Raw genomic sequence first — 115,343 nt, forward strand, 5'->3', positions numbered from 1 at the left:
GGCGCCGAGCGCCTGATCCGACGATGAGCCCGGTCGATCTCCCGATCGACGACACCGCCGTCGCCCGCACCGTCCTGCCCTCCGGGGTCCGCGTCCTCACCGAGACGATGCCGGGGCTGCGCTCGGCGACCGTCGGCATGTGGGTCGGCGTCGGCTCCCGCGACGAGGCCGACGGCCACCACGGCAGCACCCACTTCCTCGAGCACCTGCTGTTCAAGGGCACGGGACGCCGGAGCCCCCTCGACATCGCCGAGGCGTTCGACACCGTCGGCGGCGAGGCGAACGCGGTGACGGGCAAGGAGCACACGTGCTACTACGCCCGCGTCATGGCCGAGGACACCGCCATGGCCGTCGACGTCATCGCCGACATGGTAACGAGCTCGACGCTCGACGAGGACGACTTCGGCTCCGAGCGCGAGGTCATCCTCGAGGAGCTCGCGATGGCGGAGGACGACCCGACCGACGTCGTGCACGAGCGCTTCGCCGAGGCCGTGCTGGGGGCGCACCCGCTCGGGCGGCCCATCGGGGGCACGCCCGAGACCATCCGCGCGGTGGGCCGCGACGACGTCCTCGCCCACTACCGCCGCCACTACGAGGCGCCCACGCTCGTGGTCACCGCCGCCGGTGGCGTCGACCACGACGACGTCGTGCGGCTCGTCGAGTCCGAGCTCGCCCGCGGCGGGTGGACGTCGCAGGCGCCGGGACGCCCCCGCCGCCCGCACGCCGGTCGCCGCGACGACGGTCCCGCCCGCGCGACCGGGTCCGACGTGGTCGTGCGCCGCGACACCGAGCAGGCGCAGGTCGTGCTCGGCACCTCGGGGCTCGCCGCGACCGACGAGCGCCGCTACGTCCTCAGCGTCCTCACCACCGTGCTCGGCGGTGGCATGAGCAGCCGGCTGTTCCAGGAGGTGCGGGAGAAGCGGGGCCTCGCCTACAGCGTGTACTCCTTCGCCTCCAGCTACACCGACGGCGGCTACGTCGGCCTCTACGCGGGCTGCAACCCGGCGAAGGTCGACACGGTCGTCGACCTGCTGCGCAGCGAGTGGGAGCGCCTCGCGGAGGACGGCCTCGACGCCGACGAGCTCGCGCGCGGCGTCGGGCAGATCGCCGGCGGCATGACCCTGGGACTGGAGGACTCCGGGTCGCGCATGACGCGCCTGGGCAAGGCCGAGCTCGTCCACGGCGCGTACACCGACCTCGACGAGGCCGTCGCGCGGCTGCGCGCCGTCACCCCCGAGCAGGTGCAGGCGCTCGCCGGGGAGCTGCTCGAGCGGCCCCGCACGCTCGCCGTCGTCGGGCCCTTCGACGAGGCCCGCGCGTTCGGCGGCACCGGGACCGCCGCGTGAGCCCCGCCGCCACGCGGGTCGTCGTCGCCGGCGCCGGCGGGCGGATGGGCCGCGCCGCCTGCGAGGCCGTCGACGAGGCCGACGACCTCGAGCTCCACGGCCGGGTCGGTCGTGACGACGACCTCGTGGCGGCGCTCGACGGGGCCGACGTCCTCGTCGACCTCTCGGTGCCGGACGCCTCGCCGGGCAACGTCGCGACGGCCGTCCGCGCCGGGGTCCACTGCGTCGTGGGGACGACCGGCTGGAGCGACAGCCGACTCGACGCGCTGCGCGCCGAGCTCGACGAAGCGCCGGCCGTCGGCGTGCTCGTCGCCCCGAACTTCTCCGTCGGGGCGCTGCTGGTGGCGGACTTCGCCGCGCGGGCCGCCCGGTTCTTCGAGTCCGTCGAGGTCGTCGAGCTCCACCACCCCGACAAGGTCGACGCCCCGTCCGGCACCGCGGTGCGCACGGCGCGGGGGATCGCCGCGGCCCGGGCCGCGGCCGGGCTCGGCCCCTCGCCGGACGCGACGACGCAGTCCCTGCCGGGGGCGCGCGGCGCCGACGTCGACGGGGTGCGGGTGCACGCCGTCCGGCTGCGGGGTCTCGTCGCGCACCAGGAGGTGCTCCTCGGCGGGCCGGGGGAGCAGCTGACCCTGCGCCACGACAGCCTCGACCGGTCCTCCTTCATGCCGGGTGTGCTCCTCGGCGTCCGGCAGGTGGCCGGACACCCCGGCCTCACGGTCGGGCTGGAGCACTGGCTCGACCTGTGACCGGTCGCGAGCGCGCCCCTCGGCGCCCGGTGCCGTGGCCGAAGGTCGTCGTCGTCGTGCTCCTCGTCGTCCTCGGCTTCTACCTCGCGGGGCTGCTCGCTCGGGCGGTCGCCGTCGCGCAGGACGGCTCCGTCGTCGGGTGGGGCCTCGCGGCCGGCCTCGTCGCGCTCGTCCTCGCGGGCGCCCTGGCCGTGGCCGCGGAGCTCCGCTTCGGCGCCGCCACGCAGCGGCTCGGGCGGCAGCTCGAGGCGGAGGACGCCCTGCCCGAGGTCCCCGTGCGCCGCCCTGGCGAGCCGAGGGACCGCGCGGCCGAGCAGGCCGCGTTCGACCGCCACCGGGCTGAGGTGCAGGCCGACCCGGACGCGTGGCGGGCGTGGTTCCGCCTGGCGCTGGCCTACGACGCCGCCGGCGACCGGCGGCGCGGGCGGGCCGCCGCGCGGCACGCCGTCCGGCTCCACCGCGCGGCTCCGGGCGCCTGAGCGGCTCCTAGCGCGTCCCCGGCGCGAGCGCCTGCTCCCGCGGCGGGACCGGTCCGGCGACGGCGTCGACGACCTGCGCCACGCCCTCCTCCAGGGGGCCGCGACGGAACCGCATCCGCCACACCCACGCGACGACGAGCGCGACCAGGGAGTGCACGATCCAGTCGCCCGGGTCGGTCAGGCCGGGTTGGCCCGCCCACACCGCCACGACGTGCGCGGAGTACAGGGTGAGCGTCATGGAGCCGGCAGCGGCGAGCGGCAGCAGGACGGCGCCCGCCGGGCCGCGTGCGACGAGCAGGCAGGCGCCGACGACGGCGAGCGCCACCCCCGCCGTGCCGAGGAGGTCGAGCGGGGCGCCGCTGTGCGGCGTGCGGATCGCGAGCCACCACCACGACGAGGTCGGCGTGGTGCCGAAGAACGGCCCCTCGACCCCGCGCCCGCTCAGCGGGTCGCCGCCGGCGAGCGCACGTTGCGCCGCCGCCGTCGACAGCAGCGCCCACGACACGAGCCAGCTGCCGGCCGCGAGCAGCAGCCCCGAGCCGACGAGCCCGAGCGCGGTCGCGGTCCGTCGCAGCGGGAGACGGCCCACCGCGGCGCCCAGCAGGAGGTAGCCGAACCACGTGAGCACGGGGTAGTAGCCCGTGAGCAGCAGGTCCTGGAGGGAGGCGACCGGCTGCACGAGCAGTCGTTCCAGCCCGACCTGCGGACCCGGCCCGTCGAGGCCGAACGTCAGCCGCAGCCACTGGGAGGCGACGGGGGCGAGCAGGAGCCACAGCCCACCCCCCAGGGCGAGCACGGCCGCCGGCAGCCGCACGAACGGCACGACGAGCACGAAGAGCACGGCGTAGTACTGGAGGATCACGGCGACCGGCGGGCCGAGGCTCGCGAGGGTGAGGCCGACGACGAGGACGAGGACCGCGCGCACCGCCGTCCGCGCCCACGCGTGGCCGAGCGAGGTCCGGGGCCCGTCGGTGGCCCCGTCGGCGAGCGCGAGGCCCGCGCCCGCGAGGAGGGCGAACGTCGCCGACGCCCGACCGTCGGCAAGCGCGAAGGCGGGGTTCGCGGTGCCGTCGGACAGGCTCCGGTCGAGCAGGTGCGTCGCCATCATGCCGAGGAGGGCGAGCCCGCGGGCGGCGTCGACCCCCCGCAGGCGACGCGAGCCCAGGAGCGGTCCGGGCCGCTGCGCCGTGTCGGTGCGCGTCACGCGGGCTCGAGCCAGGCGCTGAGGCGCACCTCCGGCCACACCGTCCGGGCGTCGACGTCGTCGTCCCGGGTGCTGTCGTCCCCCGTGCCGTCGCCCCCGGCCAGGGCGCGCCGGCGCCTCGCGCCGTCCGGGGCGAACCCGGCGCCCTGCAGGAAGGCCCGGCGAGGGGCGTCGTCGACGTGGACCCACGCCTCGAGCCGCTCGACCCCGCGCGCGCGGGAGGTGTCGGCGACCGCGGCGAGGAGGCGCGACCCGTGCCCCTGGCGGGTGTGGAGGGGGTCGACCTCGAGGGCGACGAGCTCGACCGCGGCCGGGTCGTCGGGGACGGGGGCGGCGGCGGCGAAGCCGGCGACGATGCCGTCGCCGACCGCCACGTGCACCGTGTGGGCGGGGGAGGGCGGCGCGAGGACGGCGTCCCGCCACGCCTCCGCGAGGGCCGCGGCGCCCAGGGCCTCGACGACGCGAGGCGGCAGGAGCGAGGCGTACGGACCGGTCCACGACCGTGCGTGGACGGCGCCGATGGCGGGCACGTCGGCGTCGCGGGCCGGGCGCACCGAGCGGTCGGCACCGGCACCTCCGCCGAGCGGGCTCGTCATGGCGCCGATCGTGTCACGGGGACGCACGACGCCCGCGCCGGGGTGGGCGCGGGCGTCGAGGTGGAGTGCGGTCCGTCGTGGCTCAGGCCTGGCCGGAGCCGATCTGCTTCTCGGAGCGGGCGTCGAGGCGCTCGCCGTCCGCACCGTGCGCCGCGGAGTCGATGGCGTCGACCTCGTCGTGGGCGCCGTGGCTGTGCGCGGCCGCCAGCTCGGCGGGCGTGACCGGCTCGACCCGGTCCTCGAAGTAGAAGCGCGAGAGCCGGCGCCGCATCCCGTCCGCCCACGCCCCCTTGCGCCGGACGCCGTTGGCGTCCGTCACCGGGCCCGGGTCGAGCGGACGGTACGCCTCGTGCTGCACGAGCTCCCAGCGCTCGAACTCGTCCATCGGGCGGTGCCGCTCGAGCACCTCGCCGGTGTCGAGGCGGTACACCTGCCCGGTCTCGACGCCGTGGAGGACGCGCTCGCGGTCACGACGCTGCAGGCCCAGGCAGATCCGCTTGGTCACGATGAACGCGAGCGGCGGGGCGACGAACATCATGACCCCGACGAAGCGGGTGATGTCGTTGATCGCGAGGCCGAGCTGGACGGCGAGGATGTCGTTGCCGCCGTTGGCCCACATGAGCACGTAGAACGTGAGCGCCATGACGCCGAGCCCGGTGCGCGTCGGGGCGTTGCGGGGACGGTCGAGCAGGTGGTGCTCCCGCTTGTCGCCCGTCGCTGCCGCCTCGATCCACGGGTACGCGACGAGGACGGTCGTGATGAGGCCCGGCAGGACGACCGCCGGCAGGAGGATGTTGCCGCTCAGCACGTAGCCGAAGATGTTCACCTCGAGCCAGCCCGGCATCGTCCGGACGGCGCCGTCGAGCCAGCCCATGTACCAGTCCGGCTGTGACCCGGCGGTGACCGGCGAGGGGTCGTACGGCCCGTACGCCCAGATGGGGTTGATCTGGACGAACGCCGCCATGAGGGCGATGACGCCGAAGACGATGAAGAAGAAGCCGCCGGCCTTCGCGACGTACACCGGCAGCAGCGGGTACCCGACGACGTTGCCGTTGGTGCGGCCCGGCCCCGGGTACTGCGTGTGCTTGTGCAGGACGACGAGGAACAGGTGCGCGGCGATGAGCGCGAGGAAGATCGCGGGCAGCAGCAGCACGTGGATGGTGTAGAGGCGGGGGATGAACGCCTCGCCCGGGAACTCGCCTGCGAAGGCGAAGAAGTGGATGTAGGTGCCGATGAGCGGGATCGCGAGGATGATCGCCGCCGCGATCCGGAGCCCGGTGCCGGACAGGAGGTCGTCGGGCAGCGAGTAGCCGGCGAAGCCCTCGAAGATGGCGAGCAGGGCGAGCAGGGCGCCGATGACCCAGTTGAGCTCGCGGGGCTTGCGGAACGCGCCGGTGAAGAAGACCCGCATCATGTGGACGACGGTCGCCGCCACGAACACGAGCGCGGCCCAGTGGTGGATCTGCCGCATGAGCAGGCCGCCGCGCACCTCGTAGCTGAGGTCGACGGTCGAGGCCCACGCCTCCGACACGAGCTTGCCCTGCGCGGGCTCGTACGGACCCTCGTACTCGATGAGGGCGACCGAGGGGATGTAGAAGAACGTGAGGAAGACGCCTGTGACGAGGCAGATGATGAAGCTGTAGAGCGCGATCTCGCCGAGCATGAAGGACCAGTGGTCGGGGAAGATCTTGCGGGCGCCGCCGCGGACGACCCCGCCGAGGCCGAGCCGGGAGTCCGCCCAGCCGCCGAGCTTGCCCGTGCGGGTGGTGTACTCGGGCTCCCGCGTCGCCGTCGTCGCGCTCATCAGGCCTCCTCAGCCATCCGTCGTGCGTCCTGCTCGCGCTCCCAGTAGGAGGGTCCGACCGGCTCCGAGAAGGGAGCAGTCGCAACCAAGTATCCCTCGTCGTCCACGGCGATGGGCAGCTGGGGGAGGGGTCGCTTCGCCGGGCCGAAGATGACCGCGCAGTCCTGCGTCACGTCGAACGTCGACTGGTGGCACGGGCACAGCAGGTGGTGGGTCTGCTGCTCGTACAGGGCGACCGGGCAGCCCATGTGGGTGCAGATCTTCGAGTACGCGACGATCCCCTCGTAGGCACCCGCCTGGGCGCCGGGGGACAGCTCGTCGGCCTCGAGGCGCATGAGGAGCACCGCGGCCTTCGCCTTCTCGTCGAGGAAGTGGCTCGCCTCCTCGATGCCCTCCGGCTGCACGTGGACCACCTGGCCGATGACGAGGTCGGTGGCACGGATCAGCTGGCCCGTGGGGTCGGTGACGAGCCGGGTACCCGCCTCCCACAGGGTCTCGGCGAGGACGCCCTCGGGGTTCGGGCCCGTGTCCTTGAGGAGCACGACCGCCGGCAGCGGGGCGAGCGCGACGGCGCCGATGAGGGTGTTCCGGATGAGCGGGCGGCGGCCGATCCCGGACTCGCCGACGCCGGTGGCGAGGATCTCGGCCGCCTCCGCCTGCTCCTCCCGGGTGCCGTGGATCTGGTGGCGGTCCTCCACGGCCTCGGCGTCCGGCATGAGGGTCTTGGCCCAGTGCACGGCACCCACACCGATGCCGAAGAGCGTGAGGAAGATGCCGGACCCGAGGAGCGCGTTGGACAGGAAGATGCGCCCCTCCTCCGCCTGGTCGCGCAGGGGGACGGCGAAGTACCCGACGAGGGTGAGGATCGTGCCGATGATCGACAGGCCGAAGAGCACCGCGACCTGCAGCTCGGCGCGCCGCGCCGCACGCGGGTCGGTGTCGGCCATCCGGTGCTGGTGGGGCGGCAGCCCCGGGTTCTCGAACCGCTCCGGCAGCGCCGCGCCGCGCTCGGCGACGTCGGTGCCCGTGCGGCCGTGGGCCACGTCGGTGCTGCTCGGCTGCTCTCCCGTACGCCGGGTCATGTCGTCGCTCACCGTGCCTTCGCCCCCAGCCAGATCGCGCAGGCGACGAGGGCCGTCATGCCGACCACCCAGACGAACAGGCCGTCGCCCACGGGCCCGAAGGACCCGAGGGACAGCCCGCCGGGGGACGGCGTCGTGTCGAGGTAGTCGAGGTACGCGATGATGTCGTTCTTCTGCTGCGGGTCGAGGGTCTGGTCGCTGAAGACCGGCATCGACTGGGGCCCGGTCACCATCGCCTCGTAGACGTGGACGGGCTCGACGCCCTCGAGCCCCGGCGCGTACTTGCCCTCGGTGAGGGCGCCGCCGGAACCGGCGAAGTTGTGGCACATCGCGCAGTTGACCCGGAACAGCTCGGCGCCCTCGGCGACGTCGCCGTTCTCGGGGTCGAGGTACTGCGCCTCCGGGATCGCGGGCCCGGCGCCGAAGGCCGTCGCGACGTAGGCGGCGAGGGCCCGGGTCTGCTCGGGCGTGTACTGCGGCCCGCGCTTCGGCACCTGCGGCCCCGACGCCTGGGCGGGCATGCGACCCGTCCCGACCTGGAAGTCGACCGACGCCGCGCCGACGCCGATGAGGGAGGGCCCGGCGACGTTGCCGTCGGCGCCCTCGTAGCCGCCCGCGCCGTCGAGCCCGTGGCACGTCGCGCAGTTCGCGACGAACAGCTCCTGCCCGAGGGCGATCTCGTCCTCGCCCCACGCGGGGCTCGCCTCGGCCCGGGTCGGCGCGACCGCCGCGTACGCCAGGCCTGCCGCCAGCAGGGCCGCGAGCAGGACGACGACCAGCGCCAGCGGGTGGCGGCGGTGGCGCATGACTGCGTTCACTGGGTGATCAGCCCCTCAGCTGAAGTAGACGGAGATGAACAGCGCGATCCACACCACGTCGACGAAGTGCCAGTAGTACGACGTGACGACCGCGGCGGTCTCCTCGGAGTGGCCGAAGCGGCGGGCGGCGAAGGTGCGGCCGATGACGACGAGGAACGCGAGCAGGCCACCGGTGACGTGGAGGCCGTGGAACCCGGTCGTGAGGTAGAAGGTCGAGCCGAAGGGCGAGGACGACATGGTGAGGCCCTCGTGGACGAGCTCGGCGTACTCGAACACCTGCCCCGACACGAAGATCGCACCGAGCAGGAACGTGAGGACGTACCACTCGCGCATGCCCCACTGGCCGAGCTGGAACCAGCGGCCCGTGCGGGAGGGCTGGAAGCGTTCGGCGGCGAACACGCCGAACTGGCACGTGACGGAGCTCGACACGAGGATCAGGCAGTTGACGGCGGCGAAGGGGATGTTGAGCATCTCCTGGCCGGCGGCGTACGCCTCGGGACGGATCGAGCCGAGCGTGAAGAACATCGCGAACAGGGCCGCGAAGAACATGAGCTCGCTCGAGAGCCAGACGATGGTCCCGACCGACGTGAGGTTGGGCCGGTTGACCACCGCAGGGGCGCCCGTGCCGACTGCCGTTGCTGCTGCCACGGCGTCAATCTAACCCGTGGGCGCACGGAAGGAGAGGGCACCCCTGCGCGAGGGCGGGCGCCGTGTCGCGTCGCCGAGCCGTGCTCGAGCTCGACAGGTGCCGTCCGGTCAACGCACGAGCCGCCCGGTAGATTCCCGCGCATGAGCGCCACGTCCTCCTCCGGCTCCCTCTCGGCCGCGCCCGACCCCGCTGCGCAGGAGCAGTCCGAGCGGTGCGTCGTCGCGGTGTACAGCGACGACCGCACGACGCGGGAGGCCGTGCGGCGCGCGGTCGGGCGGCGGCCGGCGGCCGACGTCGCGCTCGTCGAGTGGCACGAGTTCGCGACGCTGCCCGCGCTGCTGCGCGCGGTCGACACCCGCCGCTTCGACGTCCTCGTCCTCGACGGCGAGGCCGCCCCCGCCGGCGGGCTCGGCGTCGCGCGCCAGCTGAAGGACGAGATCTACGACTGCCCGCCCGTGCTCGTGCTCACCGGGCGCCCGCAGGACGCCTGGCTCGCGGCGTGGTCGAAGGCCGAGGCGGCGGTGCCGCACCCCCTCGACCCCCGGGCGCTCGCCGACGCCGTCGCCGGTCTCGCCCGTCGTCGCGCCGGAGGTCGCGCGGCCGGGGCCCGCAGCGCCACGTGAGCGTGCCGACGTGGGCGGGCGTGCTCGACACGCTCGCGCGTCGCGAGGACCTCGACCGCGACCAGACGCGGTGGGCGCTCAACGAGGTCATGAGCGGGGAGGCGGACGCCGCCCGGCTCGCCGGGCTCCTCGTGGGGCTGCGGTGCAAGGGCGAGACGGTCTCCGAGGTCACCGGTCTCGCCGAGGCGATGCTCGCCCACGCCGTCCCGCTCGAGGTGCCGGGCCCCGTGCTCGACGTCGTGGGCACGGGCGGTGACGGCGCCCGGACCGTCAACATCTCGACGATGGCGGCGCTCGTGGCCGCCGCGGCGGGGGCGACGGTCGTGAAGCACGGCAACCGGGCCGCCTCGTCCTCGTGCGGGACCGCGGACGTCCTCGAGGAGCTCGGGCTCGACCTCGAGCTCGACCCGGCCGACGTCGCCGCGAGCGCACGCGTCCACGGCATCACGTTCGCCTTCGCAGCGCGCTTCCACCCGGCGATGCGGCACGTCGGACCGGTCCGGCGCTCGCTCGGCATCCGGACGGTCTTCAACTCCCTCGGTCCGCTGACGAACCCCGCGCGGCCCGCCGCCATGATGCTCGGCGTCGCCGACGAGCGGCACGCCTCGATCATCGCCGGGGTGCTGGCGGCCCGCGGCACGACCGCGCTCGTGGTGCGCGGGGACGACGGGCTCGACGAGCTGACGACCACGGCGCCGTCGTCGGTGCGTGTCGTCGTCGGCGGCGAGGTGGCGGAGACCCGGGTCGAGGCCACGGCGGTCGGGCTCCCGCCCGCGACGATCGCCGACCTGCGCGGCGGCGACCGTGGCATGAACGCCGGCGTGGTGCGCTCGGTCCTCGGCGGGCAGACGGGCCCGGTGGCCGATGTCGTCGTGCTCAACGCCGCCGCGGGGCTGCTCGCGCTCGACCTCGTCGAGGGCGACCGGTCGGCGGCCGACGTCGCCGACCAGCTGCCGCACCACCTCGAACCCGCCCTGGAGCGGGCACGTGCGTCGCTCGTGGACGGGCGGGCGCAGCAGGTGCTGCACAGCTGGCTGGGCTGAGGGACGCGAGCGGCGTACTGGGGCGGCGTCGCGACCCGTCTCCCGCGGACGGCCGGGCAGAGGGGTCACTCGAGCCCGGATGCCCAGCGCTTGAAGACAGGTTGTGTTCGCGTGGACCAGGGCTCGGCATCCATTACCTCGGGGTAGCCGAAGTTGGTGAGTGACAGTGGCTGCGCACCACCCAGCGGGTCCTGGACACGAGGCCGCGGGCCCATCGTCTTCAGGTGCCATTCCAGAACGAGGCACGCCTCGGCCGCCACCCGTAGGGCATCCCTCATCTCGGCCGGGTCGAGCCGGCCTTTCTGCACGCCTGTTCGAATTGACGCATCGACGTCCGTGCCGAGTCGCTCGACCAGCCACAACGACAGGGGACCGACGTCGTCGTACCCGGCGACGACCCGCGCCCTGAGGCCGAGCAGGCGCCCGCGCCACCGCAGCAGGTAGACCCTGCCGTCCCCGGCGCGCCCGAGCAGCCCTGCGGATGCGAGGACGTCGCCCGTACGGACGTCCTCGACGTACAGTCCCTCGTTCAGCCTGACGCCGTCGCCGAAGAGGGCCGCGACCTGCTCGGCGGACCCGTCGTCGTGGAACTCGAACATCAGGCTCATCGTCACAGGAGGATGTGAGGCACGTCGACCGAGGGCTCAGCGTGCTCGGGTCCCGCCTCGGTCTTGAACGTCCTTCCCCCGGGCCCCACCAACCGGTCTGCGCGCTAGGAGTACGTCGGCTCCGTACCGCTGGACGAGTCGCTGCTCGCGCTCGACCCGTCTGACGGCCTGCCGGGCGTCCGCGTCGCCGGGCATGTGGGAGGTCATCGGCGCCGACGGCGGCCACATCGGCGTGGCGCTCGAGCGCCAACAGCACATGGACGTGGACGCGTTGCGGGAGCACGCCGCCGCTGCTGGGCTGACGCCCCAGGAGACCACCGACAGCCGGCTCCGGTGGGGCGTGCCCGAGGTCGCCGGCCACATCTCCGGTGGCGTCATGCTGGGTGAGGGCACCGACCTGCTCGTGCTCCGGGTGGAGTCGAGCAGCGACGACCTCGAGCGGGTCTTCCGAGCCGACGCCGCCACCCGGTCCGCTGCCTTCCTCGAGCGGATGGGCAAGGTGCTGGTCAGCGGTGCGCCGTCCTTGGACGGACGCCGCTGAGACACCCTCCGCGTCGGCGGTGATGCTCGCTCGAACGCCTTCGAGGTGTCCTCATGAGTGCGGTCAGGTGGGTTCCGTGCTCGACGTCGTCGTGTTCGGTCCTAGCGGGCAGCTGCCGTCCGCACCGTTGGTCCCGTGAGCCGTCGTCGCCTCGTGTCGCTCGTGGTCACGCTCGTCTGCTGAGCAACCACCCGAGAAGCGGGCTCACGTCCACCTCGGGGTGGGTGAGCGCCCATGCGCGCAACGCCTCCCCGTAGCGCCAGGACGGCCCGCCGGGGTCCGTGATGCTCTCCGCCTCTGCGACGAGCTGCTCGACGCGCCCGACCAGTTCACGTATTCGTTCGGCCCGGACCGCGTGGACCGCGAGGTGGGTACGCGCTCGGATGCTGAGTCGGTCCTCCGGCCATTTCTTGGCGTGCTCCCTACGCGCCCTGGCGTAGGCGCTCACCGCCGCGTCGAGATCCGGGTCGACGTCCGAGAGGGGTACTTCGGGACCCTCCCTCCCGACCGCGTCCGGCGGCTCCTCCGGCCTTGTGGCACGGCGAGCGACGAGAGACGTGGTCGCGGTGTCCACCCGCTGCAGCAGAGCTTCTCGCTCGACGTACGGGGAAGCCCACCTCCACCTGGTCGGAGGCGTCTGGTGCTTCCATGTGCCATCGGGATACCACGCTGTGGCGCGTGCGTTGTCCTGGACGATCGTGCCGTCGGCCAGCTGGACCCTCACCGCGTTGAACCCCCACTCGCGTGGCGACCACTCGACGTGACCCATGACGGCGGCTTCCGCTGCCTGCCGGATGACGGCGACGGTGTCCGTGGTGCGGGGCATGGTCCCGAACTGTGTGCCGGCCGCACTGAAGAGGAGCATGTCGACCTCCTGGTGCCAGCTGAAGGGGACCGCGCCGACAGAGAAGGGCCTGATGCTGACGGTCTCGTAATCGCCGTCGCGTGCAGCAGGGTTGCCTGGACTTGGATCCTGGCGCCTCGTGAGGATGTGCGCGTACCCGAAAGTGTGGTCGCGGAGGTCGGCTCTCAGCTGCCGCAGTCCGGCGGCGACCTCATCTGACGGGATGGACCACTGAAGGCTGTCCCGAGACGGCACAAGCGCATCACAGCACTTCACGAGGGACAACTGCCACCGCGTCGCCCGCCTTCACCCTTGTCCGTGACTCACCCCTCGTCGCCCGGGACCCGCCACAGCGAGGCGCCCTGCTGCGCGCGCGGACCGGTCCGCGCCGCACCGGCGGCCTCGACGAGGTGCAGCCGCGCCCACCGGGCGGCCGCGCCGACGGGCAGGGCCCAGCCGGCGTCGGCGCGCACGAGGCGGACACCTGGCTGTCCGAGCCAGCGGACGAGCAGCGTCGCCTCCTCCGTCAGCCCCGCCGGCCCGGGCCGCTCGGGGGCCGGGACGTGCTCGGCCGTGGCGACGAGCGCCTCGACGGCGGGCATGACGGGATCCCCCCGGCGGGTGGTCGCGGCCCCGGCGAGGCGGCCGTGGCGCACGCAGGCGAGCTCCCACCCGCCGGTGCCCTGGGGGCGGGCGGCGACGACCTCGCCGCAGCGGACGAGGGCACGCACCTGCTGCGCGCGGTCGAGGCCGCGCACGAGCACCGCCAGCCGGTCGCGGTGGGCGGCCGCCTCCTCGTAGCGCTGCTGGTCGGAGAGGCGGTTGACGCGCGCGACGAGCGCCTCGACGAGCGGTCCGAGGTCGTCCTCGAGGGCCCGGCGGGCCGCGTCGACGACCTCGTCGTAGTGGGTGTCCGGACCGGTGAGGCACGGCGCGGTGCAGCGTCCCAGCTCGGCGAGGACGCACGCGCTGCCGCCGCCCCGCCGGGCGATCCTCGTGGTGCACGTGCGCAGAGGGAGGGCCGCGTGGACCGCCTCGACGGCGCTCCGCGCGAGCGAGCGGCTGCCGAACAGGCCGACGTACGACGCACCCGCGCGATCCGCCCGCGGACGGGCGACGACCGAGAGCCGTGGCGCGGGCTCGTCGGTGAGCACGACCCACGCGGACTTCTCCGGGCGCGTGGAGCGGCGGTTGTACGGCGGTCGGTGCTCTGCGAGCAGACGCAGCTCCCGCACCTGCGCCTCCAGCGGGGTGGCGCACAGGACGTGGTCGACGCGCGCGGCGACCGACACCATCTCGGTCATGCGGCGGCGGCGCTCCGCCTGCGTGAAGTACGAGCGGACCCGGCTGCGGATGTCGAGGCTCGACCCGACGTAGAGGACCCGCCCTCCCGCGTCGAGGAAGCGGTAGACCCCGGGGGCGGACGGCAGGCCGTCGGCGAGGTGGCGGTGAGGGCGGCGCCGCTCGTCGGTCCGGCAGAAGTCGAGGAGCTGCTCGACGGTGGAGACGCCCCGGGCCCGGGCCAGGAGCCCGTGGAGGACGTCGACCGTGGCGCGGGCGTCCGCGAGCGCCCGGTGCTCGGGGGTCGTGGCGGACCGGAAGAACCGGGCGAGGCTCGCGAGCCGACGGTTCGGCACCTCGTCGGACGTGACGAGCCGTCGCGCCAGCAGCACGGTGTCGACGACCTCGAACCTGGGGAACGGACGCTGCTGCCGGCGGCAGGCGGCGCGCAGGAACGACACGTCGAAGCCGGCGTTGTGGGCGACGAGCACGCTCCCGGCGGCGAAGTCGAGGAAGGCCGGGACGGCGGCCCGGGCGTGCGGGGCCCCCACGAGCATGGCGTCGGTGATCCCGGTGAGGAGCGCGATCTGCGGCGGGACGGCCACACCGGGGTCGACGAGGGTCTGGAACTCGCCCAGGACCTCCCCGCCGCGAACCCGGACCGCCCCGATCTCGGTGATGGCGTCCCGCGCGGGGCTGCCTCCCGTGGTCTCGAGGTCGACGACGGTGAACGTGACGTCGTGCAACGGCCTGCCCAGGTCCTCGAAGCTGCCCTGGACCGCGAGCGCCGGCGGCGCGGACGGCACGGTCGTCATGTCCGCGGACGCTAGGCGGGGGGCGCGACACAAGCCGAGAGGCGCGCGGGCACCCGTGTCCGGAGGCCGGTCGGGCGGCTTGTGTCCGGCCCGCTCCCTAGCGTCCGCGGCATGCTCATCGACTGCGACACGTGCACCGCCCGACCGGCCGGCTGCCAGGACTGCGTCGTCACCCACCTGCTCGGCGCCGGGCCGGCGGCCGGCCGCCCGGCGGCGGACCTCACGAGCGGCGAGGTCGCCGCGGTCGCGGTCCTCGCCGCCTCCGGGCTGGTGCCGCCGTTGCGGCTGACCCCGCCGGCGGGCGGGGCGGCAGCCCGCGGGCGACCCCTCGGAGCCGACCCCACCGGACGCGCCACCGGGTGAACCGCCGGGCGGGCGGCGCCGTCGCGGGTACCGTGATGCGGTGGGACCGCGGGGTGTCGAGCGCGTGCGGCCCGACGACGTCCACGCCGCCCTCCTCGCCGCCGCGGGGGTGCTCGTCGCGCTCGTCCTCGTCGTGGCCGTGCTGACGCCGCGCGCCCTCGTCGTCGACGTCGCGCGTGCGCCCGAGGCCGCGGAGGCGGCCGGCGGTGACGGGGCCGCCGTCGGGACCGCCGGACGGCCCGTGCCGTCGGTCCCCGCCGCGCCCACCGATGACGCTCCTCCGCCCACCCTCCCGTCGACGGAGGCGCCCGCCGGCGCCGGACCGGACCCCGACGCCGTGGCGCGGGAGGACGTGCTCGCCGCGCTGGGGTCGGCGCTGCAGCGTCGGGACCGGGCCGCTCTCGCCGGCGTGGACCCCGCCGGGTGGCAGGCCGCCGGTGGCGACGAGGCGTCCTACCGGGCCCTGACCGGGCTCCCCGTCACGCGGTTCACGTCCGCCTACGTCGCCGACAGCCTCGCTCCGGAGGGTGCGGAGGGGACCGCCGGGTGGACCGCCCGGGTGCGGACCACGTACGGCCTCGGCGCAGCGGTCCCCGTCGAGCGGCTCGACACGGTGCGCCTCGAGGGCAGCGCCGGGGCCTGGCGTCCGACGGGGTGGCAGCCCTGGCCGGAGGAGGGCGCGATCGGCACGAGCGCCCCGTGGGACCTCGGTCCCGTCGCCGCGTTCCAGGGGGAGCGGTCGCTCGTGCTCGCCTGGCTCGCGACGGGCGCGGGCCAGCCCGGCCCGCGGACCGCCGAGGAGGCGACGGCCTGGGCGCGGCAGGTGGCCGGCTGGGCGGACACCGGGTCCGTCACCGTCGACTCCTTCGTCGGCACCGGGTGGCCGCAGGTCAGTCTCGTGCTGGCCCCCGCGACGACCGCCCAGTTCGAGGCGCTGACGCCGGGGGAGCGCCCCGGCACGGAGGAGGTCCTCGCCGCCCTCACGACCGACGTCACGACCCCCGAGGGCCCGGGCGACGTCGTGCTCCTCAACCCCACCGCCCGCGGCGACCTCGTGCCGGACACGTGGCAGGTGACCGTCACCCACGAGCTCGTCCACGTCGCGGCCGGTGCCCGCTGGGGCGACGACCAGGAGCTGTGGCTCGCCGAGGGACTCGCGGACCTCGTGGGGTGGTCGACGGTCGTGCCCGGTCGGGTGGACCGCGAGCTCGTGGCCGCCCGGCTGCTGTCGCGGGTGGGACGCGGGGAGGCCGCTGTCGACCGGCTGCCCCCGCCCGAGGCCTTCGCCGGCAGCGACCCCGACACGGTGGGCGACGCGTACGAGGGCGCGTGGCTGGCCGCTCTGCTCCTGCAGGACGAGATCGGGACGGACGCCCTCCTCGAGCTCTACGCCGCGGCGTCCGACCCGACGGCGGGCGCCGACCCCGTGGCACGGACCGACGCCGCCCTCCGCGCGGCGACCGGGCAGGGCCGCGACGCCTTCGAGCAGCGGTGGGGCGACTACGTCACGGCCCTCGCGGCCGGCGCGGGGTGACGGCCCCGCCGGCGCACCCCCGCACCGTCGTCGTCACCAACGACTTCCCGCCGCGCTCCGGGGGGATCGAGACCTACGTCGCGGCGCTGCTCGCCCGGCTCGACCCGGACCGCCTCGTCGTGCACGCGTGCGCCCCGGACGGCGGCGGACCCGGCCTCAGGGAGGCCGCCGAGCACGACGCCCGGCTGCCGTTCCGGGTGGTGCGCGACCCCGACCGGACGCTCCTGCCGTCGCCGGCCCTGGCGGCACGCGTCCGCCGCACGGTGTCCGCCGCCGCGGCCGAGGCCGTGTGGTTCCCGTCGGCGGCACCGCTCGGCCTGCTCGGTCATGCCGTGCGTACGGCCGGCGTACGCCGGGTCGTCGCGAGCGCCCACGGGCACGAGGTGTGGTGGGCCCGCGTGCCGGGCAGCCGCGCGGCCCTGCGGCGGCTGGGGGACGCCGTCGACGTCGTGACGTTCGACAGCGCCGTGGTGCGTCGGCCGATCGCGACGGCCCTGTCGCTGGCCGCGCGCGCGCGGACGGCGCAGCTGCGGCCCGGGGTCGACGCGACCCGCTTCCGCGCGACGGAGCGGACCGGGTGGCGCGCCCCCGGGGCGCCGGTCGTCCTCTGCCTGTCGCGCGCCGTCCCCCGCAAGGGCCACGGGCGGCTGCTCGCCGTGTGGCCCGAGGTCCGGCGGCGGCACCCCGGCGCCCGGCTCCTGCTCGCCGGCGGGGGGCCGCTCGTGCCGCGCCTGCGTGCCCGGGCGGCGCAGGTGCCCGGCGCGGAGGTCCTCGGGCGCGTCCCCGACGCGGACCTGCCGGGCCTCTACGCGGCCGCCGACGTCTTCGTCCTGCCGGTCGCGGACCGCCTGGGTGGTCTCGTCACGGAGTCGCTCGGCATCGTGCTCCTCGAGGCCGCCGCAGCCGGCCTGCCCGTGGTCGCCGGTCGAGCCGGCGGCACCGTGGAGGCGGTCCTCGACGACCGGACGGGGGTCCTGCTCGACGCCCGGGACCCCGCGGCCCTCGCCGCCGCCGTCGTGGACCTGCTCGACGATCCCGGCCGCGCCGCCGCCATGGGCGCCGCCGGTGCGTCCTGGGTGCGGCGCGCGTGGGACTGGGACGTGACGGCTCAGCGGCTCGCGGCGCTGCTGTCGGGCGAACCCGTACCGCGCTGGGGCTGACCGAGCGCCTCGGGTGCCGGGTGGGCCGCGCCGCCGCGGGCGGTGACGAGCAGCCGGCCTGCGAGCGCGAGGAGCAGGACGTTGCGCGTGAGCAGCGTCCACGCGGCGAGCTGCCCGTCGCCCACGAGGCCACCCCACTGCAGGGGGAACGTGAGGTGCGACAGGAGCACGACGACGCCGACGAGCGGGAGCGTCCGCCGGGCGAGGTCGCCGTCGCGGCCGGGGAGGACCGCCGCGACCGCGGCCCCGCCGACGAGCCACAGCACGAACTGGGTGCTGAGCAGGGGGCTGGTCGCGAGCAGCGCCGTCACCGCGACGTACCACCGCAGCGCGGGCGCGCGGTGTCGCGACGACCACAGCCCGGCCCCCACCGCGGTCACCATGAGCAGGGGCGCGACGACGGCGAGCACCTCGGTGCCGGGCTCGAGCACCTCGTAGGTGCCGTTGACGAAGTCGCCGTCCACCGTGCCGCCCAGCGCCTGCTGCAGCGTCCACGGCAGGGCCAGCACGGACTCGACCTGGATGCCGCGACCGGACAGGTTCGCCACGAAGCCCCAGGCGTCGTCGAGGAGCAGCGTGAGGACGAGAGCGAGGAGGAGGCCTGCGCCGACCGCCCCCGCGAGCCAGCGGCGCTCGCGCAGGAACAGCAGCCCGAGCACGACGGGCCACGCCTTGACCGCCGTGCCGAGGGCGGCGAGGACCCCGGCGAGCACCGGTCGGGCGGCGGCGAGGAGCAGGGCGCCGGCGGCCGCGGCGACCGGCAGCAGGTCGAGGCGGGCCCACGCGATGAGCCCCAGGAGCGGCACGAGCACCACCCACGCCCACGCCCCGGTCCGGTGGCCGCCCTCCCGCACGACCGCCCGCAGGAGGAGGGCGAGGACGGCGAGGTCGGCGGCGAGGACGAGCAGGACGAACCCGGAGCCGAACGACCCGGGCAGGGCGTCGGCGAGGAGGAGGACCGGCGCCGCCAGCGGCGGGTACATCCACGTGACGCCGTCCGGCATGGCGCCGGTGTCACGGATCTGCTGGGCCCAGAACTCGTAGAGGGCGAGGTCCCCCCACGCGAGCGAGCGTCCGACGAAGTCGTCGGCCGCGTACAGCACCACCATGAGGACGCGCGCGGCGACCCACCCGAGGATCAGCAGGGGGACGGTGTGGCGTCGTGCCGGCTGGGCCGGCGGGGTCGTCACGGAGTGGTGGGGCAGTTCTCCGTCCCCTCGGCGCCGGGGCTGGCGGCCTGCAGGGCGGTGCACCCCGTGGTGAAGAGCGTGTCACGCACGATGCCACCGAACGCGATGGTCGTGGCGAGGAGCACCGCGCCGACCGCGGCGATGAGGAGGCCGTACTCGACCGCGGACGCGCCGTCGTCACGCCTCACGCGTCGCCACCACCTCATGACCTCAACCATGACACATCGTCTGCCTGCCTGTTGCCGGTTCCTGGGGGACTGTCAGCCACCGGTGGTGACGCCGCCGCCGGTGCCACCGGGGATGGTGCCCAGCTCGTCGTTGACGCCAGTGAAGATGCTGTTGAGCTGACCGCCGAGCAGGACGACCACCGTGATGATGACGGCGGCGATCGCGGCGACGAGCAGGCCGTACTCGACGGCGGATGCGCCGGCGTCGCGGCGGGCGGTGAGGGTCCGAATCCGAGCCAGCATGATGCGGTCCTTCCGTGCGAATCGGACGTGCAGGTCCAGGGGGATGACGGCCTGCACACCCAGCATGCGGGTGGTCACGCTCCGCCGACATCAGTGGTTCGTACCGGCTTCGCATCCTCCGTTCGGAGGATGGCAGGTGCGACGCCCCCGTGTCAGGTCGCCTCGCGGTCGGGGTCCGGGGTGACGAGGCCGAGGCGGACCGCCTTCATGACGGCCTGCGCCCGGTTCGTCGCGCCGAGCTTGTCGTAGATCTTGCCGATGTGGGTCTTGATCGTCGACTCGCTGATGAAGAGACGACGCCCGATCTGGCCCGCGGACAGGCCGTCGGCGAGCAGGTGGAGCACCTCGGTCTCCCGCGGCGACAGGGACGGCCCGGGGGGCGTGCTGAGCCGGCGCTGCATGGCGCCGGCGAGGTCGGCGGCGGAGAACGAACGCGGCGCGACGACGGCGTGCCGCGCCGCGGCGACGACGTCGTCGCTCGGGGCGTCCTTGTTGACGAACGCGCTCGCGCCCGCCTCCAGCGCCCCGAGGAGGTGCTCGTCGCCGGCGTACATCGTGAGGACGACGATGCCCATGTCGGGGGCGACCGAGCGGACCGCGCGCGCGAGGTCGATCCCGCTGCCGTCGGGCAGCCGGACGTCCGTCACGAGCACGTCGGGGCGCTCGCGGGCGACGAGGTCGCGTCCGGTGGCGACGCTGCCGGCCTCCCCGACGACGACGAAGTCCCCGGCTCGCTCGAAGGCGCGCCGCAGGCCCTGTCGGATGAGCTCGTGGTCGTCGACGATCGCGACCCGGGTCGCGTCGTCGGGCACCACGTCGCCCGCGCGCCGTCGCGGCGCCCCCTGCGCCGCGGCCCCGTCCGGGCCGCGTCCCTCGCTGGCGTCGTCCGTCATCCCACCGTCCCCGTCTCCTCGTCCCACCTGCCGAGGGTCACCTCTACCACGGTGCCCCCGCCGTTGCGCTCCCCGACGTGCAGCTCCCCGCCGATCCGCCGTACCCGCTCCCGCATGCCCCGCAGCCCCATGGACCCCGGCCCGGCCGGCCGGGGTCCCACCCCGTCGTCGGCCACGCGCAGCCACGCTCGCGGGGCCTCGACCGTGCACTCCACCCAGAGGTTGCCGGCCTGCGCGTGCTTGCGGACGTTCGTGATGGCCTCCTGCGCGATCCGGAGGAGCTCGACCTCGACCGTGGGGGGCAGCCGCTCCCCGAACTCGTCGAGGACGGTGTGGACGACGAGCTCGGACTGCTGCCCGACCCGCTGCACGTGCTCGCTGAGGGCCGTGCCGAGGCCGACGGTGTCGTCGACACCGGCGCGCAGGTCGAAGATCGACAGCCGGAGGTCGCTGACGACGCGCCGGACGTGGTCCCGCATGCGGCGCAGCTCCTCGGCCTGCTGCGGGGGCACGTGGTCGACGACGTCGTCGAGGAGGTAGCCGAGGCTCGCGACCTCCTGGGCGATGCCGTCGTGGATCTCCCGGGCGAGGCGGAGTCGCTCGTCGACGGTCGCGAGCCGGCGCACGTCGTCGAACAGCAGCGCCGCCGCGAGCTTCGGCCCGGTCTCCGCCACGGCGTCGCGGACGAGCACCTCGGCCCGCTCGTCGAGCGTCGTGCCGCGGACGCCGAGCACGGCCACGACGCGGTCCCCGACGGTCACCGGGAAGCCGTACGCCGAGGACCCGCCGTTGCTCCCGTCGTCGCGGACGCGCTGCACGGACCGGGTGCGCCACGCCCGCGCCTCGGCGTCGTCCGGCGACGTGCCGATCGACGCGCCGGGTGAGGGGCCGTCGGGTGCGCCGGCCGCCGCGTCGGGGGTGCCGTCCTGGCGGGCCAGCGGCGAGAGGCGGTCGTCGCCGCTCACGACGGACAGCGTGCGGGAGCCATGGGGGTGCACCCGGGCGACGTCGTCGAGCAGGGCGGTCGCGAGCGTCGGCGGGTCGAGCCCCAGGCTGAGGTCCCGGGCGACCTCCTGCAGCTCGGTGAGCAGCCGGAACGCCTGCTCGTACGCCGTGTCGCTGTACGTCTGGTTCTCGAGGGTGAGCCGCCGGACCCAGCCGGCGACCGCGCCGACCGCGGCGAGCGGCACGAGCCACAGCAGTGGCTGGGACATCCGGGAGGACAGCTCGGTGATGCCGTCGCCGGGCGTGCTCAGGACCCCGAGCGCCCAGCCGAGGCAGCCGGTCACGCCGCCCGCGGCGCCGACGAGGACCCCGCCGCGCAGCCCGACGGAGAAGACCGGCAGCAGGAGCAGGGGCAGGAAGAGGGGACCGAGGGGGCCGATGCTGCCGATGACGAGCCCGAGGACCGCCGCCTCGGCGAAGGCCTGGACCATGCGTGCCGTCGGGCTCGGCAGGGGGATCGCGGCGAACGCGACGACGACGAGCAGCGCGATCGCGGGGCCGAGGACCTCCGCCTGCCCGACGGCGACGGCGACGACGGTGCCGACGACGAGGAGCGCACCGCGCAGCGCCAGGGGGAGCAGCGGGCCCTCCACGGTGCGGGGACGCCTCACCGGCACACCGTGGCACACGGTCCGCCGCGGGGCCACAGGCCTCGCCGTGCAGGTGGGCGGCGGCGGGCGGTCAGAGGCCGAGGAAGGAGGGCACGGCCTGGATGGCGGCCGGGCCGATGATGACGACGAAGAGCGCCGGGAGGATCCCGAAGATGAGCGGGAACAGCACCTTGACCGGCACCTTCTGCGCCTCCTCCTCCGCCCGCTGGCTCCGCTTGACGCGCATGTCCTCGGCCTGGACCCGCAGCACGCCCGCCACCGGGACGCCGTACGCGTCGGCCTGGACCATCGCGGCGACGAACGAGCGGAGGTCCGGGACGTCCGTGCGGTCGGCCATGGCCCGCAGCGCGTCCATGCGACCGGTGCCGATCTGCATCTCCTGCAGCACGCGGGCGAGCTCCTGCCCGAGCGGCCCCTCGAGGTTGCGCGACACCCGGGCGAGGGCGGCGTCGAACCCGAGCCCGGACTCCACGGAGATCGTGAGGAGGTCGAGGGCGTCGGGCAGCTCCCTGAGGATGCGGTGCGAGCGGTCGTAGGCGAGCTGGTAGACGATGAGCGACGGCGTGGACCACGCGAGCCCGCCCAGCACGAGGAGCCCGAGCAGGGTCCGTGCGGGGCCGAGGTCGAACACGCTGGCGAGCAGCAGCGAGACGGTCACCGCGATGACGGTGAGGAGCACCCGCACCGACGCGACACGGTCGAGGCTCCACGTCGGCGGGTTGCCGGCGAGGTCGAGGCGCCGCCGGATCCGTGCCGTCTGCGCCGAGGGCGTGAGCCGGCGGCCGAGCCCGGTGACGGCTCCGAGAGCGGGGGAGAGCACCCGGTCGGCGAAGGGAACCTGCAGCTCGCGCTCGCGCTGGTTGGGTCGCCCGGCGCTGGCGGACCCGACCGCCTCCAGCGACCGGCGCACCTGCGTGCGCCGCGGGTCGTACCCGACAGCGAGGCTCGCCCCTGCGACGAGGAGGCCGACGAAGACGGCGAGCGTGCCGAGGACGACCGTCGGGTCCGCCGGGTTCACACGTCGACCCTCGTGGCCCAGCGGAGCCCGAGGACCCCGAGCGCGAAGAGCACCCCGCCCACGCCGAGGAGCCCGAGCCCGAGGGGGCCGGCGACGAGGGGCCGCAGGTACTCCGGCTGCGCGATGCTGAGGTAGACCGTGAAGACGACGGGCAGCACCCCGATGATCCACGCGGACAGGCGCCCCTCGGCCGACAGGGCGTCGACCTGCCGCTGGAGGCGGGCCCGTTCGCGGATGGTGGCGCCGACGGTGTCGAGCACCTCCGAGAGGTTGCCGCCGACCTCGCGCTGGATGCGCATCGACATGACGACCCACCGGAAGTCCTGGCTCTGCATGCGGTCGGCGACGTGCTCGAGGGCGTCCTCCGGGGGGACGCCCAGGCGGGCCTCGACGAGCGCCCGGTTGAGCTCGCCCCGCAACGGCTCCTGGCCCTCCCGCACCACCGACTCCATGGCCTGGGGGACGGAGAAGCCCGCGCGCAGGCCGGACGCCATGAGCCCCAGGGTGTCCGGCAGCGCCTGCACGAAGGCGCGTCGGCGTCGGGCCTTGCGGACCGACAGGTAGAGGGGCGGACCGGCGAGGCCGAGCACGAGCCCGAGGACGGCGGCGAGCGGCGCGCCGGCCGACAGCACGAGGAGCAGCACGGCGGAGCCGGCCGCGGCGAGCACCTGGAGGATGAGCCACTCGCCGGGCCGCAGCGGCAGGTTCGCGGCCTCGAGGTCCGCCGCGAGCCGCGCGGTGGCGGGGCGCCGGCGCACGACCCGGTCGGCGAGCTCCACGGCGCCCCGCGCCACCGCGGAGTCCCCGAGCAGCGTGTGACCCGTCGGCGCGCCCGTGGCCGTGGTGCCGCGCGGTGGGGTGTGCTCGACGAGGGGCTGGACGCCGTGGGCGGCGAGGCTGCGGCGCCGACGGGCCTCGGGCGTGCTGCCCGCCCGCGCGAGCCGGCCGGTCGCGAGCGCGGCGACGAGCAGCGCCGCCCCGACCGCCGCGGCTGCGGCGGTGACGACGAGCGGGTCCGCCCGGGGTGCCGGCGGTGCCGCGACGTCGCGGACGACGAACGGCGCGGCGACCGCGCTGGGCCCTGTGGCATCGGTAGTCGGGCCGGTCGACGGCTCGGTCTCCGGGTCGTCGTCGGACCCCGCGGCCGGGACGAGCCGGAGGACCGCGCTGTCGGCGACCCTGCGGCCGTCGACGGTGGCCGTGACGACGATCTCTACGGTGCGCCCCAGCAGGTCGCGCGGTATCGGGACCTGAACCGCGACGTCCTGGGCGAGGGACTCCGCGACGGCGTCGAAGGCGGCGGCGAGCTGGGCGTCGTCGGCGGCGTCGACGACCGCACTCTCGGGGACGCCCGCGAGGAACGCCAGCCGGTCGGTGTCGGCCCGGTCGGTGAAGGCGATGGGGACGACCTGCGCCCCGGACGCCTCGACCTCGGTCGCGGCCTGGGCGGCGTTGAAGAAGCTGCCGGGGGACCCGTCGTCGGCCGCGGACTCGTCGCGGCCGTCCGTGAGGACGAGGAGCCGGTTGGTGCCCGTGTCGGGCAGGAGGCGGGTGGCGCGCACGACCGCGTCGTTGAGGGCGGTGCCCCCGGCGGCCTCGACGTCCTCCAGCGCCGTGACGAGCGCGGCGCGGTCCGTCGTCGGCGGGGAGACCACCTCGGGTGGCTGGCCGAACGTCACGAGCCCGACCTCGACGGCGTCGTCGACCTGCTCGAGGAAGCCGAGGGCGGCCTCGCGGACGGCCTCGATGCCGTCGTCCTCGCGCAACGAGCCCGACGTGTCGACGACGAGCACGACGGTGCGCTCGACCTGCTCGGCCGACCGGACGACGCGGTCCGGCAGCGGCACGGGCTCGCTGTCGGCGCCGAGCGGGCGGAGGCCGACCTCGACGGAGTCGGGGTCGAACCCGGCACCGGAGCCCTGCGCGGTGGAGAACGACAGCAGGAGGTCGCCGCCCTCGACGCGGGGCTGGGAGATCGTCGCGCCGGCGTCGACGGGGGCCGTCGTCGCGCCGGCGGGCGCGACGCCGAGGACGGGGCCTGCGAGGGCGGCGAGCGCGCCGAGCAGCAGCGCAACCGCCCGCCTCATCGCCGCAGCCCCTCGAAGGCGAGCGCGAGGGAGTCGGTCCGCAGCCCGGCCCGCTCGAGCCGGGCCGCGCACGCCGGGTGCGCGCCGGTCGGCCGCAGGTGCCCGGCGTCGGTCTCGTCGCCGCCGCGGTGCTCGTGGACGAAGAGGTCCTGGCACAGCACGGTCTCGCCGTCGATGCCCGTCACCTCGGTGACGTGGGTGATGCGGCGGACGCCGTCCCGGCCCCGCTCCTGGTGGACGACGAGGTCGAGCGCGCTCGCCACCTGCTCGCGGACCGCGCGGACGGGCAGGTCGACCCCGGCCATGAGGACCATCGTCTCCACGCGGGTGAGGGAGTCCCGCGGGCTGTTGGCGTGGACGGTGGAGATCGACCCGTCGTGGCCGGTGTTCATGGCCTGGAGCATGTCGAGGGCGGCGGCGTCGCGGACCTCGCCGACGACGATGCGGTCCGGGCGCATGCGCAGGGCGTTGCGGACGAGGTCGCGGATCCGGACCTCGCCGCGCCCCTCGATGTTGGGCGGTCGGGACTCCAGTCGGAGGACGTGGCGCTGGTGCAGCTGCAGCTCGGCGGCGTCCTCGATCGTGATGATGCGCTCGCCGTCGGGGATGAAGGCGCTCAGCACGTTGAGCGTCGTCGTCTTGCCCGCGCCGGTGCCGCCGGACACGAGGATGTTGAGCCGGGCCGCGACCGCCGCCTGGAGGAAGGCCGCGACGGACTGCGTCATGGTCCCGAGCGCGACGAGGTCGTCGGCGGTGAAGGGGTCGGTGGAGAACTTGCGGACGGTGAGGAGCGGGCCGTCGACGGCCAGCGGCGGGATGACGGCGTTGATGCGCGAGCCGTCGGGCAGGCGCGCGTCGACCATGGGGTTGGCCTCGTCGACGCGTCGCCCGACCCGGGCGACGATCTTGTCGATCGTGCGACGGAGGTGGTCGTCGTCGGCGAAGTGCGCGTCCGCCTCGTGGAGCCGCCCGGCGCGCTCGACGTAGACGGTGTCGTGGCCGTTCACCATGATCTCGGTGACGTCGGGGTCGCGGAGGAACGGCTCGAGCGGCCCGTAGCCGAGGATGTCGTCGGCGATCTCCTGCGTGAGCCGCGTGCGGTCCGACGGCGTGAGGGGACGGTCACCCCGGCCGAGGACGTCCTGCAGCGTCTGCCGGACGCGTGTCTCGAGGTCCTCCGCGGTGAGCCGGGCGTCGTACAGCTGCGGCCCGAGGGTGTCGAGCAGCGCCTGGTGCACCTCGCGCTTGAGGTCGAGGAAGGGGTCGCGGGGCGCGGCGCGCCGCGCCCGGCTCGGCCGGCCGGGGGTCGGGGGCTCCTCGCCCTGCTCGCGGGCCCGGGCGGCGGCGAGGCGGTCGGCGAGGCTCACGAGTGGTCCCGGCGGCGCCCGAGCCGGCGACGGTCCCGGCGCAGGGGCGGCGGGACGTCGCCGGTCGTCCCGGACCGCACGACGAGGTCGCGCTCGACGAAGTCCCGCAGGGCGGCGCTGACGGCGTGGCGGGGGTCGTCGAGCACGATCGGGACGCCGCGGTTGACCGACGCGGGCACGTCCCGGCTCGACGGGACCTGGGCCGTGATCCGGGTCTGCAGCGTCTTCTCCACCTCCGCCATCGACAGGCCCACCTTGGAGTCGGCGCGGTTGATGACGACCTTCCACCGCTCCTGCGGGTAGCTGAGGATCTCGAGGGTCTCGAGGGTGAGCTTGAGGTTCTTCAGCGCCGGGATGTCGAGGGTGGCGAGGAGCACGACGACGTCGGAGAGGTCGAAGGCCGCGAGCACCTGGTCGTCGAAGGCGGGGGGCGTGTCGACGACGACGTAGTCGAAGTGCTCGCGGAGCAGCTCGAGCACCCGCGTGACGAGCGCCGCCGGGACCGAGTCCCCGGTCGCGGGGTCCGTCGGGGCGACGAGCGTCGTGAGGCCCGCGGAGTGGGGCGTGAGGAGCTGCTCGAGGGCGGGGAAGTCGAGGTCGCGCGCCCCCAGCGGGACCGCGTCGGCGATCGTGCGGGAGGGGAAGAGCTGGAGCGCGATGGCGACGTCGCCGAAGGCGAGGTCGAGGTCGACGACGACGACCCGGCGCCGCCCGCCCGCGGCGAGCAGGGCGCCGACGTTCGTCGACACGGTCGTCTTGCCGCAGCCGCCCTTGGCGGAGAAGACGGTGATGACGCGGCCCGCGGCCTGCGGCGGCGGGCCGCCGGGCGCGCGCTCGGCGAGGGCGCGGCTCAGGGTGTCGGAGCGTCTCACCGCCTCCTGCAGGGCGGCCGGGTCGCCCGCCGGGACGACCTCGCGGACCCCGGCCCGCAGCGCCGTCGTGAGGACCTCCGCCGCCGCCGCCTCCTGCGGGGCCCGCTCGAGCACGATGCCGACGTCGGGACGGCTCACCCGGTGCTCGTCGGCGAGGCGGACCGCGAGCTCGAGCGGGACCGCGGGCCCGAGCACGACCGTGCGGGCCCCCGGGGCGGTCATGCGCTCACGCAGCGCGGCGAGGTCGGCGACGTGCTCGGTGCCGTCGCCCAGCGCGGCGCGGCTGGTATCGGCGACCCCGAGCGCGACGACGTTCACGACGTCGCCTCGAAGAGGTTGAGGCGCGTCGTGCCCTCCAGCTGCTCGATGGGGGGCTCCTCGCCGGCGAGGGCGAGGTAGAGGGTGCCGATCGACTGCGCAAGCACGAGCCGCTGGACCTCGCCCTGGTCGACGGCGAAGGTGACGAGCGCGGCGTCGCCGCCGCCCGCGCCGCTCTCCGCGCCGATGTCTGTCGTCGAACCCACCGCGAGCACGTCGAGCGCCTCGACGAGCAGCTGGGTCGTGAGGGCGGTGACGACCTCGCCGTCAGGACCCGGGGCGACCGTCTCGACGGTCGCGAACACCGACACCTGCGAGCCGGGGCGCACGAACGTGCCGACCCGGTTGGCGGCGGGGAAGGCGAACGACGCGGCGAAGCGCCCGTCGGGCGGCGCGAGCGCCGTGACGTCGTCGGGGTCGCCGACGACGGGCGCGGAGACGACCTCACCGGGGTACAGCGTCTGGAGCGCGACCTGACCGGTCAGGCCGTCGGCTGGGTCGAGCACCCCCTGCGGCACCGCGTCGGCCGGCCGGGTCGCGACCTCCAAGGAGCCCGGTACGTCGGCGAAGGCCGTACCGGCTGGGATCGTCTCCGCCACGACGAGGACCTCGAGCGTCTCGGTCGCCGCATCCTGCCGCCCGAGGGCGTTCTCGACGTAGAGGACGACCGCCAGCGCACCGAGGGCGGCGACGACGAGCGCGACGACGAGCACGAGCACCCGAGCTCCCACCGGCGCGTGCCTCCCTCCGTGGCCGACGACCCGACCTGCGCAAACCTACCTTTCGCCGCCGTCACAACCTCGTCGGCGTGCCGGTCGATGGTGGACCCTCATCGCAGCAGCGTCGAGGTGCCGATCCCCGCGACGGCCGCCGCGTCGAACACGAGCAGGCACGAGGTGCCCGTCGTGCCGTCCTGCACGAGGTAGCCCGCGTAGCCCTCCGTGACCTGCTGCTCGCCGGCGGTGTCGGTGGCGACCCGCGGGACGAGGGCGAAGCCGGGCTCGTCCCGCACCCGCCGGTCGAGCACGGGGTCGGCGGGGTCGCCGTCGAAGAGGTCGTCGACGACGGCGCCTGGCGGCAGGTGGTCCGCCAGTGCCGGGGCCGCCACGCTCGCGCACTCCGGGTCGACGTCGGTGGCCGGCGTCGTCACGGTCGCGCACCGGACGTCCGCGGGCGTCGTGGGGTCGGTGCAGGGGCCCACGACCTCGCCCGTCGTCCCGTCCGCGACGAGCGGGACCGTCCGAGGACCGTCGCACGGGTCCGGCGGCGTGGGCTCGGGGGGTGGCGGGGCGGAGCTCGGGGTCTCCGAGGTGCTCTCCGACGGGACGGCGGTCGACGCGGTGGGGTCGGTGCTCGGGGGTGCGCTCGAGGCGGTGGGCTCCGCGCTCGGCTCCCCGGTCGGCTCACCCGTGGGTTCGCCGGTCGGCTCACCCGTGGGCTCGCCGGTCGGCTCCCCGGTCGGGTCCCCCGTCGGCTCGGTGGACGGCCCGTCCGACGGGTCGGGGGACGGGACGCCGGACGGTGCCGTGCCGCCCCCGGACGGCTCGGTGCCCGGTGCTGTCGGCACCAGGACGCCGAAGAGCGGGACGGCCCGTAGCACCGGGGCGCCCAGTCCCGCTGCGACGGGCGAGGGCGCTGGTGCGGCGAAGCGGCCGCGGCGGTCCCCGCTGCCGCAGACCGCGAGGTCGTGCCAGCGCTCCGTCCAGCCGAGGCGCGCGGTGGCCGAGGCGCTCACCCGGCCCTCACGCGCCTGCTGGGCCGTGACCGTCGTCGACCCCGTCAGCGCCACGACGACGGGCCGGAAGACGACCGACACGCCGTAGGACGGCGTGAGGACCGTGACGGCGACGTCGTCGCCGCTGCCCGTCGGGGGCGGGCAGCCCGGGCCGGCCGGAGGCCCTGAGGCGGCGTCGCCGGGCGGGTGGAACCACAGGGCGCCGTCGTCGGTGTCGGCGTCGGTGAGGTCGACCGAGGGCGGGTCGCCGAGGACGACCCGGTTGGCGTCGGCGCCGAGGACCGCCTCCGCGGCGGCGCGCGCCGCGCACACGTCGGGCAGCTCGGCCGCGGCTGCGAGCGCGGCCGCGTCGGCGACCGTCTGGGCGGCCCGGTCGCGCGAGTACAGGTTCGTGAGGTCGACGGCGAGCGCGGCGATGCCGAACAGCAGCACCGCGAGCACGGCGGTGAGCACCGCCATGGCGCCGTCGTCGCCGTGCCGGTCCGCCCTCACGGACCGCACTCCTGCGGCACCGTGCCCGGCTCGCTCGGCTGCTCGACGAGCTCGTCACGTGCGCTGCCCGTGAAGGGGAGCGGGAGCCCGAACCGCGTCGGCTGCCAGCGCACCTCGACGACGACCACGTCGAGGTCGTCGCCGGCGACGACGCCCGTGCGCGTCGCGCGTGCCACCCGCGGCTGCCCGGGTGCGAGGTCGACCGCGGTGCCCTCGAGGTTGCGCCGCAGCGTCGCCTCGAGGTCGGCGCAGCTGCTCGTGCCGAGCGACGCCTGCCGGGCCGTCACCCCCACGGCGTTCTCGACGGCGGTCCACTGGAAGAAGAAGAAGCCGTACTGGACCGTCGCGAACACGATGAGGAGCAGGACGGGCAGCACGAGGGCGAACTCGACCGCGGCGGCGCCCCGCTCGCCGCGGTCGCGGCCCTCCCTCGTGCGCGTCGTGTCCCCCGTCCTGCCGGCCGGCCCCTCGGGCTCAGCCGTACAGCTTCTCCACCTGCGCCTCGTAGTCCTTGAGGACGACGTTGCGCTTGAGCTTCATCGACGGCGTGAGGTGGCCCGAGGCCTCCGTGAAGTCGTCGGTGAGCACGGTGAACTTCCGGATCGACTCGGCCTTCGACACCAGGGTGTTCGCGTCGTCGATGGCGGACTGCACCGCGGCGAGGACGTCGGCGTCGGTGGCGGCCTCGGCGGGGGACATGGCCGGCTTGCCCTGGTTCTCCAGCCAGACCGGTAGCATCTCCGGGTCGAGGGTGACGAGCGCCGCGACGAACGCGCGCTTGTCCCCGACGACCATGCACTGGCTGATGAGCGGGTGCGCCCGGATGCGATCCTCCAGCTGGGCAGGCGCGACGTTCTTGCCGCCCGCCGTCACGATGATCTCCTTCTTGCGGCCCGTGATGCGGAGGTAGCCCTCGTCGTCGAGCTCGCCGAGGTCGCCGGTGCGGAACCAGCCGTCGACGATGCTCTCCGACGTCGCCGTCGGGTTGTTGTAGTAGCCGCGGAGCACGTTGACCCCGGACAGGCAGATCTCGCCGTCGTCCTCGATGCGGACGCCGCAGCCGGGGATCGGCTTGCCGACCGACCCGATCTTGACCCGCTCGGGGACGTTGACGGTCGCCGGGGCCGTCGTCTCGGTGAGGCCGTAGCCCTCGAGGACGATGAGGCCGATGCCGCGGAAGAAGTGGCCGAGCCGCTCCCCGAGCGGGGCGCCGCCGGAGACGGCGTAGCGGACCTTGCCGCCGAGCCGGTCGCGCAGCTTGACGTAGACGAGGCGGTCGAACAGCGCGTGCTTGGCCCGCAGCAGGACGCCGGGCCCGCCGGAGTCCTGCGCCCGCGACCAGTCGATCGCCGTCTGCGCGGCGGCGGCGAAGATCTTGCCCTTGCCCTCGCCGGTCGCCTTCTGCTCGGCGGAGTTGTACACCTTCTCGAACACGCGCGGCACCGAGAGGATGAACGTCGGACGGAAGCCGCCGAGGGCGTCGACGAGCTCCTTCGGGTCCGGCTGGTGACCCATCCGCACGCCCGTGACGACGCACAGCGCCTGGATGAAGCGGGCGAAGATGTGGGCGAGGGGGAGGAAGAGCAGGGTCGAGGCCCCCTCCATGTGGAGGACCTCCCACAGGCTCGCCTCCGCGTTGCGGCACAGGTCGATGAAGTTGCCGTGGGTGAGCTCGCAGCCCTTCGGCCGCCCCGTGGTGCCGGAGGTGTAGATGATCGTCGCGAGGTCGCCGGCGCCCCGGCCGCCGTGCGCGGCGTCGACGGCGTCGTCCGCGACGTCGGCCCCGAGCTCGGCGAGCGTGTCGAGGCCGCCCTCGTCGAACACCCACGTGTGGGCGCACGCGGGCACACGGTCGGCGACCGCCTCGACCGTCGAGCGGTGGTGGGCCGCCTCGACGAAGACCGCCTTCGCCCCGGAGTCGGAGAGGATCCACGCGACCTGCTCGGCGGAGGAGGTCTCGTAGATCGGCACGGACACGCCACCGGCGAGCCAGATCGCGTGGTCGGCGAGCGTCCACTCGTACCGCGTGCGGGACATGATGGCGACGCGGTCCCCGGGCGCGATGCCCGCCGCGACGAGGCCCTTGGCGAGCGTCGTGGCCTCGGCGAGGTGCTCGGCGGCGGACACGTCCCGCCACTCGTCGCCGTCCCGCCGGGCGAACATCGCGGCGTCGGGCGCGTTGCGCGCCCGGTCCACGAGGATGTCGGCCATCGTGCCGGGGTAGGCCTCGACAGCGGGTGGGACGGTGAACTCGCGCACGGTGGCTCCTCGTCGAGTCGGGCGCGCCGCGGGGTGCGGGCGGGTCAGGTCCGCAAAGCGTAGTCGAGTGCCCCCCGGCAGGTCAGGAGCCCGACCGGGCATGCTGGTCGGCGTGCCGCTGGTGGACGTCGTCGACGACACGTTCGTGCGTGCTGCTCCGGCGGCGGTCCGGGCGATGACCCGCCCCGCGTGGGAGGGCTGGCTCGACGCCGGTCCCGGCGCACGGCTCGCGCTCGTCCGTGCCGAGGAGCGTGGGGTCGAGGGGGTCCGCTGGGAGGCCACCGCACGGACCGGGCGCGGGCGAGGGTCCGTCCGGTGGGCGGGCACCGCGGAGGTGTGGCTGGAGCCGGCGTGGGGCGGGACCGTCGTCCACCTGTTCGTGCGGCTCGACCCCGTGCCCCCCGTCGGACCCGTCGGACCCGTCAGCGGCGTCTCTCCCGCCGGCGGCGTGCCGGTCCCGGCGCGGCACGCGCGTCGCCTCCCCGACGCGCTGCGCCGGTCGTGGAAGCGTGGCCTCGTGGGCGTCCAGGTCGACCCGACGGCAGGACCGCGGTCGTGAGCGAGCAGCCGGGCGCGCCCGGGGTGGGGTCGGGTGGGCCGGAGCGGTGCCCCTCGTGCGGCGCGCGGGTCAGCCCCGCCGAGCAGTGGTGCAGCCTCTGCCTGCAGCCGCTGGGAGCAGGTGCCGCCCCTGGACCGGGACCGGCGCAGGTGCAGGGTGCGTCACCGGAGCAGGATCCCGGTGTCCCCCTCGACGAGGTGCGGCCCGGGGACGGCGTCGCCGTGGACCCGGCGCCGGCGGGGGTCGAGCAGCAGGCGGAGGCCATGCTCGCGGAGCTCGCGGCGACGACCTCGGCCGAGCGGCCGGGCGCGCGTGGCCCCCTGGCGGGCAGCTCCCGCGGGCTGCGGCTGGCCCTCGGCTGCGGGGCCGCCGTCGTGCTCGTCGGTGTGCTGCTCAGCGTGCTGGGACTCGTCGGGCTCCTGCTGTGAACGCGCGGTCGCGGCCCGAGGAGTAGGTTCGCCCCGCCGACCGACCCCTGGCGAAGGAGCACGCGTGGCCGAGCGCACCGAGTCGACCATCACGATCGAGGCGCCCCCCGCGGACGTCGTCCGCGTCGTCGCCGACCTCGAGGCCTACCCGGAGTGGGCCGGCGGCATCACGGCCGTCGAGGTGCTCGACACCGACGAGGAGGGCAGGCCGAGCGAGGCCCGGCTCACCATGGCGAACGGTCCGGTCCGCGACACGCTGCACGTGCGGTACGAGTGGGCGCTCACGACGGCGGGCACCGGCACCGTGTCGTGGTCGCTCGTCGAGCCGGGCTCGGTGACCTCGCAGATGGACGGCGCGTACGTCCTCGTCGCCGCCGGCGACGGCACGCAGGTGACGTACCGCCTCGAGGTCGACGTCACGGTCCGCCTGCCGGGTCTGCTGCGCCGCCGCGCCGAGAAGATGATCACCGACACCGCGCTCAAGGACCTCCGCGGCCGCGTCGAGGGCTGACGGTCCCCGTGCGCCTGCTCGTCGACCCCGGCTGCTGCCCCGCCGGTCGCGGCGCCGCCGAGGCCGTCCGCCGGGCCGGGGGGAAGGCGGTCGTGCGACCTGCGGCCCGCTCCGACCCCGACGCCGGCACGGCTCCCGCCACGGCCTGGGCGCCCCGGCTGGCCGCCGCGTGGGGGATCGCCGCGGACGTCGTCGGCCTGGTGGGTCGCGACGGGCGCGGCCTGCCCGTCGCGCTCGTCGACGAGCTCGCCCTGTGGGAGGACGCCGCGGCCGAGGTGGCCGCGGGTCGCGCCGACGCCGTCGTCGTGAGCGTGCCGCGGTCGCTGGAGCCGGCCCGCTTCGTCGCCGCGCCGCTCCTGGCCGCCCGGCTCCTCGACGAGCGGCTGGCGGGCCTCGCGGCGCGCGTGGGCGACGACCCCGTCGCCGCCTCGCTCGTCGCCGACCTCCTCGACCTGCGCGTCGTGGTCCGCGGTCTCCTCGAGGTGGCCGGGACCGCCGTCGTCGTGGGAGGCCTCGGCGAGCACGACGCGGCCCGCTGCGGCTGGCCGGTCGTCGGGCTGCCCCGCGTCCCTGCCCGGGCGCCCCTGGCGGCGCCGACCGCGACGGCCGGGCACCGCCGCGAGGAGGTGGCCGACGGCACCCGCTACGTGTGGTGGTGCGACCTGCCCCGTGGCGCCCGGCCGGCCCTCGAGGTCGAGGGTGACGTGCTCCACGTCCGACCCCTCGGGGAGGACGCCGGCGCGACCAGCAGCGTGCGCCTGCCCGCGGCGCTCGCCCGCTGCACCACGGAGCGTGCGCGGCAGGTCGGATCCGGGGACGGCACGCGGCTCGAGCTGCGGCTGCGGCCCGACCCGGGGCTGTGGCGGTGAGCGGGACACCCGGCGCCGGTGGGCCGCCCGACGGTGTCGCCGCGCTCCTCGGTGCCGTGAAGACCGGCTGGCACGGCCTGGGCGGCGGGGACGCCGGCTCGTGCCCGGGCTGCCCCGTGTGCGCACTGGTCGACGGGGCGAACGGGCTCGAGGCCGAGACGGCGGCGCACCTGCACGCCGCCGGCTCCCACCTCGTCGCCGCGGGACGCGAGCTCCTCGCGGCGCTCGAGGGAGCCGCCCGGCAGACGCCGCACGGCGCCCGCCCCGCCCCGCCCCCCGCCCCCACCCCCGGGGACCCGGCGTCAGCACCGACCGGCGGCCGCAGGACAATCCCCGTCGTCCCACCCGACCCCGAGCCCGAGGAGCCCCCCGCATGAGCGCGACCATCGGCGTCGACATCGGCGGAACGAAGATCGCCCTGGGGGTCGTCACCGACTCCGGCGAGGTCGTCGCCCGCACCCGGCGCGAGACGCAGCCGAACCGGCCCGAGGAGATCGTCTCCGCGCTCGCCGACGGCATCGCCGAGCTCAAGGCCGCCCACGAGGTGCAGGCGGTCGGGGTCGCCGCCGCCGGCTACATCGACGCCGCCCGCTCGACGGTGCTGTTCGCACCCAACCTCGCGTGGCGGGAGAACCCGCTCAAGCAGCAGGTCGAGGCGCTCGTCGACGTCCCCGTCGTCATCGAGAACGACGCCAACGCCGCCGCGTGGGGGGAGTTCCGCTTCGGCGCCGGCCGCGACGTCGACGACATGCTCATGCTGACGGTCGGGACGGGCCTCGGGGGCGGGCTCGTCGTCAACCGCCGCCTCGTCCGCGGCGCCCACGGGGTCGCCGCGGAGTTCGGGCACGTCCGCGCGGTGCCCGACGGGCACCGCTGCGGCTGCGGCAACCGCGGCTGCTGGGAGCAGTACACGTCCGGCACGGCCCTCGTGCGGGAGGCCCGCGAGCTCGCCGAGTCCGGGTCGCCGCTCGCCGTCGGCATGCTCGAGCGGGCGGGCGGCAAGGTGAAGCGGATCACGGGCCCGCTCGTCACCGACGCCGCGCGCGACGGCGACCCGATGGCGGTGGAGCTGCTCGCCGACCTCGGTCGCCAGCTCGGGACCGCGATCGCGAGCTTCGTCGCGATCCTCGACCCCGGCGTCGTCGTCGTCGGGGGCGGGGTGTCCGACGCCGGGGACCTCCTGCTGGGGCCGGCGCGCGACGCCTACGAGCACGAGCTCACCGGCCGCGGCTTCCGGCCCGCCGCAGCGGTCGTGCGGGCCGAGCTCGGCAACGACGCGGGCCTCGTCGGTGCCGCCGACCTCGCCCTCGCGGACTGAGCGGCCGTGACCGCCGCGACCGTCCGGGTCCTCGCCCTCGACGTCGACCGGCTGCGGGGCAGCCGTCCCGGCCTGCTGCGCGTGCTGCGCGACACCGCCCCGGACGTCGCGCTGCTCTCGCACGTGCCCGTCCACCCGCTCAGCCGGCACCGCCTCGGCGCCCTCGCCTCCGACGTCGGCCTGCTCGTCGCCGTCGGCGGGCCGGAGACGGCCGGGGCCGCGGTCCTCGTCTCCCTGCGGGCGGAGCCGACGGCGACGCAGACGTACCGCGGCGGGGGCGGCGGTGCCGCGCTCGCCGAGCTGCGGCTCACGGCCGGGCAGCGCTTCCGGGTGGGTGTCGTCGACACCCGCGGCGACGACGAGGCCCGCGCGACGGCCGCCGGCGACGTCCTCGCGCTCCTCGGCCCGGGCGACGACACCCCGACCGTGCTCGCGGGCGACCTGCCCGGCAGCGCCGGCGGGGACGTCCTCGCGCGCCGTCTCGCCGACCTCACGCCGGGTACGGGCGCCACCACCCCCGCCGACCGGCCCCGCGTGCGCCCCCGCGGTCTCCTCGGCGGGGCCGCGACCGCCCGCCCCCTCGACCTGCCCGGCGCCGTCGGCGCCCGGCCCGACCTCCTATCGCGCGTCACGCCGTCCCGGCCCGACCTCGTCGAGCTCGTCCTGCCCTGACGGTGCGGGGGTCCCGCTGCTGCCGGAGGCTGGGGGCGTGACCGGGGCACCGTGGGACCTCGTCGTCGTCGGCGCGGGGCCGGCCGGCTCGGCGGCCGCGCTCGCCGCCCTGCGGGTACGACCCGCGGCGCGGGTGCTGCTCCTGGACCGCGCCGACTTCCCCCGGGACAAGGCCTGCGGCGACGGCGTCGCCCCCCACGTCTTCGACGTGTGCGCCTCCCTCGGCGTGGCGGGCGTGGTCGACGACCACCGGCCCGTGCGGCGGCTCCACCTCGAGGTCCCCGGCGTCGCCGCGGTCAGCGGCGACATGCGCCGGCCCGCGCACGTCGTGCCCCGGCGCGTCCTCGACGCGCGGCTGCGCGGCGCCGCCCTGGCCGCCGGGGCGCACCCGGGACGCGGCGTCGTCCGATCGGTGTCCACCGGCCCCGACGTCCGCCTGCTGCTGTCCGGCGGGCGGGCGGTGCACGCGAGGGCGGTCGTGGGCGCCGACGGGGCCGGGTCCGTGGTCCGCCGCTGCCTCGGGCTGCCCGGACCGGCGCCCCGCTCGACCGGGCTCGCCGTGCGCGGGTACGCGCCGGTGCGCCCGGACCTCGCCGACGAGCAGCGCATCGTCTTCGCCCCCGGCGGCGCGCCGGCCTACGCGTGGTCGTTCCCCGTCGGGGACGGCCTCGCGAACATCGGGTACGGCGAGGTGCTCGGCGGTGGTGCCGTGCCGTCCCGGCGGCGCTACCTCCGGCGCCTGGAGGAGCTGCTGCCCGGCACCACGGCGGACGCCGTGGCGTGGCGCGGGCACCACCTCCCGCTGTCGAGCGACCGCGTGCGCCAGCCCGACGGGCCCGTGCTCCTCGCCGGGGACGCCCTGTCCCTCGTCAACCCGCTGACGGGGGAGGGGCTGTACTACGCCGTCCTGTCGGGGGCGTGCGCCGGCGCGGCGGCCGTCGCGCCGGGTGACCCGGGGCGCGGTCACCGCCGGGCGCTCGCCCGCCGGCTCGCCCGGCACCTGCGGCACACGACGGTGCTGCAGCGGCTGGTCCGCGTCCCGGCGGTGCTGCCGGCGGGCGTGCGCGCCGCAGCGGACCCCGGCGTGTTCGCCGACCTCGTCGAGGTCGGGCTCGGCCGGGGCCTGCTGACGACGCGCACCGCCACCGCGACGGCGCGGGAGGTCGTCGCGGGGCTCAGGTCTCCGAGCCGGTGAGCTCCCGCGCGAGCGTCGCGCAGAACAGCCCGACGTCGGTGACGACGCCGCGGGCCTGCGCCGAGCCGCGGTCGGCGAGCTTCGTCACCGTCGCGGGGTTGATGTCGACGCAGACGAGCGGGATGTGGCTCGGCAGGACGTTGCCCGTCGCGACGCCGTGGAGCATGGTCGCGACGACGATGCAGAAGCCGACCTCGCCCTTGTCGGGGGAGTGCAGCTGCGCCCGCATCGCGCGCTGGCCGTCGAGCACGTCGGTGCGGACGTCGGGCAGGGGCCCGTCGTCGCGGACGGACCCGACGAGCACGAAGTCCTTCCCGCCCTCGACGAGGGCGTGCATGATCCCGCTCGTCAGCACCCCCTGCTCGACGGCGGCGGCGAGGGAGCCCGCCTGCCGGACCGCGTTGATGGCACGCAGGTGGTGCTCGTGGCCGTGCTCCACGCCGCGCCCGGCCGACAGGTCCACCCCGAGCGACGTGCCGTAGATCGCCTGCTCGACGTCGTGGGTCGCGATGGCGTTGCCGCCGAAGAGGACGTCGACCCAGCCGCCGCGCACGAGCGCCGCGACGGAGGGCGCCGCACCGGTGTGGACGACCGCGGGGCCGAGGACCCACAGGATGCGCTGGCCGCGCTCCTTGACCGCGCGCATCTCCTCCGCGATCTGGCGGACGACGAGAGCCTGGGGCTTCTCGCTGCTCACCTCCGACTGCATGAACGTGAACCCGGAGTCGTCGCCCGCCTCGCGGGGCGGCGGGGTGACGCGCACCCCGGCGGCGCCGCTCACGATCCTCGACCCCGCCCTCACGTCGCTCACCGGGACGGTGCGCACCGAGCGGACCACCGCCGCGTCGCCCTCGCCCTCGAGCTCGCCCTCGAGCTCGACGACGATCCCGCAGTCCATCTCGGGGTTCTCCACGGGGTGCCACGTGCCGGCGACCCGCACCTGGGTGGGCAGGTTCGTCGTCGCGTAGAAGTCGGCGGGGAAGACGCCGTCCCGCTCGACGGTCGTGAGGCGCGCCGGCTCGACCTCGACGAGGTTCGCGCCGTGGGTGTGCAGCCGCATGACGACGGAGTCGAGGGTGGCGGCGTCGGGGGCCGTCACGGCGATGCGGACGGTCGAGGGGTCGTCGTGCTCCTTGCCGACGTCGAAGCGCACGACCTCGTAGTCGGCGCCGAGGGCGCGGACGTCGTCGAGGACGCGGGTGAACAGGCCGGTGTCGAGCACGTGGCCGGTGAGCTCGACGAGCTCACGCGGTCCGCCCGAGGGGTGTCGTGTCGTCACGGGTCACACGATGGCACCGTCGTCGGGGTCGTCGCGGTCACGGCTGTGCGGCAGGCGCCACACGAGGTACGTGAAGCCGGCGACGACGGCGACGACGAGGGTGCCGAGCACCCACGCGGGCACGCTGTCCCAGAACAGGGCGCACAGCAGCAGGAGGAGCGGCCCCACGAGGACCGACGTCCACGCGGCCCGGTTCGCGAGCCCGACCGGCCGTGGCAGGGGCGGCGGCACCGGGGGCACGAAGTGGGCGCCGTCCGGGCCGTGCACCGCGCGCTCGACCTCGCGGTCGATGCGGGCGTGCCGCTCGGCCGCCGTCTCGAAACGGGGACCGAACGGCGGCTGCGGCACACCACGCGGCGGGGGGGCCGGGGCGTCCTCGGGCGGCTCCTCGTCGCGCACGAGGTCGAGCGCCTCGAGGTCGGCGGCGGCGGCGCGCCAGCGCGGGTCGTCGTCGTCGAGACCGTGGTCCGCGGTCTCGTCACCGTCACGGTCGGCGGGGGCCGGGGGCCCGGCGTCGTCGTCGCGGTGGACCTCGAGCCGGTCGCCCGCCTCGGGGCTCGCGTCCACCAGCCGCGGCGGCGGGGCCTCGTCGTCGTGGAAGTGCGCGACGATCGCGGCGAAGCGCGCGTCGACGTCGAGGGGGAGGTCGCGGCCCTCCGTGCCGCGCCGGTCCTCGGCGTCGTCGGAGCTCACGCCGTCACCTCGTCCCGTGCCGCGCCGGCCGTGACCCGGCGGACGTGCTCGAGGGACGCCTCGAGGACCCTCGGCGCGTCGTGGTCGAGCGTCGCGACGTGGTAGGAGTCCGGCAGGACGACCTCGCGGACGTCGCGCGAGGTGACCCCGGCGAGGACCGCCGCGCTCGAGGACGCCGGGACGACGTGGTCGACGGCGCTGCGCAGCAGCAGGATCGGCTGCGTGACCCGCGACAGGTCCCCCCGCACCGCGCGCCACAGGTGCGTCATCGACCACAGCGCGTGGAGCGGGGTGCGGTCGTAGGCGAGCTCGTGACGGCCCTCCTTGCGGATGTCGTCGGCGATGCCCGGCAGCGACGGGACGAGGTGCCGCAGCACGGGCAGCGCGACGAGGCGCGGGTCCTCGAGCAGCACGGCCGGGTTGACGAGCACGAGCCCGGCGACCTCGTCGGGGTGCTCCTGCGCGAGGCGCAGCGCGAGGGCGCCGCCGTTCGACATGCCGGCGACCACGACCGTGTGGTCGCGCGCCAGCGCGAGCAGCTCCCGCTCCGCGCACGAGTACCAGTCCTGCCAGCGGGTCCGGTTGCACTCCTGCCACGTGGTGCCGTGGCCCGGCAGCCGCGGCAGCCGGACGGTGAGCCCGGCGGCGGCGTGGTGCTCGGCCCAGTCGCGCAGCGACTGGGGGGTCCCGGTGAAGCCGTGGAGCAGCAGGACGGCCACGTCGCCGCCGTCGGCCTGGAACGACTCTGCTCCGGGGAGGATCGGCACGTGTCGATGGTCGCACGCCGGGCGGTCGCGGCACCACGGGTTGACGCCGTCCCCGACGGGTGTGACACGAGGTGCACCCGCACGACACACTGGCCGCCGCACGGGCGCCCCGGCCCGGGCGCAGCGACGGAGGTGGGCCACGGTGTCGGTGGCGTTCTACTGGATCCTCTACTCGATCCTCGGTCCGGTGCTGCGCTCGCTGTTCCGGCCGTGGGTGCGGGGCGGGGAGTACGTCCCGGCGACGGGCGGCGCGATCCTCGCCTCCAACCACCTCTCGTTCTCCGACTCGATCTTCCTGCCGCTCATGCTGCGCCGTCGGCTCACGTTCCTCGCGAAGGCGGAGTACTTCACCGGCACGGGCGTGAAGGGCCGCGCCAAGGCGATGTTCTTCAAGGGCGTCGGGCAGCTGCCCGTCGACCGCAGCGGCGGCAAGGCGAGCGAGGCGGCCCTGCGCTCGGGGCTCCGCGTGCTGCGCCGGGGCCAGCTGCTCGGCATCTACCCCGAGGGCACGCGCTCCCACGACGGGCGCCTGTACCGGGGCAAGACCGGCGTGGCGAAGATGGCGCTCGAGAGCCGGGTCCCCGTCATCCCCGTCGCCATGATCGGCACCGACAAGGTCCAGCCGATCGGGCGGAAGATCCCGAAGATCCACCGGGTCGGCATCATCATCGGCCGCCCCCTCGACTTCTCCCGCTACGACGGCCTCGCCGACGACCGCCACGTCCTGCGCTCGGTGACCGACGAGATCATGTACGAGCTCATGCGGCTGTCCGGGCAGGAGTACGTCGACGAGTACGCGAACGTCGTCAAGGAGCGGGCCGCCGCGGAGAAGCGGGCGAAGGTGGTGGGGGAGGTCCTCGGGCGCGTCGAGCGCATCACCGGCCGCGACACCTCCCAGCTGTCGGCGCAGCTGTCGGGTCTCTCCGAGCGCTGGTTCGGCGACGACCTGTCTCCCGGCGACTACACGAGCCGGCGTCCCGACGGCACCGACGCGCTCGACGAAGCCGACGCGCGCGCCGTCCTGCCGCACGACGACGCGGACGACGAGGCGGACGACGCGGCGGACGACGGTCACGACGACCAGCCGGACGCTTCGCCGGACGCCGAGCGCGACGACCGCCCGGACGCCGGACGGGACGCGGAGCGGGACCAGCGGGCGGACCGCGCCTGAGGCACCTCGGCGCGCCTCCTACCCTGGAGGGGTGACTCTCGACTGGCCCGAGCTCCCGGCGGCGCAGCAGCCGTCGTGGGCCGGTGGCGACGCCCTGGCCGCGGCGACCGCGGAGCTGCGGACCTATCCGCCGCTGGTGTTCGCGGGCGAGTGCGACAACCTGCGCGACCGCATCGCCGCCGCGGCCCGGGGTGAGGCGTTCCTGCTCCAGGGCGGGGACTGCGCCGAGACCTTCGACGGCGCGAGCGCCGACGCGATCCGGCGCCGGGTCAAGACCATCCTCCAGATGGCCGTCGTCCTCATGTACGGCAGCGGCCTGCCGGTCGTGAAGATGGGGCGCATGGCGGGGCAGTTCGCCAAGCCCCGCAGCAACGACACCGAGACCCGGGACGGGGTCACGCTGCCCGCGTACCGCGGCGACGCCGTCAACAGCTACGCCTTCACGGCCGAGGCCCGCGCGCACGACCCCGCGCGGCTCGTCCGCGCCTACCACACGGCCGCCTCGACCCTGAACCTCATCCGCGCCTTCACCACGGGCGGCTTCGCCGACCTCCGGCAGGTCCACGAGTGGAACAAGGGCTTCACGGCGAACCCCGCGAACGCCCGCTACGAGGTCCTCGCGCGCGAGATCGACCGCGCGATGCGGTTCATGGCGGCGTGCGGCGCCGACTTCGAGCAGCTGAAGGGCGTGGAGTTCTTCGCCAGCCACGAGGCGCTCCTGCTGGACTACGAGCGGCCCCTCGTCCGGACCGACTCCCGCACCGGGCTGCAGTACGCGACGTCGGCCCACTTCGTCTGGGTGGGGGAGCGCACCCGCGGCCTCGACGGCGCCCACGTCGACCTCGCCGCGCGGGTGCAGAACCCCGTCGGGGTGAAGCTGGGACCCTCGACGACGCCCGACGACGCGCTCGCGCTCATCGACCGTCTCGACCCCGACCGCACCCCGGGCCGGCTCACGTTCATCACGCGGATGGGTGCGGGCCGCATCCGCGACGTGCTCCCCGCCGTCGTGGAGAAGGTGCGCTCCTCGGGCGCGCAGCCGCTGTGGATCACCGACCCGATGCACGGCAACACGTTCGAGTCGGCGAGCGGGTACAAGACCCGGCGCTTCGACGACGTCATCGACGAGGTCCGCGGCTTCTTCGAGGTCCACGAGGCCGTCGGCACCGTCCCGGGCGGTCTCCACGTCGAGCTGACGGGCGACGACGTGACGGAGTGCCTCGGCGGTTCCGAGATGATCGACGACGCGGCCCTCGCGACCCGGTACGAGTCCGTCTGCGACCCGCGCCTCAACCACCAGCAGTCGCTGGAGATGGCGTTCCTCGTCGCCGAGATGCTCGGGCGGCGGTGAGGGCGCCGGCGCGCGTCGGCGACGACACGGCTCACGACACGGCCGTCGACGCGGTCGACCTCCGCTCGGACACCCTCACCCGCCCGACGCCCGCCATGCGGCAGGCCATGGCGGAGGCCGAGGTCGGCGACGACGTCTACGGCGAGGACCCCACCCTGGTCGCGCTCGAGGAGCGCGTGGCCGAGCTCCTCGGCCACGAGGCGGGGCTGTTCTTCCCCTCCGGGTCGATGGCCAACATGGTGGGCGTCCGGCTCCTCGTGCCGCCGGGCACCGAGCTCCTCGCCGACGTCACGTCCCACGTGCTGCGGGCCGAGCTCGGCGGGCACGCCGCGCTCGGCGGGGTGTCGTCCCGGACGTGGTCCGACGGGGTCGTCGACGGCACCAACCGCGCCAGGCGGCTCGACGCGGCCGTCCCGCTCGCCCTCATGGCGCCCGACGCCGGGCCGTACCTCGTGTCGACGGCGGCGGTCGCGGTGGAGAACACCCACAACTTCGGCGGCGGCACCGTCCAGCCGCTCACCGAGCTCGAGCTGCTCCGGGCCGGCACCGCCGAGGCCGGCGTCGCGGTGCACCTCGACGGGGCGAGGCTGTGGAACGCCCACGTCGCCGCCGGGGTGCCGCTCGCGACGTACGGGCGCCTCGCCGACACCGTGTCGGTGTGCCTGTCGAAGGGGCTCGGGGCGCCCGTCGGCTCGGTGCTCGTCGCGAGCCGGGAGCGCATCGCGCAGGCGCGGGTGCTCCGCAAGCGCTACGGCGGCGGCATGCGGCAGGCGGGCGTCCTGGCCGCAGCCTGCCTCCACGCCCTCGACCACCACGTCGGGCGGCTCGCGGAGGACCACGCCCGGGCGCGGCGGATCGCGGAGGCGTGCCACGCGGCCGCTCCCGGCAGCGTCGACCCGCGCGACGTCGAGACGAACATCGTCGTCCTCGCCACCGGCGACCGGCCGGGGGCCGAGGTCGCGGCGCTCGCCGCCGGGAAGGGGGTCCGGGTGTCGTCGCTCGGTCCCCGGATGGTGCGGGTCGTCACCCACCTCGACGTCGACGACGCCGACGTCGACCGGGCGTGCGAGGTCCTCGCCGCCGTCCTCACGGGCTGAGGCCCGACCCGGACGCGGCGTCCCGCGGCAGGTCGCGCGGTCGCGCCCGGGGGCGGACGAGCCAGAACGTCGCGGCCCACGCGAGCGCCGCGGCGACGACCACGGCGAGCAGCAGCGGGACCGGCGCCGCCGCGAGCGCGGCCGGCACCTGCCAGAAGAAGACGTCGGTCGGGGGGTCGCCCTGCGGCGGCGGCGTCGGCGTGAGCGCCCCGAGCGCGTGCGTGCCGACCGCGACCGCGACGGCGGTCGCGGTCGCCGCCCACCACCACGCCCCCCGCCGGCTGTGCGTCAGCAGCCAGGTCCCCAGCGGCCACGCGAGCACGACGACCTCGAGGAGCGTCCGGCCGCCCCAGAAGCCGGTGCCGCCGGAGATCCGCGACAGCAGCACCTGGACGAGGCCGTAGGCGAGGCCCGCCAGGGCGAGGGCCATGACGCGCGGGGGCACCGCGATCCGGTCGCGGACCCACGCGACGAGCAGCACGAGGGCGACCGGCTGCGCCGCGAGGAGGCCGTAGCGGGGGGAGAGGACGGCGCTCCCGACGTTGTCGAGCCGCCACCGCCACTCGCCGCCGTCGCGACCGGGATCGTCCTCGAGGACGCGGGCGTAGTCGAAGACCGCGTAGGGCCCCGCGAGGGACCACACCCCGAACAGCGCCCGGACCCACGCCACGTACGCCACTGCCCCGGTCGCCGAGCCCAGGAGGAGGGCGAGCGCCGTGCGGCGCTCGCTCCGCCACAGCGTCGCGGCCGCGGCCGCACCCGCGAGGGCGAGGTGCGGCCGGCTCAGCACCGCGGCCGCGGCGGCGCCCGCGGTGAGCAGCCACGGGCCGCCGCGGAGCACCGCGAGGCAGACGAGCCCGAGCCACAGCGTCGTCGCGCCGTGGGACCACAGGGCGTCGGCGGCCACCGCCCACACCCCGGACCCGACCCCGAGCGCGAGGGCGGACAGCAGGGCGATCCGCGCGGGGACCACCGCTCGGAGGCCGACGGCCATCGCGACCACCCCGACGGCGCACGCCAGGGCCGCGGTGGCGGCGCTCGGCCCCGGGACGGGACCGGCGCTCGGCGCGACGAGGTGCGCGAGCGCGTAGGCCGGGACCGCGAGGAGGACGACGCCGGGGAAGCGGTTCGTGTACAGGGCGTCGCCGACCGGCACCACCCAGTCCTCACCCTCCTCCAGACCGAGCCCCGTGAGGTCGGGGGTGCCGCGCACGGCGAGGCTCCACGCCGCCGAGGCGGCCGCACGGACGTCGTTGACGGGGAAGCTGGCGTAGTGGGCGGTGAGGAGGTAGAGCGCGGCGAGGCCCGCGCCGAGCGCCGCCGTCGGCAGCACCGCGGTGACGCCCCGGCGGGACGAGGAGCCGCGCGCCACGCGCTAGAAGGTCGTGACGACGACGGTCGACCCGGGGACGAGCGGGGTGCCCGCGGACGGGTCCTGGCTCACGACCCGGCCGAAGATCGACGACCCCCGTCGCTCCACCTCGAACCCGGCCTCCTCGAGGGCGGCGACGGCGTCGGCGAACCGGAGCTCGAAGACGTCCGGGACGGCCACCGGCTCCGGCCCCAGCGACACGGTGACGTCGACGGTGCCGCCCGGACGCAGCTGCCCCTCGGCAGGGTCCTGCGCCACCACGACACCGGCGGGGGCCGCGTCGTCGTAGCGCTCGCCGGTGTCGCCGAGCCGGAGCCCGGCGGCCTCGAGGACGCGGCGGGCCGAGTCCGCGTCGTCCCCCGTGACGTCCGGGACCGCCACCGGCTGCGGGCCGCGGCTCACGACGACGTCGACGGCGGTGCCCCCCCGGACGGCCTGCCCCGGCCCCGGCTCGTGCCCGACGACGAGGCCCTCGTCGACCTCGGCCGAGAACGCGCCCGAGCTCCCGCCGAGGACCAGGCCGAGGGGCTCCAGCGCCGCCGCGGCCTCCTCGGGGCTGCGGCCCCGCAGGTCCGGGACGTCGAACAGCTCGGGCCCCGCGGACACCAGCAGGGTGACGGTGCCGTTCTTGTGCACCTGCTCCTGCGGCCCGGGGCGGGTGTCGACGACCGTCCCCTCCGGGGCCTCCTCGTCGAAGACCGGTGTCGTGCCGGACGCGAGCCCGGCGGCCGCGAGCCGGTTCTCGGCGGCCGCGGCCGTGAGGGTGCGGACGTCGGGCACGTCACGCTGCGCCCCCGGCCCCGCCTCGAACCACCACAGCGCCGCCCCTGCCGCGACGCTCGCGAGGAGGAGCACGAGGAGCACCCCGGCGAGCCCGGGGCGGCGCCGCCGACGGGCCGGGAGGCTCCTCGTGAGCGCCTCGTCGGGCCGCTCCCCGTGCGTGGGCCCCACCGGCTCGTGCGGCGTGGTCGGGTCGTCCGGTTCGTGGGGGTCGGTGTCGCGCTCCTCGGGGAGCCCGTCCCACCACCGCTCCACCCGCGCGGTCCGGGTCGTGTCGGCGTCGCCGCCGGTCCCGTCGGGACGGGCGTCCAGGACGGCGGGGTCGAGCCCGGCCCAGGTCCGTCGCAGGTCGCGCAGCAGCTCCTGCGCGGAGGCGGGCCGCTCGGCCGGGTCGCGCCGGCACGCGCGCGCGACGAGGGCGTCGACCTCCGGGGGCAGGTGGGGGGCGAGCGACGACGGCAGCGGGACGTCGGTCGTGACGTGGCTCCACACCACCTGGAAGGGGACCTCGCCGGTGTGCGGCTGCCGCCCGGTGAGGAGCTCGAAGAGGACGATGCCCGCGGAGTACAGGTCCGTGCGCGCGTCGACCCTGCCGTGCTGCGCCGCCTCGGGCGCGAGGTACTCGGGCGTGCCGAGGAGCGAGCCGGTCGCCGTCCGCGAGGCGGTCGCGGCGCGCGCGAGCCCGAAGTCGGCGACCGCCCACGACCCGTCCCGCGTGGCGAGCACGTTCTCCGGCTTGACGTCGAGGTGGACGAGACCGGTGGCGTGCGCGGCCGCCAGGCCCTGCAGCAGCGCCGTCATGACAGGGAAGGCCTCCGCCGGGGACAGGGCGCCGCGGTCACGGACGAGGTCGCGGAGGGTCCGGCCCGGCAGCAGCTCCATCGCGAGCCACACGAGGTCCCCGTCGTCGCCCTGGTCGTGGACGGTGACGACGGCACGGTCCTGCACGGACGCCGCGGCGAGCGCCTCGGCGCGGAAGCGGTCGGCGAAGTCGTCGGACTCCGCGAGGTGGGGGTGCATGACCTTGAGGGCGACCTCGCGCCGCAGCCGGGTGTCCTCGGCCCGGTACACCGTCGCCATCCCGCCGCGGGCGACCCGCGCGAGCACGCGGTACCGGTCGCCGACCACACGACCCACGACCGGGTCGCGCACGGGGTCGTCGCCCCGGCCGGCGACGCGGTCGCGCACCTGGTCGCGCGTGGTGCCGTCCACGCGCGGAGTCTACGGAGGCGTGCGGGCCCGTTCGGGGAGGCGCGCGTCCTCGCGCAGGCACCCGCGCGTCCGTGGGACCCTCCTGCGGTGTCCCGTTCCCGATCCCGCACCGGCGACCGACGCCCGGCCGGCCCCCCGGCCCTCCGCACGCCCCGCCCCGACACCCTGTCGCCCGAGGAGACGGACGAGGTCCGCGACCTGGTCGCGGACTGGCTGCCCCTGCCGGACGTCGCCGAGCGGCTCGACCTCGACATCATGCGCGTCCGACGGCTCGTGGCGGACGGTGACCTCGCCGCCGTGCGCGTCGACGGCGTCGTCCAGGTGCCGGCCGCGTTCCTCGTCGAGGCCCCCGGCGGGCACGGTGCCGCGCCCCTGCCCGAGCTGCGGGGCACCCTGACGGTCCTCGAGGACGCGGGCTACACCACCGCCGAGGCCGTGCGGTGGCTGTTCACCCCCGACCCGACGCTCGTGGAGGGCCGGCCCGTCGACACGCTGCGCGCGGGTCGCAAGACGGAGATCAGGCGTCGGGCGCAGGCGCTGGGGTTCTGAGGTCCGCGGGGGCGGGCGCCCGCCCCGCGGGTCCGGTCCGGGCGGCCCACGCCCGCACGAGACCGGGGCCGGCGACCGCGAGGCGCCGCGGCAGCGACACCCGCACCCGGCGGTCGAGGACCTGGTGGTCGGCGCGCTCGACGGCGTCGAGGATGCCGCCGTACAGCCGGAACGCCGTGCGCATGCAGTCCCGCGACGTCGGGTGGAGCATGTCGATGCCGGGCTCGGCGTAGGCGTAGAGGGCGCGGGTGCGCTCGATCTCGAACTCCAGGAGCCGGCGCACCGGTGAGGTGACGGTCCCGGTGGCGAGGTCGGCCGCCGTCACGCCGAAGAGGTCGAGGTCCTCCTGCGGCAGGTACACGCGACCGCGGCGCAGGTCCTCGCCGACGTCCCGGATGAAGTTCGACATCTGGAAGGCCTCGCCGAGGGCGCGGGCGCGGGGCGCGGCGTCCGGGGTGCTCGGCTCGAGGATCGGCAGCATCTGCAGCCCGATGACCGCGGCCGACCCGTACATGTAGCGCTCGAGGTCGGCGTACGTCGCGTACGTCGCCTCCGTGATGTCCATCTGCATGGACTCGAGGAACGCCTCGACGTGCGCGCGGGGGATCCCCCAGCGCCGCATGGTGTCCTCCATGGCCGCCCCGACCGGGTCGTGACGGGGGTCGACGCCCGCCGGGCGCACCGGGTCGGTCTCGAGGCGCTCGAGGAACGCCTCCCCCCACCGCACCAGTGCGGCGGGGTCCGGCTCGGTGAGGCTGTCGACGAACTCGTCGGCGTACCGGGCGAAGCCGTACAGCGCCCACACGTACGGGCGCTTGGCCCGCGGCAGCAGCAGCGTCGCGAGGTAGTACGTCTTGCCGTGCCCGGCGTGCAGCTGCCGGGACCGCTCGTAGGCGACCCGCAGGGGCGGGTCCACGATCTCGGCGGCGTCGAGGTCCTTGGCGCTCACCCGTCGATCCTGCCCCAGCCGCGTCCGGCACGGGCACCCGACCGGCCTGCGTCGATCACGACCACGGTCGGCGCGACCGCGCGTCCCAGTACTCGTCCGGCTCCTCCGCGAGCCCCGCGAGGGCGTCCGTCACGTCCGTCGGCAGCTCGACGCGCGTGGCGGCGAGGTTGCTGCGGACCTGCTCGGGCGTGACCGCCCCCGACAGGACGACGCTCGCCCACGGCTGGGCCAGCGCGACGGCGATCGCGAGGGCGTCCCGGCCCGTCCCGAGCGACGCCGCGAGCGCGTCGAGCCGGTCGGCGGCGTCCGACCGCTCCCCGCCGGGGGCCAGGCGGCCGTTGGCGACCGCCTCCTTCACCACGACGCGCGCCCCGGCGGCGGCGACCTCGGCGAGGGCGGGCCCGACCGAGGGCTCCAGGACGTTCCACGTCGCCTGGAACGACGTGAAGAGCGGCCGGCCGTCGACCTCGACCTCGGCGGCCCGTCGGACGCTCCCGGCCTGCGAGGGTCCTGACACCGAGACCCCGACGGCCACGCCGCGCTCGCGGAGGGCGCCGAGCTCCCGGTGCAGCGCGGTGTCGTCGAGGACGCCCGTCCCGGGCGTGGCGCTGTGGACGTGGTAGACGGACAGCCGGTCGCCGAGCAGGCGCAGCGTCTCCGCCGACTGCGAGCGGTATGCCTCGAGGGAGTGGTCCTTCACCTCGTGCCGGTCCGCGTCGAGCCGCCAGTCGCCGACGTAGCGGTACCCCCACTTCGAGCCGACCGTCACGTCGGCGTCCGGGTGGGCGTCGAGCCAGCCCGCGAGGAACTCCTCCGCGCAGCCGTAGGACCGTGCCGCGTCGACGTAGCGCACCCCGCCGGCCACCGCGGCGTCGAGCACCGCCCACGTGCGCCGGCGGAGGTCCGCCACGCCGCGCCCGTCGCCGAGGTCGCGGCCCCTCCCGCTCGTGATGTACGCCGGACGCGCCAGGGCGGCCAGGCCGATCCCGAGCCGGGACGGGCTCACCAGCGCCAGGCCCGGGACCGGTAGGAACGGTCCCGGCCCAGCACGCGCTCGGCCGCGAGCCGCCCGGAGACGAGCACCATCGGCACGCCGACACCCGGCTGGGTCCCGGAGCCGGTGAGCACGACGTTCTCCCCCCACAGGTTCCCGGGCCGGAACGGCCCGGTCTGCCCGAAGGTGTGGGCGCTGGCGAAGGGGGCGCCGGCGTACATGCCCCGTCGTTCCCAGTCGAGCGGGGTCGTGACGTCCTCGACCTCGATCGCGTCGCCGAAGCCCGTGTAGCCGCGGTCGTGGAGCTGCTCGAGCACGTGCTCGCGGTAGCGGGCCGCCCCGGCCTCCCAGTCGATGCCGGCGGTGAGGTTCGGGGTGGGGAAGAGGACGTAGTAGATCTCGCGACCGGGGGGCGCCAGCCCGGGGTCGGAGGCGGTGGGCCGCGACACGAGGATGCTCGGGTCCCGCATGAGCCGGCCGTGCGTGAGGTCGGTGAAGACGCCCTCCCACTCCTCGCCGAAGTGGATGTTGTGGTGCGCGGTGAAGTCGTAGCGGCGGGTGGAGCCGGCGAGCAGCAGGTAGCAGCTGGGGGAGTACGTGAGCCGGCGGTGCCGGCGCGGGCTCTTCCCGAGCAGGTCGCGGTGCGCGACGGGCAGGTCCGGGTTGAGCACGAACGCGTCCGCCTCGATGCGCTCCCCGGTGCTCGTGACGACCGCGCGGGCGCGCCCGCCGGAGTGCTCGACGCGCTCCACGGTCGTGCCGTAGCGGATCTCGACGCCGTGCTTCTCCGCCGCGGCCGCCATGGCCTGCGGGATGGCGTGCATGCCGCCCTTGGCGGCGAACACCCCGGCGACGGAGTCCATGTACGCGATGACGGCGTAGATCGCGAGCGCGTCGTACGGGCTCACGCCCGCGTACAGCGACTGGAAGGAGTAAATGCGCTGCGTGCGCGGGTCGGACAGGAACTTCTCCACGCGCGGCGCGAGCTTCCCGAACCCGCCCATCGCGAGGAGCCGGACGAGGTTGGGGGTGAGCAGGTCGAGCGGGGTGTCGATGTTCCGGTCGATGAAGTCCGTCATCTCGTACCGGTACAGCCGGGCGACGTAGTCGACGTAGCGCCGGTAGCCCGCGGCCTCGTCCGGACCCACCACCTGCTCGATCTCCGCGCACATCGCCTCGGTGTCGGCGTGGACGTCGAGGTGCGACCCGTCGGCGTAGAACGCGCGGTACAGGGGCGTGACGGGCTCGAGGTCGAGCCAGTCGTGCATGTCCTCGCCGAGCGCGTCGAAGCAGTCGGCGATGAGGTCCGGCATCGTGAGGACGGTGGGGCCGTTGTCGAAGCGGTACTGCCCGGACCCGTCCGGGGCGTCCCGCACGACGACCCCCGCCCGTCCGCCGGGGACCTCCTCCCGTTCCAGCAGCGTGACGCGCCGGCCGGCCCCGGCCAGGCGCATCGCGGCCGACAGCCCCGCGAGCCCGGCGCCGACGACGACGACGTGGTCGGTGGGCCCGACGACGGTCCGGACGCGGCCGGGCAGCCACCCGGCGAGGCGGGACGGGGTGAGGACGGGGCGGCTCACGGGGTCTCCTGGGGTCGCGGGCGCGGACGGGGCAGGGATCTCACACGGGGGTCACGTGCTGCGGGCGGTGGCGGCGACGACGAGTCCCTCGAGGACCTCGCGGGCGTCGTCGTCGACGTCGGCCCGCGCGAGGGCCGCCCGGGCGGCCTCGACGTCCTCGACGATCATGGCCTCGACCCGGTCGGCGGCGCCGGTGTCGAGGAGGACCTCCCGCAGGACCTCGACCCCGTCGGGACCGAGCCCGGGGTCGCCCAGGAGCCGGCGCACCTGACCCGCCTGCGCCGGCGTGGCGCGCTCGAGCGCGAGGGCGACGAGCACGGTCCGCTTGCCCTCGCGGAGGTCGTCGCCGGCGGGCTTGCCGGTCTCGGCGGGGTCGCCGAAGACCCCGAGCAGGTCGTCGCGCAGCTGGAAGGCCTCGCCGAGCGGCAGCCCGTACGCGGAGTAGGCGTCGAGGAGCGTCTGCGGCGCCCCGGCGAGGGTGCCGCCCAGGAGCAGCGGGTGCTCGATGGAGTACTTCGCGGACTTGAACCGGATGACGTTCCGGGCGCTCTCGACGGGGTCGACCTCGCCGGTCGGGTCCGTCTCACCGGCGGTCACCTGCTCGAGCATGTCGAGGTACTGCCCGGCCATGAGCTCGGTCCGCATGCGGTCGAACACGACCCGTCCGCGGGCGAGCGCGTCGGTGGGCAGCCCGCTGGCGGTGAGGAGCTCGTCGGACCACGACAGGCAGAGGTCGCCCGCGAGGATCGCCCCCGCGGTGCCGAACCGGCCCGTGTCCCCGTGCCAGCCCGCGCCCCGGTGCAGGCGGGCGAAGCGCCGGTGCACCGCCGGCAGGCCCCGCCGGGTGTCGGAGTCGTCCATGACGTCGTCGTGCACGAGGGCCGCGGCCTGGAACAGCTCGAGGCTCGTCGCCGCGGCGACGACCTCCTGGCAGTCCGGACCGCCCGCGCCCCGCCAGCCCCAGTAGGCGAAGGCGGGGCGCAGCCTCTTGCCGCCCCTCAGGAGGTCGGTGACGTACTCCACGAGCGGCGCCGCGTGCGGGCTCACCGCCTCGACCGTGGCGGCCTGCCGGGACAGGACGTCGTCGAGGGTCTTCTGCACGCGGACACGGAGGTCCTCGCGGTCGAGGACGGCGCGGGCCGCGCTCACGGGGTCGACCGGTGCCGCGGCCGGGACGCTGTCGCTCACGGTCAGCCAGCGTATGGTCCGCCCGCCGGGCGGGCACACCGACCGACCCGGTGCGCCCGCCGCCTACCCTGGCGGGGTGCCCGAGGCATCCGTCATGCGCCAGCCGCACCGCACCGTGCTGGAGTCGCTCGCCGTGGCGGCGGCGGAGGGTCGGCCCACCGTGTCCTTCGAGTTCTTCCCGCCCCGGGACGCCGCGGGGGAGCAGGTGCTGTGGCAGGCGGTCCGCCGGGTCGAGGGCGCGCGGCCGGACTTCGTGTCGGTGACGTACGGCGCGGGCGGCGGCACGCAGGAGCGCACGGTCCGCGCGACGCAGCGGATCGCCCGGGAGTCCTCCCTCTCCCCGGTCGCCCACCTCACGTGCGTCGGGCGCACGGTGCCGCAGCTGCGGCAGGTGGTGGGCGCCTACGCCGACGCCGGCGTGCGGAGCGTCCTCGCGCTGCGGGGCGACCCGCCGGGCGGCCCGACGGCGCCGTGGCAGCGCACCGAGGGCGGGCTCGACCGCGCCATCGAGCTCGTCGAGCTCCTCCGCGGCCTCGGCGGGTTCTCCGTCGGGGTGGCCGCCTTCCCCGACGGGCACCCCGAGTCGCGCACCCCCTCGCAGGACGCCCGCGTGCTCGCGCTCAAGGCCCGGGCGGGGGCGTCGTTCGCCGTGACGCAGTTCTTCTTCGACCCCGCCCGGTGGGAGCGGCTCGTCGACACGGTCGCCTCGCAGGGCGTCGACCTGCCCGTGATCCCGGGGATCATGCCGGTGACGAACCTCCGACAGGTCACGCGCTTCGCCGAGCTGTCGGGGACGCCTCTGCCCGGCGACCTCGTCGACCGGCTCGAGGCGGTGGCCGACGACCCCGCCGCCGTGCGGGCCGTCGGGGTCGAGGCCGCCACGCGCCTGGGGGAGCGGCTGCTCGCGGCCGGGGCGCCGGGCCTGCACTTCTACACGCTCAACTCGTCGACCGCGACGCTCGAGGTGTGCGCGAACCTCGGCCTCGTCCGGGGCCGGCTCGCCCGGGCGTAGCGGGCGCCGTCGGGCCGGCGCCGTCGCCGGGCGCCGTCACACCAGCGCGTCGTCCTCCCGCTCGGGCTCCGGCGCGACGGGCGGCCCGACGAGGTCCGCGACGATCCGCGCGCTCATGCCGACGAGCGGGATGCCGCCGCCGGGGTGGGCGGACCCGCCGACGAGGTAGAGCCCCTCGATGTTGCTCGCGTTGGCGGGGCGCAGGAAGGCCGAGCGAGCGCCGTTGCTCGACGAGCCGTAGATGGAGCCCCCGACGCTGCGGGTGGCGTACTCGAGGTCCGCGGGGGTCCGCACGACCCGCCACCGCACCCGGTCGCGCACGTCGAGGCCGCGCTCGGCCATGACGTCGAGGACGCGGTCGGCGTAGGTGTCCGCGAGGCCCTCGGCCCGCCAGTCGACGCCGCGCGCCGGTTCCCCGGGCCGGTGACGCGGCGCGTTGACGAGGACGAACCACGCCTCGCAGCCGTCGTCGGGGCGCAGGGCGGGGTCGTCGGGGGCCGAGACGTACACCGTGGGGTCCGGTGCGGGTCGGCAGCGGCCCCGGTGCCGGCCCGTGCCGAAGACGGAGTCGAACTCGTCGTCGTAGTCGCGCGGGAAGAGGACCGTGTGGTGCTGCAGGTCGGGGGTGCGTCCCTCGAGGGCGAGGAGCAGGACGAACCCCGACAACGACGGGTCCGCCTTGCGCAGCCGCTGCCGCCCGAGCTCCCCGGGCGGACCGGCGAGCAGCTCGTGGTAGAGGTGCGCGGCGTCGGCGTTCGACACCACGACGTCCGCCTCGACCTTCGTGCCGTCGCGCAGCCGCACCCCGTGGGCCCGCCACCCCCGGGGCCCGGGGACGTCCTTGACGAGGACCTCGGCCACGTCGGCGCCGGTCCGGATGGTGGCGCCGCACTCCAGCGCCCGCTGGGCGAGGGCGTCCGCGAGGCGCTGGAGCCCGCCGCGGACGTACCACGCGCCGTAGCGCTGCTCGACGAACGGGACGGTCGCCAGCGCCGCCGGGGCACGCCGGGGGTCCGAGCCGGTGTACGTCGCGTACCGGTCGAGCAGCACCCGCAGCCGCGGGTCCTTGAGGTAGCGGCGCCCGAGTGCCCGCAGCGAGCGCCACGGCGCGATACGGACGAGGTCGTCGACCTTCCGGGCCTCGCGCAGGAGCGTCCGGGGACCGTCGAGCGGGGACTCGAGGAACGGGCCGCGGGTGGCCTCCCAGATGGCCTCCGCGCGCTCGCTGAACGCCGTCCACTGCGCGCCCGTCCCGGCACCGAGGGCGGCGTCCATCGCGGCGGCGATGCGGGTGGGGTCGGCGTTCGGCAGGTCGAGGACCGTGCCGTCGCCGAAGCGGTACCGGAAGGCGGGGTCGACCGAGACGAGGTCGACGACGCGGCTCAACGGCTCACCCGTGGCCGCGAACAGCTCCTCGTACACCGAGGGGAGCGTGAGCAGCGAGGGCCCCGTGTCGAAGCCGAAGCCGCCGCGCGCGTAGCGGCCGAGCTTGCCGCCGGGCTGCGGGGCCTGCTCGAGCACCGTCACGTCGTGACCCGCGTGCGCGAGCCGGACCGCGACGGCGAGCCCGCCGAGGCCGGCGCCGACGACGACGACGCGGCTGAGGGGGACCTGCCCGGCGCTCGCGTCGCTCACAGCCCCCGACCCTTCCACGTGAGGGTGCCGTGGCGCCTGCCGTGCAGCGAGCGGGCCGTCAGCCACGCGGCGGCGAGGACCGAGAGCGGGTGGGCGAGCGCGTCGGGCAGGGACCGCCCGCCCGTGGCCTCGGCCGCCACGTAGCGGCCCAGCACGCCCGCGGCGTAGCCGACGGCGCCGACGCGGGACCCGGCGAGCGCGGCCGCCGCGGGCCACACGTAGGCGAGGGCGAGGACCCCCATGACGGCGGCCGCCCCCGCCGGGGAGCCGAAGGCGGACCACAGCGACTTCGTGTAGCCGGCCTCGACCTGCGCCCACGAGGTGTACATCCGGCAGGCGGCGACGCCGCTGCCGTCGCACGGGACGCCCCGTCCGCCGCTGCGCTTGACCGCCCGGAGGAGCCCGATGTCCTCCAGCACCTCGCCGGCGACGGCCGCGTGACCGCCCGCCCGCCGGTACGCGGTCGCGTCGACCGCGAGGAGCTGGCCGTTCGCCGCGGCCAGGCTCGCCCGGGGGGAGCGTTCCGCACGACCCAGCGGCAGGGTCGTGAGCCACGACCACTGCAGCAGCGGCTGCACGAGCCGCTCGCCCGCGCTGCCCGCGAGCTGGCGCGGGTACGGCGAGACGAGGTCGAGGCCGCTGCCGCGCAGCAGCGCGACCGTGGCGGCGACGGCGTGCGGGGCGAGGGTGACGTCGGCGTCGACGAACACGAGGACCTCGCCCGTGGCCTCGCGCCCCAGCTGGTGGCAGGCGTGCGGCTTGCCGAGCCACCCGGGCGGCGGCTCCCGGCCGGGGACCAGGCGGACGCGCGGGTCGCGGGCGGCGGCGGCGCGGACGACGTCGGCGGTCGCGTCGCTGCTGCGGTCGTCGCACACGAGGACCTCGAGGTCGGGCACGCCGGTCTGCTCGGCGAGGCACGCGAGCAGGCGGGGCAGCGTCGTCGCCTCGTCCCGGGCCGGCACGAGGACGCTGACACGACCCCGTACGGCGGGCGGCTCGTCGGGCGGGCGGCGCAGGAGGCGGGCGTTGCGCACCGTGTGGACCGTGAGCCCGACCGCGAGGACCGTGCCGGTGCGGGTGAGGATGCGGGTGAGGGCGCGTGCGAGGGCGGCACGACGCGCTCGACCAGCCAGTCGGCTCACAGTCGGTCCCGTGCTCCGCTCAGGCGCCGGTCCTGGAGCGCGCGCGCGGTCGCGGCAGCGCGCCCCGCCACCCGAGCGGGGGGACGCTGCTGCCGCCGTCGCGGCGCAGCAGCCAGAGGTACGGCCCGACGAGCAGCCCCATCCCCACCAGGCCGTACGCGGCGACCACGGGCCGGTCGAAGAACGCGACGTTGGCGAGCCCGGAGCCGAGCCACGTCCACGCCAGCAGGAGCGCCGGCGCCGTCTCGTCGACCGCGCGGCGCGGGACGACGACGTCGAGCAGCGCGACCATCACGACCGCGACGAGCAGCCAGCCCGCGTAGTTCGTCAGCGGGATGCCGGGGACGCCGGGCAGCCCGGGCTCCGGCCGGTCGAAGACCCAGTGCCCCGCGGCGGTCATCTGCGGGTCGAGGTAGAGGTCCCACGAGGCGAGGGCCAGACCACCGAGCACGGCGGTGAGCGCGCGAGCGGGGAGCGTGCCCGGGGCTCGGCCGCGCGACGCGAGCAGGACCGCGCCGAGGCGCCGGCCGAGCAGGAGCGTCGGCCACGCCATCATCGTCCACGCGAGCGGGATGAGGACGGGCACGTCGAGCAGCTCCGGACCCAGCGTCCCCGTGTACTCGTAGGGACCGAACGGGACGCCCGTCGCGGTGCCGACGGCCTCCGCCAGGAGACCGACCCCCCCGGCGACGAGCAGCACGAGCACCGCGGCGCGGGCGCCGGTCGTCACCGCGGCGTGGGCGAGGCTCGCCGCGCAGAACAGCACGACGGTCGCCGTCGTCGAGGCGACGAGGGCGCGGCCGTCGAGGAGGGGGTAGCTCACCTGCACGAGGACGGTGAGCGCCGCGAGCGCGAGGGGGAGCCCGAGCGGGTGCAGGACCCCGCGGCGCAGGCGGCCCTCCTCCGCGTCCGGCATGCGCCCGATCGTAGACGGGGCCCTCGGCGGCGGGGACCTGCGGCCGGGTCAGCCGGAGGTCGGGTCGCCCGACACGACCGCGCTGCGTCCGCCCGTGAGCCGGACGAGCTCGTCGTGCGTGGTCGGGAAGACCGTGTGCGGGTGCCCGGCTGCCGCCCACAGCTCACCGAGGTGCGCGAGGTCGGCGTCGACGACGGTCGGCAGCTCGTGGGTGTGCCCGACCGGCGCGACACCGCCGATGACGAAGCCCGTCGCCTGCCGCACCAGGTCGGCGGGGGCCTTGCGGACCTCGGCGACGTCGAGCGCCTCCGCGAGCAGACCGGGGTCCACCCGGTGCCCGCCCGAGGCGAGGACGAGGACGGGGTAGGGGTCGGCGCCCCCGACCGCGTCGGGGCGGGGGTGCGCGACGAAGACGAGGGAGTTGGCGATCTGGGCGACCCCGACGCCGAGGCTCGCGGCCGCCTCCGCGGCCGTGCGGGCGCTCGTGTCGAGCACCTGGATGCGGTCGGCGGCGTCGTCGACGCCCGCGGCGTGCAGGGCGGCGCGCACCCGGCCGACGCCGGGGTGGGTGCTGAGGTCGAGCGGCTCGGTCACGAGGGGGAGCGTAGGGAACGTCGCCGCCGTGCCCGTGGTGCGGCCGTGGTGCGGCCGTGGTGCGGCCGGGGTCCCCCGCGGGTCGTCGGGGTGGGCGACACGCCGGAGCGGTGGACGGCGGCGGTCCCGCGACCTAGTCTTCGAACACGCGTTCGTTCGAACACAGTTTCGATCTTGTGATGGGTCAGGGGAGCGAGGAGGGCATCGTGCGACGGTACGACGAGCACGTCGAGGTGAGGACGACGGACCTCGGTGACGGGTCCGCGGGCCGGCCCGACGCCTTCATCTGGCGCGACCGGCTCCACGTCGTCACCGAGGTCCTCGCCACGTGGTCGGAGCGTGAGGCGTGGTGGGAGGTCGACGTGCGCCGCGGGGAGCCGGCGGCGTACGAGCGGACGGTGTGGCGGGTCGAGGCCGGCCCGGGTCGCTGGGCCGGCACCGGGGTGTACGACCTCGCGCTGACCGTCCCCGTCGGTCGGCCGGTCGCCCGACCCGTGCTCGCCGGGGCGGCCGTCGGCGGGCCGGTTCCCCGTGCCGGCGCGGGAGCTCCTGCCGGGACGCAGGGGGAGTGGGTGCTGCTGTGCCGGCTGGACTGAAGGTCCCGAGCGCGTCGGGCGCACCGGCCGCGCAGGCCGCACCGGAGGGGGAGGCGGTCCTGGTGCTGACCCGCCCGGCGCAGGCGAACGCCGCCGGGGTCGCGCTCCTCGACCGCGCCCGGGACGGCCTGCGCGCCGCCGCGGCCGAGCTCGACGCGGGCGCACGGTGGGGCGGGGCGCAGCTCGCCGCGCTGCGGGCGGCGACCGCGGTCCTCGCCGTCCGGGGCCGGCCGGGGCCCGCGCGGTCACGGCCCCGCAGCGTGTGGCACGTGCTGCCGCGGCTCGCGCCCGAGCTCACCGAGTGGGCCCAGTACCTCGGCGCCCTCGGCGGACCGGCCTCGCCCGCCCCTCCCGGCGTCGTCGGCCGCGGTGCGCGCGAGGCCGACGACCTGCTGCGGGACGCCGAGCGGTTCCTGCGCGCCGTCACCCGCTGCCTCGGCCTGCCGTGGCGGCCCGTGCTACCCGACGTCGTCCCCGCGTCCCGCTGAGCCCCGCCCCGCCGACCGCTCCCTCGACCACCTCGCCGACCACCTCGCCGACCACGTCCCCGGAGACCTCGACAGTGCCGTCCACGCCGACCTTCACCCACCTCCACGTGGCCTCCGGCTACTCGCTGCGCCACGGGGCCGCGACCCCGGCCGCGCTCGTGGCCCGGGCCGCGGAGCACGGCATGGACGCGCTCGCGCTCACCGACCGCGACGGCTGCTACGGGGCGGTGAAGTTCGCCGGGGCGTGCGCCGAGGCCGGGATCGACCCTCTCCTCGGCGTCGACCTCGCCGTCGAGCCGACCGGGGCGCTCGCCGGCCTCCCGGTGTGGGCCGACCCCGCGGGTCGGGTCCAGGGTCCGGGCCAGGGTGCGGCCCGGCGCCGCACCCCGGTCCGGGGCGGGGCGCAGGTCGACCCCCGCCACCCCCGCATCACGGTGCTCGCGCTCGCCGCCGACCCCGCGACGGGGCTGCCGGCCGCGGCCGGGTGGGCGCGGGTGTGCCGGCTCGTGTCGGCCACCCACGCCCGCGGCGAACGCGGCAGGCCGGTCGCCACCGAGGACCTGCTCGTGGCGCACTCCCGCGACCCGGGCACCGGGGCACCGGCGCTCGCGGTCCTGCTCGGGCCGCACTCCGAGGTCGGCCGCGCGGTGCTCGCCCGTCGCGACGACCTCGCCGTCCGGCTGCTGCGGGGCTGGGCCGCCCGGTTGCCGCCCGGCAGCCTGTTCGTCGAGGTCGTCCACCACCGCGCGCCCCGCGACGTCCCGGCGAGCCTCGGGCACGCCGCCCGCATGCTCGCCGTGGCCGACGCCGCGGGTGTGCCCGCCGTGCTCACCAACGCCGTCCGGCACGTCGAACCCGGCGGCGGGCTCACCGTCGACGTGCTCGACGCCGCCCGCCGGCTCGTCCGCCTCGACCCCCGCCACCTCGACCGCACCACGAGCGCCGGCTACCTCGCAGGCGCCGGGGAGATGACCGCCCGCGCCCGGGAGGTCGCCGACCTCGCCGCCGGACTGCCCGGCAGCCGCGACGGCAGCGGCGCCCGCACCGCCACCCGCCTGCTCGCGACGACCGCCGCCCTCGCCGACCGCTGCCGGCTCGACCCCGCCGCCGACCTGTCCGTGGGCTCGGTCCACCTGCCCGAGGCCGAGGTGCTCGGCCACGACGCCACGACCGACCTCCAGGCCGTCCTCGCCGCCCGCTGCCGCGAGGGCCTCGACCGGGCCTACGGCGGTCGCGGGGTGCCCACCCCCACCGGCCACGCGAGCCCGGCGGACATCGAGGCCCGCCTCGCCGACGAGCTCGCCGTCGTCGAGCAGCTCGGCTTCGCCGGCTACTTCCTCACCGTCGCCGAGGTCTGCGACCTCACCCGGTCCCTCGGCGTGCGGGTCGCCGCCCGGGGCTCCGGCGCCGGCAGCCTCGTCTGCCACGTCCTCGGCGTCTCCGGGGTCGACCCCGTCCGGTACGGGCTGCTCATGGAGCGGTTCCTGTCGCCGCTGCGGGCGTCCCTGCCCGACGTCGACGTCGACGTCGAGTCCGCGCGGCGCAAGGAGGTGTACGACGCCGTCCTCGCCCGCTTCGGCGCCGACCGGGTCACGTGCGTGTCGATGATGGACACCTACCGGGTGCGCCACGCCGTCCGGGACGTCGGCGCCGCGCTCGGCATGCCGCCCACGGAGGTCGACGCCATCGCGACGTCGTTCCCCCACATCCGCGCCCGGGACGCCCGCAAGGCGATCGAGGAGCTGCCGGAGCTGCGCGCGTCCGGTCTCGGCTCCGCCGACCTCGACGCGTTCTTCGACCTCGTCGAGTCCGTCGACGGCCTGCCCCGCCACATCGCGCTCCACCCGTGCGGGGTCGTCCTGTCCGACGCGGGCCTGCTCGACCGCACCCCGGTCGAGCCCAGCCACGAGGGCTACCCGATGACCCAGCTCGACAAGGACGACGTCGAGGAGGTCGGCCTGCTCAAGCTCGACGTCCTCGGCATCCGCATGCAGTCGGCCATGGCGCACGCGGTCGCCGAGGTCGCCCGCGTCGACGGCGAGCACGTCGACGTCGACGACCGCACCCAGGTGCCGCTCGACGACGACGACACCTACGCCCTCATCCGCTCCACCCGCACCCTCGGCTGCTTCCAGATCGAGTCGCCGGGCCAGCGGGAGCTCGTCGGCAAGTTCGCTCCCGAGACCTTCGAGGACGTCATCACCGACATCTCCCTGTTCCGGCCCGGTCCCGTGAAGTCCGACATGGTGACGCCCTTCCTGCGCGCCCGGCAGGGCTGGAACGCCCCCGAGTACCTCCACCCGGACCTCGAGCCCGTGCTCGCCGAGACCTACGGCGTCGTCGTGTTCCACGAGCAGGTCATCCGCATCGTCGCGGTCACCACCGGCTGCACGCTCGCGGAGGCCGACGAGGTCCGCCGCGCCATGGGCTCGACCGACGGGCAGGCCGCCGTCCGCGAGTGGTACGTGCCGACGGCCGTGCGCCGCGGCTACGACCCCGACACCGTGTCCCGGTTCTGGGAGGTGCTCAAGGCGTTCGCGTCGTTCGGGTTCTGCAAGGCCCACGCCGCCGCGTTCGCCCTGCCGACGTACCAGTCGGCGTGGCTCAAGCGGCACCACCCGGCCGCCTTCCTCGCCGGGGTCCTCACCCACGACCCCGGCATGTACCCCAAGCGCCTCGTGCTCGACGACGCCCGCCAGCTCGGCATCGCGGTGCTCGGCCTCGACGTCAACGCCTCCGACGGCACGTACCGGGTCGAGCGGGTCGCCCCCTGGGACGAGCCGCCGCCCGGCGTGCTGGGCGCACCGCCGCGCGAGGCCCCGCCCGAGGGCCTGCCCGACGCCCGCGGCTACGGCATCCGGCTGTCGCTCGCCGACGTCAAGGGCATCAGCGACGCCGAGGTCGAGCGGGTCGTCGCCGGTCGCCCGTACGGCTCCCTCGCCGACTTCTGGCACCGGGCGGGCGTGTCCCGGCCGGTCGCCGAGCGGCTCGTCGTGGCGGGCGCCTTCGACGAGCTGTACGGCCTCACCGGCCGCGTGCACCGCCCCGGCCCCGGCGGCGGCGCAGGCTACGCCGTCCCGACCCGACGGCGGGGCCGGGTCACCCGGCGGGACCTGCTCCTCCAGGTCGCCGAGCTCGACCGGTGGAGCCGGGCCGTCGGCGGGGCCCGGGGCGGGGGTGCGCGCAGGCGCCGCACGGCCGGCACGACGGCCGGCCACATGGCCGAGCACGAGGCGCCCCCGGCGGCCCAGCTCGCCCTCGACCTCGGCGACGCCCCCGACGAGACCGTCGGCACCGACCTGCCGGACATGACGAGCGCCGAGCGGGTCGTCGCCGAGCTCGACGTGCTCGGCCTCGACGCCTCCCGGCACGTCCTCGACTTCTACACCCCGCTGCTGGACGCGCTCGGGGTCACCCGCAGCCCGGACCTCGTCCGGCAGCGCAGCCGCAGCGAGCTGCTCGTCGCCGGGGTCAAGGTCGCCACGCAGACCCCGCCCATCCGCTCGGGGCGCCGGGTCGTGTTCCTCACCCTCGACGACGCGACGGGCGCGGTCGACGCCACCTTCTTCGAGGACGTCCAGGGGCCCTACGCCGCCACGGTGTTCCACTCGTGGCTGCTCCTGGTCCGGGGCGTGCTCCGCCGGACCGGTCCCCGGGGGGTGTCGCTGCGGGCGACCGGCGCGTGGGAGCTGCCGGTGCTGTGGCAGGCGTGGAAGGACGACGGGCTCGAGGCCGTCCGCGCCGTCCTCGACACCGTGCCCGCGGGCTTCGACCTCGAGGCGGGCGAGCTGGGCGGTGCGGTCGCCGGGGCGGCGGCGAGCCGGTCGAGCCGCCCGGTCATGGTGCGGCCCCCCGTCGGGACCATGGCGAGCACGGTCTCCCCGCCCTCCGGCACCGGTCCCGGCCGGGACGACGGGCTGGAGAACGCCGGTGGCATGGGCGGGTCCCGCCGTCGGGTGCTCGTCCACGCCAGCGGGTTCACCCAGTCCCCGTACGCCGACATCCGCCCCGCGGGGGTGAGCGGCCGGGAGCCCCGCAAGCTCGCCGAGGAGGCCGCCCGCGCCCAGCGCGAGCGGGGCTCGGGCTCCGCCCCGCGGCGGCTGTGGCACGCCAGTCCCGGGAGCTCCGGCCGGTGAGCGCGGCGCAGGCCCCGGCGTCGGCCCCGGCTCGTAGGCTGGGCCCGTGCCCGACCCCCACGCCCGCCGCGACCGCCGCTCCACCCGCGCCGGGCTGCGCGAGGCGGCCCTCGACCGCCTCATCGAGCCGCTCCTCACCGACGCGGGAGGGGCGGGTCCCGCGTTCGTCGTCGACCTCGGCGGCGGTGCCGGCACGCTGTCGGTCCGCCTGGCCGAGCACGGCCACGACGTCGTCGTCGTCGACCCCAGCCCGGACGCCCTCGCGGCCCTCGACCGCCGCGCCCGCGAGGCGGGGGTCGCCGAGCGGGTCCGCGGCCACCAGGGCGACGCCCGCCAGCTCGCGGGTCTGCTCGACCGTCCGGTCGACGTCCTGCTGTGCCACGACGTCCTCGAGCTGGTCGACGACCCCGCCGCCACCCTCCTCGACGTCGCGGCGGTCCTCCGTCCCGGTGGGGTCCTCAGCCTCCTCACGGCGCAGCGCAGCGGCGCCGCCGCGCTCCGCGCCGCCGCCGGTCGCGTCGAGGAGGCCCTCGCGGTGCTCTCCCACCCCGACGGGTGCACCGGCGCCGACGACCCCCTGCTGCGGCGCCTCGACGCGGCCACGACCGCGGAGCTGCTCGCGGCCGCCGGTCTCGACGTGGTCGCGGTCGTCGGCGTCCCCGTCCTCGCCGACCTCGTGCCGGAGGCCGTCCTCGACGCCGGGCCTCGCGTCCGCGAGGCGCTGCGGCAGCTGGAGGCGGCGGCGGGGGAGCACCCCGACCTGCGCGGTCTGGCCTCCCACCTGCACTGGCACGCCGTGCGCAGGGCGCCGGCCGGCTGAGGTGGCCCCGTGAGCCGGCGACAGGTCGGCAGGGCCGACGGCAGGGCCGCGGCGCTCGGCCTCTCGGGGGACGACACCGGCTGCACGGTGCTCCACGCCGACATGGACGCCTTCTACGCCGCCGTGGAGCTGCGGTCCCGCCCCGACCTCGTCGGGCAGCCCGTCATCGTCGGGGGCGGCACCCGCGGGGTCGTGCTGTCCGCGACGTACGAGGCCCGTCGCAGCGGCGTCCACGCCGCCATGCCGATGAGCCGCGCACGGCGGCTGTGCCCGCAGGCGGTCGTGCTCCAGCCGCACCACCACCTCTACGGCGAGGTGTCCCGCGGCGTCATGGAGGTCTTCCGCTCCGTCACCCCTGTCGTGGAGCCCCTGAGCCTCGACGAGGCGTTCCTCGACGTCTCGGGGGCGCTGCGTCGGCTCGGCAGCCCCACGGCCATCGCCACGCTCCTGCGCGACCGGATCGCCGACGAGCAGGGCGTCACGTGCTCGGTGGGGGTGGCGGCGAGCAAGTTCGTCGCGAAGCTCGCGAGCTCCGCCGCCAAGCCCGACGGCCTCCTGGTCGTCGGCGTCGCCGACACCGTGCCGTTCGTCCACTCCCTGCCGGTCGGCGACCTGTGGGGGGTGGGGCCCCGCACCCAGGAGGTCCTCGAGCGGCTGGGCCTGCGCACCGTCGCCGACCTCGCCCACACGCCCCTGCGGACCCTCGAACGGGCGGTCGGCGAGGCCCAGGGCCGACACCTCCACGAGCTCGCGTGGGGTCGCGACCCCCGCCGGGTCGTCCCGGAGACGCCGGGCAAGAGCATCGGCGCCGACGAGACGTTCGCGCGGGACGTCGACGACCCCCGGGTCGTCCACCGCGAGATCCTCCGGCTCTCGGAGCGGGTGGCCTCCCGGGTCCGCGCCGACGCGAAGGTCGGGCGCACCGTCGTGCTCAAGGTGCGCTTCGCCGACTTCACCACCATCACCCGCTCCCGCACCCTCCGGGCGCCCACCGACGTCTCCCGCGACGTCTACGCCGCCGCCGTCGGCGCCTACGACGCGCTCGGGCTCGACCGGGCCCGCATCCGGCTCGTCGGCGTCCGTCTCGAGGGCCTGCAGGACGCCGCCGTCGCCCCCGTCCAGATGGAGCTCGGCGCGCCCGAGAGCGGCTGGCGGGACGCCGAGCAGGCGGTCGACCGCCTGAGCAGGCGCTTCGGCGCGGGTGTCGTGCGGCCCGGCACGCTGGTCGACGGGCGTCGGCCCGGCTCCCCGGTGCGGGAGGGGGTCGACCAGGGCGGGTGAGGGCGACCGGCTGGGCGTGGTCCGGTGAGGTGGCCGGAACGGGCGGGTTACGGCCTGCTCCGAGCGGGTAGGAGATCCGCGGGCACTCCTCACGTGGCAGGCACGTTGTGCCGATGGGAAGGGTGAGGACGACCGGGTGTCGCGGGCTCCGGCCCGTGTCTAGACTTGGACGACAGATCGAGAGCCAGGAGGTCGACGGTGCCGCTCTCCGACCACGAGCAGAAGCTCCTTCAGCAGATGGAGCAGGCGCTGTACGCCGAGGACCCGAAGTTCGCCACGACCCTGACAGGGCGGGGCCGGGGAGTCGGCAGCCTCTCCCGTGCGCTCGTGGGCCTCGGCTCCGTCGTCGTCGGTCTCACCCTCGTCATCGTCGGCATCGCCGCCGGCCCCCTGCTGTGGGTGAGCGTCATCGGCTTCGTCGTCATGTTCGGTGGTGTCGTCTTCGCCGTCGCGGCACCGGCCCGCACCGCCGGTTCCCGCAGCAGCACACCCTCGCGTCGCCCCGGCTCGTCCGGCCAGGGCCGCGGTCGCTCGTCCTTCGTGCAGCGGATGGAGGAGCGCTGGGAGCGCCGCTCGGAGGGCGGCGGCTACTGAGCCGGAGCCCGACGGGCTCGACGCGCTAGACCCCGACGGTCGGGCGACCACTCCCGGTCGACCCGGCCGTCCCGGCGGTCGCGGCGAGGTCGGGCGACGGCGTCGGGAACCACGTCGCCGACCACCGTGCCCGCCGCGGGAGGCGGTTCCGGACAGCCGCGAGCACGGCGGCCACGTCGTCGTCCAGGCCGTCGGCGGGAGCCGGCTCGGGCGCGTAGAGCGCGCGCTCCCACGCCTCCACGAGCCGTGACAGCGACGCCAGCGCCTCGCCGTCGGCGGGGTCGTCGCCGTCGATCCGCTGCGTCGACCGGAGCCGTGCCGCCTGCTCCCGTGCCGTGGCACCGGACGGCAGGGCGTCGAGGTCCGCGAGCCGCTCGAGCAGCTCCGTCCACGCCACCACCGCCAGCCGCGCCGCGTCACCGTCGGCCTCGCGCCGCCGGCGCCACGCGCGCAGGGCACGCCACCCGCGCGGCACGGCGAGGAGCAGTCCCACGGCGAGGAGGACGAGCAGGAGGACCGCAGCGTCCGCGGCGAGGCCCCGGACCCGGTCCCACAGGTCGCGGCCGGCCTCGGCGCCCGGCTGCTGCGCGGCGCTCTCGTCGGGCCCCAGCTGCTCCGGCAGGGCTGCGGGGGCGGACGGCGTCGCCGCGTCGGGGACCGCCGGGTCGGACTCCGGCACGGCCCACGAGGGCGGCGCCCCGGTGCGGCCGGCCGGGGTCGGCTCGAAGCGCACCCAGCCCACGCCGTCGAAGTAGAGCTCCGGCCAGGCGTGGGCGTCGTCGGCGCGGATCTCCCACTGGCCCGGCTCGACCTCCTCGCCCGGCAGGAACCCGACCGCCACCCGCGCCGGGATGCCGAGGGAGCGCGACATGAGCGCCATGGTCGAGGCGAACTGCACGCAGTACCCGCGCCTGTCCTCGAGGAACGCCTCGACGGCGTCACGGTCGGTGGTCGTCGGGGCGTCGAGGGAGTACGTGAAGCCGCCGAAGTTGCGGAACCACTGCTGGAGGGCGAGCGCCTGGCCGTACGGGCTCGTCTCGTCCGCCGTCACGCGCTCCGCCTCACCGACGACGACCTCGCTGACACCCTCCGGCAGGGTCGTCCACGTCGGGTCCGTCCCGGCGGTGGTGGCGGTCGCCAGCTGCGCGGCGTCCGGGCTGATGTCGTACGACGTCACGGAGTACGCCAGACCCTCCGTGGTCCCGGTGGTCGACAGGACGTTGAGGGTGCGCGGGTCGTAGAGCCACGTCCCCTCGACGTCGACCTGCGCCGGCGGGTACGGCAGGGGGAGGAAGGTCTGCGCGAGCCCGCCGACCGACAGGGACGTGCTCACCCGGTCAGCGGCGCCGAGCACCTCCGCCGTGGCGCCCGGTGGGCTCGGCAGGCCGCCGGAGACCGCCTGGTCCGCCGAGGGGGCGACCGGCGACGGCCCCCACACGGCGCCGTCGAAGGTGTCGGCCGTCACGATGCGCAGGGGGTCGGGGTCGTCGTCGGTCGTGGCGTACCGGATGACGACGGTGTCGTCCTGCTCCTCGAGGTCCTCCCGGATGTCGAGGAACGGGTTGACGGCGGTCGCGCCGCCCCCGCCCTCGCCGAAGCGCTCGTCGACCACCTGCTGGAGCCGGTCCGCGGACGCCCCGGGCACGAGGGCCGGCACGAGGGCGCCCACCCCGACCGCCACGGCCGCCGTCACGGCCGCGACGCGGACGAGGTGCTCGGTGACCCCGGACGGGACGGCGGTGCCGCCGGCGCCGCGGCGGCCGAGGACCTGCCCCCACGCCGCGAGGCGCCGGTCGGCGTCGGTGAGAGCCATCGCGAGGTAGCCCGCCGCGGCCGAGAGGTAGCCGAGCAGCCCGATCCCGCCGGGCGACAGGGCCGTCGCGACGCACACGACGAGCAGCAGGGGGAGCCCCGCGGCGCCGGGGCGGCGCAGGGGCCCGGCGACGAGCACGGTGGCGACGGCGACGAGGGCGGCCGCCACCGTCAGCAGGGCGACGACGGGCCCGTCGACCGGTGCGGGCGCGACGACGACCTGCGACGTCTCGACCCCACGGGCCACGAGCAGGCCGAGCGCCTCGACCGAGCGGCGGGTCGGCAGGAAGCCCCCGAGGGCCGCCTGCGACGGCACGAGCAGCGCCGTCGTGATGACGAGCGCGGCGAGCAGCGTCGCGGGGACGGCGGTCCAGCGGGGCAGGCCCGCGAGCGCGACGCCCGCTGCGGCGAGCGACACGGCCGCGACGACGAGGACGACCGGCTGCAGCCACGTCCGGTCCGCCAGCAGCGGGGCGAGCACGAGCAGCGTCATGACGGTGGCGGCGCCCGCGAGGAGCGCGGCCCGCAGGTCGCGGCTCACGCGAGCACCCCCGCGCCTGCACCGAGCCGCTCCCAGACCTCGCCGAGGGGCTCGCCCCGCCGCCACACCGCGACGCGCCACCCGGCGTCGCCGAGCCGTCCGACGGCCGCCTCGCGCTGCTGGTCGAGGAGCCGGGCGCGCCCCGGCGACAGCTCCTCCCACGAGGTCGTGTCGCAGACGACCGCCGCCCGCACGGCCTCGCGCGCGGTGCCGGCGAGCAGCTCGGCGTCCTCGACGCTGACCTCGCCGAGCAGGGCGACGACGGTGGACGGCGCGCAGCGGGGGAGCACCTCGACCGCGTCGTCGAGCAGCTCGGGCCCGCCCGCGCGCACGACGGCGAGCCGGTCGAGGGCCTCCTCGACCGGGTCGTCGTCCGCGACGTCGCGGTGCGCGGTGTCGTGCGAGCCCACGGCGGGCTCCTGGCCGTCCCCGAGGAGCACGACGCGCTGGCCCGCCTCCGAGGCGTGGACCGCGACGGACGCGGCGGCGCTCACGAGCGCCTCGAGCGAGGAGTCGTCGCCCGCCCCCCGCTGGGCGTCGGCGCGGGCGTCGAGGACGACGACGGCGTTGTGGTCCTGGGGGTGCTGGTCGGGGCGGACCATGAGCTCGCCCCTGCGCGCGGTCGTCGGCCAGTGGACGCGTCGCAGGTCGTCGCCCTGGCGGTACTCCCGCACGGCGAGGTCGGCGTCCCCGGCGACACCCGCGCCCCCGAGGTCGGAGTCACCGCCGCGCCCGCTGCGGCGGACCGGCAGGACGGCGGGCAGCTCGACCGCGACGGGCCTGACGAGCAGCTCGTCGACGCTCGTCGCCTCCCACGTGCGCTCGACGAGCCCGAAGGGCTCGACGCTCACGAGGCGGGCGGGGCCGATCGCGAAGCGCCCGCGGCGGGCGGCGACGAGCCGGTAGGCGACGCGGGCGCTCTCCCGCGGCCGCAGCGGCGGCAGCACGACACGCGTCGAGGCGACGAGCCCCGGCGGCAGGGCGTCCTCGAGCAGGAGCACCGGGGTGCGACCGTCCGCCCGGTTGACGACCTCGACGTGGACCTCCACCTGCTGGCCGACGCTGCCGCGCGGCGGCTCGGTCGAACGGGTCACCCCCAGGTGGAGCCGCTGCGCGGCCATGACGACGACGACCACGACGGGCAGGACGGCGAGCAGCGCCGCGACGCGCACGAGGTCCGACTGCCCGAGGACCAGGGCGCAGCCGAACGCCACGGCGCCCGCGGTGAGGAACGACGTCCCCCGGGCGGTGAGCCCCGCCCAGGACGAGCGGAGGTCCGTCCAGCGCACGGCGGCCACGCCCCGGCGGCTCAGCCGCGCGCGCCCGGCGCGGCGGTCTGCGCGACGACGTCCGCGACCACCGCCGCGGTGTCCCGACGGGCACTGCGACCGCGGGCGCTGACGAGCAGCCGGTGCGCGAGCACGGGACCGGCGAGCGCCTTGACGTCGTCGGGGAGGACGTGGTCGCGGCCCTGCAGCGCCGCCAGCGCCCGCCCCGCCCGGACCAGCTGGAGTCCGGCGCGCGGGGACGCGCCGAGGCGCAGGTCGGGGTGGCGGCGGGTCGCGCCGACGAGATCGAGCACGTAGCGGCGGAGCGCGTCCGACACGTGGACGGTGCGGACCGCCGAGATCGCGCGGCGGACCGTGTCGGCGTCCGCCACCGGCTGCAGGAGCTCGAGCGGGTCGGCGTGGACGTGGGTGCCGAGCAGCTGCAGCTCGTCGGCCTCGCGGGGGTAGCCCATCGCGACGCGGGCCATGAAGCGGTCGCGCTGGGCCTCCGGGAGCGGGTAGGTGCCGTCCATCTCCACGGGGTTCTGCGTCGCGACGACGAGGAACGGCGGGGGCAGCGGGTACGTGCTGCCGTCGACCGTCACCTGCTGCTCCTCCATGGACTCCAGCAGGGCCGACTGGGTCTTGGGCGACGCGCGGTTGATCTCGTCCCCGATGACGACGTTCGCGAAGACCGCCCCCGGACGGAACTCGAAGTCGCCGCGCTCCTGGTTCCAGATGCTGACGCCGGTGACGTCGCTCGGGAGCAGGTCGGGGGTGAACTGGATGCGGCGCACCGAGCAGTCGATGCTGCGGGCCAGGGCCTTCGCCAGCAGCGTCTTGCCGACGCCCGGCACGTCCTCCACCAGCAGGTGGCCCTCGGCGAGCAGCGCGACGAGCGCGACGTCCACCACCTCGTCCTTGCCCACGACGACCTGCCGGACCGCGGCCCGGACCGCGCCCGCGGTCGCCGCCGCCTCCGCCAGCGTCGGCGCCTGCCCCTCCACCGTCGTCATCGACCCTCCGTCGTCGGCTGCTGGCGAGGATCGTCGCACGTCGCGCGTGCCGCCCACGAGGCGACGGCGGTGCCCCGCGGCTCCTCGACCCTCCACATCGCTCCACCAGGGGCGCAGCAGGCGGTCCCGCGAGCCTCCCGGCGGCTCCCGGGCCAGGTCGCGGCCGGAACTCGTGCGTCGCCCGGAGCCGGGCGCGGGGCCGTCCGCGTCGATCCCGAGATTGGCCGAGTGACGCGTGACCAGGACCGATGTCGACGCCGCTCAAGTCGGTGGAGGAGATGACCGACGAAGTGGAGGAAAGTGGAGTAGCGTGGAGCCCGGTGGCGACCACCGGCGGCGCGGAGAGGAGGGCCGATGTTCCTCGGCACGTTCTCCCCGCGTCTCGACGAGAAGAACCGGCTGATCCTCCCCGCGAAGTGGCGGCCGTCCTTCGAGAGCGGGATCGTCCTCACCCGCGGGCAGGAGCGGTGCGTGTTCGCCTTCCCGCGAGCCGCGTTCGAGTCGGTCGTCGACGAGCTCTCGGGCGCGCCGCTCACCAACAAGGACGCCCGCGAGTACTCGCGCATGCTGCTGGCCGGCGCGCAGGACGAGGTGCCGGACAAGCAGGGCCGCATCACCGTCGCGCCCCTGCTGCGCGAGTACGCGGGCCTCACCCGCGACCTCGCCGTGCTCGGTGTCGGGCGCCGGCTCGAGATCTGGGACGCCGCCACCTGGCAGGGCCTGCAGGCCGCGGGGGAGCAGGCCTTCGCCGAGCGGGACACCGAGATCGTGCCGGGTGTGCTGTGAGCGCCGCGCCCGCCGCCCCGCTCGCCGCCGGGACCACCGCCACCCGCCTCCACTCCACCTCCCTCCACCGTCCCGCGCGGCCTCTCGTCGCCGCGGCCGTCCTGGCGCACCTTCCCCGGTGCCAGGCCGTGCCGCGGCGACGGGGGACCACGCCGGACGGCACGACCCGCACCCGCACCCACCACGCACGCCCGGAGGAGCCGATGGAGCCGAACCCCGGAGGGACGGGCGAGGCGTCGCACGTGCCCGTCCTCCTCCAGCGCTGCGTCGACCTGCTCGTCCCCGCGCTCCACGGTCCCGCTGCCACGGGGACCGTCCTCGTCGACGGCACCCTCGGGCTCGGCGGCCACACGGCCGCCCTGCTCGCGGCGGCGCCCGGCGCGCGGGCCGTCGGCGTCGACCGCGACCCGCTCGCCCTCGCGGAGGCCGGACGCCGCCTCGCCCGCCGCGGGCTGGCCGACCGGGTGACGCTCGTGCAGGCCGTCCACGACGAGGTCGACCGCGTGTGCGGGGCCGCGGGGGTCGACGAGGTCGACGCCGTCCTCCTCGACCTCGGGGTCTCCTCCATGCAGCTCGACCTCGACGAGCGCGGCTTCTCCTACGCCCGTGACACGCCGCTCGACATGCGGATGGGCACGACGGGACCGACCGCGGCCGACGTCCTCAACACCTACGACGAGCGCCGCCTCGCCCGCATGATGCGGACCCACGCCGACGAGCGCTTCGCCGACCGGATCGCGCGGGCCGTGGTCGCGGAGCGGGACCGGGAGCCCTTCACGACGAGCGGACGCCTCGTCGAGCTCGTGTACGCGGCGGTGCCCGCAGCGGCCCGCCGCACCGGCGGCCACCCGGCGAAGCGCCTGTTCCAGGCGCTCCGCATCGAGGTCAACGACGAGATCGCGGGTCTCGAGCGCGCCCTGCCGGCCTGGCTGGACCGGCTGCGCCCCGGCGGGCGGCTCGTCGTCCTCTCCTACCACTCCGGCGAGGACCGCGTGACGAAGCGGGCGTTCGCCCGGGTGACGACGGTCGACGTCCCTCCCGGTCTGCCCGTCGAACCGACCCCCGCCCCCTACGAGCTGCTCGTCCGCGGCGCCGAGAAGGCCCCGGTCCACGAGGTCGACCGCAACCCGCGCGCCGCGTCCGTCCGGCTGCGCGCCGTCGAGAGGAGGCGCCCGTGAGCGCCCAGGCCGCCGCCGCACGACCCGTGGCCCGTCCGGCACGACCCGCCGCACGGCCGGGCACCCGACCCGCGGCCCGGCCCTCGGGCCGGGCCGGGGCGCCCGAGAGGACCCCGCAGCAGGCGCCGGGGCTCCGGGTGCTCGTGCGGCCGGAGGTCGGGCCGCGCCGACTGGGCTTCGCGCTCACGTGCACGGGCCTGCTCGGCCTCCTCATGCTCGCCCTCCTGCTGCTCAACGTCGCGATCTCCGCCAACGCGTTCGCCCTCGCCGACCTGCAGCAGCAGCGGACCGTGCTCGCCGAGCAGCGGCAGTCCCTCGAGCAGCAGGTGCTCCTCGCGGAGTCGCCCGGCGCGCTGGCCGACCGCGCCCGTGCGCTCGGGATGGCCCCGGCGCCGCATCCCGTGGTGCTCGCCCCCGACGGCACCGGCGCGCCCCCGCTCACCAGCGACGACTGACCCGTACGGTCCCGTCACGGCTCGTGCCGGGATCGCTACGACACGCGACGACCGAACGACCGAACGACCTGACGACGACGAGCCGAGACAGCAGGGAAGGCAGGTGCGGGGATGGCCCGACGACCGCCCGGGACCCCGCGAGACGGGCGCACCCCGTCGCGCGGGCGGCCGGTCGAGGCGCGTGGGGCGACGAGCACCCGCACCACCGGCGGCCGTCCGACCCGTCCGACGGCCCGCACGGGGCCGCGGGCGACGCCGTCGGGGACGACCCACCCGACCAGCACGAGCCGCCCCACCCGCCCGGCCCCCCCGGCCCGGCGACCCGTACCCCGGCAGACCGCCGGGGCGTCGTCGCGCCCCGCGGCGCCCGCCGCCGTCCGCCCGGTCGCCCGGCCCGCGTCCCGCGCGCCCCGGACCGGCCGGCGCCGGCTGCGGCTGCGGGTGGTGCTGCTCGTCGTGTGCGTCGTCGCGAGCCTCTACGCGGGGCGCCTGTTCGAGATCCAGGGCGTGCAGTCCCGGACCCTCGCCGCCGACGCCCTCGAGCTGCGTCTGCGGACGACGCCGCTGCTCGCCCACCGGGGCGACGTCGTCGACCGCAACGGCGCCGTGCTCGCGACGACGGTCGAGCGGCGCCACGTCACCGTCGACCAGACGCTCGTCGCCGACTACGTCGACCCCGACGACCCGCGGCGCGCGGGCCCGCGCGCCGCCGCGGCCCGGCTGTCACCCGTCCTCGGGATCGACGTGCCGACGCTCACCGAGCGGCTCGACGGTGACGCGCGCTTCGGCTACGTCGCGAAGGACGTCGAGCCCGAGGTGTGGCGCGAGGTCGCCGCGCTGCGCATCACCGGGCTGTTCAGCGAGCAGGCGAGCCGCCGCACCTACCCCGGCGGCGGCACGGCCGGTGGGGTCCTCGGCTTCGTCGGGGACGACGGCCACGGGCTGGCCGGGCTCGAGCTGCTGCTCGAGGACGACCTCGCGGGCGAGGACGGCCACCTGCGCTACGAGGTGAGCGGCGAGAGCCGCTCCGCCCGACCCATCCCCGGCGGCACCACGGAGGAGCAGGCACCCGTCGACGGCTCCGACGTCGTCCTCACCCTCGACCGCGACCTGCAGTACATCGCCGAGCAGGCCCTCGCGGACGTCGTCCGCACGTCGGGCGCGGAGTCGGCGACCGCGGTCGCCGGTCGCGTCGGCACGGGGGAGCTGCTCGTCCTCGCCAACGCGCCGGGCGTCGACCCCAACCGCCCGGGCGCCAGCGACACCGCGGACCGCGGCAACCGCGCCGTCACCGAGGTGTTCGAGCCGGGCTCGACGTCGAAGGTCATCACGCTCGCCGCCGCCCTCGAGGAGGGGCTGGTGGAGCCGGAGTCCCGCTTCGAGGTCGCCGACGCCATCGTCGCCGGGGGCACGCGCTTCAAGGACTCCCACTCCCACCCCGTCGAGCGGCTGACCACGGCCGGCGTGCTCGCGGAGTCGAGCAACACCGGGACCATCCAGGTGGGCGACGCCATGACCAACGACCAGCTGCACGCGTGGTTCAGCGCCTTCGGCTACGGCCGCCCCACCGGGCTCGGGCTGCCCGGGGAGTCCCCCGGCCTGCTCGCCGACCCGGACACGTGGTCCGGGTCCCAGCGCTACACCGTGATGTTCGGGCAGGGCGTGAGCGTCAACAGCGTCCAGATCGCCTCGGTCTTCCAGACCATCGCCAACGACGGGGTCCGGGTCGAGCCGTCGGTCGTCGCGGGCGTCCGGGAGGGCGACGGCACGCTCGTGCCGCGCCCGACCGGGCAGGCGGAGCGCGTCCTGTCGGAGCAGACGGCCGGGTCCCTCACCCGCATGCTCGAGTCGGCGGTGTCCGGCGAGATCGGGACCGGCAGCAACGCCGCCGTGCCGGGGTACCGGGTCGCGGGCAAGACGGGTACCGCGCAGCGCTACGACGCCGCGTGCGGCGGCTACTGCGGCTACACCGCCTCGTTCGTCGGGTTCGCGCCGGTGGACGACCCCCAGGTGTTCCTCGCCGTCATGGTCCAGGACCCCGCCCGGGGCAAGTTCGGCGGCCAGCTCGCCGCGCCGGTCTTCAAGACCGTCATGGGCGCGGCCCTCGCGGCCGAGGGCGTGCCGCCGAGCACCGGCGAACCGACCCCCTACGCCCTGACCTGGTGAGCGCCGTGACGACCGTCGCCCCACCGGCGGACGGTAGCCTCCGGCGCGTGCCCGAGCCCCGCCCGACCGTCAGCTCCCTCGCCCGGGTGCACGGTCTCCGGGTCCTCGCCGCCGCCGGTGCGCCGGCTCCGGAGGAGGACTCCCCGGTCGTCACCGGCGTGACGCTCGACTCCCGTCGCGTGGGCCCCGGCTGGCTGTACGCGGCCCTGCCCGGCAGCCGCACGCACGGGGCGCGCTTCGTGCCCGACGCGGCCCGTGCGGGCGCGGTCGCCGTCCTCACCGACCCGGAGGGCGCCTCGCTCGCCGACGCCGCGCTGGCGGCGGCGGACGGCGACGGGCACGAGCACCTGCCCGCCCTGCCGCTCCTCGTCGACGACGACCCGCGCCGCGCGCTCGGCCCCCTCGCGGCCGACGTCCTCGGCCGACCGAGCGAGGAGCTCGCGCTCCTCGGCGTGACCGGCACCAACGGCAAGACGACCGTCACCACGCTCGTCGACGCGGTCCTGCGGGGGCTCGACGTGCCGAGCGGCCTCGTCGGGACCATCCGCGCCCGGATCCGCGACGAGGTGCTGCCGAGCAGCTTCACGACGCCCGAGGCGCCGGACCTCCAGGCGCTGCTGCGACGGGCCGCGGACGCCGGGTGCCGCGCGGTGTCGTCCGAGGTGTCGAGCCACGCCCTCGAGCAGCACCGGGTCGACGGCACGCGCTACGCCGTCGTCGGCTTCACCAACCTGTCCCGGGACCACCTCGACCACCACGGCACGATGGCCGCGTACTTCGCCGCGAAGCTCCGCCTCTTCACCGGGGGCTTCGCCCCCGCCGCGGTCGTGTGCACCGACGACCCGTGGGGGGAGGCCGTCGCCCGCGCCGCACGCGACGCCGGCCTCGACGTCGTGACGGTCGGGTCGGGTGACGCCGACGTCCGGGTGCACGTCACGGGGAGCACGGACGACGGCCGCCAGCAGGTGACGGCGACCGGTGACGTGCTCACCGGCACGGGCGGGGAGCCGCTCGCCCTCGACCTCCCCCTGCCGGGTCGGTTCAACGCGACCAACGCCGTCCTCGCCCTCGTGCTCGTCGACGTCCTCCTGCGGCGCGAGCCCGCGGTCCTCGACGGGGCGGCGCACCCGGGAGCCGCCCGGCTCGCGGCCCTGCTCGCCGGTGCCGACGGCGTCCCCGGCCGCATGGAGCGCGTGACGGCGCCGGGTACCCCCCTCGTCGTCGTCGACTACGCCCACACCCCGGACGCCGTCGCCGGGGCGGTCGCCGCCCTGCGGCCCGCCACCCGGGGCCGCCTCGTCGTCGTGCTCGGGGCGGGCGGCGACCGCGACCCGGGCAAGCGTGCCGCCATGGGGGCCGCGGCGTCCGCGGCCGACCTCGTCGTCGTCACCGACGACAACCCCCGCTCGGAGGAGCCCGCCACGATCCGCGCGGCCGTGCTCGCCGGGGTGACCGCCGCGTCACGCGAGGTCGGCGACCGCGCCGAGGCCGTCCGGGTGGCGCTGCAGGCGTGCGACGGCCCCGCCGACACCGTCCTCCTCGCCGGCAAGGGCCACGAGACCGGCCAGACCGTGGCCGGGGCCACGCACCCCTTCGACGACCGGGAGGTCGCGGCCGCGGCCCTCACGGCGTGGCGCGCCGAGCAGGCGGGGGGCGACGCGTGATCGCCCGCGACGCCCGCGAGGTCGCCGAGGTCGTCGGTGGCAGCGTGCTGCCCGGCGCCGCCCCCGCGGGCGGGCCCGAGGGGCGCGACGAGCACGCCCTGCGGGGGATCGCCGTCGTCGACTCCCGCGCCGTCGGCGCCGGCGACCTCTTCGTCGCCGTGCCCGGCACCCGGGTCGACGGCCACGACTTCGTCGCCGCCGCCGTCGGCTCCGGTGCGGGTGCCGCCCTCGTCGAGCACGACGTCCCCGGCGGGCAGGCCCTCGCGGCCCCGCTCGTGCGCGTCGACGACACGGTCGCCGCCCTCACCGGGCTGGCCCGGTGGAGCCACGCCCGCGGCCGCGAGGCCGGCACCCGCACGGTCGGCATCACGGGCAGCGCCGGCAAGACGACGACGAAGGACCTGCTCGCCGCCGTGCTGCGCCGCCTCGTCCCCGGGGCGGAGGAGCCCGCCGGGGAGCGGCTCGTCGTCGCGACCCCCGGCTCGTACAACAACGAGCTCGGGCTGCCCCTCACCGTCCTGCGGGCCGACGCCACCACGCGGCTCCTCGTCGTCGAGATGGGGGCGCGGGGGACGGGCCACGTCGCGCACCTGTGCGGCATCGCGCGCCCCGACGTCGCGGTCGTGCTCGGGGTCGGCTCCGCCCACCTGTCGGAGTTCGGCTCGCGCGAGGCGATCGCGCAGGCGAAGGGGGAGCTCGTCGAGGCCCTCGACGGCGACGACCCGGCCGCCCTGGCCGTCCTCAACGGCGACGACGCCCTCGTGCGGGCCATGGCCGGGCGCACCCGGGCGCCGGTCCTGCTCGTCGGGACCGGGTCGGGGTGCGGGGTGCGGGCCGACGACGTCGACCTCGACGCCGACGCCCGGCTCCGCTTCACGCTCGTCGACGCGCGCGGGACCAGCGAGCGGCGGGCGCCCGTCCGGCTCGCCCTCACCGGCGAGCAGCACCTCGGCAACGCCCTCGCCGCCGCGGCCGTCGCCCTCCACGTCACCGGGGCCGACGTCGCCGCGGTCGCCGACGCGCTCACCGGCGCGCGACCCGCGAGCCGCTACCGGATGGAGGTCGTCGACCGCCCGGACGGCGTCCGGGTCATCAACGACGCGTACAACGCCTCCCCGGAGGCCGTCGCGGCCGCGCTGCGCGCGCTCGCGCACGTCGGCCGCGCCGCCGAGCCGCGCCGGCGGACGTGGGCCGTCCTCGGCGAGATGCTCGAGCTCGGCGAGCACGCCCGCGAGGCGCACGACCGGGTCGGCCGGCTCGCGGTGCGGCTCAACGTCGACCGTCTCGTCGCCGTCGGCGACGGGGCCCTGCACGTCCACACCGGCGCCGCCCACGAGGGCAGCTGGGGCGAGGAGTCCGTACACGTGCCCGACATCGACGCCGCGCGCGCCCTGCTCGCGGCCGAGCTCGCCCCCGGCGACGTCGTCCTCGTGAAGGCGAGCAACTCCGTCGGTCTGTGGCGCCTCGGCGAGGAGCTCGCCCGCGCCGGGCAGGGGGTCGGCGCGTGAGGGCCGTCCTCGTCGCGGCCGGGTCGAGCCTCGTCCTCACCCTGCTGCTCACCCCCGTCTTCATCCGGCTGCTCGTGCGCCAGGGCTACGGGCAGTTCATCCGGGACGACGGGCCGACGACCCACCACACGAAGCGCGGCACCCCGACGATGGGCGGGGCCGTCGTCATCATCGCGGTGCTCGTCGCGTACTTCGTCGCGCACCTCGCCACGCTGAGCCCACCGACGTGGTCGGCGCTGCTCGTCCTCTACCTCCTCGCCGGGCTCGGCGTCGTCGGCTTCCTCGACGACTGGACCAAGATCCGCAAGCAGCGGAGCCTCGGCCTGCGCTCGTGGCAGAAGCTCCTCGGGCAGTCGTTCGTGTCCGTCACGTTCGCGGTCCTCGCCCTCACGAGACCCGACGACGACGGGCGCACCCCCGCCTCCACCGCCATCAGCTTCATCCGCGACATCGACGCGCTCGACCTCGCCGTCGCCGGCGCGGTCGGCGGCACCGTCCTGTTCGTCGTGTGGGCGTACCTCATGATCGCGGCGGCCAGCAACGGCGTGAACCTCACCGACGGCCTCGACGGCCTCGCGACCGGCGCGAGCCTCTTCGTCTTCGGCGCCTACACGATCATCGGCATCTGGCAGTCGAACCAGGACTGCGGAGCCGTCGCGTCCGGCTTCCAGTGCTACGAGGTGCGCGACCCCCGCGACCTCGCCGTCGTCGCGGCCGCCCTGCTCGGCGCGTGCTTCGGCTTCCTGTGGTGGAACGCCTCACCGGCGAAGATCTTCATGGGCGACACGGGCTCGCTCGCGCTCGGCGGCGCGATCGCCGGGCTCGCCATCCTCACGCGGACCGAGCTCCTCCTCGTCATCCTCGGGGGGCTGTTCGTCATCATCACCGCCTCCGTCATCATCCAGGTGACCGGCTTCAAGCTCACCGGCAAGCGGATCTTCCGGATGGCCCCGCTGCAGCACCACTTCGAGCTCAAGGGCTGGGCCGAGGTGACGATCGTCATCCGCTTCTGGATCATCGCGGGCCTGTGCGTCGGGGCGGCCCTCGGCGTCTTCTACGGCGAGTGGGTCGTCGGGATCGGGCAGTGAGCGGCGCGCTCGAGCGCCTCCACGGGCTCGACAGCGACCTGTCGGGGGTCACGGCGCTCGTGGCGGGGCTCGGCGTGTCCGGGTTCGCCGCCGCCGACGCCCTCCTCGAGCGGGGCGCGCGGGTGCGGGTCGTCGACGACCGCGCCCCCGCCGAGGGCACCCCGGCCGCGGAGCGGGCCCACCTCCTCGACGTGTTCGGGGCCGAGCTCGTCGTCGGGGGGGACCCCGACCCCGACGCGCTCGTGCGGACGGACCGCGGAGCGGTCGACCTCGTCGTCGCCTCACCCGGCTGGCGACCCACCCACCCCGTGCTGCGCGCGGCGGACGGCACCGGCGCCGCGGTCTGGGGCGAGGTCGAGCTCGCCTGGCGCCTGCAGGGCGGCGACGCCGGCCCCCCGTGGCTCACCGTCACCGGGACGAACGGCAAGACGACGACCGTCGAGCTGCTCGGCGCGGTGCTCACCGCGGCCGGGTTGCGGGCCCGGACCGCCGGCAACATCGGCACCCCGCTCGTCGACGCCGTGCGCGACCCGGCCGGGGCGGACGTCCTCGCTGTCGAGCTGTCGAGCTTCCAGCTCCACCTCGTCCGCACGGTGTCGCCGCACGCCGCCACGTGCCTCAACCTCGCGCCCGACCACCTCGACTGGCACGGCGGGCCCGACGCCTACCGCGACGCCAAGGCGCGCGTGTACGAGCGCACGAAGGTCGCGGCCGTCTTCAACGTCGCCGACCCCGCGACGGAGGCGATGGTGCGGGAGGCGGACGTCGTCGAGGGCTGCCGCGCGGTCGGTGTCGGCCCGGGTGCGCCGCGCGTCGGCGAGGTCGGGGTGGTCGAGGGCCTGCTCGTCGACCGGGCCTTCATCGAGGAGCGGGCGCACGCGGCGGTGGAGCTGGGCGCGCTCGACGACCTCGTCGGTCTGGCCGGGGTCGCCGACCCCGCGCAGGTCCCCGCGCACGTCGTGGCGAACGCGCTCGCCGCCGCTGCGCTCGCCCGCTCGCTCGGGGTGCCGGCGACGGCCGTCCGCGACGGCCTCCGCGCCGCGAGCCTGCCGCCGCACCGCGCGGCGACCGTCGCCACGGCCGGCGGGGTCCGCTGGGTCGACGACTCGAAGGCGACGAACCCCCACGCCGCCGACGCCTCCCTCGCCGCCCTCGACGACGTCGTGTGGGTCGCGGGCGGCCTGGCGAAGGGCGCGACGTACGACGACCTCGTGGCGCGGCACGCCGCGAGGCTGCGGGCGGTCGTCCTCGTCGGCGCCGACCGGGAGCTCGTGGCGCAGGCCCTCGGGCGACACGCCCCCGACGTCCCCGTCGTGCGGGTCGACCCGCCCGACACTGCTGGGGTGGCAGCCCCGGACGACGAGCGCGCCCGCGCCCTCATGGACCGCGTCGTGGCCGCCGCCGCCGGGCTCGCGCGCCCGGGGTCCACGGTGCTGCTCGCGCCCGCGGCCGCCTCGATGGACCAGTTCACCTCCTACGTCGCGCGCGGCGAGGCCTTCGCGGCGGCCGTGCTGCGCCTGACCGGGCCGGGGCAGCGCCCGTGAGGCCGGCCGGCACCCTGACGACGAGCGCGGGCACCGCGCGCGGCGCGGGTCCCGCGCGGCCCCCGGCCGGCTCCGACGAGGCCCTCGAGCGGGCGTGGCTGCCCGGTCCCCTCGGTCGCTGGGTGCGGGCGGTGGACACCCCCGTCACCTCGTTCGTCCTCGTCGCGTCCGCCACCGGCATGCTCCTCGTCCTCGGCCTCCTCATGGTGCTGAGCTCGAGCTCGGTGGAGTCCATCGCGGCGAGCGGCAACCCGTGGTCGATCGCGGTACGGCAGGGCGCGTTCGCCCTCGTCGGGCTCCCGCTGCTCCTCGTGGCGGCGCGCACGCCCGCGCTGTGGTGGCGGCGCATGTCGTGGCTCGTCCTCCTGCTCGCCCTCGTGCTCCAGGGCCTCGTCTTCGTCCCGGGGCTCGGCGTCGAGGTCAACGGCAACCGGAACTGGATCTCCGTCGCGGGCTTCACCGCCCAGCCGAGCGAGGCCATCAAGCTCGCGCTCGTCGTGTGGGGCGCGGCCGTCCTGTCCCGCAAGCAGGAGCTGCTCGGCCGGCTGGGACACGTCGTCGTCCCCGTCGTCTTCCCCGTCGGCCTGCTCGCGCTCGGCCTCGTCCTCGCCGGACGCGACCTCGGCACGGGACTCGTCGTCCTCCTGCTGCTCGCCGGCCTGCTCTACGCCGCCGGCGCCCCGCTGCGCTACTTCCTGCTCGGCGGCGGGGTCGCCGCGGTCGGCGTCGCCGCCCTCGTCGTGCAGGAGCAGCACCGGCTCGTCCGCATCCAGGCGTGGCTGTCGGGCCAGCAGTGCACCGACATCTACGGCGAGTGCTGGCAGCCCACCCACGGCATGTGGGCGCTGGGGTCCGGGGGCTGGTGGGGGCTCGGTCTCGGGGCGAGCCGCGAGAAGTGGGCGTGGCTGCCGGAGGCGCACAACGACTTCATCTTCGCGATCATCGGCGAGGAGCTCGGCCTCCCCGGCACGCTGTCGGTCCTCCTGCTGTTCGTCGCGCTCGCGGCCGGGATGGTCCGGGTCGCGCAGCGCTCGAGCGACCCCTTCGTCGTCATCGCGACGACCGGGGTCCTCGTGTGGGTCCTCGGTCAGGCGCTCATCAACATCGGGGTCGTCATCGGCGTCCTCCCGGTCGTCGGGGTGCCGCTGCCGCTCGTGTCGAGCGGTGGCTCGTCCCTCGTCACGACGATGGTCGCCCTCGGCATGGTCATGTCGTTCGCCCGCGACGAGCCGGGCGCCCGCGAGGCGTTGTCGACGACCGTGCGCGCCGCCCGGTCGGGTGCGGCCGTCGTCGCCCCCGCGAGGGCGTCGCGGCGGCCGAGGCGGTGAGCACGCCCACCGCCCGACCACCCGCCTCGGTCGTGCTGGCGGGCGGCGGGACCACGGGCCACGTCGCCCCGCTCCTCGCCACCGCGGAGGCGCTGCGCACCCGCCACCCGGGCACGCGGGTGACGGTGCTCGGCACCCGCGAGGGCCTGGAGTCGCGCCTCGTGCCGGCCGCGGGCCTCGACCTGCGCCACGTGCCCCGGGTGCCGCTGCCGCGCCGGCCGTCCGGCGACCTCGTGCGGCTGCCCGTGCGGCTCACCCGGGCGGTGCGCGGCGTGCGCCGGGTGCTCGACGAGGTCGACGCCCACGTCGTCGTCGGCTTCGGCGGCTACGTCGCGACCCCCGCCTACCTCGCGGCGCGCCGGGCGCACGTGCCGGTCGTCGTCCACGAGCAGAACGCGCTGCCGGGGGTGGCGAACAAGCTCGGCGCGCGGCTCACGCGCCACGTCGCCGTCACGTTCCCCGGCACACCCCTGCCCCACGCCGTCGTGCTCGGCATGCCGCTGCGGCGGGCCATCACCGAGCTCGACCGCCCCGCGCTGCGGGCCGAGGGCCGGGCCGCGTTCGGCCTCCACCCCGACCTCCCGACGCTCCTCGTCACGGGCGGCTCGCTCGGGGCCCAGCGGCTCAACGAGGCGGTGCCCCGGGCGGCGTCCGCGCTGGCCGCCGCGGGGCTGCAGGTCCTCCACGTCTCCGGACGCGGCAAGCACGTCCCGCTGCCGCCCGGCACCACCGCCGACCCCTCGTCCCCGCCCGACGGCCCGCGGTACGTCGTCGTCGACTACGTCGAGCGGATGGACCTCGCCTACGCCGCCGCCGACGCCGTCGTGTGCCGGGCCGGTGCGGGCACGGTGTGCGAGCTCGCCGCGCTCGGCCTGCCCGCCGCGTACGTCCCCCTCCCGGTCGGCAACGGCGAGCAGCGGCTCAACGCCCAGCCCCTGGTCGCGGCCGGCGGCGGGCTCCTCGTCGACGACGAGGAGTTCACGCCCGAGTGGGTGACGACGACACTGCTGCCCGTGCTCCGGGACCCCGCCCAGCTGCTCGACATGGCGGCCGCGGCGCGCTCCTTCGGCACGCTGGACGCCGCCGGGCGTCTCGCCGACCTCGTCCTCGACGCCGCCCGGGAGGCACCGTGACGCCCACCAGCCCCGTGACCGGCGAGGAGCTGCTCGCCCTCCTGCGCTCCGGCCCCGTCCACGTCGTCGCCGCCGGCGGCGCGGGCATGAGCGGCATCGTCCGGCTGCTCCTCGACGACGGCGTGCCCGTCACGGGCTCCGACGCGCGCGACTCCGCGACCCTGCGCGCCCTCGAGCAGCGCGGCGCCCGCGTCCACGTCGGCCACGACGCCGACCACGTCGCCGGGGCCCGGCTCGTCGTGGTGTCGACCGCGGTGCGCCCCGACAACCCGGAGGTGCTCGCGGCCGCCGCGGCCGGGGTCCCCGTCGTCCACCGCTCGGTCGCCCTCGCGGGGCTCATGCACGGCTGCCGGGTGGCCGCCGTCGCCGGCACCCACGGCAAGACGACGACGACGTCGATGCTCACCGTCGCCGCCCGGCGCGCCGGACTCGACCCGTCGTACGCCATCGGCGGGGACCTCGTCGTCGACGGGGTCAACGCGCGCCGCGGCACCGACGCGGTCTTCGTCGCCGAGGCCGACGAGTCCGACGGCTCCTTCCTCGCCTACCGCCCCGACGTCGCGGTCGTGACGAACGTCGAGGCGGACCACCTCGACCACTACGGCGACGCAGAGGCGGTGCACGCGGCCTTCGGCCGCTTCGCCGAGCGGGTCCAGCCCGGCGGGCTGCTCGTCGTGGGGGCCGACGACCGCGGCTCCCGGGCCCTCGCCCGTTCCGTCGGCGGCGGGGAGGACGTCGACGGCGGCCGGACCGTCCTCACGGTCGGGGAGGCCGCCGACGCCGACGTCCGCGTCGTGGTCGACCCGAAGGCGGAGCTGCGCGGCGAGGAGCTCGTGGTCGCGCGGCTCGTCGCCGCCGAGCAGGCCGTGCCGGGGGCGGGCGACCGCGAGCTGCGCCTGCGCGTGCCGGGTCGGCACAACGTCGTCGACGCCGCGCTCGCCTACACCGCGGCCGTCGCCGGGCTCGGGCTCGACCCCGCCGGCGTGGTCGCGGGCCTCGAGGCGTTCTCCGGCGCCCGTCGGCGCTTCGAGGCGGTCGGGGAGGCGGCGGGTGTCCGGGTCGTCGACGACTACGCCCACCACCCCACCGAGGTCGCCGCCACGATCGCCGCCGCCCGCAGCGTGGCCGGCCGCGGGAAGGTCCACGTCCTCTTCCAGCCGCACCTGTACTCGCGCACCCGCCTGTTCGCCGACGGCTTCGCGACCGCGCTGTCCGACGCCGCGGAGGTGGTCGTGCTCGACGTGTACGGCGCCCGCGAGGACCCGGAGCCGGGTGTCGACGGCCGGCTGGTCGCCGACCGCGTGCCCGGCGCGACGTACGAGCCCGACCGCGACGCCGCGGTCGAGGCCGTCGCCCGGGGCGCTCGCCGCGGCGACCTCGTCCTCACCCTCGGCGCGGGGGACGTCACCGAGCTCGGCCCGCGCGTCGTCGACGCGCTGCGCGCACGGGAGGGCTGAGCGGTGGGCGTGACGTGGCTGGAGGACCGCGCGGCCCGGGTGCGGCGGGCGTCGCTGCGGGCGCGGGCGACGGGGCTGGCGGTGCTCGTCGTCGTCGTCGCCGCTCTCGTCGGTGGCGGCACGTGGGCGTGGCGGGCCGGCCACCTCGACACCCGCCAGGTCGTCGTCACCGGCACCGTCCGGGTGCCGCCGCAGCAGGTGCAGGACCTCGCCGCCGGCGCCCTCGGCACCCCGCTCGTCGCCGTCGACACCCGCGGCATCGCGCGCTCCGTCGAGGAGCTGCCGCTCGTGCTCGACGTCGCCGTCGAGCGCCGCTGGCCCCGCACGCTGGAGGTCGTCGTCACCGAGCGAGAGGCCGTCGCCGCCGTCCCGGCGCCCGGCGGCGGGTTCCAGGTCGTCGACGAGGAGGGCGTCGTGCTCGCCGAGGGCGCCGAGGTGCCCGCCGAGGTGCCGCTGCTGCGCGTCGACGTCGAGGCCGCGGGTGCCCGGACGCTCACGGCGGCCCGTGAGGTGCTCGCGGGCCTGCCGCTGGAGCTGCAGGCGCGCACCCGGCAGGTGTCGGCGACGTCGCCGGCCGACGTCCGCCTCGTCGTGGACGGCGCGGAGGTGCGGTGGGGGACGGCGGAGGACACGCCCCGCAAGGTCGAGGTCCTCCAGGGGCTCATGTCGTCGGTCGAGGCGAGCGTCTACGACGTCTCCTCGCCCCGCGCGCCGGCCGTCGTCCCGTAGCCGTTCCGGCTCATTGCGGGACACGCGCGCGACACACCCTCGGTGGTCGTTGTCCCGGGGTGGACGCGTACCTACCGTCCTCGTCAGGCGGAGCTGACATAACAATAACCCTCTACCAGAGGGTTAGGGCTACGCCGACAGGGCCCGCAGGGCCGGACACAACCAGCGAGAGGTACGCCCATGGCCGCACCGCAGAACTACCTCGCCGTCATCAAGGTCGTCGGTATCGGCGGCGGCGGTGTCAACGCGGTGAACCGCATGATCGAGAGCGGCCTGCGGGGCGTCGAGTTCATCGCGGTCAACACCGACGCGCAGGCGCTGCTCATGAGCGACGCCGACGTCAAGCTCGACGTGGGTCGCGACCTCACGCGCGGCCTCGGCGCCGGCGCCGACCCCGAGGTCGGGAAGAAGGCCGCCGAGGACCACGCCGAGGAGATCGAGGAGGTCCTCCGCGGGGCCGACATGGTCTTCGTCACGGCCGGCGAGGGCGGCGGCACCGGCACCGGTGGCGCCCCCGTCGTCGCGAAGATCGCCCGGTCGCTCGGCGCCCTCACGATCGGCGTCGTCACCCGCCCCTTCACCTTCGAGGGCCGCCGCCGCGCCCTGTCGGCCGAGAACGGCATCGCCGCCCTCCAGGCCGAGGTCGACACCCTCATCACCATCCCCAACGACCGGCTGCTGTCGATCAGCGACCGCGGGATCAGCGTCCTCGACGCCTTCCGCTCCGCCGACCAGGTGCTGCTGTCCGGCGTCCAGGGCATCACCGACCTCATCACGACGCCCGGCCTCATCAACCTCGACTTCGCCGACGTCAAGAGCGTCATGCAGGGGGCGGGCACCGCCCTCATGGGCATCGGCTCCGCCCGCGGCGAGGACCGCGCGGTCTGCGCGGCCGAGATGGCGATCAGCTCCCCGCTGCTCGAGGCGAGCGTCGACGGCGCGCAGGGGGTCCTGCTGTCGATCCAGGGTGGCTCGGACCTCGGGCTGTTCGAGATCAACGAGGCGGCGCGGCTCGTGCAGGAGGCCGCGCACGCCGAGGCGAACATCATCTTCGGCGCCGTCATCGACGACGCCCTCGGCGACGAGGTGCGCGTCACGGTCATCGCGGCCGGCTTCGACGAGAAGGAGGCCGCGGCCCGGGGCGAGCTGCCCGGCGCCGCGCGCGTGCCCGGCAGCCTCCCCGCCGGGCAGGCCGCTCCCGCGGCGCACCACACCGGCGCCACCGGCGCGAACGGCAGCGCCGGCGCCCACGGGGCCAACGGGCACGCCGGGTCGGCGGGGCGCGAGGGTGTCACCGCACCGGCCGCCGGGCAGCAGCCGGCGGCGCCGCGGCCGCACGCCCCGGCCCCGGCCCACCACCAGCCGGGCGCACAGCACGAGCACGGCGGTCACCCCACGCCGGACCACACGGTCGACCGCGGCCACGGCGGTGTCCCGGCGCCGAGCCGGGCCCCCGAGCCGGTGCCGGTCGGTGCGGCGCCGCGGGTCGTCGAGCTCCCCGCCGACGGTGCCCGCCGCCGGCCCGGCTTCCTCGACGACGACGACCTCGACGTGCCGGACTTCGTCAAGCCGTCGTCGTGAGCCCCACGTGAGCGCGACCCCCGGCGTCCTGCACGACGAGGTGGCGCTCGGGGCCGTGCGGCTCGTGCTGACCGGCGACGTCGACCTCGGTCGCGTCGACGACGGTGCGGGCCGCACGAGCGTGGCGCGGGCGCTCGGGGTGCCGACCGAGCGGCTCCTGCTCCCGACCCAGGTCCACGGCGACCGCGTCGTCGAGGCGACCGGCCCCTGGCCCGGGCCGGCCCCCGAGGCCGACGCCGTGCTCGTGCGCGGCGACCGGCTCGAGGCGCCCCTCGCGGTCGGCGTCCGCGCCGCCGACTGCATGCCGCTGCTCCTGGCCGACCCCGACGCCGGCGTGGCGGCGGCGGTCCACGTGGGGCGGCGGGGTCTGCAGCTCGGCATCGCACGCCGGGCCGTGCGCGCCCTGCGGGCCGCGGGAGCCAGGCGCGTCGTGGCCCGCGCGGGGCCCACGGTGTGCGGGCGCTGCTACGAGGTGCCGGACGCCCTGCGCGCCGAGGTGGCGACCGCGGTCCCCGAGGCCGCGGCCACGACCCGCATCGGCACGCCGGCCGTCGACATCGTGGCGGGGGTCCGGGCGCAGCTGGCCCGGCCCGCCGACCCCGTGCTCGACGGCGGACCCGTCGCGCTCGACCTCGCGTGGTGCCGGTGCACGCTGGAGTCCCCGGACCTCGCGAGCCACCGGCGCGACGCCACCCCCCGCCGGCACGCGGCCGTCGTGGTGGTGGACCCGGCGTGAGCGAGGACGCCCGACGGGCCGAGCTGGTGTCGGCCCTCGGCCGCGTCCGCGCGCGGATCGCCGACGCCTGCGCCGCTGCGGGGCGGCGTACCACCGACGTCACGCTCGTCGTCGTCACGAAGACGTACCCGGCCGACGACGTGCGCCGCCTCGCCGGGATCGGCGTCCGCGACGTCGGGGAGGCGCGCCTGCCGGAGCTGCGCGACAAGCGGGCGGCGCTCGCCGGCGACGAGGCGGTGACCCGGCTGCGGTGGCACGCCATCGGGCGGCTCCAGCGGAACAAGGCGCGGGCGACGGCGCGCCTGGCCGACACCGTGCACTCCGTGGACGACCCGCGGCTGGTCCCCGTGCTCGCCCGGGGGGCGGCGGACGCCGCCGAGGACGGCGCCGCGGGTCCGCTCGGGTGCTTCGTGCAGGTGAGCCTCGACGGCGACCCGGAGCGGGGCGGCGTCCGGGCCGACGCGCTGCTCCCGCTGTGCGAGGCGGTCGCGACCGCCGAGGGGCTCGCCCTGCTCGGGCTCATGGCGGTCGCCCCGCTGGGAGCGGACCCCGACCGGGCCTTCGCCCGGCTGCGGGAGCTGTCCGACGAGGTGGTCGCGGCGCACCCGTCGGCCACCGCGGTCAGCGCCGGCATGAGCGGCGACCTCGAGCAGGCCGTGCGGCACGGCGCGACACACCTGCGTGTCGGGGCCGCGGTCCTCGGTCCGCGACCGCCGCTCGGCTAGCGTCGTGACCACGGGCTCCGCAGGCCCGTGAGCAGCAGGAACACCCGGCAGGAGGAGGGCGTCATGGGCGCGCTACGCAAGACCTTGGTGTACCTCGGCCTCGCCGAGGACGAGCACTACGACGACTACGAGACCGACGAGCTCGAGCAGGAGCCCGAGCGCCGCCCCGACCGGGTCGAGCGTCGTGCCGTCGAGCCGAGGGGGGCGACCGTGACCCACCTGCCGAGCGCCGTGCGGGCGTCCGGGGACCTGCAGCGCATCACCGCCGTCCACCCCCGCACGTACAACGACGCCAAGATCATCGGTGAGCACTTCCGCGAGGGCGTGCCGGTGATCATGAACCTGTCCGACATGACGGACGTCGAGGCCAAGCGGCTCGTCGACTTCGCCGCGGGTCTCGTGTTCGGCCTCCACGGCGCGGTGGAGCGCGTGACGAACAAGGTCTTCCTCCTCTCGCCGTCCGCCGTCGAGGTGACGAACGAGAAGCACGAGGTGACCGCCGGGGCGGGGCTGTTCAACCAGTCGTGACGGCCGGTCGGTGGCGCGGGCGTCCGCACCTCGCGTCACGGACCGCCCGACGGGGACCTTAGGCTGCAGGCGTGGGCGTCGTCTTCGGGATCCTCGCGTTCGTCGTCTTCCTCTACCTGATCCTGCTCTTCGCCCGCCTGGTCGTCGGGTGGGTCCAGGTGTTCTCGCGGGACTGGCGACCGTCGGGGCCCATCGTGGTGGCGCTCGAGGTCGTCTACTCCGCGACCGACCCGCCGCTCAACGCGCTGCGCAGGGTGATCCCGCCGCTGACGATCGGCTCCATCCGGCTCGACCTCGGCTTCATGATCCTCTTCCTCGTGGTGGTCGTGCTCTACAACGTGCTGGCGTCGCTCGCCGCCTCGGTCTGACGGGCGCGTCCGTCGCGCTCCCCGAGGCCCTCGCCGAGTACCCTTCCGCCCACGGTCGCCAGCGGTGACTGTGGCCGAACGTTCGTCCGCTACCGTGACGGGGGCCGCTGCTCCCCATGATCAGATCGACGAGGTGACGAGATGCCGTTGACCGCAGACGACGTGGTCCAGAAGCGGTTCAACCCCACGAAGTTCCGCGAGGGGTACGACCAGGACGAGGTCGACGACTTCCTCGACGAGGTGGTGGCCGAGCTCCGTCGCCTCAACGAGGAGAACGAGGACCTCCGCCGTCAGCTCTCGCAGTGCGAGGGTCGCGTCGCGGAGCTGTCCCGTGGCGGGTCGGGGGAGTCCGTCCCGGCGCCCGCGCCGGCCCCGGTGGCCGCACCGGCCGACGCGCCCGCCCCCGCGGCGCCCCTCGCGCCCGCAGCGACCGGTGGCGACGGCGGCGGCAGCGGCGACGTGTCCGGCATGCTCGCCCTCGCCCAGCGTCTCCACGACGAGCACGTGCGCAACGGCGAGCAGGAGCGCGACCGGCTCGTGTCGGAGGCGCAGGAGACGGCCACCCGCCTCGTGCGCGAGGCGGAGGAGAAGCAGCAGCAGACGCTCGGCAACCTCGAGCAGGAGCGGGCCCTCCTCGAGCGCAAGATCGACGAGCTGCGCGGCTTCGAGCGCGACTACCGCAGCCGCCTCAAGAGCTACCTCGAGAACCAGCTCCGTGAGCTCGAGAACAAGGGCCAGGTCGTGCCCGGTCGCACCCCCGGGGCGCGCAGCCTCGGCGGTGACGACACCGCGGCCGCCGGCGGGTTCCCCTTCGGGGGCCAGAGCTGAGCCCCAGCGCACCTCGCGGCACCTCCCGCGGCCGTCGCCCGCTCGTCGCGGGGGCGGCCGCGGCTGCTGTGGTCGTCGCCGTCGACCAGGTGACGAAGCTCCTCGCGGAGCAGCGGCTCGAACCAGGGCAGCGGGTCGACGTCCTCGGGGACGTGCTCGGCCTCACCCTGTACTACAACTCGGGGGCGGCCTTCGGCCTCGGCACGACGCTGACGCCGTTCATCTCGAGCTTCGCGGTCGTCGCGTGCGTCGTCATGGTCGTCGCGCTCACCCGCACCACGCGACCGGCGTGGGGCCTGGCGCTCGGGCTGCTCCTCGGCGGGGCGCTCGGCAACCTCACCGACCGCCTGCTCCGTCCGCCGGGCGTCGGGCGCGGCGAGGTCGTCGACTTCTTCCAGCTGCCGAGCTTCCCGATCTTCAACGTGGCGGACATCTGCGTCGTGACGGGGGCGTGCCTCGTCGTGCTGCTCTCCCTGCGCGACGTGCCGTTCCGTGACCCGCTCCCCGCGGCGCCGCCGACCGCGGACACCGCCGGTGGGGCGGACGGCCCCGGCCGCGAGCCGTGAGCAGCCGCTCGCTGCCGGTGCCGGACGGACTGGCGGGGGAGCGCGTCGACGCGGGCCTGTCGCGGCTGCTCGGCGTCTCGCGGACGAGGGCGGCCGAGCTCGCGGCCGCCGGGCTCGTCACGGTCGACGACCGCCCCGTGGGGAAGTCCGACCGGCTGCTGCCCGGGTCCTGGCTCGCGGTCGAGCTGCCCGACGCGGAGGCCGCCCCCACCGCCGACGCGGAGCCCGTCGAGGGCATGCGGGTCGTCCACGACGACGACGACGTCGTCGTCGTCGACAAGCCGGTCGGGGTCGCCGCGCACCCGTCGCCGGGCTGGTCGGGACCGACGGTCGTCGGTGGCCTCGCCGCCGCCGGGTACCGGATCAGCACGAGCGGGGCGAGCGAGCGGCAGGGTGTCGTCCACCGCCTCGACGTCGGCACGTCGGGGCTGATGGCGGTGGCGAAGAGCGAGCGCGCGTACAGCTCCCTGAAGGACCAGTTCCGGCAGCGGACCGTCGACAAGACGTACCACTCGGTCGTCCAGGGCCACCCGGACCCCACGAGGGGCACCGTCGACGCTCCCGTGGGCCGGCACCCGACGCACTCGTACCGCTGGGCCGTGGTGGCCGACGGCCGGCCGAGCGTCACGCACTACGACACGCTCGAGGCGTTCCGCGCCGCGACGCTGCTCGAGATCCACCTCGAGACCGGTCGCACCCACCAGATCCGCGTCCACATGTCGGCGCTGCGTCACCCGTGCGTCGGTGACCTCACGTACGGCGCGGACCCCACCCTCGCCGCGCGCCTCGGTCTGCAGCGCCAGTGGCTGCACGCCGTCGGTCTGGCCTTCGACCACCCCGGCACCGGCGAGCGGGTCCACCTCACGTCCGCCTACCCGGACGACCTCGCCCACGCCCTCGAGGTGCTCCGCTCCGGCTGAGCCGGTCGACGGAGCCGGCCCGGCGTGGACACCGCCGGAGCGTCCGGGCGCCGACCTAGACTGCGCCCGATGCCCGCCGCCGACTCCTTCGCCCACCTCCACGTGCACACCGAGTACTCGATGCTCGACGGTGCCGCCCGCATCGGTGAGCTGTTCGCGGAGACCGAGCGGCTCGGCATGACGTCGGTCGCGATGACGGACCACGGCAACGTCTTCGGCGCCTACGAGTTCTGGTCGAAGGCCACGAGGGCCGGCATCAAGCCGATCATCGGCACGGAGGCGTACGTCACGCCCGGCACGAGCCGCTTCGACCGGACGCGGGTCCGCTACGGCGACAGCACGACGTCGGACCGGGACGACGTCTCCGGCGGCGGGGCCTACACGCACATGACGCTGCTCGCGGAGACCACCGAGGGCATGCACAACCTGTTCCGGCTCTCGAGCCTCGCGAGCATGGAGGGCTTCTACTTCAAGCCCCGCATGGACCGCGAGATCCTCCACCGCCACCGCCGCGGGCTCATCGCGACGACCGGCTGCCCGTCGGGCGAGGTGCAGACGCGGCTGCGGCTCGGGCAGTACGACGAGGCGGTGCGGGCCGCGGCGGAGCTCAAGGACCTGTTCGGCGCCGGGAACGTCTTCTGCGAGCTCATGGACCACGGCCTCGACATCGAGCGCCGCGTCCGCGACGACCTGCTGCGCATCGCCCGCGACCTCGACCTCCCCCTGCTCGCGACCAACGACCTTCACTACACGACGCAGGCCGACGCGGCCGCGCACGAGGTCCTCCTCTGCGTCCAGTCCGGGTCCCGCCTCGACGACCCCAAGCGCTTCAAGTTCGACGGCGACGGCTACTACCTCAAGAGCCCCGCCGAGATGCGGCACCTGTTCCGCGAGCTGCCGGAGGCGTGCGACAACACCCTCCTCGTCGCCGAGCGCTGCGACGTGCGGTTCACCGAGGGCGAGGGCCGCTACATGCCCCGCTTCCCCTGCCCGCCGGGGGAGGACGAGACGTCGTGGTTCGTCAAGGAGGTCGAGCGGGGCCTCGCGCGCCGCTACCCCGAGGGGGTCCCGGAGGCGTCCCGGAAGCAGGCGGAGTACGAGACCGAGGTCATCGTCGGCAAGGGCTACCCCGGCTACTTCCTCGTCGTCGCGGACTTCATCAACTGGGCGAAGCGCAGCGGCATCCGGGTCGGTCCCGGGCGCGGGTCGGGCGCGGGCTCGATGTGCGCGTACGCGATGGGCATCACCGACCTCGACCCGCTGGCGCACGGCCTCATCTTCGAGCGGTTCCTCAACCCCGAGCGCCAGTCGATGCCCGACTTCGACGTCGACTTCGACGACCGGCGCCGGGCCGAGGTCATCCGCTACGTCACCGAGCGCTACGGCGACGACCGCGTCGCCATGATCGTCACGTACGGCACGATCAAGGCGAAGCAGGCCCTGAAGGACGCGAGCCGCGTCCTCGGTCACCCGTTCTCGATGGGGGAGCGGCTCACGAAGGCGATGCCGCCCGCCGTCATGGGCAAGGACATCCCCCTGTCGGGGATCTTCGACCCGCAGCACAAGCGCTACGCCGAGGCGGGGGAGTTCCGCACCCTCCACGACACCGACCCGGAGGCGAGGGGCGTCATCGAGCGCGCCCGGGGCCTGGAGAACCTCAAGCGCCAGTGGGGCGTCCACGCCGCCGGCGTCATCATGTCGAGCGAGCCGCTCATCGACCTCATCCCGCTCATGCGCCGCGAGCAGGACGGGCAGATCATCACGCAGTTCGACTACCCGAGCTGCGAGACGCTCGGCCTGGTCAAGATGGACTTCCTCGGCCTGCGCAACCTCACGATCATGGACGACGCGCTGCGCAACGTGCAGGCGAACACCGGCGTCGACATCGACCTCGACGCCCTGTCGAAGGACATGACCGACCCCGCGACGTACGAGCTGCTGGGCCGCGGCGACACCCTCGGGGTGTTCCAGCTCGACGGCGGGCCCATGCGCGCGCTGCTGCGCCAGATGAAGCCGGACACCTTCGAGGACATCTCCGCCGTCCTCGCCCTGTACCGGCCCGGACCGATGGGCGCCGGCTCCCACACGAACTACGCGCTGCGCAAGAACGGCCTGCAGCCGGTGAGCTACCCGCACCCGGAGCTCGAGGAGGCGCTCGCGCCGATCCTCGGGAACACGTACGGGCTCATCGTCTACCAGGAGCAGGTCATGGACATCGCCCGGCGCCTCGCCGGGTACACGCTCGGCAAGGCGGACCTGCTCCGCCGCGCGATGGGCAAGAAGAAGCGCGAGGTGCTCGACGCGGAGTTCGTCGGCTTCCAGGCCGGCATGCGCGCCAACGGCTACTCCGACGACGCCATCCGGACGCTGTGGGACATCCTCGTCCCGTTCTCCGACTACGCCTTCAACAAGTCGCACACCGCTGCGTACGGGCTCGTCAGCTACTGGACGGCCTACCTCAAGGCCAACTACCCGGCGGAGTACATGGCGGCGCTGCTCACGAGCGTGCGCGACGACAAGGACAAGTCCGCCCTCTACCTCCAGGAGTGCCGGCGGATGGGCATCGAGGTCCTGCCGCCGGACGTCAACACCTCCGCCCGCGACTACACCCCGGTCGGCGGGTCGATCCGCTTCGGCCTCGAGGCGGTGCGGAACGTCGGCGGGACGGTCGTCGACGCCGTGGTCGCGGCCCGTGAGGAGAAGGGCCAGTACACCGACTTCCGCGACTTCCTCGACAAGGTGCCGGCGCCCGTGTGCAACAAGCGGACGGTCGAGTCCCTCGTCGCCGCCGGCGCCTTCGACGCCCTCGGCCACACGCGCCGTTCCCTCACGGCGGTCCTCGAGGAGGCCGTCGACGAGGCCGTCGCGCTCAAGCGCAAGCAGGCCGACGGGCAGTTCGACCTCTTCGCCGGGCTCGGTGGCGACGACGGCACCGGCGGCACGGTCGCGGCCGGCGTCTCGACGCAGGTGCCGGACCTCCCGGAGTGGGACAAGAAGGAGCTGCTCGCCCGGGAGCGCTCGATGCTCGGCCTCTACGTCTCCGACCACCCGCTCAGCGGCATCGAGGGCGTCCTCGTGCGGCTCGCCGACGTCTCGATCGGGCAGCTCGCCACCGACGAGTCGCTCCGCGACCGCGCGAAGGTGACGATCGCCGGGCTCGTGACCGGGGTCCAGCGAAAGATCTCGCGGCAGGGCAAGACGTGGGCGATCGTCACCGTCGAGGACCTCGCGGGCTCCGTCGAGGTCCTCGTGTTCCCCAGCCAGTACGAGATCGCCGGGCCCGTGCTCGCCGAGGACGTCGTCGTCGTCGTCAAGGGGGACCTCTCCCGCTCCGACGACGGGGCGGTGAGCGTCCGGGCGACCGAGATCACGCTGCCCGACATCGACACGAGCGCCGACGGGCCGGTCACCATCCAGCTCGACGTCGCCCGGTGCACCCCAGTGGTCGTCGAGCGGCTGCGAACCGTCCTCGACACGCACCCCGGCACGACCGAGGTCCGCCTCCAGCTGCGCCAGCCCGGTCGCGAGACGCTCATGCGCCTGGACGACGGGCTCCGCGTCACGGTGACGCCCGCCCTGTTCGGCGACCTCAAGGCGCTGCTCGGCCCCGCGTGCCTGGGGTGAGCGAGCGCGACGACGTCGTCGGCCCCGACGCGCCCGCCGTGCCCTCCGCCCCCGCCGCGCCGCTGCGTCGGCCGCGCCGGCGCGTCGACCCCCGCCGCGCCGCCGTCCGGGCGCTGCTCGTCTCCGCGGCGCTCGCCCCGGTCGTCGGGGCCGTGTGGTGGTTCGTCGTCCCCGGTGGTCGGCGCTCGCCGGGGGACGGCTACCTCGCCCTCGTCCAGTCCCGCGGCGCGGTCGACGCCGGCTTCGCGCTCGCGTGCCTCGTCGTCGGGGTGCTGCTCGGGATCGGCTGGGTGCTGGTGCGGGAGGAGCGCCCCGACGTCCGCTCCGTCGGCCGGCTCGTCGGCCTGCTCGTCGGCGGCGTCGTGGGCGCCGCCCTCGCGTGGACGACGGGGTGGCTCCTCGAGCTCGCAGTGCCCGGCCCGGTCGGTGACGTCGCGGACCTGCCGGCCGAGCAGGTGGCCGCCCTCGTCGGGCCACGGCCCGGGGTGTCCGCCGTCGTCGGCGGCCTGCTGTGGCCCCTCGGCGTCGCCGTCATCGTCGTCGTCGACACCGTCCGCGAGCTCGCCTGGGAGGCGTGGCACCGGGCCGGGTCGCGGGGCTAGTTCGGCGTCGCCGGGCGGCGGACCAGGTCGGTGGCGGGGACCGCGCGCAGGACCGAGACGAGAACGTCCTCGCGGGCGAGCAGCCGGAGCGCGAGGCGCAGCCGCGCCGCGGTGTCGGGGGCCTCGAGCAGCCGCTGCCGGTCGACGAGGTCGAGGAGCATGTTGGCCGCCACCGTGTACGAGAGCATGAGCGGGTCGCCGGGGACCGTGGCCTCCGTCCCGCGCAGCCGCGACCGGTACCGCTCGAAGGCGGCCCTGACCGCGGGCACGAGGAGAGGGGCCAGCTCGTCGGTCGGCTCGGGCAGCAGCTCGACGCGGCCCCGCAGGTACGGCACGGCGGCGTCCGGGCGTCCCGAGTCCTCGTCGAGGTCGAGCAGGCGGAAGCGTCGGGAACCGACCGTCTGGACGTCGTAACGGCCGTCCGGCAGCGCCTGCACCTCCGTGAGGTCCGCGAGGGTGCCGACGTCGTGGAGGGCGCGGACGCCGTCGGTGCCGACCTCGTGCCCCGCCTTGATCGCGACGACCCCGAACCGCTGCTCGTCCTCCGGGGCGGCGAGCAGGTCCGCGACGAGACGTCGGTAGCGGGCCTCGAACACGTGGAGGGGCAGGACGAGCCCCGGCACGAGCACCGTCCCCAGCGGGAAGAGCGGGACCAGCGTGCTCACCCCGTCACCCTAGGACGAGCCCGCGCGACCGGCCCGGCCGGCACGTCGGTGCCGACGGGCGTGGGTCAGCGGGCGACGTCGGCGGTGACCGCGCCGGTCAGGGCGACGAGGTCCGTCGGGGCGAGCCCGACGTCGAGGCCCCGACGGCCCCCGCTGACGTAGACGACCTCGTGCTCCAGCGCGGTGGAGTCGACGACGGTCGGCAGCGGCGTCCGCTGGCCGAGGGGGGAGATGCCGCCGACGACGTAGCCGGTGGCCCGTTCGGCCGCCGCGGGCGCGGCCATCGCGGCCCGCTTCGCCCCGAGCGCCGTCGCCACCGCCTTGAGGTCGAGGCGCCCGGACACCGGCACGACGGCGACCCCGAGCCCGGGGCGCGGCGCTCCCTCGAGCGTGACGAGGAGCGTCTTGTACACCCGGGCCGCGTCGAGGCCGAGGGCGACCGCGGCCTCGAGGCCGTACCCGGACTCCCGGGCGGTGCGCGGGTCGTGGTCGTAGGGGTGGAGGGTGTGCACGACACCCGCCTCGCTGAGCGCCGTCGTCGCCGGCGTCCCGCCGTGACCCGCCCTGCCGCTCGTCCGTCGCCCTGCCACCGGACGATCATGCCGAACGAGCACCACGCAGGCCACGACCGGCCAGCCGCCGCACCGACCTACCATGGAGCGGTGACCGTGACGGGCCCCTCCCTCGAGCAGCTGCAGCAGGGCGAGCCGGCGACGCCGCTCGTCCGCACGATGGACCTGCGCGGCCGGGCCCTCCACCACCGCGAGCTGCGGGGCGTCGTCCCTCGGGCGGCCCTCGACGTCGAGGGGGCGCTCGCGACCGTCCGGCCCATCTGCGACGACGTCCGCGAGCGCGGTGTCGCGGCCCTCCTCGACCTCACGGAGCGCTTCGACGGGGTCCGGCTCGACGACGTCCGCGTGCCGGCCGCAGCGCTGCAGACCGCCCTCGACGCCCTCGATCCCGCGGTCCGGGCCGCGCTCGAGGAGTCGATCCGGCGGGCACGCCTCGTCCACGCGGACCAGCGTCGCGCCGACCACACGACGCAGGTGGTCCCCGGCGGCAGCGTCACCGAGCGGTGGGTGCCCGTCGAGCGGGTCGGGCTCTACGTGCCCGGCGGGCTCGCGGTCTACCCGAGCAGCGTCGTGATGAACGTCGTCCCCGCACAGGAGGCGGGTGTCGAGCAGATCGCCGTCACGAGCCCCGCCCAGCGCGACCACGGCGGCCTGCCGCACCCGACGATCCTCGCCGCGTGCGCGCTCCTCGGGGTCGACGAGGTCTACGCCGTCGGCGGCGCGCAGGCCGTCGCCATGTTCGCCTACGGGGCGCGGGACGCCGCCGGCACGCTCGTCGTGCCCGGGGTCGACGTCGTCACCGGACCGGGCAACATCTACGTCGCCGCGGCCAAGCGGCTCCTCAAGGGCGTCATCGGCATCGACTCGGAGGCGGGACCCACCGAGATCGGCATCCTCGCCGACGACAGCGCGGACGCCCGCTCGGTCGCCGCGGACCTCGTGAGCCAGGCCGAGCACGACCCGATGGCGGCCGCCGTCCTCGTGACCCCGTCGCCGGCGCTCGCCGAGTCGGTGCAGGCGCAGCTCGTCGGCCAGGTCGCCGCCACCAAGCACCGCGACCGCGTGGCAACGGCCCTCGCCGGCCCGCAGAGCGCGATCGTCCTCGTCGACGACCTCGACGCGGGGATGGAGGTCGTCGACGCCTACGCCGCCGAGCACCTCGAGATCCACACCGTCGACGCCCGCGAGCGCGCCGCCCGCGTGCGGAACGCGGGAGCGGTGTTCGTCGGCCGGTGGGCGCCGGTGAGCCTCGGCGACTACTGCGCCGGCTCCAACCACGTCCTGCCGACCGGCGGGTGCGCGTGCCACTCCGGCGGTCTGAGCGTCCAGACGTTCCTGCGCGGCATCCACGTCGTCGACTACGACGAGGCCGCACTCCGCGACGTGGCCGACCACGTCGTCGCGCTGGCCGACGCCGAGGACCTGCCCGCGCACGGGGACGCCGTCCGCGCCCGGTTCTGAGGTCCCGCCCCCCTAGTCCCGCGGCGGGGCGGACCGCTCGTGCGCCGCGAGGAGGCGCCGCAGCAGGTCGGCGAGCTGGACCTGCTCGACGTCGTCCAGCGGGGACAGGAGCGCCCGCTCGGTCGCGAGGTGGCCCGGCAGCACCGTGTCCACGGCGTCGAGGCCCGCCGCCGTCAGCCGCACGACCCGGGCGCGCGCGTCGACGGTGCTGCGCGCGCGCGTCACGAGGCCCCGGGCCTCGAGCCGGTCGAGGCGCTGGGTCACGGCGCCGGACGTCACCATCGACGTGCGCAGCAGGTCGCCGGGCGAGAGCTCGTAGGGTGCCCCGGCCCGGCGCAGCGTCGCGAGCACGTCGTAGGCGGCGGGGTCGAGGTCGTGCCGCGCGAAGTTCTCCCGCAGGTGCTGCTCCGCCAGCCGCGCGGCCCGCGACAGCCGCCCGACCACGCCGACGGGGGAGTGGTCGAGGTCCGGCCGCTCCCGCCGCCACTGCGCGAGGAACCGGTCGACGGCGTCCGCGGGTGCCTGCTCCTCGTGCGTCACGTGATCCAGCCTAGTCAATGTCTTAGCGTTGAGATACAATCTCTCAGTGCTAAGACGACCTGTCGCTGTCGCGCTCGCCGCCGTGGCCCCGCTCGCCTGGGGCACGACGTACCTCACGACCACGGAGCTGCTCCCGCCGGAGCGGCCACTCACCGCGGCCGTGCTGCGCGCCCTGCCGGCCGGTCTCGCCCTGCTCCTCGTCGCCCGTCGCCTCCCGGGAGGTCGCTGGTGGTGGCGGGCCGGCGTCCTCGGCGTGCTCAACATCGGCGCGTTCTTCGCCCTCCTCTTCGTCGGTGCCTACCGCCTGCCCGGTGGCGTGGCCGCCACCGTCGGCGCGGTCCAGCCGCTCGTCGTCCTCCTCCTCGCGGGCATGCTGCTCGGTGAGCGAGTCCGGGCGCGGGCCGTCGTCGTCGCGCTCCTCGGTGTCGTCGGGGTCGGGCTCCTCGTCCTGCGGGCCGCGGTCGCCCTCGACCCCGTCGGCGTGCTCGCCGCCGTCGGGGGTGCGCTGTCGATGGCCGTCGGGGTCGTCCTCACCAAGCGGTGGGGCCGTCCCGCCCCGCTGCTCGCGGTGACGTCGTGGCAGCTGGTGGCAGGTGGGACGGTCCTGCTCCCCGTGGCGCTCGTCGTCGAGGGGCCCCTGCCGCTCGCCCTCCTCGACGCCGACGCCCTCCTCGGCTACGCGTGGCTCGGCGTCGTCGGGACGGGGCTGGCGTACGCGCTGTGGTTCCTCGGGCTCGGGGTCCTGTCGGCGGGCGCCGTGGCGTTCCTCGGGCTCCTGGCGCCCGTCGTCGCCGCCGGCCTGGGCTGGCTGGTGCTCGGGCAGTCGCTCACGCCGGCTCAGCTCCTCGGCGCCGGTCTGGTCCTCGGTGCCGTCGTCGCGGGCCAGGTGCTCGCCCGACCGGGCTCGGGACCGGGTCCCTCCGGGGAGACCCTGCCGGGAGCCGGGTCGAGCGGCGGGGAGCGCCCCCTCCCGGCGGCGCCCGGCCTCGGCGCCTCCCTACGCTTGCCCGTGTGAGCGCCCGACTGGACAGCACCGGCCTGCCCCTGCGCCCCGACCTGCGCGGGCGCACCGCCTACGGGGCCCCGCAGCTCGACGTGCCGGTGCGGCTCAACACGAACGAGAGCTCCTACGCGCTGCCGCCCGCGGTCGCCGCCGCCGTCACCGAGGCGGTCGCCGCGGTCGTCCCCGGCCTCAACCGGTACCCGGACCGCGACTTCGCCGCGCTCCGCGACGCGCTCGCGGCGTGGCTCGTCCGCAGCACGGGCGTCGCGGTGGCCCCCGACGAGGTGTGGGCCGCGAACGGGTCGAACGAGGTCCTCCAGCACCTCCTCCAGGCCTTCGGGGGCCCGGGCCGGACCGCGCTCGGCTTCACGCCCGCGTACTCCATGCACCCGATCATCAGCGCGTCCACGGGGACCTCGTGGGTCGACGGGACGCGGCCGGGCAGCCCCGGCGACCCGTTCGACCTGACGGCGGACTCCGCCGCGGAGCAGGCCCGGCGGGTCGACCCCGACGTCGTCTTCCTCTGCTCCCCGAACAACCCGACGGGCACCGCGCTCGACCTCGACGTCGTCCGCGCCGTCCACGAGGCCGCGCCGCACGCCGTGGTGGTCGTCGACGAGGCGTACGCGGAGTTCGCCCGCCCCGGCACCCCGAGCGCCGTCACCCAGCTGGACGGTCGCGTCCGGCTCGTCGTCACCCGCACGATGAGCAAGGCGTTCGCGTTCGCCGGGGCCCGGCTCGGCTACCTCGCCGCCGACGCCGCCGTCACCGCGGCGCTGCGGCTCGTCCGGCTGCCGTACCACCTCTCCTCGCTCACGCAGGCCGCGGCCGTGGCGGCGCTCGCCCACGCCGACGAGCTGCTGTCGACCGTCGAGGCGCTCAAGGAGCAGCGCGACCGGGTCGTCGCCGGCACCGCCGCGCTCGGGCTGCGCCCGGTGCCGAGCGACGCGAACTTCGTCCTCGTCGGCGGGTTCGCCGACTCCGGCGCCGCGTTCGAGGCGCTGCTCGCGCACGGGGTGCTCGTCCGCGACGTCGGCCTGCCCGGGTACCTGCGGATGACGGCGGGCACGCCGGCGGAGACGGACGCCCTCCTCGCCGCGCTCGGTGACGTGCTCGGTGACGTGCGCGGGGCGGTGGTCGGCGGGCAGGACGCGCCCGCGGGCGGTGGCTGCCTCGCCACTAGGGTCGAGCGGTGAGCAGCCGCACCGCCCGCCTCGAGCGGGGCACGAAGGAGAGCCGGGTCCTCGTCGAGCTCGACCTCGACGGCACGGGCCGGTCGGAGGTCTCGACGGGTGTCCGCTTCTTCGACCACATGCTGTCGACCTTCGCCCGCCACTCGCTCGTCGACCTCACCGTCCGCGCGGAGGGCGACGTCGACGTCGACGCCCACCACACGGTCGAGGACGTCAGCATCGTCCTCGGCCAGGCGATCCACGCCGCCCTCGGCGACAAGGCCGGCATCCGCCGCTTCGGCGACGCCCTCGTCCCCCTCGACGAGTGCCTCGCGCAGGCGGCCGTCGACCTCGCGGGCCGCGCCTACTGCGTCCACGAGGGGGAGCCCGCCGGTCAGGAGCACGTCCTCATCGGCGGGCACTACGTCGGGTCCCTCACCCGGCACGTCCTGGAGTCCCTCGCGCACAACGCGCGCATCGCCCTCCACGTGCGGGTGCTGTCCGGGCGCGACCCGCACCACGTCGTCGAGGCGCAGTTCAAGGCCCTCGCGCGCGCGTTCCGCGCCGCCGTCGAGCCCGACCCGCGCGTGGCGGGGGTGCCGAGCGAGAAGGGCAGCCTGTGAGCACCGGCGCCCGGCCCCGCGTCGTCGTCATGGACCACGGCTCGGGCAACGTCCGCTCCGCCGTCCGTGCCCTCGAACGGGTCGGCGCCGACGTCGAGCTGACCGCCGACCCGCAGGCCGGCCTCGACGCCGACGGTCTCGTCGTGCCCGGCGTCGGGGCCTTCGCCGCCGTCGTCGAGGGCGTCCGGCGGGTCCGCGGCGACGTGGTCGTCGGTCGGCGCCTCGCCGGGGGGCGCCCCGTCCTCGGCATCTGCGTCGGCCTGCAGGTGATGTTCGAGTCCTCGACCGAGCCCGGCGCCGGCGACCGCGACGGGCTCGGGCAGTGGCCGGGCACCGTCGAGCGGCTGCCGGTGGAGCGCGTCCCGCACATGGGCTGGAACACGGTCGAGGCGCCGGCGGACAGCGTCCTGTTCGCCGGGCTCGCCGACGAGCGCTTCTACTTCGTCCACTCCTACGGCGTTCTCGCCGACGGCGTCGACGGTCCGGCCCCCGTCGCCGCGCTCGGCACCGAGCGGCTCGCGCCGCCGACGGTCACGTGGGCGGAGCACGAGGGCTGCCGGTTCGTCGCGGCCGTGGAGAACGGGGCGCTGTCGGCCACCCAGTTCCACCCGGAGAAGTCCGGGGACGCCGGCGCCGCCCTGCTTGAGCACTGGGTCCGGCGGCTGGCCTGACGCAGGAGCGGCCTGCCGCCTCGGCTAGCGTCCTGGGACGTGACCGACGACCCGACCCCCTCCGCCGACCGTACGCACCCCACCGACGCGCCGGCGCTCCAGCTCCTGCCGGCGGTCGACGTCGCCGACGGCCAGGCCGTCCGGCTCGTCCAGGGGGAGGCGGGGTCCGAGACGACGTACGGCGAGCCGCTCGCCGCGGCGCTGGCGTGGGTCGAGGCGGGCGCTGCCTGGCTCCACCTCGTCGACCTGGACGCGGCCTTCGGGCGCGGCAGCAACGCCGAGCAGCTCGCGGAGGTCGTCCGGCAGGTGAGCGACCGCGGCGTCGCCGTCGAGCTGTCCGGCGGCATCCGCGACGACGGGTCCCTGCGACGGGCGCTCGCCACCGGCTGCCGCCGCGTCAACCTCGGGACCGCCGCGCTGGAGGACCCCGAGTGGACCCGTCGCGCCATCGGCGAGTTCGGCGACCGCGTCGCCGTGGGGCTCGACGTGCGCGGCACCACCCTCGCCGCCCGCGGCTGGACGCAGGAGGGCGGGGACCTGTGGGAGACCCTCGCGCGCCTCGACGCCGACGGCTGCGCCCGCTACGTCGTCACCGACGTCACGAAGGACGGCACCCTCCGCGGGCCCAACACCGACCTGCTGCGTCAGGTCTGCGAGGTGACGGACCGCCCCGTCGTCGCCTCCGGCGGCGTGAGCAGCCTCGCCGACCTCGAGGCCCTGCGGGCCCTCGTGCCCGTCGGCGTCGAGGGCGCCATCGTCGGGAAGGCGCTGTACGCGGGCGCCTTCACCCTCCAGGAGGCGCTCGCCGTCGCCGGCTGAGCGACCGCCCGGCTCGGGTGGCGTCGCCTCAGGCGACGTCCGGCGGGGGGACGGCCGCGCACGCGGCGCACAGGCCCCAGAAGACGACCTCCGCCTCCTCGACGCTCACGAGCCCGTGCGGGGGCGAGGCGTCGAGGCAGGGCGCGTGGCCCACGACGCAGTCGACGTCGCTGACCGCGCCGCACGAGCGGCACACCGCGTGGTGGTGGTTGTCGTCGGTCCGGGTCTCGAAGCGCGCCGGGTGCCGCTGCGGCTCGATGCGGCGGACCAGGCCCGCGGCGGTGAGCGCCGCGAGGGCGTCGTAGACGCCCTGGACCGACACCGCCCCCAGCCGACGGCGCGCCTCGGTGAGGACCTCCTCGGCCGTCGCGTGCGGGTGGTCCCCGACGGCCCCGAGGACCGCGACGCGGGGACGGGTGACCCGCAACCCCGCGGCCCGCAGCCGGTCGGCCGCCGCGCCCGCCGTGGAAGGTCCGCGCACCATCTGCACACCGACATCCCACCACGCCGATATGGAACCGTTCAAGAGTGCCGGGAGGGTCGGGCGCAGGCCCCACACTGGGCCACCGTGCCGACGCCCACGATGCCGCCCGCCACCGGTCTGCGGGCCTACCGCGAGGTCCTCGCCGTCCCGGGCATGACGTCGCTCTACCTCATCGGCGTCCTCGCGCGCGTCCCGCACACCGGCGGCGGCATCGCCCTCACGCTCCTCGTCACCGAGGGGCTGGGGCGCGGCTACCTCGAGGCGGGTCTCGTGACGGCGGCGCTGACGGTCGGGATCGCCTTCGGCAGCCCGTGGCGCGGCCGGCTCGTCGACCGCCTCGGGCTGCGTCGCGCCCTCGTGCCGAGCATCGTCGCGATGCCGGTGCTGTGGACCGCGGCGGCCCTCAGCCCCTACTGGCTCCTGCTGCCCGTGGCGTTCGTCGCGGGTGCCCTCGCGGTGCCCGTCTTCACGGTGGTCCGGCAGGCCATCGGGGTCGTGGTGCCCGAGCGCTCGCGGCGCAGCGCCTTCGCGCTCGACTCCGTCCTCGTCGAGGCGAGCTTCGTCGCCGGGCCGCCGCTCGTCGTGCTCGCCGCCACGCAGGTCGACGTCCGCGTCGCCCTCGTCGCCATCGGGGTCGGCGAGGCCCTCGCGGGTGTGCTGCTCGCGGTGCTCGACCCGCGCCTGCGCAGCGACGCGGTGGGAGCGCCGGCCGACGAGCCCGCCCTGTCGGCCGGGCTCACCGGCGGCGACGACCGGCGCCTGCGGCCGCTGCGCCTGCCGCTGCCTCGCTGGCTCAGCCCCGGCCTGCTCGCGATGTACGCGTGCGCCTTCGGGGCCGCGCTCGTGCTGTCGGGGTCGGAGATCGGGATCTACGCGGTGCTGCGGGGGCTGGGAGAGGTCGGGCTCGTCGGCTGGGTGTTCGCCGCGTGGGGCGTCGCCAGCGGCGTCGGCGGGCTCGTGTACGGGGCGCTGCGCCGTGGCGCGTCCAGCCCGCTGGTCCTGCTCGCGTGGCTCGCGCTCGCGACCGTGCCGCTCGCCCTGGCGACCAGCCCGCTGCTGCTCCTCCTCCTCGTCGTGCCCGGCGGCCTCCTCACGGCCCCGACGCTGTCGTCGAGCGCCGACGGCGTCAGCCGGCGCATCGGCGACGCCAACCGCGGCGAGGCCATGGGCTGGCACGGCTCGGCGACGACGGCCGGCTTCAGCCTCGGCGCCCCGCTCGCGGGCGCGGTCGCGGACCAGGTCGGACCCTGGGGCGCGTTCCTCGTCGTCGCGGCGGTGTCGGGGGCGCTCGCGCTCACCGGGCTCGCGCTGCTGCGCCGGGCCCGGCGACCGGGTCAGCGCACCGGCCCGGTGAGCCGCTCCCCGGGGCCCTGACCCGGCTCGTCGGGCACCGTCGAGGCGTCACGGAAGGCCAGCTGGAGCGAGCGCAGCCCGTCCCGCAGCGCCCGCGCGTGCTGCGACCCCACCTCGGGGGCAGCGGCGGTCACGAGCCCGGCGAGCGCCGTGATGAGCGAGCGCGCCTCGGCGAGGTCCATGAGGTCGGCGGGGGACAGCGGCTGCCCGTCGTCCCCGGTCGCGCCCTCGAGGTCGGCGGGGTCGACGAGCCCGCACTTGACCGCCGCCGCGCTCATGAGGTGGACGGCGGCGGTCGTGATGACCTCCACGGCCGGCACGTCGGCGATGTCGCGCGCGGCGTCGGTGGCGTCCGTCAGGGGGGAATCACTCACCCTGCTACCCTTGCAGGCGACCAGTCGCGACGTTCACCCGGTCCGCCGGGGGTCCGCAGCGGCAGCAAGCGGAGGCCACTCCCACCCCGGTGCCCACGGTGCCGCGGGTCAGGTCCACGGGGACGGACTCCCGGCAGGTGCCGGGACGAGGGCCCCGGTGCGTGCGACGTGACGACAGTGACGACCGCGCCGGACCCCGGCCACCGCCTGCCCGGGCGGCAGCCGCCGGGTCGACCGGCAGCCGGCACAGACGTCCGACTCACCCTTCCACGAGGAGCACGCACATCACCGAGCCACGTATCAACGACCGCATCCGCGTCCCCGAGGTCCGACTCGTCGGGCCCAACGGCGAGCAGGTCGGCATCGTGCGGATCGAACAGGCCATGAAGCTCGCGACCGAGTCCGAGCTCGACCTGGTCGAGGTCGCGCCCGACGCCCGCCCGCCCGTCGTCAAGCTCATGGACTTCGGCAAGTTCAAGTACGAGTCGGCCATGAAGGAGCGTGCGGCCCGCAAGAACCAGGCCAACACGGTCCTCAAGGAGATCCGCTACCGCCTCAAGATCGACGACCACGACTACGCCACCAAGACGGGTCACGTCACCCGGTTCCTCAAGGGCGGCGACAAGGTCAAGGTCATGATCATGTTCCGCGGTCGCGAGCAGTCCCGTCCCGAGATGGGGCTGCGTCTCCTCCAGCGGGTCGCGGAGGACGTCAAGGAGCTGGGCTCCGTCGAGTCCTCGCCCCGGGTCGACGGGCGCAACATGGTCATGGTGATCGGGCCGCACAAGAAGAAGGCCGAGGTCAAGACCGAGCAGAAGGCCGCCAAGCAGGCCCAGAAGGACGCGGCCGCCGCGGCGGCCGACCAGGGCAGCACGGGCGCCACGACCGGCTGAGCGGCTCGGCCCGCACCACCAGCACACGGCACGCCCCCCACGGGGCTGCCCGACACAGACAGGGAGCACCACGGTGCCGAAGAACAAGACGCACTCCGGCGCGAAGAAGCGCTTCAAGGTGACGGGCTCGGGCAAGATCATGCGCGAGCAGTCGAACAACCAGCACCTCTTCGAGGGCAAGAGCAGCCGTCGCAAGCGCCGCCTCGACGTCGACCAGCAGCTGAGCAAGGCGGACTCGAAGACCGCCAAGAAGCTGCTCGGCATCTGAGCCCGCTCGCCCCGAGCCCCTCTTCCCCCTCGACGCACCAGGAGACACCCCCATGGCACGTGTGAAGCGGGCGGTCAACGCCCACAAGAAGCGCCGCGAGGTCCTCGAGCAGGCCTCCGGCTACCGCGGTCAGCGTTCGCGGCTGTACCGCAAGGCGAAGGAGCAGATCCTCCACTCCGGCGTCTACTCCTACCGCGACCGCAAGGCGCGCAAGGGCGACTTCCGCCGTCTCTGGATCCAGCGCGTCAACGCCGCGGCCCGCGCCAACGGGATGACGTACAACCGCTTCATCCAGGGCCTCAAGATCGCCGGTGTCGACGTCGACCGTCGCATGCTCGCCGAGCTCGCCGTCAACGACGAGGCGGCCTTCGCCTCGCTCGTGCAGACCGCCCGGGCCGCCCTGCCCGCGCAGGACGCCGCCTGAGGCCAGCCCGGCAGCACCGAGCACCCCAGCACGACGTGACCGAGCGCCCGGAGGCGCCGGAGCTCACCAACCCCCGCGCGGAGCGGGTGCGGTCGGTGGCCCGGCTCTCCGGGCGCTCGGCGCGTCAGCGCCAGGGCCGCTTCCTCGTCGAGGGGCACGGCCCGGTCACCGAGCTGCTCGCGGCCGCCGCCGCGCCCGCGCCCCGCGTGCGGGTGGCGGTCGAGGTGCTGTACGTCGGGCCGGAGGCGGACCCCGCCTACGCGGCGGCCGCCCGCGCCGCCCGGGTACCGGTGCGGACGGCGAGCGACGAGGTCCTCGCCGCCATGGCGGACGCCGTCACCCCGCAGCCCGTGCTGGCCGTCGCCGCGCCGGTCGACGTCGAGCTGTCGGCGGTGCTCGCCGACTCACCGCGCACCCTCGCCGTCCTCGCCCGGGTCCGCGACCCGGGCAACGCCGGCACGGTCGTCCGCGCCGCCGACGCCTCCGGCGCCGACGCCGTCGTCCTCACCACCGAGTCCGTCGACGTCCACGCGCCCAAGACCGTCCGCAGCAGCGCGGGCAGCCTCTTCCACGTGCCCGTCGTCGTCGACGTCCCCTACGCCGACGTCGTGAGGGCGTGCCGGGCCGCCGGGCTCGCGACCCTCGCGACGGCCGCGGACGCGGCGACGGACCTCGACGACCTCCTCGACGCCGCCGCGACCGGCCAGGGCCCCCTCGCGGCACCGCACGCGTGGCTGCTCGGCAACGAGGCGTGGGGGCTGCCCGAGGCCGACGCCGCGCTCGCCGACGCGCGCGTCGCCGTCCCCATCCACGGCTCGGCGGAGAGCCTCAACCTCGCGATGGCCGCGACCGTCTGCCTGTACGCGAGCGCGCGCGCCCGTCGGGCTGTGCGGCACCACGGCGGCGACACCCGGCGGCGGTCCCCGGCGGCGGGCACCTAGACTCCCGCCCCGTGCCCGCCGACCTGCCGAGCAGCCAGCCCTCCGTCCCCGACGCGCCGACGGCGGACTCCGTCGCCCACGCCGAGGCGGCCGCGCTGACGGCGTTCGCGGCGGCCGGCGACCTCGACGAGCTCAAGGCCGCGCGCCTCGCGCACGTCGGCGACCGGTCCCCGCTCGCCCTCGCGAACCGCGCCATCGGGCAGCTGCTCCCGACGGAGAAGGCCGCGGCCGGGAAGCTCGTGGGGCAGGCCCGCGGGCGGGTCCAACGCGCCCTCGCCGACCGGCAGGCGGTCCTCGAGGCGGAGCGCGACGAGCGCATCCTCCGCGAGGAAGTCGTCGACGTCACGCTGCCCACCCAGCGCGACCTCACCGGCGCCCGGCACCCGCTCACCGCCCTCATGGACCGCGTCGGCGACGTCTTCGTCGCCATGGGCTGGGAGGTCGCCGAGGGTCCCGAGGTCGAGGCCGAGTGGTACAACTTCGACGCCCTCAACATGGGCGCGGACCACCCCGCCCGCGAGATGCAGGACACGTTCTTCGTCGACCCGCCGGGCTCGCACCTCGTCCTGCGCACCCACACCTCACCGGTGCAGGCCCGCTCGCTGCTCACCCGCGGCGTCCCCGTCTACGTCGTCGTGCCCGGGCGGACGTTCCGCACCGACGAGCTCGACGCCACCCACACCCCGGTCTTCCACCAGGTCGAGGGGCTCGCGGTCGACGAGGGCCTCACGATGGCCGACCTCAAGGGCACCCTCACGCACTTCGCGCAGGCGATGTTCGGCGACGCCGTCACGACCCGGCTGCGCCCGTCGTACTTCCCGTTCACCGAGCCGAGCGCCGAGGTCGACCTCCGGTGCTTCGTGTGCGCGGCCCGCACCGGCAGCGTCGACCCGGCGTGCCGCACGTGCGGCGGCACCGGCTGGATCGAGTGGGGCGGCTGCGGCATGGTCAACCCGCGCGTCCTCACGGCCTGCGGCGTCGACCCGGACCGGTACTCGGGCTTCGCGTTCGGGATGGGCATCGAGCGCACCCTCATGTTCCGAGACGGGGTCGCGGACATGCGCGACATGGTCGAGGGCGACGTCCGCTTCGCCCGCCAGCTGGGAGGCACCCTCTGATGCGCGTTCCCCTGCAGTGGCTGCGCGAGCACGTCGCCGTCCCCGAGGACGCGACGGCGGCCGACGTCGCGGCCGACCTCGTGCGCGTCGGCCTGGAGGAGGAGGGCGTCCACGGCGGCGACGTCACGGGGCCGCTCGTCGTCGGTCGCGTCCTGTCCGTCGAGCCGGAGCCGCAGAGGAACGGCAAGACGATCAACTGGTGCCAGGTCGACGTCGGCCCGCACGGGCCCGACGACGGCTCCGGCACCCCGAGCCGCGCGCCGCGCGGCATCGTGTGCGGGGCGCACAACTTCGCCGCCGGTGACCTCGTCGTCGTCGCCCTGCCGGGCGCCGTGCTGCCCGGGCCGTTCCCCATCGCGTCCCGGCGCACGTACGGTCACGTGTCCGACGGCATGATCTGCTCCGCCCGCGAGCTCGGCCTCGGGGAGGACCACGACGGGATCATCGTCCTGCCCCGCCTGGGTCTGCCCGTGGACGTCCTCGACCGCGTCGAGCCCGGGGACGACGCCCTCGACCTCCTCGGGCTGCGCGAGGAGACCGTCGAGGTCAACGTGACCCCCGACCGCGGCTACTGCCTGTCGGTGCGCGGCGTCGCCCGCGAGTACGGCCACGCGACCGGTCTCGCGTACCGCGACCCCGTCCTCGACCTGCAGCCGCCCGAGCCCACGTCGGCGGGCTGGGAGGTGCGGCTCGCCGACGACGCACCGCTGCGGGGCCGCGCGGGCTGCGACCGGTTCGTCGCGCGCGTCGTCCGGGGCATCGACCCGACACGACCGAGTCCCTACTGGCTGCAGCGCCGGCTCCAGCTCGCCGGGATGCGCCCCATCAGCCTCGCCGTCGACGTCACGAACTACGTGATGCTCGCCCTCGGCCAGCCGCTGCACGCCTACGACGCCGCGCTGCTGTCCGGGCCCGTCGTCGTGCGACGGGCCCGACCCGGCGAGCGGCTCACGACGCTCGACGACGTCGACCGTGCCCTCGACCCGGAGGACCTCCTCATCACCGACTCGGGCGACGGCGAGGCGGGCTCGCGCGTCCTCGGTCTCGCCGGCGTCATGGGCGGTGAGGCGACGGAGGTGTCGGCGCGCACGTCCGACGTCCTCGTCGAGGCCGCCCACTTCGACCCCGTGAGCGTCGCGCGCACCGCGCGCCGGCACCGGCTGCCGAGCGAGGCGAGCCGGCGCTTCGAGCGGGGGGTCGACCCGCAGCTGGCGCCCGCGGCCGCCGAGCTCGCCGTCCGCCTGCTCGTCGCGCACGGCGGCGGGACCCCCGAGGCGGCGTGGACCGACGAGACCGCCCTCGCCGACCCGGGTCCGGTCGTCCTCGACCCCGCCTACCCGGCCCGGCTCGTCGGGGTGCCGTACACCGAGGCCGACGTCGTCGCGACGCTGGAGGAGATCGGGTGCGTCGTCACCCGCCACGGCGACCGGCTCGCGGTCGCGGCGCCGTCGTGGCGGCCCGACCTCACCGACCCCGCGGACCTCGCGGAGGAGGTGGCGCGGCTGCGGGGCTACGACGCGATCCCCGAGCGGGTCCCCACCCCGCCGCCCGGTGGCGGTCTCACCGTCACCCAGCGGGCCGTGCGCCGGGTCCGCGACCACCTCGTGAGCCGCGGTCTCGTCGAGGTCCTCTCGTACCCCTTCGTCGCGCCCGCGGCCCACGACGCCCTCGGCCTGCCGGCCGACGACGTGCGCCGCCGTGCCCTGCGCCTCGCCAACCCGCTCAACGAGGAGCAGCCGGAGCTCCGCACCGACGTCCTCACGCCGCTGCTCGACACCGTGGTCCGCAACCTCGGCAGGGGCGAGGGCGACGTCGCCGTCTTCGAGGTCGGGCTCGTCGTCCGTCCGGCACCGGACGCGCCGGCTGCGCCGGTGCCGGGTGTCGCCGGCCGTCCCGACGCCGAGGAGCTCGCGGCCCTCGACGCGGCCCTCCCGCACCAGCCGCTGCACCTCGCCGCCGTCCTCGCCGGCGCCGCCGAGCCCCCGGGCTGGCAGGGTGCGGGCCGGCCGGCGGGCTGGGCCGACGCCGTCGAGGTCGCCCGGCAGGTCGCGGGCGTCGTCGGCGCGGAGCTCGACGTGCGGCAGGCGGAGCACGCCCCCTGGCACCCCGGTCGCTGCGCCGCGCTCCTCGTCACCGGCGGGGACCGGCCGCGCGTCGTCGGGCACGCGGGGGAGCTGCACCCGCGCGTGTGCCAGGCACTCGGGCTCCCGGCGCGCACGTGCGCGGTCGAGCTCGACCTCGGCGCGGTCGTCGCTGACGGCGCCGGTCGCGTCGTCGAGGCGGTCCCGCTGTCGCGGCACCCGGTGGCGAAGGAGGACGTCGCGCTCGTCGTCGCCGCGGACGTGCCGGCGGCCGCCGTCGAGGCGGCCCTCGTCGCGGGTGCGGGCGACCTGCTCGAGCAGGTCCGCCTCTTCGACGACTACACCGGCCCCCAGGTCGGCGAGGGCCGGCGGTCGCTCGCGTACGCGCTGCGGTTCCGGGCGCCGGACCGGACGCTCACCGCCGAGGAGGTCGCCGAGGCCCGCGCCGGAGCGTTGCGCGCGGCGGAGGCGGTCGGCGCGACCCTGCGGAGCTGACCTGACCTGACCTGACCCGACCCGACGTGACCTGACCCGACCCGGCCGGTAGCGCCCGCCGCTACGGCTCGGGCACGGGCGCCGGCGTGACGCGCAGCCGTCGGGTCCGCGCCAGCACGACCGTGACGACGAGCGCGGTGCCCATGAGCGTGCTCGCGAGCACGACGACCCCCGGCCAGCCGGAGCGCGCCCACGCCGCCCCCGCGGCGGCGCCGGCGCCCGACGCGCCCGCGTAGTACGCGAGCAGGTAGAGGGACGCGGCCTGACCGGCACCGCCGACGCCGAGCGACGCCCGCGCCGTCACCCACCCGGACGCCACGCCGTGGGCGGCGAAGAAGCCGACCACCATGACGGCGGTCCCCGTGACGACGAGCCCCAGCGGGGCGGCCAGGGTGAGGAGGATCCCCCCGACGGCGACCGCGACGGCGACCGGTGCGACGGGGCGTGGCCCGACCCGGCTGCTCACCCGTCCGGCGAGCGCCGAGGCGACGCTGCCGAGGGCGTAGGTGGCGAACACGAGGCCGGCGACGCCCGTCGAGAGCCCGAACTCCGGGGACTCCAGGCGGAACGCGAGGCCGTTGAACACCGCGACGAACGCCCCCATGAGGAGGCCGCCGCATGCGAACAGCCCGACGAGGACCGGGTCGCGCAGCTGCCGCGCCAGCTGCGCGGCCACGGCCCGCGGCCGGCCCGGAGCGGGCCGGAACCGCTGCGAGGGCGGCAGCGACCACCGCACGAGCAGCGCGCACAGCAGGACGAGCACGGCGACGCCGGCGATCGCCGCGCGCCAGCCCGCCCACTCCGCGAGCGGCGCCGCGAGCAGCCGCCCCGACATGCCGCCGAGGGCGGTGCCCCCGACGTACAGACCGATGACGCCGGCCGCCGCGTCCCGGTGGACCTCCTCGCGCAGGTACGCCGTCGCCACGGCCGGCAGCCCCGCGAGGGCGAGACCCTGCAGCGTCCGCAGCGCGAGCAGCGACTCCCACGACCACGCCGCGGCGCACGCGAGGCCGAGCAGGCCCGACAGCCCGAGCGAGCCGTGGACGAGCCACGTGCGCCCGCGCGTGTCCGACAGCGGTCCCGCGACGAGCAGGCCGAGCCCGAGGGCGAGGGTGGGACCGGAGACCGACAGCGCGGCCTGCGCGGGGGTGACGCCGAATTCGGCGCTGAGCGTCGGCAGCAGCGGCTGCGTCGCCCAGACGGCGGCGAACGTCGCGACCCCGGCGAGGAACAGGGCGACGGACACCCGGCGCAGCTCCGGCGTGCCGGGCCGCAGCCCGCCCTCCGTGTCGGCCGCCACGACGGGAGGCTAATCCGGTGGAGCTCCCGTCCCCGCACCTCGTACGGTCGGCCGCGGTCGGCTGTCGGCCGGTGGTCCGACCGGGGAGGGAGGAGCCGCGTGAGCACGCTGACGTGGGACGAGCTGTTCCCCCTCCGGTCGCTGCGGCTGCGGGTCGCGGACGACCTGGAGCTGCGGGTGCCGGACGACACCGACCTCCTCGGGCTGGCGGCGGCGGCGCACGAGGGGATCCACGACCCGTCCTGGACGCCGTTCACCCAGCCGTGGGCCGACGGCAGCCCGCTCGAGCGGGCCCGCAGCGTCGTCCAGTGGCAGTGGCGCCAGCGCGGCGCAGCGGCGCCGGAGAGCTGGGTCGTGCCGTTCGCCGTCGTCCGCGACGGGCAGGTGGTGGGTCTGCAGGACCTCATGGCACGCGACTTCGCCGTGCGACGCGAGGTCGGCACCGGCTCGTGGCTCGGTCGGCGCCACCAGGGCCGGGGCACGGGCTACCGCGCGAGGCTGGCGGTCCTCTCCCTCGCGTTCGACCACCTGGGTGCGCGGACCGCGGTGACGGAGGCGTGGAAGGACAACGCCGCGAGCAACCGGGTGACGGAGAAGGTCGGCTACGCCCGGGACGGGGAGGAGGTGGCCGTCACGCGCGGGCAGCGCCGGGAGGGCTGGCGGTACCGCCTCACGGTCGAGCGCTGGCGCGCGCTCGGCCACCCGCGCGTCGAGGTCGAGGGACTCACCGCCGCCTGCCGGGCGCAGCTCGGCGTGTGACGGGCGACCCGTCGCGGGTCGGTCGCCGTGTATGGTCATGCACCATGACGTATACCGTGGCCGTGGCGGGCGCCACGGGCTACGCGGGCGGTGAGCTGCTGCGACTGCTGCTCGCGCACCCCGACCTCGAGGTCGGCGCCGTCACGGCCGCCACCAGCGCCGGGACCCGCCTCGGCGAGCACCACCCCCACCTGCCCGCGCTCGCCGACCGCGTCGTCGAGCCGACCGACCCGGCGACGCTCACCGGCCACGACGTCGTCGCCCTCGCCCTCCCGCACGGGCACTCGGCGGCCGTCGCGGAGCGGCTCGGCGCCGACGTCCTCGTCGTCGACCTCGCCGCCGACCACCGCCTCGTCGACCCCGCCGCGTGGCGAGCCTTCTACGACGGGGACCACGCCGGGTCGTGGCCGTACGCGCTGCCCGAGCTGCCCCTGGCCGGGGGCGAGCGGCAGCGGCACCGGCTGCCCGGCCTCGACGCCGGCGCGCCGCGCCGGCTCGCGGTGCCCGGCTGCTACCCGACCGCGGTGAGCCTCGCGCTGGCCCCGGGGTTCACCGAGGGGCTGCTCGAGCCCGACGACGTCGTCGTCGTCGCGGCCAGCGGGACCAGCGGCGCGGGCCGCGCGACGAAGGCGCACCTGCTCGGCAGCGAGGTGATGGGCTCCATGAGCCCGTACGGCGTCGGCGGCTCCCACCGGCACACCCCGGAGATCGAGCAGAACCTCGGCGCCGCCGCCGGCGGGACCGTGACCGTGTCCTTCACCCCCACCCTCGCGCCGATGCCCCGCGGGATCCTCGCCACGTGCACCGCCAGGGTGCGACCCGGCACGACCGCCGCGGCGGTCCGCGGCGCGTGGGAGGACGCCTACGTCGCCGAGCCGTTCGTCCACGTGCTGCCGGAGGGCCGCTGGCCCCGCACCGCCGACACCCTCGGCGCGAACACCGTCCACGTGCAGGTCGCGCTCGACGAGCGGGCGGGCCGCGTCGTCGCCGTCGCGGCCGTCGACAACCTCACGAAGGGCACGGCGGGCGCCGCCGTGCAGGGCACGAACCTCGCCCTCGGGCTCCCCGAGCCGCTCGGCCTGCCGAGCGCGGGGCTCGCCCCGTGAGCGTCACGGCGGCCCGCGGCTTCCGGGCCGGCTCCGCCACCGCGGGTCTCAAGCCGTCCGGGCGGCCGGACGTCGCCCTCGTCGTCAACGACGGCCCCCGCGACGCCGTGGCGGCCGTCTTCACGCGCAACCGTGCCCGCGCCCACCCCGTCCTGTGGAGCGAGCAGGTCGTCCGCAGCGGCAGCGCCCGCGCGCTCGCGGTGAACGCCGGCAACGCCAACTGCTACACCGGGCCGGACGGCTTCCTCGTCACCCACCGCACGGCCGAGCACGTCGCGGCGGTCCTGTCGTCGCTGTCGCCGGGCGGGCCGGAGGTCGGCGGCGGTGACGTCGTCGTGTGCTCGACGGGCATCATCGGCGTCCCCCTCGACGGCGGGCTCCTGCTCGGCGGGCTGGACGCCGCGGCGGCCTCGCTCAGCCCCGACGACGCCGCGTCGGAGGCGGCCGCCAGGGCGATCATGACGAC

The 115,343-nt window shown here is 76.2% G+C and carries 108 protein-coding genes and 2 pseudogenes (1 of these 110 running past the window's edge); 66 read left to right on the plus strand and 44 right to left on the minus strand.

The features are described from left to right. Positions 1-23 precede the first annotated feature (23 nt). Genes WAB14_RS15690 through WAB14_RS15700 form a run of 3 tightly spaced genes read left to right on the plus strand, consistent with a single transcriptional unit; the run spans position 24 to position 2,574 of the window. A complete protein-coding gene (locus WAB14_RS15690) occupies positions 24-1,346 on the plus strand; it encodes a M16 family metallopeptidase (protein ID WP_340271196.1) in 1,323 nt (440 codons plus the stop codon). Next, positions 1,343-2,095, plus strand: coding sequence for a 4-hydroxy-tetrahydrodipicolinate reductase (dapB, locus tag WAB14_RS15695; protein ID WP_340271198.1), 753 nt, complete (start codon positions 1,343-1,345; stop codon positions 2,093-2,095). Before WAB14_RS15690 ends, dapB begins: the two co-directional genes overlap by 4 nt. Continuing rightward, positions 2,092-2,574 carry a hypothetical protein gene (locus tag WAB14_RS15700; protein ID WP_340271199.1) on the plus strand — a complete coding sequence of 161 codons (483 nt, stop codon included), beginning with the start codon at positions 2,092-2,094 and terminating at the stop codon, positions 2,572-2,574. The genes dapB and WAB14_RS15700 overlap by 4 nt, the downstream gene beginning before the upstream one ends. A 7-nt stretch (positions 2,575-2,581) precedes the next feature. Here WAB14_RS15700 and WAB14_RS15705 read toward each other — a convergent pair whose 3' ends face one another. The 6 genes from WAB14_RS15705 to ctaE form a co-directional block, all read right to left on the minus strand. Next, positions 2,582-3,778 (minus strand): heparan-alpha-glucosaminide N-acetyltransferase domain-containing protein, encoded by a 1,197-nt coding sequence (locus WAB14_RS15705; RefSeq protein WP_340271200.1) that lies wholly within the window; start codon positions 3,776-3,778, stop codon positions 2,582-2,584. Then, a complete protein-coding gene (locus WAB14_RS15710) occupies positions 3,775-4,374 on the minus strand; it encodes a GNAT family N-acetyltransferase (protein WP_340271201.1) in 600 nt (199 codons plus the stop codon). Before WAB14_RS15710 ends, WAB14_RS15705 begins: the two co-directional genes overlap by 4 nt. An 82-nt stretch (positions 4,375-4,456) precedes the next feature. Beyond that, a complete protein-coding gene (qcrB, locus tag WAB14_RS15715; protein WP_340271203.1) occupies positions 4,457-6,178 on the minus strand; it encodes a cytochrome bc1 complex cytochrome b subunit in 1,722 nt (573 codons plus the stop codon). Then, complete coding sequence (gene qcrA / locus WAB14_RS15720) at positions 6,178-7,260, minus strand: cytochrome bc1 complex Rieske iron-sulfur subunit (protein ID WP_377003085.1); 1,083 nt, start codon at positions 7,258-7,260, stop codon at positions 6,178-6,180. Before qcrA ends, qcrB begins: the two co-directional genes overlap by 1 nt. 8 nt (positions 7,261-7,268) lie before the next feature. After that, on the minus strand, positions 7,269-8,078 hold the full coding sequence (qcrC, locus tag WAB14_RS15725; RefSeq protein WP_340271205.1) for a cytochrome bc1 complex diheme cytochrome c subunit: 810 nt from the start codon (positions 8,076-8,078) through the stop codon (positions 7,269-7,271). Positions 8,079-8,093: 15 nt separating this feature from the next. Beyond that, positions 8,094-8,735 (minus strand): aa3-type cytochrome oxidase subunit III, encoded by a 642-nt coding sequence (ctaE, locus tag WAB14_RS15730; protein WP_340271342.1) that lies wholly within the window; start codon positions 8,733-8,735, stop codon positions 8,094-8,096. 132 nt (positions 8,736-8,867) lie between these two features. On the opposite strand from ctaE, the gene WAB14_RS15735 reads away from it, so the two are divergent. Continuing rightward, positions 8,868-9,350, plus strand: coding sequence for a DNA-binding transcriptional response regulator (locus WAB14_RS15735; protein ID WP_340271207.1), 483 nt, complete (start codon positions 8,868-8,870; stop codon positions 9,348-9,350). Then, complete coding sequence (gene trpD, locus WAB14_RS15740) at positions 9,347-10,393, plus strand: anthranilate phosphoribosyltransferase (protein WP_340271208.1); 1,047 nt, start codon at positions 9,347-9,349, stop codon at positions 10,391-10,393. Before WAB14_RS15735 ends, trpD begins: the two co-directional genes overlap by 4 nt. A gap of 65 nt (positions 10,394-10,458) precedes the next feature. On the opposite strand, the gene WAB14_RS15745 is transcribed toward trpD, so the two are convergent. After that, positions 10,459-11,007 (minus strand): hypothetical protein, encoded by a 549-nt coding sequence (locus WAB14_RS15745; protein WP_340271209.1) that lies wholly within the window; start codon positions 11,005-11,007, stop codon positions 10,459-10,461. A 187-nt stretch (positions 11,008-11,194) separates the two neighbouring features. Here WAB14_RS15745 and WAB14_RS15750 point away from each other — a divergent pair, with 187 nt between their 5' ends. Continuing rightward, a complete protein-coding gene (locus WAB14_RS15750) occupies positions 11,195-11,542 on the plus strand; it encodes a hypothetical protein (RefSeq protein ID WP_340271211.1) in 348 nt (115 codons plus the stop codon). A gap of 166 nt (positions 11,543-11,708) precedes the next feature. On the opposite strand, the gene WAB14_RS15755 is transcribed toward WAB14_RS15750, so the two are convergent. Both WAB14_RS15755 and WAB14_RS15760 read right to left on the minus strand, forming a co-directional pair. Next, a complete protein-coding gene (locus WAB14_RS15755) occupies positions 11,709-12,641 on the minus strand; it encodes a hypothetical protein (RefSeq protein ID WP_340271213.1) in 933 nt (310 codons plus the stop codon). Positions 12,642-12,709: 68 nt separating this feature from the next. Further along, positions 12,710-14,482, minus strand: coding sequence for a DEDD exonuclease domain-containing protein (locus WAB14_RS15760; RefSeq protein WP_340271215.1), 1,773 nt, complete (start codon positions 14,480-14,482; stop codon positions 12,710-12,712). Between the two features lie 111 nt (positions 14,483-14,593). Between WAB14_RS15760 and WAB14_RS15765 the strand changes: the two genes are divergently transcribed. The 3 genes from WAB14_RS15765 to WAB14_RS15775 are packed head-to-tail and all read left to right on the plus strand — an operon-like array spanning position 14,594 to position 17,539. Next, entirely contained in the window at positions 14,594-14,845 is a 252-nt protein-coding gene (locus tag WAB14_RS15765; RefSeq protein WP_340271216.1) for a hypothetical protein, read from the plus strand. Between the two features lie 40 nt (positions 14,846-14,885). After that, on the plus strand, positions 14,886-16,379 hold the full coding sequence (locus WAB14_RS15770) for a hypothetical protein (RefSeq protein ID WP_340271218.1): 1,494 nt from the start codon (positions 14,886-14,888) through the stop codon (positions 16,377-16,379). Next, positions 16,376-17,539, plus strand: coding sequence for a glycosyltransferase family 4 protein (locus WAB14_RS15775; protein ID WP_340271220.1), 1,164 nt, complete (start codon positions 16,376-16,378; stop codon positions 17,537-17,539). The genes WAB14_RS15770 and WAB14_RS15775 overlap by 4 nt, the downstream gene beginning before the upstream one ends. Here WAB14_RS15775 and WAB14_RS15780 read toward each other — a convergent pair. From WAB14_RS15780 to WAB14_RS15840, 13 genes and pseudogenes are all read right to left on the minus strand, one after another. Beyond that, positions 17,488-18,729 carry a glycosyltransferase 87 family protein gene (locus WAB14_RS15780; RefSeq protein WP_340271221.1) on the minus strand — a complete coding sequence of 414 codons (1,242 nt, stop codon included), beginning with the start codon at positions 18,727-18,729 and terminating at the stop codon, positions 17,488-17,490. The genes WAB14_RS15775 and WAB14_RS15780 overlap by 52 nt on opposite strands. Next, positions 18,726-18,917 carry a Flp family type IVb pilin gene (locus tag WAB14_RS15785; protein WP_340271223.1) on the minus strand — a complete coding sequence of 64 codons (192 nt, stop codon included), beginning with the start codon at positions 18,915-18,917 and terminating at the stop codon, positions 18,726-18,728. Before WAB14_RS15785 ends, WAB14_RS15780 begins: the two co-directional genes overlap by 4 nt. A gap of 72 nt (positions 18,918-18,989) precedes the next feature. Next, on the minus strand, positions 18,990-19,277 hold the full coding sequence (locus WAB14_RS15790; protein ID WP_340271225.1) for a Flp family type IVb pilin: 288 nt from the start codon (positions 19,275-19,277) through the stop codon (positions 18,990-18,992). A 74-nt stretch (positions 19,278-19,351) separates the two neighbouring features. Beyond that, entirely contained in the window at positions 19,352-20,092 is a 741-nt protein-coding gene (locus tag WAB14_RS15795) for a response regulator transcription factor (protein WP_340271227.1), read from the minus strand. Further along, positions 20,089-21,708 (minus strand): sensor histidine kinase, encoded by a 1,620-nt coding sequence (locus WAB14_RS15800; RefSeq protein ID WP_340271228.1) that lies wholly within the window; start codon positions 21,706-21,708, stop codon positions 20,089-20,091. Before WAB14_RS15800 ends, WAB14_RS15795 begins: the two co-directional genes overlap by 4 nt. Before the next feature lie 70 nt (positions 21,709-21,778). Beyond that, positions 21,779-22,726 (minus strand): type II secretion system F family protein, encoded by a 948-nt coding sequence (locus WAB14_RS15805; protein WP_340271230.1) that lies wholly within the window; start codon positions 22,724-22,726, stop codon positions 21,779-21,781. After that, positions 22,723-24,813, minus strand: coding sequence for a type II secretion system F family protein (locus tag WAB14_RS15810; RefSeq protein ID WP_340271231.1), 2,091 nt, complete (start codon positions 24,811-24,813; stop codon positions 22,723-22,725). The genes WAB14_RS15805 and WAB14_RS15810 overlap by 4 nt, the downstream gene beginning before the upstream one ends. After that, a complete protein-coding gene (locus tag WAB14_RS15815; RefSeq protein ID WP_340271233.1) occupies positions 24,810-26,180 on the minus strand; it encodes a TadA family conjugal transfer-associated ATPase in 1,371 nt (456 codons plus the stop codon). The genes WAB14_RS15810 and WAB14_RS15815 overlap by 4 nt, the downstream gene beginning before the upstream one ends. Continuing rightward, positions 26,177-27,370, minus strand: a complete 1,194-nt coding sequence (locus WAB14_RS15820; protein ID WP_340271234.1) for a CpaE/TadZ family protein — start codon at positions 27,368-27,370, stop codon at positions 26,177-26,179. Before WAB14_RS15820 ends, WAB14_RS15815 begins: the two co-directional genes overlap by 4 nt. Next, positions 27,367-28,101 carry a Flp pilus assembly protein CpaB gene (gene cpaB / locus WAB14_RS15825; protein WP_340271236.1) on the minus strand — a complete coding sequence of 245 codons (735 nt, stop codon included), beginning with the start codon at positions 28,099-28,101 and terminating at the stop codon, positions 27,367-27,369. Before cpaB ends, WAB14_RS15820 begins: the two co-directional genes overlap by 4 nt. A gap of 98 nt (positions 28,102-28,199) precedes the next feature. Then, complete coding sequence (locus WAB14_RS15830; protein WP_340271238.1) at positions 28,200-29,597, minus strand: pilus assembly protein TadG-related protein; 1,398 nt, start codon at positions 29,595-29,597, stop codon at positions 28,200-28,202. After that, a pseudogene (locus WAB14_RS15835) lies at positions 29,594-29,989 on the minus strand (TadE/TadG family type IV pilus assembly protein); the annotation flags it as partial. The gene WAB14_RS15830 and the pseudogene WAB14_RS15835, both read right to left, overlap by 4 nt. 82 nt (positions 29,990-30,071) lie before the next feature. After that, positions 30,072-31,856, minus strand: a complete 1,785-nt coding sequence (locus WAB14_RS15840) for an AMP-dependent synthetase/ligase (protein WP_340271240.1) — start codon at positions 31,854-31,856, stop codon at positions 30,072-30,074. Between the two features lie 112 nt (positions 31,857-31,968). Here WAB14_RS15840 and WAB14_RS15845 point away from each other — a divergent pair, with 112 nt between their 5' ends. From WAB14_RS15845 to WAB14_RS15880, 8 genes are all read left to right on the plus strand, one after another. After that, complete coding sequence (locus WAB14_RS15845) at positions 31,969-32,415, plus strand: hypothetical protein (protein ID WP_340271241.1); 447 nt, start codon at positions 31,969-31,971, stop codon at positions 32,413-32,415. Continuing rightward, a complete protein-coding gene (locus tag WAB14_RS15850; protein WP_340271243.1) occupies positions 32,412-32,843 on the plus strand; it encodes a hypothetical protein in 432 nt (143 codons plus the stop codon). Before WAB14_RS15845 ends, WAB14_RS15850 begins: the two co-directional genes overlap by 4 nt. Positions 32,844-32,907: 64 nt before the next feature. After that, positions 32,908-33,354 carry an SRPBCC family protein gene (locus WAB14_RS15855; RefSeq protein WP_340271245.1) on the plus strand — a complete coding sequence of 149 codons (447 nt, stop codon included), beginning with the start codon at positions 32,908-32,910 and terminating at the stop codon, positions 33,352-33,354. 8 nt (positions 33,355-33,362) lie between these two features. After that, on the plus strand, positions 33,363-34,223 hold the full coding sequence (locus WAB14_RS15860) for a hypothetical protein (RefSeq protein WP_340271247.1): 861 nt from the start codon (positions 33,363-33,365) through the stop codon (positions 34,221-34,223). Then, positions 34,220-34,600, plus strand: a complete 381-nt coding sequence (locus tag WAB14_RS15865) for a hypothetical protein (RefSeq protein ID WP_340271248.1) — start codon at positions 34,220-34,222, stop codon at positions 34,598-34,600. The genes WAB14_RS15860 and WAB14_RS15865 overlap by 4 nt, the downstream gene beginning before the upstream one ends. Continuing rightward, on the plus strand, positions 34,597-35,541 hold the full coding sequence (locus WAB14_RS15870) for an ROK family glucokinase (RefSeq protein ID WP_340271249.1): 945 nt from the start codon (positions 34,597-34,599) through the stop codon (positions 35,539-35,541). The genes WAB14_RS15865 and WAB14_RS15870 overlap by 4 nt, the downstream gene beginning before the upstream one ends. Positions 35,542-35,547: 6 nt before the next feature. Further along, positions 35,548-36,213 carry a hypothetical protein gene (locus tag WAB14_RS15875; protein WP_340271250.1) on the plus strand — a complete coding sequence of 222 codons (666 nt, stop codon included), beginning with the start codon at positions 35,548-35,550 and terminating at the stop codon, positions 36,211-36,213. Positions 36,214-36,250: 37 nt separating this feature from the next. Then, positions 36,251-37,408: an NAD(P)/FAD-dependent oxidoreductase gene (locus WAB14_RS15880; RefSeq protein ID WP_340271251.1), complete on the plus strand. Its 1,158-nt coding sequence runs from the start codon at positions 36,251-36,253 to the stop codon at positions 37,406-37,408. Here the strand turns inward: WAB14_RS15880 and WAB14_RS15885 are convergent. From WAB14_RS15885 to WAB14_RS15895, 3 genes are read right to left on the minus strand one after another with little or no spacing between them, the layout of a single operon-like run. Further along, entirely contained in the window at positions 37,389-38,687 is a 1,299-nt protein-coding gene (locus WAB14_RS15885) for an ornithine cyclodeaminase, nickel-pincer nucleotide-dependent (protein ID WP_340271252.1), read from the minus strand. The two genes, WAB14_RS15880 and WAB14_RS15885, sit on opposite strands and share 20 nt — an antisense overlap. A 3-nt stretch (positions 38,688-38,690) precedes the next feature. Continuing rightward, positions 38,691-39,380, minus strand: coding sequence for a hypothetical protein (locus WAB14_RS15890; RefSeq protein WP_340271254.1), 690 nt, complete (start codon positions 39,378-39,380; stop codon positions 38,691-38,693). Further along, positions 39,377-40,147: an alpha/beta hydrolase gene (locus WAB14_RS15895; RefSeq protein WP_340271255.1), complete on the minus strand. Its 771-nt coding sequence runs from the start codon at positions 40,145-40,147 to the stop codon at positions 39,377-39,379. The genes WAB14_RS15890 and WAB14_RS15895 overlap by 4 nt, the downstream gene beginning before the upstream one ends. A 142-nt stretch (positions 40,148-40,289) precedes the next feature. On the opposite strand from WAB14_RS15895, the gene WAB14_RS15900 reads away from it, so the two are divergent. The 3 genes and pseudogenes from WAB14_RS15900 (at position 40,290) to WAB14_RS15910 (ending at position 43,766) form a co-directional block, all read left to right on the plus strand. Next, the gene (locus tag WAB14_RS15900; RefSeq protein ID WP_417281683.1) at positions 40,290-41,318 is read left to right on the plus strand and encodes a lysophospholipid acyltransferase family protein; all 1,029 of its coding nucleotides are present in this window, start codon (positions 40,290-40,292) and stop codon (positions 41,316-41,318) included. A gap of 13 nt (positions 41,319-41,331) precedes the next feature. Next, positions 41,332-42,669: pseudogene (locus tag WAB14_RS15905) on the plus strand (class II 3-deoxy-7-phosphoheptulonate synthase); the annotation flags it as partial. Further along, on the plus strand, positions 42,666-43,766 hold the full coding sequence (locus WAB14_RS15910; protein WP_340271256.1) for a threonine aldolase family protein: 1,101 nt from the start codon (positions 42,666-42,668) through the stop codon (positions 43,764-43,766). The pseudogene WAB14_RS15905 and the gene WAB14_RS15910, both read left to right, overlap by 4 nt. Here WAB14_RS15910 and WAB14_RS15915 read toward each other — a convergent pair. Together WAB14_RS15915 and pknB are read right to left on the minus strand one after the other, a co-directional pair. Then, entirely contained in the window at positions 43,756-45,138 is a 1,383-nt protein-coding gene (locus tag WAB14_RS15915; protein WP_340271258.1) for a hypothetical protein, read from the minus strand. The two genes, WAB14_RS15910 and WAB14_RS15915, sit on opposite strands and share 11 nt — an antisense overlap. Positions 45,139-45,141: 3 nt before the next feature. Further along, the gene (pknB, locus tag WAB14_RS15920) at positions 45,142-47,130 is read right to left on the minus strand and encodes a Stk1 family PASTA domain-containing Ser/Thr kinase (protein ID WP_340271260.1); all 1,989 of its coding nucleotides are present in this window, start codon (positions 47,128-47,130) and stop codon (positions 45,142-45,144) included. A gap of 87 nt (positions 47,131-47,217) precedes the next feature. On the opposite strand from pknB, the gene WAB14_RS15925 reads away from it, so the two are divergent. Beyond that, positions 47,218-47,679 (plus strand): Rv2175c family DNA-binding protein, encoded by a 462-nt coding sequence (locus tag WAB14_RS15925; RefSeq protein ID WP_340271261.1) that lies wholly within the window; start codon positions 47,218-47,220, stop codon positions 47,677-47,679. Here the strand turns inward: WAB14_RS15925 and WAB14_RS15930 are convergent. From WAB14_RS15930 to WAB14_RS15945, 4 genes are read right to left on the minus strand one after another with little or no spacing between them, the layout of a single operon-like run. Continuing rightward, the gene (locus tag WAB14_RS15930) at positions 47,648-48,628 is read right to left on the minus strand and encodes a phytoene/squalene synthase family protein (protein WP_340271262.1); all 981 of its coding nucleotides are present in this window, start codon (positions 48,626-48,628) and stop codon (positions 47,648-47,650) included. The two genes, WAB14_RS15925 and WAB14_RS15930, sit on opposite strands and share 32 nt — an antisense overlap. A gap of 55 nt (positions 48,629-48,683) precedes the next feature. After that, on the minus strand, positions 48,684-49,634 hold the full coding sequence (locus tag WAB14_RS15935) for an aldo/keto reductase (protein ID WP_340271263.1): 951 nt from the start codon (positions 49,632-49,634) through the stop codon (positions 48,684-48,686). Next, positions 49,631-51,202 carry a phytoene desaturase family protein gene (crtI, locus tag WAB14_RS15940; RefSeq protein ID WP_340271265.1) on the minus strand — a complete coding sequence of 524 codons (1,572 nt, stop codon included), beginning with the start codon at positions 51,200-51,202 and terminating at the stop codon, positions 49,631-49,633. Before crtI ends, WAB14_RS15935 begins: the two co-directional genes overlap by 4 nt. Positions 51,203-51,253: 51 nt before the next feature. Further along, entirely contained in the window at positions 51,254-52,390 is a 1,137-nt protein-coding gene (locus WAB14_RS15945) for a polyprenyl synthetase family protein (protein WP_340271266.1), read from the minus strand. A gap of 76 nt (positions 52,391-52,466) precedes the next feature. Here WAB14_RS15945 and metF point away from each other — a divergent pair, with 76 nt between their 5' ends. Beyond that, positions 52,467-53,402, plus strand: coding sequence for a methylenetetrahydrofolate reductase [NAD(P)H] (metF, locus tag WAB14_RS15950; RefSeq protein ID WP_340271267.1), 936 nt, complete (start codon positions 52,467-52,469; stop codon positions 53,400-53,402). A gap of 36 nt (positions 53,403-53,438) precedes the next feature. Here metF and WAB14_RS15955 read toward each other — a convergent pair whose 3' ends face one another. The 4 genes from WAB14_RS15955 to WAB14_RS15970 are packed head-to-tail and all read right to left on the minus strand — an operon-like array spanning position 53,439 to position 57,689. Continuing rightward, complete coding sequence (locus tag WAB14_RS15955) at positions 53,439-55,037, minus strand: phytoene desaturase family protein (RefSeq protein WP_340271269.1); 1,599 nt, start codon at positions 55,035-55,037, stop codon at positions 53,439-53,441. Then, on the minus strand, positions 55,034-56,179 hold the full coding sequence (locus WAB14_RS15960) for a glycosyltransferase family 2 protein (RefSeq protein WP_340271270.1): 1,146 nt from the start codon (positions 56,177-56,179) through the stop codon (positions 55,034-55,036). The genes WAB14_RS15955 and WAB14_RS15960 overlap by 4 nt, the downstream gene beginning before the upstream one ends. Positions 56,180-56,198: 19 nt before the next feature. Continuing rightward, positions 56,199-57,095 carry a carotenoid biosynthesis protein gene (locus WAB14_RS15965; protein ID WP_340271271.1) on the minus strand — a complete coding sequence of 299 codons (897 nt, stop codon included), beginning with the start codon at positions 57,093-57,095 and terminating at the stop codon, positions 56,199-56,201. 48 nt (positions 57,096-57,143) lie between these two features. Then, positions 57,144-57,689 (minus strand): YbaK/EbsC family protein, encoded by a 546-nt coding sequence (locus WAB14_RS15970; protein WP_340271272.1) that lies wholly within the window; start codon positions 57,687-57,689, stop codon positions 57,144-57,146. Between the two features lie 206 nt (positions 57,690-57,895). Between WAB14_RS15970 and WAB14_RS15975 the strand changes: the two genes are divergently transcribed. The 6 genes from WAB14_RS15975 (at position 57,896) to WAB14_RS16000 (ending at position 65,604) form a co-directional block, all read left to right on the plus strand. Further along, positions 57,896-58,285 carry a DUF6504 family protein gene (locus WAB14_RS15975; protein WP_340271273.1) on the plus strand — a complete coding sequence of 130 codons (390 nt, stop codon included), beginning with the start codon at positions 57,896-57,898 and terminating at the stop codon, positions 58,283-58,285. After that, positions 58,270-58,773, plus strand: coding sequence for an SAV_6107 family HEPN domain-containing protein (locus WAB14_RS15980; RefSeq protein WP_340271274.1), 504 nt, complete (start codon positions 58,270-58,272; stop codon positions 58,771-58,773). Before WAB14_RS15975 ends, WAB14_RS15980 begins: the two co-directional genes overlap by 16 nt. Before the next feature lie 74 nt (positions 58,774-58,847). Further along, positions 58,848-62,909: a DNA polymerase III subunit alpha gene (locus tag WAB14_RS15985; RefSeq protein ID WP_340271275.1), complete on the plus strand. Its 4,062-nt coding sequence runs from the start codon at positions 58,848-58,850 to the stop codon at positions 62,907-62,909. Positions 62,910-62,955: 46 nt separating this feature from the next. Next, on the plus strand, positions 62,956-63,729 hold the full coding sequence (locus WAB14_RS15990; RefSeq protein ID WP_340271276.1) for a class I SAM-dependent methyltransferase: 774 nt from the start codon (positions 62,956-62,958) through the stop codon (positions 63,727-63,729). 9 nt (positions 63,730-63,738) lie between these two features. Further along, on the plus strand, positions 63,739-65,010 hold the full coding sequence (dinB, locus tag WAB14_RS15995; protein WP_340271277.1) for a DNA polymerase IV: 1,272 nt from the start codon (positions 63,739-63,741) through the stop codon (positions 65,008-65,010). 198 nt (positions 65,011-65,208) lie between these two features. Then, positions 65,209-65,604: a DUF3040 domain-containing protein gene (locus WAB14_RS16000; RefSeq protein WP_340271278.1), complete on the plus strand. Its 396-nt coding sequence runs from the start codon at positions 65,209-65,211 to the stop codon at positions 65,602-65,604. Positions 65,605-65,629: 25 nt separating this feature from the next. On the opposite strand, the gene WAB14_RS16005 is transcribed toward WAB14_RS16000, so the two are convergent. Genes WAB14_RS16005 through WAB14_RS16015 form a run of 3 tightly spaced genes read right to left on the minus strand, consistent with a single transcriptional unit; the run spans position 65,630 to position 70,241 of the window. Further along, positions 65,630-67,957, minus strand: coding sequence for a transglutaminase TgpA family protein (locus WAB14_RS16005; protein WP_340271279.1), 2,328 nt, complete (start codon positions 67,955-67,957; stop codon positions 65,630-65,632). Then, on the minus strand, positions 67,954-69,255 hold the full coding sequence (locus tag WAB14_RS16010; RefSeq protein ID WP_340271280.1) for a DUF58 domain-containing protein: 1,302 nt from the start codon (positions 69,253-69,255) through the stop codon (positions 67,954-67,956). Before WAB14_RS16010 ends, WAB14_RS16005 begins: the two co-directional genes overlap by 4 nt. 11 nt (positions 69,256-69,266) lie before the next feature. After that, on the minus strand, positions 69,267-70,241 hold the full coding sequence (locus WAB14_RS16015) for an AAA family ATPase (protein ID WP_340271281.1): 975 nt from the start codon (positions 70,239-70,241) through the stop codon (positions 69,267-69,269). A 354-nt stretch (positions 70,242-70,595) separates the two neighbouring features. Here WAB14_RS16015 and mraZ point away from each other — a divergent pair, with 354 nt between their 5' ends. The 22 genes from mraZ to WAB14_RS16125 all read left to right on the plus strand — a co-directional run bounded on the left by mraZ (position 70,596) and on the right by WAB14_RS16125 (position 95,755). Then, the gene (gene mraZ, locus WAB14_RS16020; protein ID WP_340271282.1) at positions 70,596-71,027 is read left to right on the plus strand and encodes a division/cell wall cluster transcriptional repressor MraZ; all 432 of its coding nucleotides are present in this window, start codon (positions 70,596-70,598) and stop codon (positions 71,025-71,027) included. Between the two features lie 203 nt (positions 71,028-71,230). Beyond that, entirely contained in the window at positions 71,231-72,205 is a 975-nt protein-coding gene (gene rsmH, locus WAB14_RS16025; protein WP_340271344.1) for a 16S rRNA (cytosine(1402)-N(4))-methyltransferase RsmH, read from the plus strand. Next, on the plus strand, positions 72,202-72,660 hold the full coding sequence (gene ftsL / locus WAB14_RS16030) for a cell division protein FtsL (RefSeq protein ID WP_340271283.1): 459 nt from the start codon (positions 72,202-72,204) through the stop codon (positions 72,658-72,660). The genes rsmH and ftsL overlap by 4 nt, the downstream gene beginning before the upstream one ends. A 441-nt stretch (positions 72,661-73,101) precedes the next feature. After that, a complete protein-coding gene (locus WAB14_RS16035) occupies positions 73,102-74,826 on the plus strand; it encodes a peptidoglycan D,D-transpeptidase FtsI family protein (RefSeq protein ID WP_340271284.1) in 1,725 nt (574 codons plus the stop codon). 47 nt (positions 74,827-74,873) lie between these two features. Further along, positions 74,874-76,490 carry a UDP-N-acetylmuramoyl-L-alanyl-D-glutamate--2,6-diaminopimelate ligase gene (locus WAB14_RS16040; RefSeq protein ID WP_340271285.1) on the plus strand — a complete coding sequence of 539 codons (1,617 nt, stop codon included), beginning with the start codon at positions 74,874-74,876 and terminating at the stop codon, positions 76,488-76,490. Further along, complete coding sequence (locus WAB14_RS16045; protein ID WP_340271286.1) at positions 76,487-77,998, plus strand: UDP-N-acetylmuramoyl-tripeptide--D-alanyl-D-alanine ligase; 1,512 nt, start codon at positions 76,487-76,489, stop codon at positions 77,996-77,998. Before WAB14_RS16040 ends, WAB14_RS16045 begins: the two co-directional genes overlap by 4 nt. Next, entirely contained in the window at positions 77,995-79,086 is a 1,092-nt protein-coding gene (gene mraY, locus WAB14_RS16050; RefSeq protein ID WP_340271287.1) for a phospho-N-acetylmuramoyl-pentapeptide-transferase, read from the plus strand. The genes WAB14_RS16045 and mraY overlap by 4 nt, the downstream gene beginning before the upstream one ends. Beyond that, positions 79,083-80,630, plus strand: coding sequence for a UDP-N-acetylmuramoyl-L-alanine--D-glutamate ligase (gene murD, locus WAB14_RS16055; RefSeq protein WP_340271288.1), 1,548 nt, complete (start codon positions 79,083-79,085; stop codon positions 80,628-80,630). The genes mraY and murD overlap by 4 nt, the downstream gene beginning before the upstream one ends. Then, a complete protein-coding gene (gene ftsW / locus WAB14_RS16060; protein ID WP_340271289.1) occupies positions 80,627-81,958 on the plus strand; it encodes a putative lipid II flippase FtsW in 1,332 nt (443 codons plus the stop codon). Before murD ends, ftsW begins: the two co-directional genes overlap by 4 nt. Then, complete coding sequence (gene murG / locus WAB14_RS16065; RefSeq protein WP_340271290.1) at positions 81,955-83,091, plus strand: undecaprenyldiphospho-muramoylpentapeptide beta-N-acetylglucosaminyltransferase; 1,137 nt, start codon at positions 81,955-81,957, stop codon at positions 83,089-83,091. The genes ftsW and murG overlap by 4 nt, the downstream gene beginning before the upstream one ends. Further along, on the plus strand, positions 83,088-84,548 hold the full coding sequence (murC, locus tag WAB14_RS16070; protein ID WP_340271291.1) for a UDP-N-acetylmuramate--L-alanine ligase: 1,461 nt from the start codon (positions 83,088-83,090) through the stop codon (positions 84,546-84,548). The genes murG and murC overlap by 4 nt, the downstream gene beginning before the upstream one ends. 9 nt (positions 84,549-84,557) lie before the next feature. After that, positions 84,558-85,277, plus strand: a complete 720-nt coding sequence (locus tag WAB14_RS16075; RefSeq protein ID WP_340271292.1) for a cell division protein FtsQ/DivIB — start codon at positions 84,558-84,560, stop codon at positions 85,275-85,277. 180 nt (positions 85,278-85,457) lie between these two features. After that, a complete protein-coding gene (gene ftsZ, locus WAB14_RS16080) occupies positions 85,458-86,858 on the plus strand; it encodes a cell division protein FtsZ (protein WP_340271293.1) in 1,401 nt (466 codons plus the stop codon). Between the two features lie 7 nt (positions 86,859-86,865). Then, positions 86,866-87,594 carry a purine nucleoside phosphorylase YfiH/LACC1 family protein gene (locus tag WAB14_RS16085; protein WP_340271294.1) on the plus strand — a complete coding sequence of 243 codons (729 nt, stop codon included), beginning with the start codon at positions 86,866-86,868 and terminating at the stop codon, positions 87,592-87,594. Continuing rightward, entirely contained in the window at positions 87,591-88,319 is a 729-nt protein-coding gene (locus WAB14_RS16090; protein WP_340271295.1) for a YggS family pyridoxal phosphate-dependent enzyme, read from the plus strand. Before WAB14_RS16085 ends, WAB14_RS16090 begins: the two co-directional genes overlap by 4 nt. Positions 88,320-88,382: 63 nt before the next feature. After that, positions 88,383-88,847 carry a cell division protein SepF gene (locus tag WAB14_RS16095; RefSeq protein ID WP_340271296.1) on the plus strand — a complete coding sequence of 155 codons (465 nt, stop codon included), beginning with the start codon at positions 88,383-88,385 and terminating at the stop codon, positions 88,845-88,847. A gap of 71 nt (positions 88,848-88,918) precedes the next feature. Beyond that, entirely contained in the window at positions 88,919-89,215 is a 297-nt protein-coding gene (locus WAB14_RS16100) for a YggT family protein (protein WP_340271297.1), read from the plus strand. A 141-nt stretch (positions 89,216-89,356) separates the two neighbouring features. Beyond that, positions 89,357-90,043: a DivIVA domain-containing protein gene (locus tag WAB14_RS16105; RefSeq protein ID WP_340271298.1), complete on the plus strand. Its 687-nt coding sequence runs from the start codon at positions 89,357-89,359 to the stop codon at positions 90,041-90,043. Next, a complete protein-coding gene (gene lspA, locus WAB14_RS16110) occupies positions 90,040-90,609 on the plus strand; it encodes a signal peptidase II (RefSeq protein ID WP_377003082.1) in 570 nt (189 codons plus the stop codon). The genes WAB14_RS16105 and lspA overlap by 4 nt, the downstream gene beginning before the upstream one ends. Continuing rightward, positions 90,606-91,529 (plus strand): RluA family pseudouridine synthase, encoded by a 924-nt coding sequence (locus tag WAB14_RS16115; RefSeq protein ID WP_340271301.1) that lies wholly within the window; start codon positions 90,606-90,608, stop codon positions 91,527-91,529. Before lspA ends, WAB14_RS16115 begins: the two co-directional genes overlap by 4 nt. 69 nt (positions 91,530-91,598) lie before the next feature. Continuing rightward, positions 91,599-95,153 carry a DNA polymerase III subunit alpha gene (gene dnaE, locus WAB14_RS16120; RefSeq protein WP_340271303.1) on the plus strand — a complete coding sequence of 1,185 codons (3,555 nt, stop codon included), beginning with the start codon at positions 91,599-91,601 and terminating at the stop codon, positions 95,151-95,153. Further along, a complete protein-coding gene (locus WAB14_RS16125) occupies positions 95,150-95,755 on the plus strand; it encodes a hypothetical protein (RefSeq protein WP_340271304.1) in 606 nt (201 codons plus the stop codon). Before dnaE ends, WAB14_RS16125 begins: the two co-directional genes overlap by 4 nt. Here WAB14_RS16125 and WAB14_RS16130 read toward each other — a convergent pair. Beyond that, a complete protein-coding gene (locus tag WAB14_RS16130; RefSeq protein WP_340271305.1) occupies positions 95,752-96,420 on the minus strand; it encodes an LON peptidase substrate-binding domain-containing protein in 669 nt (222 codons plus the stop codon). The genes WAB14_RS16125 and WAB14_RS16130 overlap by 4 nt on opposite strands. Before the next feature lie 65 nt (positions 96,421-96,485). After that, positions 96,486-97,010: a Cys-tRNA(Pro) deacylase gene (gene ybaK, locus WAB14_RS16135; RefSeq protein ID WP_340271306.1), complete on the minus strand. Its 525-nt coding sequence runs from the start codon at positions 97,008-97,010 to the stop codon at positions 96,486-96,488. 141 nt (positions 97,011-97,151) lie between these two features. Between ybaK and hisD the strand changes: the two genes are divergently transcribed. Continuing rightward, positions 97,152-98,453 (plus strand): histidinol dehydrogenase, encoded by a 1,302-nt coding sequence (gene hisD, locus WAB14_RS16140; protein ID WP_340271345.1) that lies wholly within the window; start codon positions 97,152-97,154, stop codon positions 98,451-98,453. 12 nt (positions 98,454-98,465) lie between these two features. Here hisD and WAB14_RS16145 read toward each other — a convergent pair whose 3' ends face one another. After that, positions 98,466-98,993, minus strand: a complete 528-nt coding sequence (locus WAB14_RS16145; protein WP_340271307.1) for a MarR family winged helix-turn-helix transcriptional regulator — start codon at positions 98,991-98,993, stop codon at positions 98,466-98,468. A 46-nt stretch (positions 98,994-99,039) separates the two neighbouring features. On the opposite strand from WAB14_RS16145, the gene WAB14_RS16150 reads away from it, so the two are divergent. Genes WAB14_RS16150 through priA form a run of 5 tightly spaced genes read left to right on the plus strand, consistent with a single transcriptional unit; the run spans position 99,040 to position 103,281 of the window. Beyond that, the gene (locus WAB14_RS16150; RefSeq protein ID WP_340271308.1) at positions 99,040-100,008 is read left to right on the plus strand and encodes an EamA family transporter; all 969 of its coding nucleotides are present in this window, start codon (positions 99,040-99,042) and stop codon (positions 100,006-100,008) included. Further along, complete coding sequence (locus WAB14_RS16155; RefSeq protein ID WP_340271310.1) at positions 100,005-101,192, plus strand: histidinol-phosphate transaminase; 1,188 nt, start codon at positions 100,005-100,007, stop codon at positions 101,190-101,192. The genes WAB14_RS16150 and WAB14_RS16155 overlap by 4 nt, the downstream gene beginning before the upstream one ends. Next, positions 101,189-101,791: an imidazoleglycerol-phosphate dehydratase HisB gene (hisB, locus tag WAB14_RS16160; protein WP_340271311.1), complete on the plus strand. Its 603-nt coding sequence runs from the start codon at positions 101,189-101,191 to the stop codon at positions 101,789-101,791. The genes WAB14_RS16155 and hisB overlap by 4 nt, the downstream gene beginning before the upstream one ends. Positions 101,792-101,820: 29 nt before the next feature. Next, positions 101,821-102,462, plus strand: a complete 642-nt coding sequence (gene hisH, locus WAB14_RS16165; RefSeq protein ID WP_340271346.1) for an imidazole glycerol phosphate synthase subunit HisH — start codon at positions 101,821-101,823, stop codon at positions 102,460-102,462. 39 nt (positions 102,463-102,501) lie between these two features. Further along, positions 102,502-103,281 (plus strand): bifunctional 1-(5-phosphoribosyl)-5-((5-phosphoribosylamino)methylideneamino)imidazole-4-carboxamide isomerase/phosphoribosylanthranilate isomerase PriA, encoded by a 780-nt coding sequence (gene priA / locus WAB14_RS16170; protein ID WP_377003036.1) that lies wholly within the window; start codon positions 102,502-102,504, stop codon positions 103,279-103,281. A gap of 28 nt (positions 103,282-103,309) precedes the next feature. On the opposite strand, the gene WAB14_RS16175 is transcribed toward priA, so the two are convergent. After that, complete coding sequence (locus WAB14_RS16175) at positions 103,310-103,765, minus strand: Fur family transcriptional regulator (protein WP_340271313.1); 456 nt, start codon at positions 103,763-103,765, stop codon at positions 103,310-103,312. Positions 103,766-103,849: 84 nt separating this feature from the next. On the opposite strand from WAB14_RS16175, the gene WAB14_RS16180 reads away from it, so the two are divergent. Further along, positions 103,850-105,139 carry an MFS transporter gene (locus WAB14_RS16180; protein WP_340271315.1) on the plus strand — a complete coding sequence of 430 codons (1,290 nt, stop codon included), beginning with the start codon at positions 103,850-103,852 and terminating at the stop codon, positions 105,137-105,139. Here the strand turns inward: WAB14_RS16180 and WAB14_RS16185 are convergent. Continuing rightward, positions 105,100-105,492, minus strand: a complete 393-nt coding sequence (locus tag WAB14_RS16185) for a DUF1844 domain-containing protein (RefSeq protein WP_340271317.1) — start codon at positions 105,490-105,492, stop codon at positions 105,100-105,102. The genes WAB14_RS16180 and WAB14_RS16185 overlap by 40 nt on opposite strands. Positions 105,493-105,803: 311 nt before the next feature. Between WAB14_RS16185 and infC the strand changes: the two genes are divergently transcribed. From infC to pheT, 6 genes are all read left to right on the plus strand, one after another. Continuing rightward, positions 105,804-106,385, plus strand: a complete 582-nt coding sequence (infC, locus tag WAB14_RS16190; RefSeq protein ID WP_479688798.1) for a translation initiation factor IF-3 — start codon at positions 105,804-105,806, stop codon at positions 106,383-106,385. 73 nt (positions 106,386-106,458) lie between these two features. Continuing rightward, complete coding sequence (gene rpmI, locus WAB14_RS16195; protein ID WP_340271318.1) at positions 106,459-106,653, plus strand: 50S ribosomal protein L35; 195 nt, start codon at positions 106,459-106,461, stop codon at positions 106,651-106,653. 52 nt (positions 106,654-106,705) lie between these two features. Then, a complete protein-coding gene (gene rplT / locus WAB14_RS16200) occupies positions 106,706-107,077 on the plus strand; it encodes a 50S ribosomal protein L20 (RefSeq protein ID WP_340271320.1) in 372 nt (123 codons plus the stop codon). 35 nt (positions 107,078-107,112) lie between these two features. Then, positions 107,113-108,018: a TrmH family RNA methyltransferase gene (locus WAB14_RS16205; protein WP_340271322.1), complete on the plus strand. Its 906-nt coding sequence runs from the start codon at positions 107,113-107,115 to the stop codon at positions 108,016-108,018. 11 nt (positions 108,019-108,029) lie between these two features. Continuing rightward, positions 108,030-109,136 carry a phenylalanine--tRNA ligase subunit alpha gene (gene pheS, locus WAB14_RS16210; RefSeq protein WP_340271324.1) on the plus strand — a complete coding sequence of 369 codons (1,107 nt, stop codon included), beginning with the start codon at positions 108,030-108,032 and terminating at the stop codon, positions 109,134-109,136. Continuing rightward, positions 109,133-111,712 (plus strand): phenylalanine--tRNA ligase subunit beta, encoded by a 2,580-nt coding sequence (gene pheT / locus WAB14_RS16215; RefSeq protein WP_340271350.1) that lies wholly within the window; start codon positions 109,133-109,135, stop codon positions 111,710-111,712. Before pheS ends, pheT begins: the two co-directional genes overlap by 4 nt. A gap of 61 nt (positions 111,713-111,773) precedes the next feature. Here the strand turns inward: pheT and WAB14_RS16220 are convergent, their stop codons facing one another. Continuing rightward, positions 111,774-113,012, minus strand: coding sequence for an MFS transporter (locus WAB14_RS16220; protein WP_340271326.1), 1,239 nt, complete (start codon positions 113,010-113,012; stop codon positions 111,774-111,776). A 99-nt stretch (positions 113,013-113,111) separates the two neighbouring features. On the opposite strand from WAB14_RS16220, the gene WAB14_RS16225 reads away from it, so the two are divergent. The 3 genes in view from WAB14_RS16225 to argJ are tightly spaced (at most 44 nt apart) and all read left to right on the plus strand, a layout consistent with a single transcriptional unit that may run on beyond the window. Next, positions 113,112-113,771: a GNAT family N-acetyltransferase gene (locus WAB14_RS16225; protein ID WP_340271328.1), complete on the plus strand. Its 660-nt coding sequence runs from the start codon at positions 113,112-113,114 to the stop codon at positions 113,769-113,771. Between the two features lie 44 nt (positions 113,772-113,815). Next, positions 113,816-114,877: an N-acetyl-gamma-glutamyl-phosphate reductase gene (argC, locus tag WAB14_RS16230; protein WP_340271330.1), complete on the plus strand. Its 1,062-nt coding sequence runs from the start codon at positions 113,816-113,818 to the stop codon at positions 114,875-114,877. Next, positions 114,874-115,343 carry the beginning of a bifunctional glutamate N-acetyltransferase/amino-acid acetyltransferase ArgJ gene (gene argJ / locus WAB14_RS16235; RefSeq protein ID WP_340271332.1) on the plus strand. 715 nt of this gene lie beyond the right edge of the window, so only the first 470 of its 1,185 coding nucleotides appear in the window; the start codon lies at positions 114,874-114,876; its stop codon lies off the right edge, out of view. Before argC ends, argJ begins: the two co-directional genes overlap by 4 nt.

It is taken from the genome of Aquipuribacter nitratireducens, from assembly GCF_037860835.1.
Lineage (GTDB): Bacteria > Actinomycetota > Actinomycetes > Actinomycetales > JBBAYJ01 > Aquipuribacter > Aquipuribacter nitratireducens.

Bases quoted from the DNA above. Each gene is read 5' to 3' on its own strand.
- WAB14_RS15690 (WP_340271196.1), top strand. From the start codon at position 24: ATGAGCCCGGTCGATCTCCCGATCGACGACACCGCCGTCGCCCGCACC.
- WAB14_RS15710 (WP_340271201.1), bottom strand. From the start codon at position 4,374: ATGACGAGCCCGCTCGGCGGAGGTGCCGGTGCCGACCGCTCGGTGCGC.
- qcrB (WP_340271203.1), bottom strand. From the start codon at position 6,178: ATGAGCGCGACGACGGCGACGCGGGAGCCCGAGTACACCACCCGCACG.
- qcrA (WP_377003085.1), bottom strand. From the start codon at position 7,260: ATGACCCGGCGTACGGGAGAGCAGCCGAGCAGCACCGACGTGGCCCAC.
- WAB14_RS15735 (WP_340271207.1), top strand. From the start codon at position 8,868: ATGAGCGCCACGTCCTCCTCCGGCTCCCTCTCGGCCGCGCCCGACCCC.
- WAB14_RS15750 (WP_340271211.1), top strand. From the start codon at position 11,195: ATGTGGGAGGTCATCGGCGCCGACGGCGGCCACATCGGCGTGGCGCTC.
- WAB14_RS15760 (WP_340271215.1), bottom strand. From the start codon at position 14,482: ATGACGACCGTGCCGTCCGCGCCGCCGGCGCTCGCGGTCCAGGGCAGC.
- WAB14_RS15765 (WP_340271216.1), top strand. From the start codon at position 14,594: ATGCTCATCGACTGCGACACGTGCACCGCCCGACCGGCCGGCTGCCAG.
- WAB14_RS15795 (WP_340271227.1), bottom strand. From the start codon at position 20,092: ATGACGGACGACGCCAGCGAGGGACGCGGCCCGGACGGGGCCGCGGCG.
- WAB14_RS15810 (WP_340271231.1), bottom strand. From the start codon at position 24,813: ATGAGGCGGGCGGTTGCGCTGCTGCTCGGCGCGCTCGCCGCCCTCGCA.
- WAB14_RS15870 (WP_340271249.1), top strand. From the start codon at position 34,597: ATGAGCGCGACCATCGGCGTCGACATCGGCGGAACGAAGATCGCCCTG.
- WAB14_RS15965 (WP_340271271.1), bottom strand. From the start codon at position 57,095: ATGCCGGACGCGGAGGAGGGCCGCCTGCGCCGCGGGGTCCTGCACCCG.
- WAB14_RS16015 (WP_340271281.1), bottom strand. From the start codon at position 70,241: ATGACGACGGTGGAGGGGCAGGCGCCGACGCTGGCGGAGGCGGCGGCG.
- mraZ (WP_340271282.1), top strand. From the start codon at position 70,596: ATGTTCCTCGGCACGTTCTCCCCGCGTCTCGACGAGAAGAACCGGCTG.
- rsmH (WP_340271344.1), top strand. From the start codon at position 71,231: ATGGAGCCGAACCCCGGAGGGACGGGCGAGGCGTCGCACGTGCCCGTC.
- ftsZ (WP_340271293.1), top strand. From the start codon at position 85,458: ATGGCCGCACCGCAGAACTACCTCGCCGTCATCAAGGTCGTCGGTATC.
- WAB14_RS16095 (WP_340271296.1), top strand. From the start codon at position 88,383: ATGGGCGCGCTACGCAAGACCTTGGTGTACCTCGGCCTCGCCGAGGAC.
- WAB14_RS16105 (WP_340271298.1), top strand. From the start codon at position 89,357: ATGCCGTTGACCGCAGACGACGTGGTCCAGAAGCGGTTCAACCCCACG.
- dnaE (WP_340271303.1), top strand. From the start codon at position 91,599: ATGCCCGCCGCCGACTCCTTCGCCCACCTCCACGTGCACACCGAGTAC.
- hisD (WP_340271345.1), top strand. From the start codon at position 97,152: ATGGACCTGCGCGGCCGGGCCCTCCACCACCGCGAGCTGCGGGGCGTC.
- hisH (WP_340271346.1), top strand. From the start codon at position 101,821: ATGGACCACGGCTCGGGCAACGTCCGCTCCGCCGTCCGTGCCCTCGAA.
- WAB14_RS16175 (WP_340271313.1), bottom strand. From the start codon at position 103,765: ATGGTGCGCGGACCTTCCACGGCGGGCGCGGCGGCCGACCGGCTGCGG.
- rplT (WP_340271320.1), top strand. From the start codon at position 106,706: ATGGCACGTGTGAAGCGGGCGGTCAACGCCCACAAGAAGCGCCGCGAG.
- argC (WP_340271330.1), top strand. From the start codon at position 113,816: ATGACGTATACCGTGGCCGTGGCGGGCGCCACGGGCTACGCGGGCGGT.